Source organism: Xenococcus sp. PCC 7305 (assembly GCF_000332055.1).
Classification (GTDB): domain Bacteria; phylum Cyanobacteriota; class Cyanobacteriia; order Cyanobacteriales; family Xenococcaceae; genus Xenococcus.
The window spans coordinates 1-93818 of sequence record NZ_ALVZ01000225.1; the positions used below are offsets into that span (position 1 = coordinate 1).

109 protein-coding genes and 3 pseudogenes are annotated in these 93818 nt (G+C 43.3%); 60 read left to right on the forward strand and 52 right to left on the reverse strand.

What is annotated here, in order from left to right; genetic code table 11:
• Positions 1–199: 199 nt before the first annotated feature.
• Positions 200–1312, forward strand: a complete 1113-nt coding sequence (locus tag XEN7305_RS21730) for a hypothetical protein (RefSeq protein WP_006511677.1) — start codon at positions 200–202, stop codon at positions 1310–1312.
• 5 nt (positions 1313–1317) lie between these two features.
• On the opposite strand, the gene XEN7305_RS21735 is transcribed toward XEN7305_RS21730, so the two are convergent.
• The 3 genes from XEN7305_RS21735 to XEN7305_RS21745 form a co-directional block, all read right to left on the reverse strand.
• A complete protein-coding gene (locus XEN7305_RS21735) occupies positions 1318–1677 on the reverse strand; it encodes a hypothetical protein (protein WP_006511678.1) in 360 nt (119 codons plus the stop codon).
• A 4-nt stretch (positions 1678–1681) separates the two neighbouring features.
• Positions 1682–1951, reverse strand: coding sequence for a helix-turn-helix transcriptional regulator (locus XEN7305_RS21740; protein ID WP_006511679.1), 270 nt, complete (start codon positions 1949–1951; stop codon positions 1682–1684).
• An 87-nt stretch (positions 1952–2038) separates the two neighbouring features.
• A complete protein-coding gene (locus XEN7305_RS21745; protein WP_006511680.1) occupies positions 2039–7162 on the reverse strand; it encodes a hypothetical protein in 5124 nt (1707 codons plus the stop codon).
• Positions 7163–7875: 713 nt separating this feature from the next.
• Between XEN7305_RS21745 and XEN7305_RS21750 the strand changes: the two genes are divergently transcribed.
• The 5 genes from XEN7305_RS21750 to XEN7305_RS21765 are packed head-to-tail and all read left to right on the forward strand — an operon-like array spanning position 7876 to position 11656.
• On the forward strand, positions 7876–8658 hold the full coding sequence (locus XEN7305_RS21750) for a hypothetical protein (RefSeq protein ID WP_006511681.1): 783 nt from the start codon (positions 7876–7878) through the stop codon (positions 8656–8658).
• A 13-nt stretch (positions 8659–8671) separates the two neighbouring features.
• On the forward strand, positions 8672–10567 hold the full coding sequence (locus XEN7305_RS21755; RefSeq protein ID WP_006511682.1) for a hypothetical protein: 1896 nt from the start codon (positions 8672–8674) through the stop codon (positions 10565–10567).
• 1 nt (position 10568) lies between these two features.
• Positions 10569–10721 carry a hypothetical protein gene (locus XEN7305_RS29175; protein ID WP_006511683.1) on the forward strand — a complete coding sequence of 51 codons (153 nt, stop codon included), beginning with the start codon at positions 10569–10571 and terminating at the stop codon, positions 10719–10721.
• The gene (locus tag XEN7305_RS21760) at positions 10718–11002 is read left to right on the forward strand and encodes a hypothetical protein (protein WP_040899095.1); all 285 of its coding nucleotides are present in this window, start codon (positions 10718–10720) and stop codon (positions 11000–11002) included. The genes XEN7305_RS29175 and XEN7305_RS21760 overlap by 4 nt, the downstream gene beginning before the upstream one ends.
• 3 nt (positions 11003–11005) lie before the next feature.
• The gene (locus XEN7305_RS21765; protein WP_006511684.1) at positions 11006–11656 is read left to right on the forward strand and encodes a hypothetical protein; all 651 of its coding nucleotides are present in this window, start codon (positions 11006–11008) and stop codon (positions 11654–11656) included.
• Here the strand turns inward: XEN7305_RS21765 and XEN7305_RS21770 are convergent.
• Complete coding sequence (locus XEN7305_RS21770) at positions 11636–12031, reverse strand: hypothetical protein (protein WP_040899098.1); 396 nt, start codon at positions 12029–12031, stop codon at positions 11636–11638. The genes XEN7305_RS21765 and XEN7305_RS21770 overlap by 21 nt on opposite strands.
• On the opposite strand from XEN7305_RS21770, the gene XEN7305_RS21775 reads away from it, so the two are divergent.
• On the forward strand, positions 12030–12533 hold the full coding sequence (locus XEN7305_RS21775) for a hypothetical protein (protein ID WP_006511686.1): 504 nt from the start codon (positions 12030–12032) through the stop codon (positions 12531–12533). The two genes, XEN7305_RS21770 and XEN7305_RS21775, sit on opposite strands and share 2 nt — an antisense overlap.
• Here XEN7305_RS21775 and XEN7305_RS21780 read toward each other — a convergent pair.
• Positions 12525–14054, reverse strand: coding sequence for a DUF4055 domain-containing protein (locus tag XEN7305_RS21780; RefSeq protein WP_006511687.1), 1530 nt, complete (start codon positions 14052–14054; stop codon positions 12525–12527). The genes XEN7305_RS21775 and XEN7305_RS21780 overlap by 9 nt on opposite strands.
• Positions 14055–14149: 95 nt before the next feature.
• Between XEN7305_RS21780 and XEN7305_RS21785 the strand changes: the two genes are divergently transcribed.
• The 6 genes from XEN7305_RS21785 (at position 14150) to XEN7305_RS21810 (ending at position 20460) form a co-directional block, all read left to right on the forward strand.
• Positions 14150–14908 carry a hypothetical protein gene (locus XEN7305_RS21785; RefSeq protein WP_006511688.1) on the forward strand — a complete coding sequence of 253 codons (759 nt, stop codon included), beginning with the start codon at positions 14150–14152 and terminating at the stop codon, positions 14906–14908.
• Positions 14909–15023: 115 nt separating this feature from the next.
• Positions 15024–16001 carry a major capsid protein gene (locus XEN7305_RS21790; RefSeq protein WP_006511689.1) on the forward strand — a complete coding sequence of 326 codons (978 nt, stop codon included), beginning with the start codon at positions 15024–15026 and terminating at the stop codon, positions 15999–16001.
• 29 nt (positions 16002–16030) lie between these two features.
• Entirely contained in the window at positions 16031–16456 is a 426-nt protein-coding gene (locus XEN7305_RS21795; protein WP_006511690.1) for a hypothetical protein, read from the forward strand.
• A gap of 1 nt (position 16457) precedes the next feature.
• Complete coding sequence (locus XEN7305_RS21800; RefSeq protein ID WP_006511691.1) at positions 16458–16811, forward strand: helix-hairpin-helix domain-containing protein; 354 nt, start codon at positions 16458–16460, stop codon at positions 16809–16811.
• 242 nt (positions 16812–17053) lie between these two features.
• The gene (locus XEN7305_RS21805) at positions 17054–19717 is read left to right on the forward strand and encodes a hypothetical protein (protein ID WP_006511692.1); all 2664 of its coding nucleotides are present in this window, start codon (positions 17054–17056) and stop codon (positions 19715–19717) included.
• A 14-nt stretch (positions 19718–19731) separates the two neighbouring features.
• Complete coding sequence (locus tag XEN7305_RS21810; protein ID WP_006511693.1) at positions 19732–20460, forward strand: hypothetical protein; 729 nt, start codon at positions 19732–19734, stop codon at positions 20458–20460.
• A gap of 64 nt (positions 20461–20524) precedes the next feature.
• Here XEN7305_RS21810 and XEN7305_RS21815 read toward each other — a convergent pair whose 3' ends face one another.
• The 3 genes from XEN7305_RS21815 to XEN7305_RS21825 form a co-directional block, all read right to left on the reverse strand.
• Complete coding sequence (locus XEN7305_RS21815; protein ID WP_006511694.1) at positions 20525–20887, reverse strand: hypothetical protein; 363 nt, start codon at positions 20885–20887, stop codon at positions 20525–20527.
• Positions 20888–21670 (reverse strand): Rha family transcriptional regulator, encoded by a 783-nt coding sequence (locus XEN7305_RS27010; protein WP_006511695.1) that lies wholly within the window; start codon positions 21668–21670, stop codon positions 20888–20890.
• Between the two features lie 175 nt (positions 21671–21845).
• Entirely contained in the window at positions 21846–22088 is a 243-nt protein-coding gene (locus XEN7305_RS21825; RefSeq protein ID WP_006511696.1) for a helix-turn-helix transcriptional regulator, read from the reverse strand.
• A gap of 81 nt (positions 22089–22169) precedes the next feature.
• Between XEN7305_RS21825 and XEN7305_RS29865 the strand changes: the two genes are divergently transcribed.
• The 3 genes from XEN7305_RS29865 to XEN7305_RS29180 all read left to right on the forward strand — a co-directional run bounded on the left by XEN7305_RS29865 (position 22170) and on the right by XEN7305_RS29180 (position 22947).
• A complete protein-coding gene (locus tag XEN7305_RS29865; RefSeq protein WP_238569020.1) occupies positions 22170–22508 on the forward strand; it encodes a hypothetical protein in 339 nt (112 codons plus the stop codon).
• Positions 22495–22671 carry a hypothetical protein gene (locus tag XEN7305_RS29390; RefSeq protein WP_006511698.1) on the forward strand — a complete coding sequence of 59 codons (177 nt, stop codon included), beginning with the start codon at positions 22495–22497 and terminating at the stop codon, positions 22669–22671. Before XEN7305_RS29865 ends, XEN7305_RS29390 begins: the two co-directional genes overlap by 14 nt.
• Before the next feature lie 126 nt (positions 22672–22797).
• Positions 22798–22947 (forward strand): hypothetical protein, encoded by a 150-nt coding sequence (locus tag XEN7305_RS29180; protein WP_006511699.1) that lies wholly within the window; start codon positions 22798–22800, stop codon positions 22945–22947.
• A 374-nt stretch (positions 22948–23321) separates the two neighbouring features.
• On the opposite strand, the pseudogene XEN7305_RS27900 reads toward XEN7305_RS29180, so the two are convergent.
• Positions 23322–23507, reverse strand: a pseudogene (locus tag XEN7305_RS27900) (transposase); the annotation flags it as partial.
• A 26-nt stretch (positions 23508–23533) separates the two neighbouring features.
• Here XEN7305_RS27900 and XEN7305_RS21835 point away from each other — a divergent pair.
• Complete coding sequence (locus tag XEN7305_RS21835) at positions 23534–24820, forward strand: RNA-guided endonuclease TnpB family protein (protein WP_006511700.1); 1287 nt, start codon at positions 23534–23536, stop codon at positions 24818–24820.
• Positions 24821–24875: 55 nt separating this feature from the next.
• On the opposite strand, the pseudogene XEN7305_RS21840 reads toward XEN7305_RS21835, so the two are convergent.
• A pseudogene (locus XEN7305_RS21840) lies at positions 24876–25085 on the reverse strand (helix-turn-helix domain-containing protein); the annotation flags it as partial.
• A 57-nt stretch (positions 25086–25142) separates the two neighbouring features.
• On the opposite strand from XEN7305_RS21840, the gene XEN7305_RS21845 reads away from it, so the two are divergent.
• A complete protein-coding gene (locus XEN7305_RS21845; RefSeq protein ID WP_006511702.1) occupies positions 25143–25718 on the forward strand; it encodes a hypothetical protein in 576 nt (191 codons plus the stop codon).
• Positions 25719–25796: 78 nt separating this feature from the next.
• The gene (locus XEN7305_RS21850; RefSeq protein WP_006511703.1) at positions 25797–26033 is read left to right on the forward strand and encodes a hypothetical protein; all 237 of its coding nucleotides are present in this window, start codon (positions 25797–25799) and stop codon (positions 26031–26033) included.
• Between the two features lie 29 nt (positions 26034–26062).
• On the opposite strand, the gene XEN7305_RS21855 is transcribed toward XEN7305_RS21850, so the two are convergent.
• Positions 26063–26500, reverse strand: a complete 438-nt coding sequence (locus XEN7305_RS21855) for a hypothetical protein (protein ID WP_040899101.1) — start codon at positions 26498–26500, stop codon at positions 26063–26065.
• A 206-nt stretch (positions 26501–26706) separates the two neighbouring features.
• On the opposite strand from XEN7305_RS21855, the gene XEN7305_RS28410 reads away from it, so the two are divergent.
• From XEN7305_RS28410 to XEN7305_RS21910, 12 genes are all read left to right on the forward strand, one after another.
• Positions 26707–26874, forward strand: a complete 168-nt coding sequence (locus XEN7305_RS28410) for a hypothetical protein (RefSeq protein WP_238569022.1) — start codon at positions 26707–26709, stop codon at positions 26872–26874.
• On the forward strand, positions 26871–27218 hold the full coding sequence (locus XEN7305_RS21860; protein WP_006511706.1) for a hypothetical protein: 348 nt from the start codon (positions 26871–26873) through the stop codon (positions 27216–27218). Before XEN7305_RS28410 ends, XEN7305_RS21860 begins: the two co-directional genes overlap by 4 nt.
• 269 nt (positions 27219–27487) lie before the next feature.
• The gene (locus XEN7305_RS21865) at positions 27488–28693 is read left to right on the forward strand and encodes a hypothetical protein (RefSeq protein ID WP_040899122.1); all 1206 of its coding nucleotides are present in this window, start codon (positions 27488–27490) and stop codon (positions 28691–28693) included.
• The gene (locus tag XEN7305_RS21870; protein WP_006511708.1) at positions 28686–29180 is read left to right on the forward strand and encodes a hypothetical protein; all 495 of its coding nucleotides are present in this window, start codon (positions 28686–28688) and stop codon (positions 29178–29180) included. Before XEN7305_RS21865 ends, XEN7305_RS21870 begins: the two co-directional genes overlap by 8 nt.
• Before the next feature lie 128 nt (positions 29181–29308).
• Positions 29309–29590 carry a hypothetical protein gene (locus XEN7305_RS21875; RefSeq protein WP_006511709.1) on the forward strand — a complete coding sequence of 94 codons (282 nt, stop codon included), beginning with the start codon at positions 29309–29311 and terminating at the stop codon, positions 29588–29590.
• Positions 29591–30814, forward strand: coding sequence for a DUF6745 domain-containing protein (locus tag XEN7305_RS29395; protein WP_006511710.1), 1224 nt, complete (start codon positions 29591–29593; stop codon positions 30812–30814).
• Between the two features lies 1 nt (position 30815).
• Entirely contained in the window at positions 30816–31217 is a 402-nt protein-coding gene (locus tag XEN7305_RS21885; RefSeq protein ID WP_006511711.1) for a hypothetical protein, read from the forward strand.
• 268 nt (positions 31218–31485) lie between these two features.
• A complete protein-coding gene (locus XEN7305_RS28765; RefSeq protein ID WP_144053344.1) occupies positions 31486–31680 on the forward strand; it encodes a hypothetical protein in 195 nt (64 codons plus the stop codon).
• Positions 31677–32654 carry a DNA cytosine methyltransferase gene (locus tag XEN7305_RS21895; protein ID WP_006511713.1) on the forward strand — a complete coding sequence of 326 codons (978 nt, stop codon included), beginning with the start codon at positions 31677–31679 and terminating at the stop codon, positions 32652–32654. The genes XEN7305_RS28765 and XEN7305_RS21895 overlap by 4 nt, the downstream gene beginning before the upstream one ends.
• Positions 32651–34432, forward strand: a complete 1782-nt coding sequence (locus tag XEN7305_RS21900) for a hypothetical protein (RefSeq protein ID WP_006511714.1) — start codon at positions 32651–32653, stop codon at positions 34430–34432. The genes XEN7305_RS21895 and XEN7305_RS21900 overlap by 4 nt, the downstream gene beginning before the upstream one ends.
• On the forward strand, positions 34411–34752 hold the full coding sequence (locus tag XEN7305_RS21905; RefSeq protein ID WP_006511715.1) for a hypothetical protein: 342 nt from the start codon (positions 34411–34413) through the stop codon (positions 34750–34752). The genes XEN7305_RS21900 and XEN7305_RS21905 overlap by 22 nt, the downstream gene beginning before the upstream one ends.
• 111 nt (positions 34753–34863) lie before the next feature.
• Positions 34864–35427, forward strand: a complete 564-nt coding sequence (locus XEN7305_RS21910; RefSeq protein ID WP_006511716.1) for a hypothetical protein — start codon at positions 34864–34866, stop codon at positions 35425–35427.
• A gap of 36 nt (positions 35428–35463) precedes the next feature.
• Here XEN7305_RS21910 and XEN7305_RS21915 read toward each other — a convergent pair whose 3' ends face one another.
• Entirely contained in the window at positions 35464–36585 is a 1122-nt protein-coding gene (locus XEN7305_RS21915) for an RNA-guided endonuclease TnpB family protein (protein ID WP_006511717.1), read from the reverse strand.
• 42 nt (positions 36586–36627) lie between these two features.
• Between XEN7305_RS21915 and tnpA (XEN7305_RS21920) the strand changes: the two genes are divergently transcribed.
• Positions 36628–37026, forward strand: coding sequence for an IS200/IS605 family transposase (gene tnpA / locus XEN7305_RS21920; RefSeq protein WP_006511718.1), 399 nt, complete (start codon positions 36628–36630; stop codon positions 37024–37026).
• Positions 37027–37252: 226 nt separating this feature from the next.
• Here tnpA (XEN7305_RS21920) and XEN7305_RS21925 read toward each other — a convergent pair whose 3' ends face one another.
• Positions 37253–37459, reverse strand: a complete 207-nt coding sequence (locus XEN7305_RS21925) for a hypothetical protein (RefSeq protein WP_040899128.1) — start codon at positions 37457–37459, stop codon at positions 37253–37255.
• Positions 37460–37507: 48 nt separating this feature from the next.
• Positions 37508–37747 carry a helix-turn-helix transcriptional regulator gene (locus XEN7305_RS21930; protein ID WP_006511721.1) on the reverse strand — a complete coding sequence of 80 codons (240 nt, stop codon included), beginning with the start codon at positions 37745–37747 and terminating at the stop codon, positions 37508–37510.
• Between the two features lie 174 nt (positions 37748–37921).
• Between XEN7305_RS21930 and XEN7305_RS21935 the strand changes: the two genes are divergently transcribed.
• Entirely contained in the window at positions 37922–38137 is a 216-nt protein-coding gene (locus XEN7305_RS21935; RefSeq protein ID WP_144053345.1) for a hypothetical protein, read from the forward strand.
• 19 nt (positions 38138–38156) lie between these two features.
• On the opposite strand, the gene XEN7305_RS21940 is transcribed toward XEN7305_RS21935, so the two are convergent.
• Complete coding sequence (locus XEN7305_RS21940) at positions 38157–39278, reverse strand: RNA-guided endonuclease TnpB family protein (protein WP_040899130.1); 1122 nt, start codon at positions 39276–39278, stop codon at positions 38157–38159.
• A 344-nt stretch (positions 39279–39622) separates the two neighbouring features.
• Between XEN7305_RS21940 and XEN7305_RS27015 the strand changes: the two genes are divergently transcribed.
• On the forward strand, positions 39623–40315 hold the full coding sequence (locus XEN7305_RS27015; protein WP_006511724.1) for a BRO family protein: 693 nt from the start codon (positions 39623–39625) through the stop codon (positions 40313–40315).
• Positions 40316–40336: 21 nt separating this feature from the next.
• Here XEN7305_RS27015 and XEN7305_RS21950 read toward each other — a convergent pair whose 3' ends face one another.
• From XEN7305_RS21950 to XEN7305_RS21960, 3 genes are all read right to left on the reverse strand, one after another.
• Entirely contained in the window at positions 40337–41578 is a 1242-nt protein-coding gene (locus tag XEN7305_RS21950; protein WP_040899133.1) for an RNA-guided endonuclease TnpB family protein, read from the reverse strand.
• A gap of 172 nt (positions 41579–41750) precedes the next feature.
• The gene (gene dcd, locus XEN7305_RS21955) at positions 41751–42353 is read right to left on the reverse strand and encodes a dCTP deaminase (RefSeq protein WP_006511726.1); all 603 of its coding nucleotides are present in this window, start codon (positions 42351–42353) and stop codon (positions 41751–41753) included.
• An 86-nt stretch (positions 42354–42439) separates the two neighbouring features.
• The gene (locus XEN7305_RS21960; protein ID WP_006511727.1) at positions 42440–43345 is read right to left on the reverse strand and encodes a hypothetical protein; all 906 of its coding nucleotides are present in this window, start codon (positions 43343–43345) and stop codon (positions 42440–42442) included.
• A gap of 147 nt (positions 43346–43492) precedes the next feature.
• Here XEN7305_RS21960 and XEN7305_RS29185 point away from each other — a divergent pair, with 147 nt between their 5' ends.
• Positions 43493–43654 carry a hypothetical protein gene (locus tag XEN7305_RS29185; RefSeq protein WP_158500432.1) on the forward strand — a complete coding sequence of 54 codons (162 nt, stop codon included), beginning with the start codon at positions 43493–43495 and terminating at the stop codon, positions 43652–43654.
• Here XEN7305_RS29185 and XEN7305_RS21970 read toward each other — a convergent pair.
• From XEN7305_RS21970 to XEN7305_RS21990, 5 genes are all read right to left on the reverse strand, one after another.
• Positions 43651–44625 carry a hypothetical protein gene (locus tag XEN7305_RS21970; RefSeq protein WP_040899135.1) on the reverse strand — a complete coding sequence of 325 codons (975 nt, stop codon included), beginning with the start codon at positions 44623–44625 and terminating at the stop codon, positions 43651–43653. The genes XEN7305_RS29185 and XEN7305_RS21970 overlap by 4 nt on opposite strands.
• Before the next feature lie 92 nt (positions 44626–44717).
• Positions 44718–45992 carry an RNA-guided endonuclease IscB gene (iscB, locus tag XEN7305_RS21975; RefSeq protein ID WP_006511730.1) on the reverse strand — a complete coding sequence of 425 codons (1275 nt, stop codon included), beginning with the start codon at positions 45990–45992 and terminating at the stop codon, positions 44718–44720.
• A gap of 320 nt (positions 45993–46312) precedes the next feature.
• Positions 46313–46579, reverse strand: coding sequence for a hypothetical protein (locus tag XEN7305_RS21980; RefSeq protein WP_006511731.1), 267 nt, complete (start codon positions 46577–46579; stop codon positions 46313–46315).
• Positions 46580–46698: 119 nt separating this feature from the next.
• Entirely contained in the window at positions 46699–46893 is a 195-nt protein-coding gene (locus XEN7305_RS21985; RefSeq protein ID WP_006511732.1) for a hypothetical protein, read from the reverse strand.
• Positions 46894–46951: 58 nt separating this feature from the next.
• Positions 46952–47269, reverse strand: a complete 318-nt coding sequence (locus tag XEN7305_RS21990) for a hypothetical protein (RefSeq protein WP_006511733.1) — start codon at positions 47267–47269, stop codon at positions 46952–46954.
• Positions 47270–47449: 180 nt separating this feature from the next.
• On the opposite strand from XEN7305_RS21990, the gene XEN7305_RS21995 reads away from it, so the two are divergent.
• The 4 genes from XEN7305_RS21995 (at position 47450) to XEN7305_RS22010 (ending at position 49556) form a co-directional block, all read left to right on the forward strand.
• Positions 47450–47725, forward strand: a complete 276-nt coding sequence (locus tag XEN7305_RS21995; RefSeq protein ID WP_006511734.1) for a hypothetical protein — start codon at positions 47450–47452, stop codon at positions 47723–47725.
• A gap of 7 nt (positions 47726–47732) precedes the next feature.
• Entirely contained in the window at positions 47733–47969 is a 237-nt protein-coding gene (locus XEN7305_RS22000; RefSeq protein WP_006511735.1) for a hypothetical protein, read from the forward strand.
• A 159-nt stretch (positions 47970–48128) separates the two neighbouring features.
• Positions 48129–48896 (forward strand): KilA-N domain-containing protein, encoded by a 768-nt coding sequence (locus XEN7305_RS22005; RefSeq protein ID WP_006511736.1) that lies wholly within the window; start codon positions 48129–48131, stop codon positions 48894–48896.
• A 132-nt stretch (positions 48897–49028) separates the two neighbouring features.
• Positions 49029–49556 (forward strand): hypothetical protein, encoded by a 528-nt coding sequence (locus XEN7305_RS22010; RefSeq protein ID WP_006511737.1) that lies wholly within the window; start codon positions 49029–49031, stop codon positions 49554–49556.
• Here the strand turns inward: XEN7305_RS22010 and XEN7305_RS22015 are convergent.
• The 3 genes from XEN7305_RS22015 to XEN7305_RS22025 are packed head-to-tail and all read right to left on the reverse strand — an operon-like array spanning position 49553 to position 58772.
• Positions 49553–57757: a tape measure protein gene (locus XEN7305_RS22015; RefSeq protein ID WP_006511738.1), complete on the reverse strand. Its 8205-nt coding sequence runs from the start codon at positions 57755–57757 to the stop codon at positions 49553–49555. The genes XEN7305_RS22010 and XEN7305_RS22015 overlap by 4 nt on opposite strands.
• Positions 57758–57766: 9 nt before the next feature.
• On the reverse strand, positions 57767–58258 hold the full coding sequence (locus tag XEN7305_RS22020) for a hypothetical protein (protein ID WP_006511739.1): 492 nt from the start codon (positions 58256–58258) through the stop codon (positions 57767–57769).
• Positions 58242–58772 carry a hypothetical protein gene (locus XEN7305_RS22025; protein WP_006511740.1) on the reverse strand — a complete coding sequence of 177 codons (531 nt, stop codon included), beginning with the start codon at positions 58770–58772 and terminating at the stop codon, positions 58242–58244. Before XEN7305_RS22025 ends, XEN7305_RS22020 begins: the two co-directional genes overlap by 17 nt.
• 43 nt (positions 58773–58815) lie before the next feature.
• Here XEN7305_RS22025 and XEN7305_RS22030 point away from each other — a divergent pair, with 43 nt between their 5' ends.
• Positions 58816–59475, forward strand: a complete 660-nt coding sequence (locus XEN7305_RS22030; RefSeq protein ID WP_006511741.1) for a hypothetical protein — start codon at positions 58816–58818, stop codon at positions 59473–59475.
• Here the strand turns inward: XEN7305_RS22030 and XEN7305_RS22035 are convergent.
• Both XEN7305_RS22035 and XEN7305_RS22040 read right to left on the reverse strand, forming a co-directional pair.
• Entirely contained in the window at positions 59464–59742 is a 279-nt protein-coding gene (locus tag XEN7305_RS22035) for a hypothetical protein (RefSeq protein WP_006511742.1), read from the reverse strand. The two genes, XEN7305_RS22030 and XEN7305_RS22035, sit on opposite strands and share 12 nt — an antisense overlap.
• Before the next feature lie 36 nt (positions 59743–59778).
• Positions 59779–60531, reverse strand: a complete 753-nt coding sequence (locus XEN7305_RS22040; protein ID WP_006511743.1) for a hypothetical protein — start codon at positions 60529–60531, stop codon at positions 59779–59781.
• A 91-nt stretch (positions 60532–60622) separates the two neighbouring features.
• Between XEN7305_RS22040 and XEN7305_RS22045 the strand changes: the two genes are divergently transcribed.
• Entirely contained in the window at positions 60623–60898 is a 276-nt protein-coding gene (locus XEN7305_RS22045; RefSeq protein ID WP_040899138.1) for a helix-turn-helix domain-containing protein, read from the forward strand.
• Here XEN7305_RS22045 and XEN7305_RS30085 read toward each other — a convergent pair.
• Genes XEN7305_RS30085 through XEN7305_RS22065 form a run of 5 tightly spaced genes read right to left on the reverse strand, consistent with a single transcriptional unit; the run spans position 60888 to position 63000 of the window.
• The gene (locus tag XEN7305_RS30085) at positions 60888–61019 is read right to left on the reverse strand and encodes a hypothetical protein (protein WP_006511744.1); all 132 of its coding nucleotides are present in this window, start codon (positions 61017–61019) and stop codon (positions 60888–60890) included. The genes XEN7305_RS22045 and XEN7305_RS30085 overlap by 11 nt on opposite strands.
• A gap of 60 nt (positions 61020–61079) precedes the next feature.
• Positions 61080–61574, reverse strand: coding sequence for a hypothetical protein (locus tag XEN7305_RS22050; protein ID WP_006511745.1), 495 nt, complete (start codon positions 61572–61574; stop codon positions 61080–61082).
• Positions 61575–61611: 37 nt separating this feature from the next.
• Entirely contained in the window at positions 61612–62034 is a 423-nt protein-coding gene (locus tag XEN7305_RS22055; protein WP_006511746.1) for a hypothetical protein, read from the reverse strand.
• Between the two features lie 58 nt (positions 62035–62092).
• Complete coding sequence (locus XEN7305_RS22060) at positions 62093–62458, reverse strand: hypothetical protein (RefSeq protein ID WP_006511747.1); 366 nt, start codon at positions 62456–62458, stop codon at positions 62093–62095.
• Positions 62455–63000 carry a hypothetical protein gene (locus XEN7305_RS22065; RefSeq protein WP_006511748.1) on the reverse strand — a complete coding sequence of 182 codons (546 nt, stop codon included), beginning with the start codon at positions 62998–63000 and terminating at the stop codon, positions 62455–62457. The genes XEN7305_RS22060 and XEN7305_RS22065 overlap by 4 nt, the downstream gene beginning before the upstream one ends.
• Positions 63001–63077: 77 nt before the next feature.
• Between XEN7305_RS22065 and XEN7305_RS22070 the strand changes: the two genes are divergently transcribed.
• The 10 genes from XEN7305_RS22070 to XEN7305_RS22110 all read left to right on the forward strand — a co-directional run bounded on the left by XEN7305_RS22070 (position 63078) and on the right by XEN7305_RS22110 (position 70575).
• Positions 63078–63785 carry a calcium-binding protein gene (locus XEN7305_RS22070; RefSeq protein WP_006511749.1) on the forward strand — a complete coding sequence of 236 codons (708 nt, stop codon included), beginning with the start codon at positions 63078–63080 and terminating at the stop codon, positions 63783–63785.
• Positions 63786–64103, forward strand: coding sequence for a hypothetical protein (locus tag XEN7305_RS29190; RefSeq protein WP_158500434.1), 318 nt, complete (start codon positions 63786–63788; stop codon positions 64101–64103).
• On the forward strand, positions 64073–64597 hold the full coding sequence (locus XEN7305_RS27020) for a sigma-70 family RNA polymerase sigma factor (protein WP_158500436.1): 525 nt from the start codon (positions 64073–64075) through the stop codon (positions 64595–64597). Before XEN7305_RS29190 ends, XEN7305_RS27020 begins: the two co-directional genes overlap by 31 nt.
• 60 nt (positions 64598–64657) lie before the next feature.
• Entirely contained in the window at positions 64658–65566 is a 909-nt protein-coding gene (locus tag XEN7305_RS22080) for a hypothetical protein (RefSeq protein ID WP_006511751.1), read from the forward strand.
• A gap of 112 nt (positions 65567–65678) precedes the next feature.
• On the forward strand, positions 65679–66470 hold the full coding sequence (locus tag XEN7305_RS22085; protein ID WP_006511752.1) for a Rha family transcriptional regulator: 792 nt from the start codon (positions 65679–65681) through the stop codon (positions 66468–66470).
• Positions 66471–66482: 12 nt separating this feature from the next.
• On the forward strand, positions 66483–66881 hold the full coding sequence (locus XEN7305_RS22090; protein WP_006511753.1) for a DUF3307 domain-containing protein: 399 nt from the start codon (positions 66483–66485) through the stop codon (positions 66879–66881).
• A 20-nt stretch (positions 66882–66901) separates the two neighbouring features.
• On the forward strand, positions 66902–67600 hold the full coding sequence (locus XEN7305_RS22095) for a 3'-5' exoribonuclease domain-containing protein (protein WP_006511754.1): 699 nt from the start codon (positions 66902–66904) through the stop codon (positions 67598–67600).
• 36 nt (positions 67601–67636) lie between these two features.
• The gene (locus XEN7305_RS22100; protein ID WP_006511755.1) at positions 67637–68065 is read left to right on the forward strand and encodes a hypothetical protein; all 429 of its coding nucleotides are present in this window, start codon (positions 67637–67639) and stop codon (positions 68063–68065) included.
• Positions 68062–70191: a hypothetical protein gene (locus XEN7305_RS22105; RefSeq protein WP_006511756.1), complete on the forward strand. Its 2130-nt coding sequence runs from the start codon at positions 68062–68064 to the stop codon at positions 70189–70191. The genes XEN7305_RS22100 and XEN7305_RS22105 overlap by 4 nt, the downstream gene beginning before the upstream one ends.
• Positions 70192–70233: 42 nt before the next feature.
• A complete protein-coding gene (locus XEN7305_RS22110; RefSeq protein WP_006511757.1) occupies positions 70234–70575 on the forward strand; it encodes a hypothetical protein in 342 nt (113 codons plus the stop codon).
• A 50-nt stretch (positions 70576–70625) separates the two neighbouring features.
• Here XEN7305_RS22110 and XEN7305_RS22115 read toward each other — a convergent pair whose 3' ends face one another.
• The 6 genes from XEN7305_RS22115 to XEN7305_RS30410 all read right to left on the reverse strand — a co-directional run bounded on the left by XEN7305_RS22115 (position 70626) and on the right by XEN7305_RS30410 (position 73928).
• Positions 70626–71225 (reverse strand): hypothetical protein, encoded by a 600-nt coding sequence (locus tag XEN7305_RS22115; protein ID WP_006511758.1) that lies wholly within the window; start codon positions 71223–71225, stop codon positions 70626–70628.
• A 40-nt stretch (positions 71226–71265) separates the two neighbouring features.
• Entirely contained in the window at positions 71266–71505 is a 240-nt protein-coding gene (locus XEN7305_RS22120) for a hypothetical protein (RefSeq protein WP_144053346.1), read from the reverse strand.
• A 17-nt stretch (positions 71506–71522) separates the two neighbouring features.
• The gene (locus XEN7305_RS22125) at positions 71523–71744 is read right to left on the reverse strand and encodes a hypothetical protein (protein WP_006511760.1); all 222 of its coding nucleotides are present in this window, start codon (positions 71742–71744) and stop codon (positions 71523–71525) included.
• 43 nt (positions 71745–71787) lie between these two features.
• Positions 71788–72072 (reverse strand): hypothetical protein, encoded by a 285-nt coding sequence (locus XEN7305_RS22130; protein WP_006511761.1) that lies wholly within the window; start codon positions 72070–72072, stop codon positions 71788–71790.
• Positions 72073–72084: 12 nt separating this feature from the next.
• Positions 72085–73581: an RNA-guided endonuclease TnpB family protein gene (locus tag XEN7305_RS22135; protein WP_006511762.1), complete on the reverse strand. Its 1497-nt coding sequence runs from the start codon at positions 73579–73581 to the stop codon at positions 72085–72087.
• Between the two features lie 89 nt (positions 73582–73670).
• Positions 73671–73928, reverse strand: coding sequence for a helix-turn-helix transcriptional regulator (locus XEN7305_RS30410; protein WP_006511763.1), 258 nt, complete (start codon positions 73926–73928; stop codon positions 73671–73673).
• A gap of 232 nt (positions 73929–74160) precedes the next feature.
• Between XEN7305_RS30410 and XEN7305_RS22145 the strand changes: the two genes are divergently transcribed.
• The 9 genes and pseudogenes from XEN7305_RS22145 (at position 74161) to XEN7305_RS22190 (ending at position 79316) form a co-directional block, all read left to right on the forward strand.
• Entirely contained in the window at positions 74161–74478 is a 318-nt protein-coding gene (locus XEN7305_RS22145) for a hypothetical protein (protein WP_006511764.1), read from the forward strand.
• 118 nt (positions 74479–74596) lie between these two features.
• A complete protein-coding gene (locus XEN7305_RS22150; RefSeq protein ID WP_238569023.1) occupies positions 74597–74737 on the forward strand; it encodes a hypothetical protein in 141 nt (46 codons plus the stop codon).
• A 60-nt stretch (positions 74738–74797) separates the two neighbouring features.
• Positions 74798–75215: pseudogene (tnpA, locus tag XEN7305_RS22155) on the forward strand (IS200/IS605 family transposase).
• Positions 75216–75290: 75 nt separating this feature from the next.
• Entirely contained in the window at positions 75291–76226 is a 936-nt protein-coding gene (locus XEN7305_RS22160) for a hypothetical protein (protein WP_040899145.1), read from the forward strand.
• On the forward strand, positions 76223–76669 hold the full coding sequence (locus XEN7305_RS22165; RefSeq protein WP_006511768.1) for a hypothetical protein: 447 nt from the start codon (positions 76223–76225) through the stop codon (positions 76667–76669). The genes XEN7305_RS22160 and XEN7305_RS22165 overlap by 4 nt, the downstream gene beginning before the upstream one ends.
• Entirely contained in the window at positions 76656–77300 is a 645-nt protein-coding gene (locus tag XEN7305_RS22170; protein WP_006511769.1) for an esterase, read from the forward strand. Before XEN7305_RS22165 ends, XEN7305_RS22170 begins: the two co-directional genes overlap by 14 nt.
• Before the next feature lie 32 nt (positions 77301–77332).
• Positions 77333–77686 carry a hypothetical protein gene (locus XEN7305_RS22175; RefSeq protein WP_006511770.1) on the forward strand — a complete coding sequence of 118 codons (354 nt, stop codon included), beginning with the start codon at positions 77333–77335 and terminating at the stop codon, positions 77684–77686.
• Positions 77658–78968, forward strand: a complete 1311-nt coding sequence (locus tag XEN7305_RS27025) for a glycoside hydrolase family protein (RefSeq protein WP_006511771.1) — start codon at positions 77658–77660, stop codon at positions 78966–78968. Before XEN7305_RS22175 ends, XEN7305_RS27025 begins: the two co-directional genes overlap by 29 nt.
• Before the next feature lie 24 nt (positions 78969–78992).
• Entirely contained in the window at positions 78993–79316 is a 324-nt protein-coding gene (locus XEN7305_RS22190) for a hypothetical protein (protein ID WP_006511772.1), read from the forward strand.
• 126 nt (positions 79317–79442) lie between these two features.
• On the opposite strand, the gene XEN7305_RS22195 is transcribed toward XEN7305_RS22190, so the two are convergent.
• From XEN7305_RS22195 to XEN7305_RS22255, 13 genes are all read right to left on the reverse strand, one after another.
• Entirely contained in the window at positions 79443–79703 is a 261-nt protein-coding gene (locus XEN7305_RS22195) for a hypothetical protein (RefSeq protein ID WP_006511773.1), read from the reverse strand.
• 7 nt (positions 79704–79710) lie between these two features.
• Positions 79711–81489 (reverse strand): cellulase family glycosylhydrolase, encoded by a 1779-nt coding sequence (locus tag XEN7305_RS22200; RefSeq protein ID WP_006511774.1) that lies wholly within the window; start codon positions 81487–81489, stop codon positions 79711–79713.
• Positions 81486–81755 (reverse strand): hypothetical protein, encoded by a 270-nt coding sequence (locus XEN7305_RS22205; protein WP_006511775.1) that lies wholly within the window; start codon positions 81753–81755, stop codon positions 81486–81488. Before XEN7305_RS22205 ends, XEN7305_RS22200 begins: the two co-directional genes overlap by 4 nt.
• Entirely contained in the window at positions 81752–82132 is a 381-nt protein-coding gene (locus XEN7305_RS22210; RefSeq protein WP_006511776.1) for a hypothetical protein, read from the reverse strand. Before XEN7305_RS22210 ends, XEN7305_RS22205 begins: the two co-directional genes overlap by 4 nt.
• Positions 82133–82157: 25 nt before the next feature.
• Complete coding sequence (locus tag XEN7305_RS22215; RefSeq protein ID WP_006511777.1) at positions 82158–82586, reverse strand: hypothetical protein; 429 nt, start codon at positions 82584–82586, stop codon at positions 82158–82160.
• Entirely contained in the window at positions 82583–83023 is a 441-nt protein-coding gene (locus tag XEN7305_RS27030) for a hypothetical protein (RefSeq protein ID WP_006511778.1), read from the reverse strand. The genes XEN7305_RS22215 and XEN7305_RS27030 overlap by 4 nt, the downstream gene beginning before the upstream one ends.
• Before the next feature lie 196 nt (positions 83024–83219).
• Entirely contained in the window at positions 83220–84038 is an 819-nt protein-coding gene (locus XEN7305_RS27035) for a hypothetical protein (protein WP_006511779.1), read from the reverse strand.
• A gap of 262 nt (positions 84039–84300) precedes the next feature.
• Positions 84301–86565, reverse strand: coding sequence for a hypothetical protein (locus tag XEN7305_RS22225; protein WP_006511780.1), 2265 nt, complete (start codon positions 86563–86565; stop codon positions 84301–84303).
• A gap of 308 nt (positions 86566–86873) precedes the next feature.
• Entirely contained in the window at positions 86874–87239 is a 366-nt protein-coding gene (locus tag XEN7305_RS22235; protein ID WP_006511782.1) for a four helix bundle protein, read from the reverse strand.
• Between the two features lie 83 nt (positions 87240–87322).
• The gene (locus tag XEN7305_RS22240) at positions 87323–90358 is read right to left on the reverse strand and encodes a hypothetical protein (protein WP_006511783.1); all 3036 of its coding nucleotides are present in this window, start codon (positions 90356–90358) and stop codon (positions 87323–87325) included.
• Between the two features lie 102 nt (positions 90359–90460).
• Complete coding sequence (locus XEN7305_RS27040; RefSeq protein WP_006511784.1) at positions 90461–91141, reverse strand: hypothetical protein; 681 nt, start codon at positions 91139–91141, stop codon at positions 90461–90463.
• Between the two features lie 258 nt (positions 91142–91399).
• A complete protein-coding gene (locus XEN7305_RS22250; protein WP_006511785.1) occupies positions 91400–93160 on the reverse strand; it encodes a hypothetical protein in 1761 nt (586 codons plus the stop codon).
• 24 nt (positions 93161–93184) lie between these two features.
• A complete protein-coding gene (locus XEN7305_RS22255) occupies positions 93185–93625 on the reverse strand; it encodes a hypothetical protein (RefSeq protein ID WP_006511786.1) in 441 nt (146 codons plus the stop codon).
• Positions 93626–93818 lie beyond the last annotated feature (193 nt).

Sequence of the window (93818 nt, forward strand, 5' to 3'; positions counted from 1 at the left end):
GACTGTAAATCCGCTGGCTACGCCTACGTTGGTTCAAATCCAACTCGGCCCATATAATAAATAAAATCAAGTCTCTCTCTAGGTTACAAGCCCCGAGAGAGATTTTTGTTTTTGTTTATCTGGTAAAATCAAGTCGCAATATACTACCATTTCTGCTAATTAAGACAAAAAAATTTAGTCCAGCAGAAGTCCAAGCAAGATGAGCGCAAAAAAGAACGAGCAACTACTAAAGGCGGCCAACAATCGCTTAAAAAGCGGAAGCTGCGGCTTTAAGATTGAGCAGCGGGGACAAAAACTTACTCTTCGCGGCACCTTACCCCCAAGACCCGGTAGCGACAAAGAAGGCCCTTGCCAACAAAGGTTGTCTCTTGGGGTCTATGCCAATCCAGCAGGTATTAAAAGAGCCGAGAACGAAGCCAAAAGACTCAGTTCAGAAATTGCCTTAAATCAGTTTGATTGGAAAAACTGGCTAGAAACCAAAGAACCGCTGGGAACAACTGACTATTGGATTGCTCGCTACGAAGAAGATTATTTTCGCAAAAAAGCAGCGACCCCAGAAAGCCTTACTACATGGAAAACCGAATATTTAACAATGTTCAAGCGACTCCCCCAAGGAGTTGAGCTAAACAAGGAAGCACTAAGCAACCTAGTGTTTTCCACTGACGCTGATACCCGCACTCGCAGAAGAGCTGTAATGGTTGCTAATGCGATCGCAAAATTTGCTGGCCTAAATATTAATTTCAACGAGTACAAAGGCAACTACACCAATAAAAATAGTGAGCGAATTTTGCCAACAGATGAGGCGATCGCACAAATGTATCATTCAATTCCTAATCCAGCTTGGCAATATGTTTTTGGCCTAATGGCGGCCTACGGGCTGAGCAACCATGAAGTGTTTTTGGTTGATCTAGAAAGCTTACAGCGCGAACCTGGCCATCTAATTTCTACTTATCGCAAAGGCCATTATGGACTGAGGAGGATTTGGTGCTTGTATCCCGAATGGTGGCAAGAATGGGAGCTCAACAAGCCTCGCGAACTCCCAAAGGTTACTGGCAAAGATAATCGGGCATTAGGCCATCGAGTTACTAAATCTTTCAAAAGGTACGATCTGTGTAAGCCCTATGATTTGAGGCATTGTTGGGCAATTCGAGCAATGTCATTTATGCCCAACCCGATGGCCGCTCGCATGATGGCTCACACAGAATCAGAGCATAATAAGACCTATCAGCGCTGGATTAGCGAAGCTCAAGAGGATCAGTTTTACAAAATTCTTATGGAGCGGGGCGATCGGCCCCAACCGCCAAGAGTTTAGATTGGCTATATTGGGAGGGCATACTTAGCTCCATCCACTAAATAACAATTCGGCATTTTAGACGCCATTGTTTTTGCGTCTTGAACAAAGACTCCCCATTCCTCCTTTAAGATTGGGTATGGCTGATCCCTACGTCCTTTTTTCTTGGATTGCTCATTAAAACAAATATCTATTGCCAGCAATGGAAAGCCATGCGGCATAATATTTCTTGCTTTTTCTTCGCATTCTTCATAAGTAGTCTTTTCTATAGAGCCAAAATCCGCCAAAGCCAAAGAGTAAAGCTCTCTATTGGTCATCAAATATTGCCTGCCCATATTTTTTAATTTCCCATTGAAGTTTTTGTTTGTTTTGCGATCGCCTGCCATAGCACTAAGCCGCGATCGGCTCTTCGGTATTTTCCAACAAGGTATCGGGAAGATCGCTCAACTCAGCCCCTGTCACCTTGCAAAACCTTTTCATCTGAGCAACTGTCATTGTGGGCTCTGCTTGGGATTTTTCCCAACGGCGAATGGTTGAGACGGTAACCACTATCTCTTGAGCCATCTGCTCTTGAGTTAGTTCTGCCTGTAGCCTTAGTTTCTTGAAAGGAGATGTTGTTGATTGTACAACTCCTTTTTTAGGACGCCCAAACTTTCTCATAGTGTTCAATTGCGCTTACTTTTTACAAATACTATTATTGGGCATTTTGTTCCCTATGTCAAACAAGATGTTTTCAACTAGAAACGCTTAGGTTGTGTAGAAGGGACTAGGAGGGACAGGAGTCACTCCAACACGATCGCCATTGGTATAGAATTTTCCAACCACTAGAGAACTTTCTGCTTCTTCAGTCGAAACTTCAATGTAAAAAGGGCTAGGAGGAACAGGAGTCACTCCAACACGATCGCCATTGGTATAGAATTTTCCAACCGTTAAAGAGCTCTCCGCCTCTTCGCTCAAGATCCCAGTATAGAAAGGATCAGGTGGAACAGGAGTTACGCCAACACGATCGCCGTTAGTATAGAATTTTCCAACCGATAGGGTAGATAGACCAATAACAGGAGCTGTCTCCAGAACAAAGGGCTCACTGGGAATCCCTCCTAGTTGATTACCATAATCGCTTAAGATCCGATAGGTTGCCCCAAGCTCAAAATTACCTTGAGGTTCTGTTGTTGTGGCGATTACAGACCAAGAGAGATCGCTTTGCTGCTCTTCGATGACATAGTTTTTCACTGACGAGATCGCATCGAAAGCCGGAGGACTCCAAGAGAAAACAAAACTGCTATCCCCAGTCACGACAAATACAGGAGCAAGAGTGGTTGTATCGACCCTAGTATCATCAGATACAGTGGCCGAGCCATTGACATAGAATTTCCCAACAGAAAGAATCGAGACAGGAGAAACTAAAATATTGACAATTGCCGAAATACTTGGCGCTTTAAACAGGGAGACCCGCAGTGTTACAGGTGCGCCGTCAAAGTTATTGGCAAACTCAATCGTCGGCTCAAGGTCATAGGGCGTAAGAACATCGACTCCTACCGAATCACTAATGATTTCCCAGAAAACGATTTCAGAGGCAGTCGTCCCCTCGGCAATAAATAAAGAGCCCTGAGTTAGAGGATCATGGGAAAGAGTTTCTGGAGCAAGAATAAATTGCCCTGTTAGATCTTCTAGGATTTCGGTGACAGAAGTTGAGGGTAAAAGGAAACCAGAAGCTACGGGAATGACTGGTGCGATCGCAAAATTAGTATCAGGGAAAGGAGGTGCTGTGGGTAGATTAGCTGCGCTTGAGCCGTCACTATTAAACTCCCCAGTATTTCCTGATGTTTCACTAGTGGGGTTATTGCTTGTATTTCCAGAAAGCCCCGAGCTATCAGAGAGGGAGCCAGAGATCGCGGGAGGGGTTGGACTGGGTAGGCTATTGGTCAAGCCAGAACCTGGCTCGGCTCCACCAGTCAAGAGACCCCCATTACTAGGGATCACCGAGGTCTCCCAAAAATCGACCCCCAACGATTTATTCGGCAAAGGCTTAACTCCGCCTCCGATAACTCCCGATATATCCTTAACTTCAGCCAAAATAGTTTGCACCAAGTCATCACCAGGGAAAAAGGTGATACCCGACCCCAGATTGGGCGGAGCGTCAAAGTCAGTACCTCCAAAAGGAACGCTGCCGCCAGAAGCACTAGGCGGGGGCGCAATCCCCGCTTGAGGCTCAAGCAGACTTAGGTCTAGCTCAAAACCAAAATCCTCTTGAGCTAAAGCGGCTAACTCAGTTAGCATCAAATCAAGCTCAGCAAACAAACTTTCAAAATCAACACTATCCAAGTCCTCATCAGGAGCAACAATCGTTATAGTGGCAGGCTCTAGTCCTTCGGGAAAAATCAAGTTGATAGTTCTACTTCCACCACTCGATACAGCAGCAGCTCCATCGCCTCCAGTCCCTCCAGCCCCTCCAGAGCCCCCGCCTCCAGCAGCAGCAAGCTGGGCTTGTCGTTGCTGCAAGGCACCTAAAACGTTCTCTAATAACTCTTCTGGAGTAAGTTCAAAATTCTTAATTAATCGTCTTGCTTCGGCAATCATCTCAAGAATTAAGGCTAGCAAACCATTGATGTCCGTACTAGTAAGGAACACCAAAAGGTCACCGATCGGGAAAAATGGAAGTTGTCGTGCCCCTCCAGAGCCTCCACCTCCAGAGCCTCCGGCTCCAGTCCCTCCAGTCCCTCCAGCCCCTCCAGAGCCCCCGCCACTAGCGCCTGGTTTTTGCTTTTGTAGGGTCAAAAGCAACTTATCCAAAGCTCCGAATAGGGCGTTAAGCATCTTGCTCAACATCTCGTCTCCACCTTCAAGCACAATATTAGGAGACACCGATGGAAACTGAATATTAGACTCTAGAGGATTTCCGCCGCCCCCAGTTGAAGCCCCTTCTTGTTGAGCAGCAAGAGCCGGGCTCTCTGATTCTAAGAGCAGTTTTCCAAGGATCTCTTCTAGCTTGGAGTTGAATTTATCGATCAAAGAAATGCGATTGAGGAGATCTGCAAATTTCTCAATTGGCGTTTTGATCCTATTGTCGGTAAAGGTTCCGTCTTCTGGTAGGTTAGCAATTATTTTGGGCGAACCAGAGGAGTTGTCCAAGTTAGGAGCCCCGCCAAAGCCCCCTTGAAGAAAATTCTCTAGCGCGTCAACTTGGCTCATTTCTTCAGGGCTCAAGACAAGTAAGCCCGTCTCTTTAAGAAAGTCCTCTAACAATCCCAGTCGAATAGCATTAGCGATCGTTGGCTCAGCCAGGTAATTAAATACAGAGTTGAGGTATCCAACGTTGCCATCGATCGCCTGGAGGCCATTAATTGGGGAGTCTACTAGAGCCGAGTTGGGATTGGTCTTGATTTCAGTAACCTTGACACTGGGAGTGATCAAGCGCCCCAGGGTTAGGCGGTAATCATTGCACTTAAGGCGGTTCACCCCCTCGACTATGATTGTGTAATTAATTCCCAGGATTACATATTGATTGCCCTCAAAAACTACGCGATCGCCTTCCTCCCAATCTTGGTAAAGAGTCTCTAGGACAAGAACCTCTGAGGCTTTGGTGTTCTCAATTGATATCTTAGTTTCAGCAGCTTTAAGCCCTAGGCTTTTCTCGTAAACATCAGGAAAGCTGATCGAATCTTGAGAGAGCTTATCTATAGGGTCACTATTTGGAGTGTTAAGCAGGAATTTGGTTTCTTTATTCTCTTCGACATCAAGAGATTGAAGCAGAAAGCTGCTATTGCCACTGGTAAAGTTTTGGGGAGTGGGAGGCTCTTCAATTTCTTTGCGTTGATGAATCGAGGGACGCCCTATCTGTTCTCCACCATCAGCAACAGTGATCTTCTGCCTTAGTCCATTCCCCTCGGCGTTAGTTGTAAAATCGGTAACGACAAACTTTCCAGGATCTTTCTTGCTGGTAATCGTGACTCTCTGCTCTTGAGTTTCCTCTTTTCCTCTAATTATGGGCGGCAAGGGAATGTTTTCGGTTGAGCCTGGATTCTCCTCAATAATTCGCTTGAGCTCGGAAGAGATACTATGATGCATGAAACGAGGCTCGACATAATCCTCAGCCTCAGCAGTCGGGTTATTGATATCAGAAAAATATTTGCTATGGGGCTGAAGCTCATAGGAAACTGATTTTTTGACGGGTTCGGTCTTAAGGAAACGATAGGCATCCGCGATCGCAAAAAGAGCCGTGGCTTCTTCCAGTAGAGCGGCTGATTGCTCTGGGTCTTCTGTCTGTTCAGACTCAAATAACTTTTGAAACGCGCTTAGCTGAGTGCCGATCGCTTCTAGGCTGGAACTATCTTGCAGCGATCGCGCCAGCTCTTTCCCCTCAGTGGCCTCACTAACTAAATATCCTTTTTTGTCAAACTGGCGAACCGTCTTAGCGTAGCGAACTTGCTGCCAAGCGCTAGAGATAAAGCTGAATAATTTATAGGGAGTAAAGATAACCCGATAGTTCTCACTAACTGCTACTGAGCCGCCAAAATTTTGATCTCCTGAGATTTCAAAATTTTTAATAGGGACAACGCTATAGGTATCAAGACTTGAGAATACCCAGCCATAAACCCAGGTTTCTCGTGATATTTCGACACCCCCCTGCTCCCCAATATAATGGGCTTCCTTAGCGAAGTTTCCCACGTCAAAAGCTATCCCAGGATCTCGCAACAGCTCTGTCGTGGGGTTTTTGAGAATATAAATCTCGTCTCCGACCGAAAGAGGCTCAGCAGGAGTCTGGACATCAGTCAGTGACTTGGCTCGTTTAAACTCCCAGCGATAGGTAATTTTCTGGATGTCGTCGCCAACATCTTCGGGCTTTTGTAGTACCAGTTCAGTGTTGCGATATTCTTTAGCCAATTGCAACTTTCCCTGTACCGCTCCAGCCCCAGCAAAGGTATGAGAAATAATTTTGTGCCATTGCACATCAAAAAGATGTAGCTTGGTTTTGCCCCAGTCAAAAGCCTTAATGCGCCCAGGAGCCGAATAATACATAAATTGCTGATTGACGATCGCGCGATCTAGCAATTGCCGAACTGTAATCAGAGCCTCTTTACTGGTGGTTTTAGGCACATAAGTATAAATTTTGTCCCCTGTATATTGAACGCCATGTTCTTTCGCATAGTCACTTAAAGATTGCCAACCTGACTTGTCACCGTCTTTCCCTTTGAGCCTGATAGGGAGATCTAGGGGGTTGCGAGAAGGATTTGCGTAAGAGTCATGTTCGCCGACAAAACTAATTGATACTTTTACCTGATAAACTTCATCCTGAACAGGAGTGTAGCTATAGTTGGTAATGCGCAGCGGAATACCAAATAAATTGACCTTTTTGCCTCTTCTCAATTGCAAGCGAGCTGAGCATTCCTCTTTTCTCGTGAGCTGGAACAAGGCGTTTGCTGTAGGATGCCCTTCCAGCGATCGCGTAAAATTAATCGCCCCTAAGCAGTTCCAAGTTTCCATGAAACTAGGAATATCTAAATCAATCTCAGTTGTGGGAATTCTTGTGCTGGGAGTTGATTGGAGATGAACTTGATACCTAGGCTGCCTGGCGATCGGGTTGATCCTAATTTGATAATCATCAGCCGTTGAGGCTCGCTCTGCGATCGCATATTCGCCAGGATTCGGCTCTTCAAAAGTTAATTTGTAAGGAGTTCCATTGATTAAAATTCGCCTGGGAGTGATTGCAGCGGTAGTTGCAAGTATTCCGTCTACTGGCGTCAGGCTTTGCACCTCACTGGTTAACGAGGGAATCTCTTGGCTTTCGGCCAGGATGCTACTTTTATTAGGAATGGGAGCAGAATAGGCAAACAGAGAGGGACTGGATTTGGCTGAGCTAGTAAAAGTGAACATCCATTCAAAGTAGGAAGTAGGGGGTAGGAAGTAGAAAGTAGAAAGTAGAAAGTAAAAAGTAGAAAGTAGGAAGTTTTGGATTTTTCCGAAAACGAGAACCTTTGCCCAGTAAAGCTTTTGAAGCTAAAATTTTTGAAAACGAATTTTGTCTGCTTTTACTTCCTACTTCCTACCCCCTACTTCCTACTTTCCTTAAAGAGCTGTCCCTATTCTACTTCGGAGAGAGAAACAAGATTTTTAGATCTCTAAACAAAAAGGACGCACGGAATTATTAGGTAAGGCTTGTTGGTTCATTTGCGATCGCAAAGCGGATCACTCCCGCGATCGCACTCGACTCAATAGAGGTTAAAGTATTTGAGGATCATTACGGAGCGGAGATCGAAGAAGCCTTGGAGATCAATAGACAGATTTTCAATATTTATTTGAACGAAAAGGTTGGGCGTTAGCCAATCAATAGAATAACTACCTCTTTCCCAAAGGGACATTTTGTCCCTTTGGGCGGCACAGGCTCATCTTTGGTTTTCTGGCAGGAGACCCCAACTTGTCGGCGGTAGGATGTCAAAAGGTATTGGGTTGACTCCTTGAGCTCGATTGTTTTTAGAGATCTAAACTTTTTGTTTAGCGATCTGCACTAAAATAATTGGAAAGCGCAAAGCCTCGGTAGCAACGAGGCATATTAACAACGCAGTCCACATATTAGGAGTATGCAGACTATGGGTGATTTTAACATTCAAGAGCTAAACAATTCTAAAATCAGAAGAACGGAGTGCGGCAAAGTTTCTGCTCTAGACGTGATTCGTGTTTTGTCTGGGAGAAGGAATCCTGGCAGGACACTGAAAGACATTTGTAAGAAGTACTCTGATTTAAGTACAAAATTGTACTATTACAGTTTTAAGAAAAAAGGTGGAGGATTGAGCAAAAAAACACCTTGCTTAGACAGAAAAGGCTATTATTATTTATTATCATTATTGCCTGGAGCAGTAGGGGATGAATACAGAGGCAAGAGCGCTGACCTAGTTACCAGATACATTGACGGAGATTCAGACTTAGCCCTAGAGATTCTTTACAGAGACGGGGACAAGCAAAGAAGAGAAAGGGCGGAGAAAAGGCTTCAGGTCACAAAAACGAATAAAGAAGTAGCTGTTCTTGTTCAAGAGACTGGAGGAGTTAGCTATGCCGTTGTCCACAACGATCGGTATAAAGGTCTGTACAAAAAAAATACTGCCCAGTTAAGAGCAGACTGTGGAGCCAAAAAAAAAGAAACACCTCTTAACTACATGTCGGAAATCGACTTGACCATGAACTCCCTTGCTAACCAAATGGCCATAAAGAAAGGCGATCCAAATTCTGTTTTTTCGGCTGCAAACAATATCAGAAAAGCTTACAGGGAGGAAATGAACAAGGATCTTGTTCCTGATTGGGTCGAAACTTGTTTGCCACCAAAGAAAGCGCGAGAGCAATTAAATGGACAGCTAGAAATTCCTTTGTTTTCATAAAAGGAGTAAATAATTGCAAGCCCCAATCTACCCTAAGTATCGGAACAAGGTGGCGCGATCGCCAAAGAAGAAAAAAGAGGTCACCTCTCAAGTTTCGGATCTGGTTTCGGATCTAGACTTTGTGGGCATTCGAGAAGGCTTCTTGGATGCGATCGCAGAACTCGGAGCCAACGAAAGAGGAGACCCGATTAAGCTTTCTGGTTGGTACAAAGAAGTTCTTATTGCGATCGCAGATTTTAGGATCGCAATAACCTACTTATCTGGCTGCGCCCAGACAGGAAAAACTCTTTCACATACACTGTTATTATGCTACTGCATGGAAAAGCTGGGGCTCAACCCCTTATGGTCTTATGATTTACAAGCCTCGCTTAATATCCAAGTCCCCTCAAACTTTCGTCCTGTAGTCGATTCTTGGCTAGAAAATGCGGGAAAAGCTAAAAGCAGCGGAGCCAAGAATAACACTCTGTTTCAAGTAGGTAAGGCCACGACTCAGTTTACCTATGTTTCTACTTCCGATTCAGGGAAAAACAAAGGCGGCCGAGCGGCAGCCGGGGGAATTGCCGTTGGAGTATCGCGAGATATTTTATTCAAGGAAGAGCGATCGCAATACCCAATGGGAGCTGCTGACCCCCTAAGAAGAAGACTAGATGCTGGGCTTATTCCCACGAGACCAGAAAGGGAACTGGGAACCCCTGGGGGTGGCATGGGTATCGAAGCAGAGATAGAAGCAGCAGATCATCATTTTTTCCCTCATGCTGAATGTGGCAACTGCCATGAGACAGTAGCTCTTCATCCCAAAGGCGCATTGTTAAAGCCTTCTATCGTTGATCACCCAGTACTGGGAAAGACTCAAAAATATTTAAGTGAATCGGGCCGACCCGTTCAATGGTTCCACCATAATGAACAAAAGCCCGTGGAGACCGCTTACTTCGGGTGCCCTTTCTGTCAAGCAGAGCTAAGCAAAGAAGCGCGATCCAAGGCTTGGTACCAATGTTTAACGACAGGGATTGAGCTTGAAGATTATTTGAACAATCTCGAAGAAGGGCTACCTAGCCGTAGGCATAAAATAGGATTAACTATTTCTCCTTTACTGAGAATTGAAGCGATCAACACAGCGGCGGCCATTATCGAAGAGGGCTTGACAAGTCATAATACTGCCGATTGGCAACAGCAAAGGTTGGGGCTCCCTAGCGAAGCAGGAACTAATAATATTACCCTTGAGCTCCTTAGGCTTGCGATCGCAGCTCCGGTGCCCATTAACAGGCAACCGAATGTTTCTCTTGGAGGTATCGATTGCGGAAGAGGTGAGCATTGGTTAACAATGATGGACTTTTATTTGCCGCCAAACTATTTCAATCTCAAGCTACCAGAAGTGATTGAGAAGACAGTTCGTTTTGTGAGATACGCCTCTCCAGTTAGTAAGACGGGATTAATTGAGAAAGTTAAAGTAGTAAAAACGGGGATTGTTGACAACGAACCCGATCGCGATTGGGCGGCTGGGTTCTGCCAGGATACGGGCTGGAGTATGGCAGATCAAAAGTCGGGTCTTAAAGATGCTGTTCGCAAAGGAGTTGTGATTGATGGGGGCGTGCGTTACCCCTGCTACGATATTCGCAACGAAAAGTTTTTAAAAACAGTGCTCAACGGCTTTGTCCTGCAAGCTGATGATGGCTACCCTCTCTATCGATTTCCTGAAAACTTCTCTAAATACTTGGGGAATCTCAAGAGTGATCGCAACTTATTTAAGCATTTGATGGCAATGCAGTACGATGCTCAAATGGGGGCATGGAAGCGCCCCGCCGATCACGTTGACGATTTTTACATGGCTTTTGCTTTTTGCGAGGTAGCTTTCTATCTATGGCTACTGAGCGAAAAAGCTAAACTAAAAATAACGAGTTGGACTTTTTAATGTGCCGGGAAAAGAAACGTTTAAGCCAGAAGGAAATCCTTTGAGCGATCGCGATCGCCAGGAGCTAGATAAGATTAAAGCAAAGGATGTCAATAAAGCGGTACTGGAAGCCCACCCTGAAATGAAAAGTTTTTTAAACGCCGAGAAAAGATGAGTGACAAGCCTTGGTCTCATGGCAAAATGCCAGCTAGCGGAAACAAAAAATATCTTCCTTGGGATGCTCACGAAGCGCCAGGGTTTGGCCTCAAAAAATGCCCAAAGAACTATTGCTTCAAGTGCGAAAGAGAGATAGGAATAGATCAAAGGGGGAACTACAATCTGCTTTTCTGGAAGCCAAGAACTGGAAAGAAAGCTTTTGTCGGGTACTCTCACAATTTTGATTGCCTTGGAGAAGATATTCCGCCAGCAGATGAGAATACAGTCGTGAGAAGATAGGCGATGCCGGAATATTATTGGGATTCAAGAACAGGAAAATATCACGATCGCAAAACAAAGAGGTTTGTTAAAAAAGCAGATGTCCTAAACTTTTTAGATCGCGATATTAATAAAACCCAAGGTCGGATGGAAGATCTTGCGCGTCAGCTAACCAATGGGCGCATCTCCCTAGGTGTCTTTGAAAATGCCATGAGCGAAGAGATGAAGTCCTTGCATTTGAGGGCTGGCTTACTTGGCAGTGGCGGGAAAAATAATGTTAGCTCCAAAGCCTATGGTGCGATCGGCAATAGACTTAGAGAAGAATATGGATTCTTAAGGGAGTTTATTTCTGAGATAAAAGATGGTCAAATGACAAGCGATCGCATTGTATGGCGAACTGGACTTTATGCTAAAGCTGCGATCTCAACCAGATCAAGAGCTGAGCTTATCGATAGGCAAAACCAGGGGATTGTTTATGCCAAAAGATTCTTGGAGCCTGGGGCAAACCATTGTCCCAGCTGCCCAAACTATGAACGGAGGCAATGGACGCCTATCGAGGAAATCGTTCCCGTCGGCTACCTATGCGAGTGTCGCAGGAACTGTCGTTGTGATATCGAATATTTTCTGGGCAATGTATCGACTCTTGAGCGATCGCTAGGAGCGAACATAGCTTGATGTATAGGTTGGGCGTCGATACCCCAAGTCTCGATAAAGTTTGCCCATAAGGATATTGCGACGACGTCGTAAGTAGGCCGTGGCATCGGTTACTTGGGAGGCTTGGTACTGTACCGAATAGTCGTCTTTAATTTCGATTTCCTCGATCACACCCTTGGCCTGGCTTTGGCTATCTAGAGCTACGATCTTCCCGTCAATCTCGGCAATCTCACTAAGATAGCCCTGAATGTCTTCTACAATGGTTGTGGAGTAAAGGGTATCGTCGTTTTCAACCTCGCTCATCCTTACTCTGAGACAACTATTAGGGCGCAGCTCTTCCCTGGGTAAGTCCATCAAGTCTCTAATTTTTTTTACATCATCTTCGATAAATGGCATGGATTTAGTAACCTCTCTCAAACAGGCGATCGCTCTAAAGGAAAATATTATTGAAAAAAGGGAGTCATTAAAGCCTCCTGTTGCTCCATCTATTTTAACGGCTGGGACGACGAAGGAAGATCTTGATGAGTACAAAGCAAGGCTGGCGGAGTATCAAAAGCAAGATCTTGATGCGATTAGAGAGGAGATACACCAAAACTCACAGGAGCTAAAAGACCTGGAATCGAGGATAGCCAAACTTCATCAAGAACAAATACTTGCCGAGTTTCAAGAAGATCGCGATCGCGTAAATACCTTGCTGGAATTTGCCTGGGAAGAGCTGGACAAGGTTGCGAAGAAATATTCTACTCAAGAGGCGATCGCAGAATATCATCAGGGATTTAACTGCGGGAACCCTTTAAGAATGGATCTCGGGCTGACATCTCTTAGGAATAATTATCCTTGCCTGGAAATAGCGGGATACCGCTTAAATATAACGCCACGCAGCCGCAAATCAGCCTAAAACAGTTTCTTCGTCAACCTCGTCCAAGGGCGCGCCCCCAAGTCGACTTAGCTCTTTTTGAATTTCCTCTTCAGGAAGCTTATCGCCAAAAGCCTTGTTGTGATTAAGAACAGCTAACCCAAACTCACGACTAACTGTTCTTTGAGAGATAGCGTCTAATAGTTCGGCAGGGGAAAGTTTAGATAAGTTTGAGATAAGCTCGCGATCTAAGGTTATAATTTCGCTTTCGGACTCTCCCATAAAATCTGACCAGTGCCGAGCCATCTGTTCAAATGCCGATTCTTTTGCGATCGCAAGCATTTGTAATCGCGATTCGGTTTGGCTGGCATTAAATTCAACCTCGGTGGCAGTCTTGATAGCTTGAGAGCCAATGACAAATCCCAAGCCCTTTTCCTTCATTTGCTGCTCAACCTTTTCTAGGCGATCGGCCGTATGCTTAATTCCGTGACCTTGGGCTTCAACCCATTGACAATCGCGATCGCGTATCACGGCATAGGGGCCGACAACAATTGTCTCGTTTGTTCCATTGACTCCTTCAAAGGGGGCGTCGGGCAATTTATTGACTTGAAGCGGCGGACTATTGATTGTGTGAATGATTTCTCTAAGCTCTGAAGCTAATTGATAATGTTCAATGTTGAGCTCTCCATAATCAAGCAAGGGAATGTCAGCTTCAAAGGGATTTAAGCTGTTAAGAGAATAAAGGGTTAAGGGTATGTAGTCGAGGGCAAAGGTTCCTTGATCGACCTGGGTGTAGTTTTGCGTTCCTTCTACTTCTTCGATCTCGTATTCGACAAATTCTCCAATTGTGTAAACTCGATATCGCTCTACTGTTTTACTACCATATTCCCCTTCGGGCACTTGAGCGTAGCGACGAATAACCGCCATTGTAATGATTTTTTGGCCGCCTAACATTTGCGTTTCAAGGTTGATTAAATCTCGCCGCTCAATAATTGACCAGTAAGCACGAACACCAGAGGACATTGCCTCGGCATTACTTCTGGCAGCGGACTCACTCGGCGCATCGGTGAGGATGGCAACCATACCATCGCGAGCAGCTAAAGAATCGGCTTGAATCAAAAATAACTCTAAGCTATTGCCTTGCCCGTCAACGTTGTTACTTTGCTCTTCTAACGATGGGCTGGTTTGCGATCGCGAGAAGTTAGATAGTAGCCCTGCGAGATCTCCGGTGATAAAATCGCGAAATTTCCTTTCAAACCGCGATCGCTTTAGTCGATTGAGATAGTTGCCATCTTCCTCTGAGGTCTCCTTGGGTAAATATTCATTCGCCCGAATCCAGTCAATATTCTTAAGTAGCTCCGATTGAGACAAGCGCTTGCCTCCCGAAGAAGTTGCACTGTAGCGACTCGTTTTTGATTCTGATTGATAAAAAAATCGAGTTTTGTACCATGCAGTCTTTCCTTCCCAAATGTCGCGTAATTTTTCTAGCTCACCGTAAATATCTATCAAGCAAGGATGAATGTAAGCTGGGGAATTGGGGTCTCGATTGTAATTCTTGATCAATTTCTTTCGGGGAAAGCATTGCTCACATTGTATCGCGTGCTAAACATCTTGATTCCAAAGCAGTACAATAGTAAAGACGCTTTTTAAGAGTAAATATGACATTAGAAGAAGACGATAAAAAATTGACCCCTGAAGATTTAACTCAAGAGCCTGAGCTTGATTTGGAGCCTGATACGGAGGATGTTTTTGAAGAAGCCGATGATGAGCCCTTAGGTGCAGCAGGGAAAAAAGCCTTAATCGAAGAGAGAAACAAAGCTAAGCGCTTAGCAAAGCAGTTAGCCAAATACAAAAATATTGATCTTGATGAATATCAAAAAATCCAAGAGGAAAAACAAAAAACTGAAGAGCAGCGGCTTAAGGACCAGCAACAATGGGAGACTCTTTCTAAGCGACAAAATTTAAGTATCAAACAAAAAGACCAAGTAATTGACGAACTGCAAGCCAAAGTTCAAGAACTAACTAAGGCAACTGAGTTAAAAGACGTCTTCTATGCCCATGAAGGGTTAAGGGGGAAAAGCGGGATTACAGGTAAAACTTATTTTGATGAAGTAAAGCAAGCTATCAGTGCTCGCACCAGGAGAGAAAGGGACGGCAGTTATACAGTTTTGGATACAGACGGACTGGAGCAAAAAAATGATCGCGGAGAGCCCATGACTGTTGACGAGTTGATTGAGCAAATTAGAGAGGATCAGTTTTACGGCCATTATTTTAGCCCTAAAACAAAAAATGGCACAGGTTTTACTTCTACTAGGAGTGGCCTAGATCGCTCAGCTACCAACTCAGAAAGGTTTGAGGCTTTGAAGAAAAAAATGGGGTATCAGGGAAAAAACAAAGGAAAAACTATATTCAATTGAAAATATACTGCTACTATAAAGTTAGTCTTTTAAACGCGACGTGAAAGGACTGGTTGTCTGTTAGTGCGAGGCTAGGGCGATCGCTTAAATATCCAAGCTTTTACTAACAAGACCTATGCCTTTAAGCCTTATTGATGCGGCTGAATCTGCCGTTAACAGGGGGGAAGATCGCAAAGCTGAGATCATTATGCAGTTTGCAGAAGAATCAATGCTTTTGCAGAGCATGACCTTTGAAAAGATTAATGGTGGCAGCCTGACCGCTTCACGGGAAGAAAGATTACCTAATGTGGGTTTTCGTGGAATAAATGAAGGCTACCAAGAAGATGCGGGGGAGACTATTCCTTTTACCGAATCGACTAAGATTCTTGGTGGCGACCTTGATGTTGACGTCTCAATCGTTCGTCAACTAGGAGAAGGTGCCAGAAGTAGTCGCGAAAATATGAAGGTTCGAGCTCTTGCCCTTCAGTTTGACCGCACCTTTATCAAGGGAGATCCCACAACTAATCCTAAGGAATTTGCGGGACTGCAAGCAAGAATACCTTTGTCTCCTACTTCGACTCAGTTGGTTTTCCCCGCTGGGCCTGGAACTACTCCCTCAAGCAATGGCGATGCCCTAAGGCTTTTGTCTCTAGACTGGGCGAAAAAAAGAACTCGCCGCCCCACCCATTGGGTAATGAACCAGACTATGGCCTTGTTGCTCACTGAGGCAGCTCGAACCACTGGAGTTTCTGGGTTTATTCAGTATACGCAGGATGAATTTGGTCGGCCTGTCACTATGTATGCTGGTCTCCCTATTATTGAGATGGAAGAAGACAACCTAGCAAATGAGATTTTGCCTTTTGAAGAGGAATCCCCTGGAGGTGGAACTCCTACCTCGACATCTATCTATTGCGTGTCTCTGCGACAAGAAGGTTTGATGGGAATCCATAATATGCCTAGTGACGCCGAGATGTTTCAAATTCGAGATCTAGGCGAAGTGGACGATAAGCCCGTTTTGCGTACACGAGTAGAGACCGAGATGGGAATCGCCGTCATGGATGCTCGATCTGTAACTCGGATCGCTGGGATTACCAACGCGGCAGTTACCGCCTAATACCTGTTCAAGATACTTATTGAGATATTATGTCTAGTAGTTTTTCCACTATTCCTCTTACTCGCAAAAGCAATTATGATGCGGCAACAGTGTTGCGAGAAGTTAGCGAAGCGCCAATCTCTGCCGCTACCAATGGGACTCCCTTGGGCTTGCTGAGATGGCATCGCCACGGCGAATATAAATGCGTGATCAATAGTTATGCTTATAGTTCCTATGTAGCGGGCTCCGCTGAGTGGGTGATTTCCATCGAGGTCGCCAATGACACTGGCAGTACCTATGCCGAAATTGCTTCAACAGTGGTTCCTGGAGTCGCGACTACCAGCGAGATTCCTCTTTCTGGAGAGCTGGTCAACCAAGCTTTAGTAGATGAGGTTGATCCGGTGATTCGCGTCGTGGCAACCCCCACGGGTTCCCCTGGTGATTTAACTTATGGTGCTTTCTTAACTTGCGTTTAATATGAGTGTTGTTCTATATAAAGACGGCGATCGCAAAGATCTTCATGAGATTGATGTTCCGGCCTGGATGGCTGCTGGTTGGTCGCGATCGCCGTCCAGTATTCCTTCTGATCCAGAAGAGATCGAGGAGCCAAGCCAAGAGCCGGAAGAAAATGAAGAGCCTAGTAGCTCTGAAGGGAGTCTTCTGGTTAACCTCAACGAAGCCTCTCAAAAAGAAATTACCGCTCTGTCGAGAATCGGAAGGGTCGGAGCTAAAGCCATTATTGAGGCTCGCCCTATTGAGTCCTTTGATGAGCTGACAGAAGTCTTGCCTAATGTTGATTGGGAATCTTTGCGATCGCAGATTGAGGTTTAGCTAATGGGCGAGAAGCCCCACGTCCATAATCTTTGATTCAGTGTGCGGAGAATGTCACCCATGTCCGAACCAGGGAGAATCAAGAGATACTAATGCAGCCAAGATCCTTCTGCGATCGCGGCTGGGGATGGCAAGTTGGCTGTCGCTCAAAAAGGAAGTGTAGCTGCTTTTGCATCGGGCTCAACAGAAGGAGTAGCAAGCACAGCCGACGCTACACCCTCGGTAACAATAGGGAAATTTAAATGGCATCTTTGTGGCAACCAAACTCTAAAGTTTTAATTAGAAAGACAGGAGAAAGCGATCGCAAAGTTTTCCGCTCGGATCTTTCTGCCTGGGTTCAAGATGGCTGGAGCGAAGTTCAAAGCAACTTAAAAGGCAAAAAGGATGATGAATACTCAGGCTTTGGATCTCCTGTTGCTCCTCCTGAAAATGTTTATGCGATCGCAGAATATTTTGATTTTGAGGCAAATGTTCATTATTACTGGGAGCCTTCTTTTCAGGAATGGAGAGTAGTAGCTGGCGGCGATGAAGAGGCTATAGCAGCAAGCGGAGTAACTTTTGATAGCTCAGGTAGCGATCTAGACTCTGTTGAAGTGCAATCTGCGATCGTCGAAGTGTTTTCTTTCTCAAGAAGAAAATTATCTGCTGATGCTAATTTTTATGTCGATGTGACCGCGCCAGATGATACGGGCACTGGAGCCGTAGGCGATCCTTATAAAACGATCGCAAAAGCTTTTAAGGCGATTGAAGAGCTCGACCTTAACGGATTTAAGGCTACGTTAAATATTGCGGCGGGTGATTATACAGGTGAGGGGGTTTTGCATCTCCCCAATCTAACTGGGGCAAAATCGATTACTTGTATTCCAGCTTCTTTTGACATTAATTCCCAGCTTGATATAAGAGGAACTGACTTCCCAGTGGTTAGGGCTTTTGAGGCGGATCAACACGGCTATTACGCTTGCAAAGCTCTTAAGTTCCAGCATAATAACAACATTCAAGATGAGGGAAATTTTGTACGAGGGAACATTCAAGTTCTCAGGCAAGCCAATGTAATGCTCCTTGACTGCATATTTGAGGCGGATACGGCGAACTCCACAGCAATTCACTTGTTGGCTGAACAAGGGGGACAAATATTCGCTGAAAATACGATTACTTTTAATGAAACGGCGGGAACTTTATTCTCCGTAAGAAAAGGCGGGTCGATAACCTCGATTAGCGGCAATTGTGTCGTAACTTTTGTTCCTGAGTCAGTTTCTGGAGTTTGTACTTGCGATCGCGCTTTTTTGGCTAGTGATCCCAGTAGCTTGATTAAAATCCCTGGAGCAGTCAGCGGGAATAGAACTTTTCTAAGCAGTAGTGTCCTCCAGCTAGGGGCTTTTGTAAGCGTTAATTTCCCCGTTGTTTTGCAACAAAATAATCAAGCTGGGTTTTTTGGGAGTGCCAACGAGACTTATTTACGAATCCCTGGTAATTTTGCCGATGAAGCGGCGGCCACAGCAGGGGGGATAGGTTCAGGGCTTCTTTACTCAGACAGTGCGGGGAGGGTTAAAGTTCAAGGGTCTGGTTCTGGGGCTCCTCCATCTAATACTGTTTTATTAAATGGAAGTACTGGGCTAGATGGCAACGATGGCTTTAACGACCCCGTCAAGACCTTGGCACGCTTACAGCAAATTCTTGACATCTTTACCTGGGGCGATTCAACCATCACCGTAGCCATAACTGGATCATTGCCTGGGGGGACAATCAAAGGGGATGCTGTAGACGCTACCCGATTAATTCTTAGTGGGGGAGCGAGTTTAGCCGATACTAACTCGCCTTCCTTGACTGGGATTTTACGATTTCGTAGCTTTACTAATAACGAAGTTTTATTGAGAGGAGTCAAGATTAGCGGCGCTGCTAGGGTAATTGCTAATGATTGCCACAGAGTTCAATTGCAAAATTGTCTTTTTGTCTCGATGACGCGAACTAGTGAAGTTTTACAGTTTGATGACGGGAAAAAAGCCGAATTAGATAATTGCGTCATTGATGGAACGCCTGCTTTGCCAGAAACGGATAGCGTAGCGATCGGGACTTTTGCTACTTGGGACAATGTCACTATTGCCAATATAGATATTGAAGTCGTTTCTGCTTATACTTGTGGTTCTTTACTGAGGTTTGAGGGCGCTTGTTCTGAAGTTAATCTTAGTGGGAATTTGAACGGCAATATTTCAGGTAGAGCCATTACTCAAATAACCAAAGATATCATCGCTTACTCTGGTTTGTCCTCCTTGGTAGGAACCACAGCCAATACTATCCTTGATACTTCGATTCGGGACGGTTCTGACTTTGACAATACAGGAACCACTTTGTCAGCGCTTACCAAATCTAGCGCGATCGCAGAGAACAATGGCCTAATTGATGATATTTACACTGGCTCTGGCTCTATTGCTTTATCGACAGAAATCACTAAGATCTTAGGGTATAACAGCGCTGGGGACTTAGCAGAGGCGGATTTTGTTCTTCCCATTGACAGAAAAAGAACTCAGCAACCCGAAAGTAATCCCGATATTGATGTTTTAGCTGATGGTTCGACAACCCCTACGGCTTGGGAAGTCGTAGCGGATATGAGCTTGCCCACAGAAAATATTAATACAGCAAACTATGCGGTCTTTTACAGTTTTAACTCTCGTGTCTCTAACAATAGTAGAACTGTTGAATATGCAGTCTTTGTCAATGGGGTACAAGACGCTGAGTTTACCTTTTCAAAAAGATATGACCAAGGCAATGACGACACTAGTATAACGAAGGAGTATCAAGTCTCAGCCGTCCCTACCAGCTCAACAATTGATCTTAGGCGGCGCAACACGGGGACAGCCACAACTTTAACAGTAGGAATTCGATATTTTAAAGCCATTCAAACAGGATAAATTAAGGAGTAACTATGAAATTATATGGCGCGATCGCAGGAACAAAAATTTGTGGAGTGACTCAGATGAAGCTTACGGGGCTTCACGACCCAATTCTGGTAACCAATGATCCTCCGACTTTGGCCGACGGCTCTCAATGTTATGTGTCAATTGGCGATTATTCAATTCTGGGGTTAGTACCTGGGGCAACTCCTATGGCTAACTGGGTTGCTTTGCATGGCGTGTATTCTAAGGCAGACTTTCTGTATGTAAGCGATCGCGTCAAAGAGGTCTATGCTGAGTATGTGGCTGCGGGGATTGATATTTCTGAGCTTCCTGATGGGGAAAAATCAGCTTTACTAGAGTATCTTGCGGCAAATCCCAGCGATTTATTGAAAGTTTTTTCCCAAGAACAGCTTCAAGAAGCTACGGGGCAATATCTAAGTGAATCGAGCAAAGTTCGTTTCAAAAGGTATGAGGCAGTTAAAACAAGAATAGTTACTAACTTTGGCATTGATGGAGCTAAAAGCATCTCTAAAGATCTCAAGGCAAATAATGAAATTGAGCAATATCAAAATGAAGCTGATGATGGACTAATAGATTACCTTAACTCGGTGAATGATTACGATGGCGCTGGCTTCTTGGAAAATAGCGCAGTTGTGGCATCGGGAAGAGCAACTGAAGATTTAGAAGGGATTCGCGATGATGCGATCGCAATACTGATATTAGGGACAACAAGCGCTGATAAGTTTTACCTTGCATGAACAGGATTGGGCGATCGTATCCCTTAAAGGGACAAAATGTCCCTTTGGGAACTAAATATTTTTTTTAGATAGGGTAGAATCGATACTTGTTTTCGTTATCTAGCTTTGCTTTGTACTTGATTATTTGCTCTGGTTCCCCAGTTACGACAAATTCCCAATCTGGGTCCAGAAACAGATCTTTTTTTTCCTCTTCTGTTGCCATTCGACGATGCAGCACAGGAAAAACTTTTAAGTGCATATCTAAATTATCTTTTTGCTTGGTTTTTGTCGTCAATAAAGAAGCCTCAAAGTGGCCGTATCCAAACTCAAAATACATATCAATCGCTTGATCGACAGTCATCCCAATTGATTCGCCCTCGTGGTCGTCGCCCCCAGAAAGGCAAGTAACAAAATAGTTAACCTCTTCTAATGCATCAAACAAATCCATTTAAGACTCTCCTAGTAATATTTGGCGATTTTTTTGCAACTCTTTCAACAAAATTTGAATGGCTTTGTGTAAATCCTCTTCGGGAATATATTGGGCAGAAACAATTCGAGGCATGGTCTTAACGAGCTCTTTATGCCCAAGCTTTTCCAGGATTCTTGCTAGCTCTGACCCCGACTTAACCTTGATCCCATAGTTGGAGCATAGATAGTCTTTTATCTGTCTAAGACCTTGCCCTGCATAGCTCTTGCCTGTACGATTATCTATGGTTTGGATCGTTGGAACTTTAGTCTCGACAATTTGATCTGTTTTCCCCCGCAAGGCTAAAGTAACTTCTGCTCCATGCATAGTCACCATTGTATGGTCGAGCTCTTTCGACTCTTTTGTTGTTTTAGCGATCGCTAGCTGAAGCTCTAGTTCTCTTATGCGATCGCTTTGCTGGGGGATTACTTGCTTAATTACCTCCTTGGCTTTCGCAAAAGATTTTACCAGTTTTCTTTTGCAAACTCTTGCTTTAGGCGTGTTTTTTGAGTAAGTAGCAATTAAATTGCATTGTTCTTCGGTCAGTAGAGCGTAGCGCTCAGGACGCCCACCCCGACTACCTTTGGAGGGTTTTCTCTTTTTAAACTCGATTACTCCCCAATCATCTTCAATCTCTTGCTGGAACTGGATTACAACGTTTTGGAGCCAATTTGAATGCTTTACTCCCAGCTCTTCCGCAATTAAACGAGAATCAACAACTAAAGTTTGCTCTAATGTTTGTTCGATTTTGATAAGATCTTCCATAGTCTGCATACTTCTAATATGTGGACGCCGCCGAAAATACTTCCTGGGATACCGTAAATATCCTCGTCGAAGTGGCGGCTATTCCCCTTATTCTACCAGTACTCAAAACAAAGTTTTTAGACCTCTAAACAAAAAGAGCGCACGAAATTACTTCACAAAAGTACACAAAAATTCCTTACTTGTTTGTTGCCTCGACTTTCCAGAGCTCATCAAACGAGCAATTTAAAGCATTCATTAATTTTTCTGTGCTGCTTCTGTCTATCCTTTCCAACCCACCTTCTCTAGTTAGGCTGCGAATTGTGGTTCGAGAAACCCCAGACTTGTTATATAAATCGGTATAACTCCAACCTTTTGACGCAAGCAGTTCTTCCAAGCAAGAAATAAATCGCAACTTGACAGGCATATCCACCGCGTACATTTTTTTGTTTACCTCTCTATTGAATTACGTGTCTTCCTTAATGGCAAGCTTAACCTTTTTACTTTTAGATGTCAAAACATATTGACAGGTACATGTTCATGTGTAAATATAAAAGTAACAAACAAGAAAGCCGATCGCATCGGCTCAAGCCAATTACCGCCCAATAAAAAGCGATCGCACACTAAAGCGATCGCACTTCAGAACCTTGAAAACAAAATAGGAGATATGCCCACAGCAACTCAGATGCTCACAGCGATCGCAACTTTGCAATCTCTTTCTAATTTCTATCGACCAATTTTTTTGTTTCGGTATGATGAGAAAAGAAAGCATATTTTTATCATCGCTGGAGAGCAAGAAACCATTGAAATAACTATATTTGCCAACGGCAATAGGAGAATTATTATTAATGAAGACATTTAAAGAAATGAGCCTTAATGAATTAAGGTCTTATGTATTGAAAAATCGCAGTGATGCCGAAGCTTGGGAAGAATTTGCGTCACGACCAAGACCCAATGCCGTAACAATCCCTGCAAGCTTGCCCCAAGAAGAGCAAGATCGCATGTTAGAGGAATTGATCAGCTAATAAAAGTTTTTTCCTAGCAAAAAGCAAAATCTCCATCTTTTGATTAAGTTGGAGATTTTTTTATTCAATAAAAAGCGATCGCCTACTAGAGCGATCGCACATCCATCCTAGAATCCTTTAAATATCATGACACATCAAATCGAAACAATTACCAAAGACCAAGAGCTCATCCAATTTGCTCAAAAAGCCAAAAAACTTCAAGATAAAATTCAAAAAGTCATTGCCGAGCTAGACTCTGCAGCTATTTGTTTCTCCTTGGCAACTGAGGTGGCGTAATGGACAGCAAAGCAAAAGCCAGAACCAAAAAAAAGATCGATATGATCTCTGTCAAGCAACAGCTCCAAGAGGTTAGAAAAACCTTAGAAAAGAGCAACAAGCGCCTCAAGCGGGAATCTCAGTCAAGAATCAATCACTGCCCGTTTTAAAAACTTCCTACTTCCTACTTTCTACTTCCTACTCCCTACTTTCTACTTTAAAACCATGCCTATCAACGGATTGACAGATCGTGCAACGATCGCAAACAACATTATCGCGGGGGTCCCTACCCTCAACGCAGTAGGGTAAGGAACGGAGTGTTTAAGCGCCTGGCAAAGCACAGGCGGCAGCTCCTCGGGATAGCGCACTAATTCAAGGGCTCGATGCCCGCAGAATCAGTTACTAGGGCTATCTTGTGCCTCGATGTATTTTCTAATTCTTTCGATAGTTGCACCGCCACAGCTGGCAATGTAATATGAGCTTGACCAAAAGACTGGTTTAGAATAGACTTTTTCGACTTCAGGCTTGAACTCTTTCCTTATGATTCTGCTAGAAGCACTTTTGAGACTTGCTACTAATTGAGCAACATTATTGTCTGTAAAAAATTATGTTAACACGACGCATCACATTCAGGCTGTATCCTTCAAATTCTCAAGAACAGAAACTGTTCTGGGCAAGAAGAATGCACGCTTATTTGTACAATGCAGCTGTGTGCAACAGAAAAACTCAGTACCAAAGATTAGGCCATTCGGTTGATTATTTTGAACAGCAAGCTTCATTGCCAAAATTTAAAGAAGTTTGGACAGAGTATAAAGAGCTTAATGCAGGTTCACTGCAAGCTACTTTAAAGCGAGTAGATTTTGCTTTTGTTCGTTTCTTTCAAGGACTAGGTGGTTATCCAAAATATCGTTCAATTAGAAAGTATTCTGGCTGGACTTATCCTGACGGCAGACAAGGTTTCAAAGCTCATACTGAAGGTAAGAATGGTTATTTAGAGTTAAGAGACTTAGGGTTTAAAGTCCAAATGCGAGGTCAAGCTCGAACTTGGGGAAAGCCCACTACCTGCACTATCGTTTATCGTTCAGGTAAATGGTATGCCTCTATCACGGTCAGATGTTTTCCTACTAGAAAACTTGGGAAAGGAGCAATTGGGCTTGATTTTGGCTGCAAAACTGCTATAGCCGATAGCAATGGGAAGCAAGTTAAGCCTCCTAAGTTTCTAGCTAATGCTCAAAATGAAATCAATCAATTGTCAAAGCAGCTAAGGAGAAAGAGAAGGCCAGAGAAGAGAAAACATAAAGGGTCTCGCCGCTGGAAAAAAGTACAAAGCAAGATCTCCAAACTCAAGAAAAAGATTGCAAATCAGCGTCAAAATTGGGTTCATCATCAAGCAGTAGAGATAGTAAGCTGTAATAGCCTCATTGCCACAGAGAAGTTGAACATCAAAAACATGACGCGTAAAGCCAAAAAAGGCAGCAAAAGAAAGCGACAAAAAGCTGGGCTAAATCGTTCAATGCTGGATGTTGGGATAGGGATGCTTAAGAAAGCGATTGCCTATAAGGCCAAGGAAGCTGGAGCAATTTATCTAGAGGCTCCGACAAAAAGCTTAAAGCCAACTCAAAGATGTGCAATATGCTGGAAACTTACTAAAAAAGACTTGTCTGATAGGCTACATGTTTGTTCCAATAAAGATTGTAATCATACTGAAGATAGAGACGTTAATGCTGCTCAAGTTTGTCTCGCTTGGGCGCGTGGGCAGGAACTGTCCTCGTTGAAGACTGCTGATGAGTCTAGCTCTACTAGAAGCTCCAAAGTTAAAAGCTGCGGAGGCTTTCAGCAACTAGCTCAGGTGAAGCGTCAGAAACTCATGGCTCAACGAAGTAGCCATGAGTAGTTCATAGGGACCGAAAAAGAAGCTAGAGGAGATCGCCAAATATCTGGCAAAGACCGAGAAAGTTAAGTTCATCAAGCTTTTTCCACCCAGTCAAGAGAGAAGAGGTTTTGCTATAGCTGATTCTTTCTTGTCTTTCGTACCAAGCTTCGGTTCTAGCAGCCAAAGCTTTGTTATAGACCAAACGCACACATCCCATTGTTCGGCGCAAGAGATTTTCTTGTTCGAGCGTGGGGTAAAAACGAAATTTGTAGGCACGTTCAGTCATGCTCACATTATGCCAAATTAAATGTAAAGTCAGCCACTTAGGAATGCGCGAAGAAAGATGAATAAACCAATAACAAGACTTGCGGCTTCTTCACCCCAGGCAAACCAATTAACAAAGCACAATACAACTGAAGGCGCGATCGCGAAAGTAATCTTAAAAAAGGACTTAAGGGCTCTCACTGAGATCGAACGAGTTCAATACAATTTTGCTTTGTGCCGAACAATTGGACTAAACCCTTTGACGAATCCGATTGACTACCTTGACAGCAATGGGAAATTAGTTCCTTATGTCAACGCAACTGGCGTTGCTCAGCTCAGAGCGATCCATGGCATTAGTACTAAGATAACTAATCGGCTAACCGATAAAGAAAACTTCCATCACGTGACGGCTGTGGCGACTGATCCTCAAGGAAGAAGCGAAGAAAGCGTCGCTATCCTGGCTCTGGTCGATAAGTACGGAAAACCTTTGAAGGGGCAAAAGAAAGCGGATCAGATGATGAAATGCTGCACCAAGGCGAAAAGAAGAGCTACCTTGGCATTGATGGGTATTCCTTGGACTGATGGAGAAAGCATTAATAGATCTCGTAGCTTTGATCCTCCCAGTGATATTCTTCCCATTGAAGATGATTTTTAACCGTCTTGAGACAAAGTGACGAGGAGCAAGAAAGCAACTAGCCTAGGAAAGGTAAAAAGCCAAAAGCCATAAGACATAATGGATAGAGACAAAGCTATGAAAATTATTCGCTTAAGCGAAAACCTGCGACATAAACTTCTTTTGATCCAGCAAGCCCTTGCTTTTAAGGAGTTAGAAGACGCTAAATTTGAGAACGATTACGATCTTGTTTTGGAAGAAGCAATCAAGACCAACGAAGAAATTAAGGAAACTTTTCTTGCTTTAACTTCTCCTGTTAACAGAAAAGTTATCACAATCAAAAAGCGCAGAAACTAAACTAAAGCAAAAGCATCAATACCGCCATTTTAAGATTTTTTGCTACCAATTAATTCTCCAGAAGATTTAGACAATTTGTTTAATGCGATCGCCCCTAGCTTGGAAATTGAATCCGATGACAAATATTTATCAATTAAAATCCCTACCAAGTCCAAGAGCTCCGACTCGCTAAGGGAGTTCATTTCGCTGAGAATTGCTTCAATCGATTTAACGCTACTGCTTTTGGCTGGGGCTTCTTCTTCTCCCGTATTCAAATAATGTAATAAATTCTCTACAGATTGCCCCGAATAAAGAGCAATTACCTGCAAGTTTTGGGTCTGTGGGAAATTAACCATGTTAATCCAAGAATGAAGACTATTAAAGGAAACTCCAAGGTCTTGAGCAAAAGCTCTGTATGTTTTGTCCCCTTTGAGGCGCTCAAGAAAATTAGCAAGCCGCTTTCTTGCTTCTGGTGTATCAGTAAACATATTTTTTCTCGCTCTAAACATTAATCCACAAATAACATATTTTGTTTTGTCTTGTTCTGTGATACTTTGTTTATTAGACTAAACAAACAAAAACTTTATGCAAAACAACAAAGCCTTTATTAAGACTACATACATATTACATTCTACCTTGGAGTAATACTATGTCAAGCAGTAATCACTCAGTTCCTCGCCTTGTGCAGAAGTCAATGAGTAAGCTTTTACTTATTAGTAAGTCTCTGGAAAACGATTCTATGAATATCGAAGGATTTGAGGATCATTATGGCTTTGAGCTTCAAGAGATTATAGAGATTCAGCAGGCTATTCTTCGGACTCATCTAGACACAGTGGTTCCTGTTAAGGGAGGTTTAGATTGAACGAGGAAGTAATAACCGCGATCGCAAAGCAAGCTTTTTGGCAAATCTTAAATACGCCGGAGGGAGAAGCAAAACTGATTCGTGCGATCGTGAAATCTCTTGGGCTTGAAAAGAAAACGGAGCAAAAGACTGAATGGGTCGACAAGGATGAAGCGGCAAGATTGCTAGGGTTCAATTCCTATCGTAGGCTTAATTATTTAATAGAAAAAGGGGCGTTTACTCATGGCATCCATTATCGCGACGTTAGAGCCCCAGGAGCGGCTAAGGCTTACTATCAATATCATGTGGAAAATATCGAGAAACTGTTCAACAAGCCGCCAGAAAAACGAAAGCAAGCTCGTTAGGTGTTGCGATCGCCGAACAAATATTTTGACTTACAGAACAGAATCATTTAACTCCCTGAGCGGGAAGTCCCCCACTTAAGTAGCGGGAGGATGTCACAATCAAAAAGAGCTCGCAAACGACAACCTGCGAACCCTTTTCCTAACCAATAGCAATTTTAAACTTAGGGCTATTATAGCATATTTTACGATTAAATCGCTATCAAGGTTTTTCAAGGATAGGGGGAGAGAGCAACGTCTTTGCAAGCTGTACACCTTTACCTTAAAAAACAATGCAGAATTCTCAATTACGCGACGACTATATTTTTAAAAACGGCTGCGCGCCTTCTTTGCTGCCAAAGCAGCTTCCGCGACACCTTGACCTTAGCTTAGACAGCGTTTCGTCAACAGCTATGATGGCTTTTGGTAAAATTGTTTCAGGATCAAGCTTTCTTTGCTACCCTGCGATAAACCTCTTAAAAAGATTTCAGGGCTTGATCTACAAATCAGGCATGGGAATCAGGGCAAAGGGTCGCTGGTATGTTTTTGGCAGCTTTGAGTGGTTACAGCAAAACTTTTTTCCTCACCTAAAAAGAGGCACTTTCTTTAAACTCATAAAGATCCTCAAGAGACTTAATTTGCTTATTATAGAAAAGCTTCATCCAGACAAACGCGATCGCACAAATTACTACTCAATTAACTTGGAAGGGCTTGAGGAGTTTTTTAGTACAGTCGATTCTATCAAGCCTGATCCAGAGTTTGCTATAGAGACGATGGAAAATAAAAAAACGCATCACGTGCAAAGTTCATCAGGACGGACGATGTATAGGAACAATAATATGCATAACAATAATATACATCTCTCTAGATCTAGCGAAGAGGAAAACCAGGCAACAGAAGCTATCAAAGAAGAAGAGCAGAGAGATCGAGAAAATTTGGAAAAACAAGTAAAGCAAAAGCTAGACCAAGAGCAAGAGCCACCAAAAGAAGAGCAAGCGAAAGGTACTCTTCTTGGTTTAAAAGGCGTGATTAACAAGCTCACGAGGAACATAAAGGTAATCCCAGAGCAAGATTTTTCCGTGGCGGCGATCGCCGAACCAAAAAAAGTCGAAATCAAGACTACGCCAAAGCCGGTCAAGAAAGAGCAAATTATCCAGTCCGCAGGAGTTGACTCTCAAGTATCAACAAAGCTTGAGCAAATGGGGATTCCTTTAGACCAAAGACTTATTGAAGCTTTAAAGAAATATCATCTTTCTCAAGCTCTCTCAGCCCTGAACGAGATCGAGAAAAGGAGCTCTTCGGTAGGAGATAAAGCCGCTTACTTGATTAAGATTTTGCCTCTTCAGCCAGTGGAAAGACTGGGGATGATTTCTCCCGAGATTGGGCCCAAGATGCGTGAGGACTATGGCCGAATAGAAGAGGAAATGCGATCGCAAGAGTACAAGGCCGCTTGGGCTGCTCTTAAGGCTAAGTTACCTGGGAGGTTCAATCGTGGATAGACTTACGGGCAACCCCCATTGGAAAGATCAGCTATCTCGAATTGATTTGATTGGGGTTCGCGAATCTCAGGGTTTATTTAATATTATTAGGAATCACGAAGCGATTGATATAAGTTGCGCGATCGCATTTCTAGCAGCTCTTAAAAGGCATAAAAACATTGACAATCCTGAGCTTTATTTTCGCCATGTTTTGGCCGAGAGATTGGCTAGAGAAAATGCGATCGCGATCCTGAAAGACAGGACTCTTGTTGAAGAAAGAAAAGCTTTGTTTGATTTTTGGCTTAGCTGTACGACCAAGCTTGGCAACTGGAATTCCTATGTCGATATTGACGGATCTCGCTGGGTTGGCATTGACAATGGTAAGCCGACAGATAAGTTTTCTGATGCCTGGAATCGCGGTTGGACGATTGAATACATGGCAGACAAGATCCATCTTTTAGAGATTTTTAACTTGGAATTAACGGGCGATTTTACCAAGATAAATTAAAGCAAAAAATTAACATAAAATTTACTAAATTGTTGCAATTTTACTGGACTTATTCTTTTGTTTATGCTGTCTTTTATTGTTTTCCTATCCATGTTTTAATGTTTAGAAAGCTAAACAAATAGTATGTTATGAAAAACAAAAGAAATCAAAATCCTCACCTAGGGAGAAGCAAGGCAGCTATTGCTGCTGCCCCTAGAATTAGCTTGGCAAAAAAGCAAAGGATATACGATCGCAGTACAGGAATGGCCATTAAATTCTTGTCTGATACTCAAGGCATTCCCCGCGATCGCCTGTTTGGAAATGCTGAAATGAGGTTAGATTTTGTCTTGGTTTCTATCTGTGATCGCTTAACCAAGAAAAAATTTCGACTTGCGATCGACTTTGCGACTGAGACAGTAAAGGTGGTCTAGATGCCTAAAATTGAAAAGTTAACTAAAGAACAAGAAGCAAAGCTTCCTGAGTATCGAGATAAGTGGCTTGCGATCGGTCTGTCCACTAATCCAGGGGACGAGAAGATTGCAGAAGAGGCGATTAAAGAAAGCTATCGTCAAGTTAATTTGAACTTCCCCAAGAAGATTATTTGGTGCGATTCCCCTTTGAGTCTTGTTTTGGTTGACTCTATTTTCAAAAGGGATTCAGTCGGGGATTCAGTCGGGGATTCAGTCGGGGATTCAGTCGGGGATTCAGTCAGGGATTCAGTCAGGAATTCAGTCTGGGATTCAGTCGGGGATTCAGTCTGGGATTCAGTCTGGGATTCAGTCGGGGATTCAGTCTGGGATTTAGTCAGGGATTCAGTCAGGGATTCAGCCAGGGCTTCAGTCAGGGCTTCAGTCAGGGATTCAGTCTGGGCTTCAGTCGGGGCTTCAGTCTGGGCTTCAGTCGGGGATTCAGTCGGGGCTTCAGTCGGGGATTCAGTCTGGGATTCAGTCAGGGATTCAGTCAGGAATTCAGTCTGGGATTCAGTCTGGGATTCAGTCGGGGATTCTTGTTTTGGGTCGCATGATGCCCACTGGCTGGGATTTTATGATTTTTTTGCGACGGAGCTGCAAATTCAGGAAGCTCATCGCTTAGAGCCATTAAATCTAATTGCTCAGCATTGCGGTTGGTGGATTCCTAGGGAAAAAGTTTGCCTTGTTTCTAAAAAACCTATCATTTGCACTGTCAACGATCGGGGAGAGTTGCACAACGAAACAACAGCAGCTATTGCCTATAGAGACGGGTTTTCTGTTTATGCAATCAACGGAGTTGTGGTTCCTGAAAAAGTAGTAGTTGAGCCAAAAACGCAAACTATTCAAGAGATCCAAGAAGAATCTAATGTTGAGGTCAAGAGGATTAGGATCGAAAAGTATGGTCACGAAAAATATCTTTACGAGGCTAGGGCTCGACTTCTCGACAGCACTACGATCCGTCCTGAGCAGGGAACTCCTTGGATGGAAAGCTTGTATAAAATCGATGAGAGTCTTTCTGTGTTAGTAACCTGCGACCCTTCGACAGGAAGAGTTTATTTTTTGGATGTTCCCGCTAGCTGCCAATCTTGTCTTGAGGCTCAACACTATTTGCAGGCTCCCGAGTTGATTCTACAAGGAACGGGTTTTGATTTCCCTATTACCACTTATCCAAAACTGAGGACTTAAAATGAATACAACAATCAAAGAAGTAAAAGAATTTGGGATTATAAACGCTAATGATTCTTTGCAGGTGGTTCCTGAGCTTGTCTTGGGTGACTCAATCCCTCAAGGAGACCTCAATTTTACATTACTCCCTGGCGTCCCAACATGCGCGATCGCAGTTGAGAATCCCGAACTACAACTAGCCCCAGGGACAACCAAGGGTAGTCGCCATCGCTTAGATTCTCTTGAGAACGTAAATGTTTACAGGTTACCTAAGCCTAATCCATTGCAGGGAGTGATTTTAGAGTTTACAGGAGAAACAATTGTTACCCATCCTGAGCATGGCGATCAGCTATGGAGCAAAGGAGTTGTAATTGTCTCGTATCAGCGTCAATTAGCTGATGAGATAAGGGCGATCGCAGATTAAGTAAAAATTGCGGCATCACTTTAGCGGAGGGAATATGTGTTTTTGCGATAACATCCCAGACTACTACAAATCAACCAAAAGAAAAGCGAGGAAAACTCATGTTTGCGATGAGTGCAGTCAGCCAATAAAAAAGGGGACTCATTACTTTGTTGATCGCGGAGTAATAGATGGTGAATGGTACGGGAGTAAAAGGTGTCTTGAATGCGACGATCTTTACCATTTTTTGCTAGATAGGCTTGATTGTTTTTGCCCAAACCTTGGCGAGCTAATGGAAGAAATAAGGGACTCGGACATTCAAAACGAAGATTACTTAATTCCTCTATTTTTAAACGAGCAGGGAATTTTGCAGGAGATGGACACTTCGGTCGAGGAAAGCAGCAAAGAATATGATGAATATCGGCATGATGCTTTTTTCGCTAGTCATTTTCGCTTGAAGGAAGCTTTTGTGAAGGAGGCTGCGTGAAACTGACCATACCAAGTAAGGCTCCGATCGCAGTTGTAGGTTTTGCTGGAGGAGGCGGAGTGGAATGCGGGCTTCTAGCCGCAGGAATTCGTCCAGCTCTTTCTATCGAGTTCAACCCCCAAGATCCTAAGCTCTCAAGCGCGATCGCAGACTGTCATGAAGCCAATTTTAGTGAGTATGGCAAGCTCTTGAGAATGACCGTTGAGGATTGGACAAGCCAAGACTTTCCTGATTGCCCCGATCGCGTAGACGTAGCTCATTTTAGCCCCATGTGTTCTAATTTTTCTGTGGCTTCTCACGGGAAAGAAAGCGAAGAAGATATCGAAGCTGCTAAAGCGATCGCCGCTTTCATTGAAGCTAAGCAGCCTAGCTACTTCAGTTTAGAGAATGTCGTGGGCTACAAAAAATCTCAGTCCAGCTCTTATATTATTGCCAAGCTTGAAGCTTGTGGCTATTCCTTTGTCGAGACGGTTTTAGACTTTGCTGATTATGGAGTGTGCCAGTCGCGATCGCGCTATTTCATTATTGCTAGTAAACAATCTTTTGAATTTGACTTACCTAAGCAGCCGCGACAAGGGTGGCTAGAGGTTATCGGAGACTTGCTCGAAGGGCTGCCTCTTAACGAGCTAACCAAGAACCAACAAGCCGCGATCGCAAAATACCAAGGCGATTTACCTTGTTTGCTACCACGGGTCGGCTATAGCAAATTACCTCGAATAAGACCTCCAGATAGAGTTGCGCCGACTATCACTAAATCGCTTTTTGTTGACGACAAGGGCTGTAGCCGCAATAAAGTTTGGAATATTTGGGACGGCAATAAATTAAGTCAAGTAGACATTGAATGCTTTCGTCGCTTGGCGACCTTCCCCGACTGGTATCAGTTCCCAAAAAAAATGGCTGTAGCAGGTTCAATCCTTGGTTACGCAGTCCCCCCAACAATCATCGAGCAGATCTACAGGAGGATTATGTTTTGAAAATTTTAACCGAAAAAAAATTAGCCTATTTTGATTTGGCCGATATCTTTTTATATGCCACCGCAGAACTTCAGAGGATTTGTAATTGCTTGTTACCTAAAAACCCTAAACAGGCCAAAAAGGTTATCCAAGGAATTGCCGAGATTACCGATAGGCTTGAGTTTTGGACGTTTATCGATTCTCCTACTCTTTTAGGTAATTACTTAATTAGTAACCAAGGCAAATGCTATTTTTTAGACGAACAAAGACTTTTGTATCAATGGGCTAAGCCTGCCCCCGATCATTACGTTTTGCCCTGCGTAAACCCCAAAACAGAAGCTGTTGAACTTAAGGAGGTTCCCACTCAAAGGTTAATTTTTTTCCAGTTTGGGGAAGCCGTAACCGAGGCAGATAAAAAAAAGTTTTTTGATGTTCCTTTGTTGCTTAAACCAGGGGCAAAGAAAAACTCTTTTGTCTGTAGCGATTTGTACTTGCCAAAAAGAAAAAGAGGGAAGAAGAAGCAGCTACCTCCAATTAAACTTTCTAAGGGAATTAAGTTTGCCGATCCAAGCGATCGCGAATTTTTGTTAAACGGAATGCCCATTCGCAGTGACTTGAGGAAGATGATTTTTGGGATTTTAACCTCCAACCCAGAGGAAACTTGGACGAGGCTCAAATATCCTCAAACCTCTTGTCATCTTATTAGCGATCGCGGGAGCTGCTTGTCTTTAGCGACAGCCAAGCTAAAGATGCCTAGGGTCAACGCGAGAGGGCAGTTTCGCCTTACGTTTGCTTTACGCAATCCTAAGACCAAAAAGAAAACTAATCTAGGCGGTTCAGTTGCCAAACTTGTTTTTATTAGCTTTAACAAGATTCCTATTAGAGTTAGTGAGGTTTGCCAGAACTATAAGGTTTTGGCTATTGATGGAGCCAAGGATAATTTCAATCTTGAAGAGTTGGTCTTGGTTAAGTCTCCGTCTAAAGAGACTCAGATAAGCTTAAACCAAGTGCGTAAAATTCGAGCAAGTCTAGCTTCTTTTTCGGGAAAAGAGTTAACTGAAAAAGTTAAGGCGATCGCGCTTGAGTATGGTTTTGACTATCAAAAAATTCAAGACATTAACAAGCATCGCCTTTGGAAAGAGATTCCGTGTCAGAGATTAAATCCCTGTTTTAGCTTGTTGAATTCGGTTAAGTTTCTTTACCCAAGCGATCGCGAGTTCTTTTTAGAAAATATGCCCGACTCAGAAGAGAAAAGGCTTGAATTTGCCCAGCTTTTAAGTTCAATCCCTGGAGAGACTTGGACTAGAGTGAGGTTCCCTCAAGGCACCTCGCGGCATCTAGTTAGCGATCTTGGACGTTGCTTGTCGGTTATAACCCCAAGGTTTTTATCTTTTCGCTACTATTCGAGCACCTATAACTATGGTTTGACTTTTGTCGATCCTGAAACCAAGAAATGCTTTTCTCGCAGCTGCTCAGGGCAAAGGTTGGTCATGTTCAGCTTTAAAGACATTCCCCAGGAAATCATTTCTAATCCCGATCAATATCGAGTGGTTCCCAGGGATGGAGACAAGAAAAACTTCAAGCTAAAAGATTTAAGAATAGTTCAAGCTATTCCCCATAAAAGCCCCCTTAGCTTAGACATTGTCCGAGAAATCCGTTTTCAATTTGCTCAGTTGGCCGGCGCAAGTTCTGATGAAATCACAGCCAAGATCAAGGCTTTCTCTGAGCAGTACAGGGCTAAATATTCTGAAATTAGAGACATTAAGGAGGATGCGGCATGGATAGAGACCAATTACTAAAAGCCAAGAAAGGATTATCGGCCTTGCTTGATAGATGGGAAGTAGTTGACGACAAAAACGAGCAAATAAGAATCCAGAACAAATGGAATGAGCTTGTTATTGAAAGCTTTCCGTTGAACTCAGCTTTTTATCTGGGGAACCTCTCGGTTACGGTGCTTGGGATGATTAATACCAAGGCCTATGGAGGCCAGTTCTTACTCCCTTTCGTCTCGGCAAACGGGCGATCGCGCCTAGCTGATCCTTTTGCTTTGGATCTTCCTGTTACCGAGCAGCTTTCTTTAATCCCAGCCTACCTAAATAAGGAGCCTAAAGATGTCTAGTTATCAAGATCGACTCAAAAAGGCTGCCAAGATGCGATCGCAAGGACTAAAAATCGGCTTGTTTCAGAGAAAGGGCTTAAAGCGGCGGACAAAAAAGAGTTAGAGAAAAAGTTGAGCCTGCTCAAAAGAAAACTACCAGCACTAGAGTTTCTTGCGATCGCAAAAGTTGGAGATTTTGTTACTACTCCCAGTAGAGGAAAAATTGGCAAACTGATTCAGCTTGAAGACAAGCCCAATGGATCAACAGTTGCTCAAGTACTATGGGAAAATTCTTTTTCGACCGAAGCTTGCTGTCCTTCGGTCTTGCAGCGAATCGAGCCGGAGCTTTTAGATTGCCAATGGGTAGAAGGAAAAGGGTTTGTCCGTCCTTTTGATAAGAAAGCTTGCTACGACCTCAAGGAGTTGTGGGGTTTTACTAGAACCTTGTGGGAAGAGCCTCAAAAGAAATGGGCTTGCGATCGCTATAATGCGATCGCCTCTGTTTGGTTTCGAGAACAAAATTTAGTGGAAAAAGAAGATCGTCGATACGCGATCGCGAATATCTTTCGTGGTTCTGGTCTGACCACCTTGGCTTGCTATTTGGTTAAGGATAAAGCGGTGACTTCCTTTTTCTATCCTCACGAAGTTAAGCGAGTCAGCGTTGCCGAACAGATTAGATTTTTGACAAATTTTTGACCTACTCCCACGGCTGAAGCACGTGGGATTCGAGGCTCATGCAGAGATTGCAGCAGATAGCTGACTGACATCTCCTACCCTCAGAGTTGAAGCCCCAACTCTTAAAATGTTGACCGCTGCATTAGTATCACGCCCGTGCTTACAACTACATGATGGGCAAGCCCAATAACGTTCAGCTAAAGACAATTCATCCAAAACATAGTCACAGCTAGAGCAAGTTTTAGATGATGGATACCATCGATCAATATAACTAACAATCTTTCCTTTCTTTTGGGCAACAAACTCTAGTATTTTGAGAAACTCGCTAAAGGCCAAATCTCCTATCTTGCGCCCCCAGAGCCTTTGCATTCCTTTGAGGTTAAGAGTTTCAAAATAAAGATAATCATAGCCATCGGTTAACTGATGAGCTAATTTCCAGAACCAATCGCTTCGGCGGTTGGTTACCTTCTCATGAACTCTGACTAAATTTTTTCTAGCTTTTTCCCTTGAGTTTGAGCGTTTTTGCTTCCGAGAAAAATCACGGCTGGCTAACTTTAATCGCTTTAAAGACTGCTTAAGGAATAGAGGTGAATCAATGTCATTGCCATCAGAGCAAGTTAAAAATGTTTTTAACCCAAAATCAAAACCCGCGCTTTTACCCGTCATGGAAGTGATTTGATAATCAACATGATCTGTTACTACAAAGATGAACAACTCCCCTAGGGGATTTCTTTTAATAGTTACAGTTTTAACTTTCCCTTGGATTTCTCTACTTTTCCAATAGCGATAAATTTTGTTGCCAATTTTAAGTTGATTGTTATCTAGAAATTTATACCCTGCTTGTTTAAGAGTGAATGACTTATATTTAATCCTCTTCCTAAAATTAGGTGGCCTGACTCCTTTTTTATGATGCTTGAAAAATAACTGATAAGCTCTATCGATTCGCTGCGCAATATCTTGGACAGCTTGAGAACCTACTAATTGCCAGTACTCATTTTTTCTCCTGAGTTTAGCAATATGCTTCATTAACCTATTTTTGTTTAAGTGCTTACCAAACATAGAATAATAACGCTTATGCAAAGCTATGCAGTGGTTATAAATATTTCCTGCTGCATTAATTGAGCGATGCAAATGCTTATTTTTCTTATGCTGGTATAACTTAAATTTGTAGGTCTCCATGTGTCTATGATAGCATAATCATAAACACAAATCAAATTATAAATGGCGCAAAAATATCGACACAAAATTACTTCTGTGACTTTAATTAATTATCATTTTGTTTGGTGTCCAAGAAGACGAAAAAAAGTGTTAAAGGGGTTAGTTGCTGAACGACTGAAGCAATTAATAATTGAGGCTTGCCAAGAAATTGATGTGACAGTATTAGCAATGGAAGTTATGAGCGATCATGTTCATGCTTTCTTAAATTGCCCTCCAACCCTTGCACCTTACCAAGTCATGCATAAAGTTAAGGGTTACACTGCCAGATACTTAAGACGAGAATTCAAAGAGCTACTTAAGCTTCCTTCAATGTGGACTAGAAGTTATTTTTGCTCTACTGCTGGGAATGTTTCATCTAGTACTATTGAGAAATATATCGCTCAACAAAAAACCCGTGGCTAGAATATTTCATCCCACGGCTAAAGCACGTGGGCTTTCCTTTGCTGTAAACGGTAAGTGCGATCGCTCTAGGCAAGTGAATGCTCAATAACCAACCAAGTAGCTTGAGGATTAAATCCATTTCCTGCCAAGTCAGCAGCCTCAAACCCATGCTCAGTCATAGTTTAAGCTAATTTTTTTGAGCGAAAGTCAGCACCTTTTATAATTGATTTGACGCTCGGCATTGCAACTAGTTCAAATAGCCCAAAATAGGCTGGCTGAAAATATTAATCAAAACTCCGATCGCGATCGTGGCCAATAACCACTGTGCAGATTGTAATGTTTTATCAATACTGCTTATTTTTTGTTCGATTACGGCTAACCTTTCTGAGTTCTTGATTAGCTGCTGAAGCATAGCTCCTTCGTAATTTAGTTTTTGCTCTTGCTCTGTCATCATAAATCCTCTATTTTAAAAATTCTCTATAGGATTATTTTTTCGGTGGGGCTATTCGTCGCGATCTGGCACCAAGCTTTTCCCTAATGCTTTTTCCATTCCCCTTAATGTTTCAACTGGCAAGTCTCTCACTTTTTCATTTTCGATGCGATTCCAGTGACTGTAGCTAATACCTGCATTTGCAGCTAATTCAGTCATACTTTTCCCTGATTTCTTGCGAAACTCTCTAATCTTTTCTCCCAAACCAGGATAGTTTTTACTGAAGACGACTCTCATCAAAAGTGAATCCATAAGTGTTACTCCTTAAGTTTGTCTTATGTAGTTGCCTTTTATTATAGCTTCTTAAGCGTCGCTTGCAAAGTGTCTCTTGATAAGATACAATATTTTTATAACAAAAGCGACCTCATTTCTTTGGACGGAGCTGAGATCGCCTTTGCTGTAAACAAAATTATTGTTATACCCATCATGACACAGCAACTACTCGAAGCTCAAGTAGCTTCATCAGAATTTGACGAGCGACCCCGCGCCGCCGACAGGCGTTTATCCTCGAATGGGGACAAGGGAACCCCCATTCGAGGACAAGCGCGCGAGTTTGATGCACTAGCATTCGAAATCAAGCATTTTGAAGATTATCAAAGATTAAACACTCCCTACTACGAATTGACATACTCCCCGCCCTAAAGGTGCGGAGATTCTGGGATCAAGCAGCAATTGCGCCCAAAGAGCGTCTTACATCGCCTAGCCCAAGAGAAGATGCCCCTTCTCTTTTAATGTTCTTAGCTGCATTCAAATCTCGATCCAACTTGGAGCCACAACCAGGACAATCCCAAACCCTATCTTTGAGAGTTAATTCTTTATTGTGATATCCACAATCAAAACAAGTTTTGGAGCTGGGATAAAACCGATCAATAAAATGTATTGTCTTTCCTTTATTCCTAGCTACTGTTTCCAGGATTTCTAAAAAAGTTGAGAAAGATAAATCACTGACTTTTCTCCCCCACAACTTTTTCATTCCTCTAAGATTTAAATCTTCAAAAATTAGCACATCATAATCATTTGTCAATTTATGGGCTAACTTCCAAAACCAATCTCTACGTTTATTGGAAATTCGCTCAAATACTCGATTGAGATTGTCTTTGGCCTTGTACCAATTATTAGAACCTTTTTTCTTCTTAGAAAGATTTCTGCTAGCAGCTTTCAACAAATGTCTAAACTCATTAAAAAACAAAGGAGATTTGATAGTTGTTAAGTCACTTGCAGTTAAAAATGTTTTTAACCCAAAATCGAAGCCTGCAATTTTACCTGTCACGACTCCGAAAGATTCATCTTTATAGCCAGTTACCACTAAGATAAATAACTCACCAAGATGATTGCGCTTAACCGTCAGCGTTTTAATCTTTCCTTTTATTTCTCTACTTTTCGAAAATTTATAAATTTTATTCCCTATCCGAATTTTGTTGTCTTCTAAGAACCTGTATCCTGCTTGCTTTAGAGTGAATGATTTATATTTTCTGGTCTTTTTGAAGTTAGGGGGTCTTGTCCCTGACTTGCATTGCTTAAAAAATAATTTATAGGCTTTATCGATTCTTTGACAAATATCTTGTACTGCTTGGGAGCCAACTTGCTGCCAATATTTTATTCGTCTTCTAAGCTTAGCAATATGCTTCATGAGCCTGTACATGTTCAAGTGCTTACCAAAGATTTTGTAGTATCTTTTATGCAAGGCAATACAATGATTGTAGATACTTCCACTAGCATTGATTTGCCAATTCAGGTATCTATTCTTCTTTGACTTGTATAGCTTGAACTTGTACGTTTTCATGAGAATATTTTATCATGAATTACTTGATTAGTACTAAAGAATTACGCCCTGAAGGGCGGGGCTTTAAACCCATGATTTTAGGTAATCGCTAAGTTCGACTATAACGACGGAATCAACAAATTCACTCTTCTTGCCGATTGTTTCATCGCAGGACATTACTATCGCGACCCCTGGAGCTCCGATTGGATTGGCAAATCTTATTGCAATGGCAATAGCGAAGAAGTTCTTTTCTCCACTAGAGATTTAGCCGTGGCTTACCTTAAACGCCAATATCTCGCATCCTGTTAATTATTTAGCTCGCCATTTAATTGGCGGGCATTTTTATTATTTATTTGGAGGCAATCATGCCAAACATAGAAATTTTCAATTTTGAAGAGCAGCCAGTTCGTTTTGTTGGTACAGCAGAAAAGCCTTTGTGGGTAGGAAAAGATATTTGCGATATTTTGAGCCTTTCGAAGTATAGGGATGCCTTGGCAAGATTGGACTCAGATGAAAGGGAGCTGGTATTACTGGACACCCCTGGAGGTAAACAGTCAGTAACGTGCATTAACGAATCGGGAATGTATTCTCTGATCTTTGACTCGCGAAAACCCCAAGCAAAAAGATTAAAAAAATGGGTGACTTCTGAAGTCTTGCCTAGTATTCGCAAAACTGGGAGTTACGCGATCGCACAAAGCTCCGCTTCGCAGTCAGCAAAAAACGAATCCACTCTTTCAATTCAAGATCAAATCCTAATTGCTAATTTTGGAGCTGAATCAGCGATCAACGCAGGAGTCTCGAAGCCGATCGCAGAATCAATTAAGTTAGATTCACTAGGAAACGTTTTACCTGAAGCCAAGCCATTATTGCTTCCTCAAAAAAATGCGATCGCATCTGCTAATCCCATTGAAGAGCAGCCTGTCTCTCCGACAATTATTGGGCAAAGAGTTGCCGCCAAAATGGGGCTGGACAAGGTTTCTGCGATCGCGGTCAACAAAAAACTGCTATCTCTTGGCTATCAACTATCAGTCACTAGATTGACATGCTCTCCGACCTGAAGGTACGGAGATTCTAGCACCTCACGACGCTAGCTTTCTGCTTCGACCTGTGCCAACTAGAGCATCGTGACCGATACTCCCCGTCGCTTCCAGTCCACAGACATTTTCAACCACGCTATGCCCTAGCGCAGAGACTCCTCTATTTCTTATTTCTTGGCTAGCTGCTACGTCCCTTGTAGTTCTATATCCACACTCACCGCAATGATGAAAGCGAATATCTAAAGTTTTCTTGCCTGTATGTGCGCCACAGTTAGGGCAAGTTTGGCTTGTCCCATCTTTATTGACCACAGCAAAATACACATCACGACGGAAACATACCCACTCAAGAATACTTACAAACTGGCCAAATCCAGCATCGGCACTATGTTTTGAAAGCATTCCTCTTTGCCAAGAAACGAAATTGATGTCTTCTACGAATATCATTCCTGTTCCATCACAAAGATGATGAGCTAATTTAAAGTGCCAATCTTTTCTGGTGTCAGATATTCGTTGATGCAGTCTAGCTATTTTTTGATTAAGCTTGTGTCGATTATTTGAGCCCTTGTGCTTATTCTTTAACCTGCGTTGTAGCAATTTAAGCTTACGATGCATGAGCTTTAAGAATCGAGGTCGTTTAATTTCTTCTCCATCACTGGTGGCAACAAATTTGTCGTATCCTAAATCCAATCCCCTAGGATGACCATGCGGCAATGGATTTGGGGTATCGACCTTTAGCTGTAATGACAACATCACGAAATAACCAGACGCTTTTCTAACGACCCTTGCTTGCTTGACTTCAAAACCTTCAGGAATATCTCTTGATTTGCGCCATCTAATCCACCCAAATTTTGGCAGCTTAATAGCATCATCTTTGATTGGATTTTTCCCTAGTTGAGGAAAAACAAATGAGCGCATTCGATACCTATTTTTGAACCGAGGGAATCCAAACCCTCTAGATCTCATATCGTCCCAAGCTCTATCTAATATTCTTAAAGTTTGCTGTAACACTTGAGAATGAACAGAACTTAATGCAGGATAGAGCTTTTTTGCATCTGTTAGCTGTTTGGCTTGTTGGTGATAGCTAGGGAATGGTTCATCAACAGAGATTATATATTCTGAATTAATCGAGCAGGCATTTACAAGAGACTTACGAGAGTTACACCAGTCTTTGCGCTGTCTGAGCGCAAAATTCCAAACAGAACGACAAATATCGAGTGTTTTTTCGATGTCAGTAATTTGCTCTTTTGTTGGCTGTAGCTTGTATTCGTAAGTCATTGTTAGCATTTAGCTATTATAGCTTACATGGGGAGCGGCAGCATGTAAAGTTTTGAGCAAGTCAATATACAGGAAGGCTTACGCCCTAAAGGGCGAGGTTTTAGACCCATGATCCCAAGGATAAAATAACTACCTCTTTCCCAAAGGGACATTTTGTCCCTCTGGGAATTTGGCTTTTGCGCTAAACTCTGGGCAATGTTACTCCGTGACCTTGATTTTGGTATTTTCCACCGCGATCAGCATAGGTTGTTTCACAGGGTTCCCCTTCAAAAAACAATAATTGTACTACCCCTTCACTAGCATAAATTTTTACATCGGCACTAGAAGCATTAGAAAATTCAAGCGTAATACTTTGACTCTTCCAAGAAGCTTCTAACGGTGTAATATTAGCGATTACTCCAACACGCGCATAGGTTGACTTGCCAAGACAAACAGCAGTTACATTAGAAGGCATCTTGATGCTTTCGAGTGACGCGCCTAATCCATAACTATTGGCTGGAATTATGAAGTAAGAAGAACCATCTTTATTAGTGTGTAATTCAGCTTGTTCTAAGTTTCTAGGATTGAAATCTTTGGGATCTACTACCGTCCCAGGGATATGTCTAAAAATCCTGAAATCATGCGGAGATAAACGTATATCGTATCCGTATGAACTCAACCCCCAACTGATAGTTGGAACTTCTTTGTCTGTACCTAAAATTGCTTTTCTGATTGATTTTTTTTCAAAAGGAGAAATCATTCCTTTACTGGCCTGATCAATAATCCATTTATCGTTTTTTAGCATTAGTTGTCTTTCTTTGCTTGAGCTTTAACGTTCATTTGCGATCTCGCAGAGATCCGCTTCGCGGCCCGCAGATATTTTGTGCATATTTAGCTACCCCCTGAAGGCAAGATTTTTAACAAGTTTTTTGCCACCTTGTTAATCGTGATCGGGCTAGAATCTTCGCCAGACAAAATGTCTATGCCCATCTCAAAAACAGCCCCTTGTTCTTGGGGAATATTCAGTAAATTCGCTTTATAGGAAATTGCCAAAATCAAGCAGTAAAGGTTTTTTCGTAGGGGATCTATCTCTTCCCCTGATACTAGCCGCAGCAAAAAAGTCTTGATCAATTCGTTAGGATCGATTCCTAGCTGAGCTGCGATCGCAGCAACGGGAGCTAAACGATTTTTCTCATCAAAACTATGTTCGACACTTTTGAGTGATGCGATCGCAGTATCGATTACTGATTCAAAATCCCCCTGTTTAACACCTAAAACAGTGGCCAACTCTTGAATCTTTGCAGCTTTGGCAGCGGATAAATCTCCATCCCTAACATGTTTAATCACCCAATCAAGAACAACGGCGGGCTTAGCTTGATCGTCAAGTCCGACTAGTCGAGCTATCTGAGTTATCTGCTGATCTGCAACATCTTGAAGTTCATCTATTTGCGGTTTTTGTTTTAGTTGCGCGATCGCAGAAACGATAACATGTTCAGGATTGTGAAAAGAGACGCCGCCAGTTCCAATGCCTAAGGCTTCGGCCAATTTGTCAATTTGGGGCTGGAGTTTGTAATCAAGCCCTGTCCCTTGCTCTTCCAGCTTTGCGATCGCGCTATGAATCGCATGGGTCGAGCTAACCTCACCTTGCCCCAGCAATTTTTTTAGTTTGTTTATTTCAGCCTTTAGCTTGGGATATTCTTGGATAGCTTCAATATAAAGATCTGAACTACTGGTGGGCGGAGAATCTTGGGGGGCCCAAGCATCGGAATTATCAGGGAAAGTTACTTCAAATGTCATCGTTTTTGTCCTCTTTTTGTAAATAGCAAAATGCTTGTATAGGGAACCCGTTTCCTAAGTGGAAGCAAGAATAGATAGCCGTTAGTTCAATGGAGCGATCGTCAAAATATTGTCTTAAAAACTCTTGCGACCAAGCAGGGGATCCGTATGGGAATTTCTTCGAGGCTTTTGACCGAGCAAGTTTGTCTTTTTCGTAGTCCCACTGACTCAGGCGATCGCTATAAACTCCATGATCACCCTCTTTTCTTTGCCCCCAAATTAGTCTTTCTGTTGCAAATCGGCGATCGGTGCAATGCGGCGAGAAATTAGGGGTTTTTTGAGTTGACAATGTCTTCATTTTTCTTACTCCATTGTTTAATTAAATCTTCTACTCCATCAGAAAGACAGCTATATTTTGTCAAAAGCTCAGCGCAGAGAATAGGGTCTATTTTTAGGTAAACCTTATTTTCTACAGGCAACAAAAACTGATAACTGATGTCAGGGATTATTTGTTCGCCACGTTGTATAGTCGCTCCAAATTCTCCAGCTTCTGTGATGCGGACGTGAGAGCCTTTGTGTCCAACAAGCGCTGGATGCTCCGAATCTTTCTTGACCATCGCCAAGCTTCCGACGGCCGGATTTTTCCGCTTTTTGTCTCGTAGTTCAATCCTAGACGCTTTGGTTCGCGCCTCGTAGGGATGGAGATCTGGTAGCTGACTTTCAAGTTCTATTACCTCTTTTTTCGTTAAGTTTTTTGTAACCGCAGATGGTGCGATCCCTGCCTTATCCGCGATCGCATTTACGGATTCGGCGTATTTACCGTCACGCTTGATTGTTTTGGCACTTACCCCATGCTCAGCAGCTAGTTTTTCGGCTGTGTTAGTTTTAGCTCTTGTAGGTGTTAAGGGGACATTTTGTCCCTTTACCTGTTGATCGTCCCCGCCTTTTTGTTCGTTATAAATCAAGCCTCGAAAGTAAGAAACTAGATTTGGTGGCAAGTTGCGACGACCAAGCTGGTTTTTGATCATCCATTTTTTGACTGATGAGCGATCGCTAAACTTTAGCCGGAGAACATTAAATTCGATGTCTTCCTGTTGGCAAATTTCGTAGCGGTGATGACCATCAATAATAATGTCTTGATCTTTCCAGACAATTATTTCTGGAGTGATGTCACCTGTAAGAAGGTTTTCCTTGAGCTGCGATCGCGCTTCGGGGGTCAGAGGTGGCAGTAGTCGCTGAAACTCAGGATCGATCTTAAGTTTAGGCAAGGATGGCACGATTTTAAGTTGAGCTACCATCATCTAATCTCCAGGGGACTCCCGTTAAAGCCGACAGGCTTAGCGGGAGGGGAATGGAGGTCAACAAATAACCTGAGCGTAGCGAATCCCTTTTTTTAGTAAACATAATTGTATCCGTCGTTTTTATGGACATGAGTTAAGTATTTTGGATGAACATCAAACTTCTTATCAGGTAACTGAAGAACAAAACTAGGACGAAATCTAATAGCAATTCTGCCTAGATATTGACCTGTAAATTTACCTTTAAGGATAGATGCCGATACCAAATCTCCTGTTTGAAATCCTCGAAAGAATTTAGCTTTAGAAGCATGGCTTTTGGGGAATCCAAACTTGTTAGGACGGCATCGTTGCCTTGTTCCGTGACCTGTTGCCTTAATCAACAAGGGTTGATTAGTTTTAAAGATTAGATCCTTAGAAAGTTGACCTACACAAGCAGCATCTTGCCAATGAGTCTTGGGAACTTTTAATTGTTTGCGATTAAACTTAGTCAATCCTCCACTCCCTGTCTCTACTGGGAATCCAAATTCTTTGAGCGAATTAAATAATTTCCAACGGGTAGAATTAACAGCGGCAGCATCCTTTAAAGGAGTCTTTGCTTGCTTTAAAATACGGTTAATCAAGTCAGGCTTCTCTTTTAGAAAGTCCTTGATATCTTGGTTCCCCTTAGATTGATTACAGTCATGACAAGCTAAAGTTAAATTGGAGACTCGATCAGAGCCACCTTTTGAGCGGGCTTTGATATGGTCAACCTCAAAAGGAACATTTTGTGCCCCACAATATTGACAGGTACGATTAAACTTATTTAGCAGGTACTCTCGAACCTCCCAACCGTAAAGAGTTCCGTGTTGATACTCAACTCCACTAATCTCAGGGTTCTCCTGTTTTTGTAAGTCAAATTTAACCAACTCAACAGAAATTGAATCTACAGGGCAATATCTTATTAATCTTTTAACCCAAGTTAAAGTAGTATCTACTCGATGCTGGAGGCTTGGGGGGAGCCAACCTTTGGGGCGAGTTCTGTTAAGAAATCTTGGTTGACGATAACGGGTTTTACGTCCTCGCCTTCCTTTTCTTAATTGTCGCCTTGAGGTTAATTTATCCTTGATATGTTGTCCTCTATGCTGTAATTCCGCTCCCCAAATAACCCGATTGTTTTGCAACAACGCAATTCCAGTTTTTTGAGAACCTGGGTCAAGCTTTAATTTGACATTCTTCTGAGTTTCTTTTGCTTCCTCCTTGAGAATAATAGTGAAAGGATAACGCCGAAATACAGCAGCCTTCCCCTCTGTTAATAATCGTCTTGCCTGCCCAGGATGAACAGGGTTTAACGGGTTTTTAACTGTATCTAGAACAAAAACATAATTTTGCATTTTAAGTCTCCCGTTAGGGGTAATGTTTGCCTCGCTTGGTTATCTAACTTTGTTCGGTCTAATTCACTGGATTAACCCGTTTAGTCCTGTTTAAAATTAAACGACAGAGCTTAAAGCTGGCACGTACCTTAAGGTGTCATAAGTTAAATAACGTTTACTGAAGTTTTCAGTAAGCTGGTCACCTTGCGGACTTTTTCAAGCCCCCGTTAAATTGCGGAGCAATTAACGGTGGGTCGGTGACGGGTTTAAAGTAGTAAGTAGTAAGTAGGAAGTAGTAAGTAGGAAGTAGTAAGTAGGAAGTCGTTAAAACTTTCTACTTTCTACTCTCTACTTCCTACTTTCAAGATCTCCTCTATATGTTTAGCGTCGGCAACTACTTGTTTAAAGGCTTGTCTGCCTTGTGCGATCGCTTTTTCTTTGTCGGCCATTGATTCGCCGATTAAAGTTCGATTCTCTAAATAAGAGCGAACCCAATATTTGTAGCTGGGTGGGCGATCGGGCTCTGTGACCTCAACTAAGTTCAGGACGCAGCTTGCTTCTTTTGCGATCGTCTCTTCGACGTAGGTTTTTCCTGGGGCAATTGGCATGGCTTTAAAGTAGGGAGTAGGAAGTAGGGAGTAGGAAGTAGGGAGTAGGAAGTTATAAATATTTTACTGGCAAGCTGAACACAATGTTTCTTGCTTTATACAAAAAACATCTATGCTTCTTACTTGACTTTTTCTTCTAAATAAACATTGAATATCTGTCTATTAATATCTAGTACCTCTTGAATCTCAACCCCGTAATGGTCCTCGAATCCTTCAATCTCGAATTCATCAAGAGCAAGCGATTTTTGAATCATTTTAAGCTTTGATCTCAATCTGTAATTTAACGCCAATACATTTTCTTGCTGTGTTTTCATGGTCTTTTCTCCAAAAGATAAATAATAAAAATGCCCGCCACGATCGCGAGCTAAATAATTAACAAGATGCTGCGTACTGGCGTTTCAAATAAGCAACAGCTAAATCTCTAGTGGAGAAAAGAACCTCTTCGGTATTGCCGTTACAGAAAGATTTGCCAACCCAATCGGAGCCCCAGGGGTCGCGATAGTATTGCCCTGCAACGAAACAATCGGCGAGAAGGGTAAATTTGTTGATTCCGTCGTTATAGTCGTAATCGCTCAAGATTTCGTAGTAGGGAGTGTTTAGTCTTTGATAGTCTTCGTAATGCTTAATTTCAAATGCTAGAGCATCAAAGTTTAATGAAGGCGCTTGAGGTTCGAGTAGTTGTTGTGCCATGATATATTTAGATGAATTGATAGAGTGATCGCAATCTTTGGACGGAAGGCGATCGCTTTTGTTTTGTCTCTTTAGTCCAGTATGTCAGTCAGCTGTCATACTGTCAAGATGGCGTTTTAGCATTTTATCTGATAGGCTGGATGTAATGCCAGCAAAAGGTAAAGATAGAGAGGTAAAAATATGACAACAACATTGATGGCAAGGCAAACTTATTTAGATATTGCTAAATGGTGGCCAAAAGACGAGAGCGGGAAGGATCTTTCTGTGTATGCTGCCCACAAGCAAGTTGAGGAGATTGGAGAAAAACTACATAGATACACCCTTACGAGAGCCAAGGATGGTCGGCTTGAGAAGTGCGATCTTTCAAGCTTGAAAGTTTTAGCTCGTCTTTGCTCTAAATGGAGCGGTAGCCTCATAACTGTAGACGATTTAATTGTGGAAAGAGAAGAAGAGTAATACCAAGATGACTAACTCGACTGCACAGTGGGAGCAAGCGCTGCTCAATAAAGTCACCAGTAATGGGGAGAGAATTGCTGTTGTAGAAAATAGGCTAAACAAGATAGAAGAGGATCTGTCGGAAGTTAAGCAAACTACGAAAAAAATAGAATCGTTGCTTGGTGGGCTTAAATGGATCGGTGGAGGAGTGGTTGCGATCGCGCTTTCATTAATAGCAAATTTTGCATATTCCTTTTTGGGATAATGCTTAATCTGTTAATAACAGCTTGCAGGTTTTGTGCGCCCTTTTTGTTCAGAGATCTAAAAAATTTGTTTTGAGTACTGATAAAATAATTAAAAGCGCAAAGCCTCGCTAGGAACGAGGCGATATCAGCGCAGTCCACATATATGAGATGTAGACCATATGAATTTTATCAACTTTGATTATCAAGGCAAGTTAATTCAAAAACGTGAAGACAGCTATATTAACCTCACGCAGATGTGTGTTGCCAATAACAAAAAACTTAATGACTTTCTTCGCTTAAAGTCCACAAAAGCCTACCTAGATTCGCTTTCAGTAGCTACGGGAATTCCCGTAGCTCAGATAATAGAGGTTATTAATGGCGCTCAAACATGGGGTCACAAACTCATTAGCATTCGCTTGGCTCAATGGATATCTTCCGATTTTTCTGTTTGGTGCGATGCTCATATTTTCAATTTAATAGAGACTGGATCTACTTCAATAGACATAGATCCGATTGACAAGATGATTGAACTAGAAAAGCTTAAAAAGGAAACAGCTAAATACACAAAAGAGTCAAAAGAACTTGATCAGGCAATGTTAGTAATGCACGGCAAAGAAACTGTTTTGGCATTGAGAGGTTGTGTTGATCAAGTAGTGGAGGTTGAAAAGCCTACTATCGAAGTGATAGATGAACGCCACAACTTAAAATATGCAGGGCAAACTCTAAAGCAAATTGCCAGCTACCTCAACAAGACACGTGGCTATAGCCTCAAGAGTGGTGGGCATGTAGAGCGTATTTTAGAGGAGGCTGGAGAACAAGGATTAATTGGGACGATTCCTCGCACCGCTCCTGCAAAATATGTTCCAGAAGAAAATTTGCCCGAAGCGGTGAATGCAGTGATTGCGATCGTCGAATCGAAAAGGCAATTGCTACTGGGCGAATCGTGATGCTCCCAACGTCTTTGCGATCAAAGGGTCAAAATGACACTTTGATTTTCCAAGTGATCGAAATCACCGTCAATAAAAAGTACTTGCGCGAAGATCGGGGGATATAAGCTTTCGATTAAAGGAGCAACTTTAATGAACATAAGATTTTGCCCAAGCTGCGGAAAAAAGATAGCTCCTGCGGTTAACTCCACCCAGCGCCAAGCCTGTGCAAGCTGCGGATGGACTGGAGAAATTCTCTACGAAAAGGCAATCCCTGCTCAGCAAAAGCAGCTCAAACCCAGGATAACAGCACCGAAAAAGGAGCTAACTACTGGGAGTATCGAAGGGGCTATCCTTGGCCTTGTAATCTTGCCTGTCGCAGGAGTTATTCTTGGGTTGTTTATTTTAATTATTCCTATCATTGGCTGGATCTTGTCTCCATTGATATTGCTAGTTTCGGTTTTAGGGTTTCCAATGATGGGGTTGCGAGAACTCTCAATTGCCAGTGGAGTGAGTAAACCAGAGCCCAGCGACTATACATTGAAAGGGAAATGCCCCTATTGCGATCATGATCTTTCTGTTGGACTTGAGAAAAACAAAATCACCTGCGATTTTTGCAAAGAAACAGTATCAGTTAAAAATGAAAGGTTCTACACAATTGTTCGCAGGCATTATGCTTAAATCTCAACCCCTCTAACTACCTCTAGCATATCGCTCCGCACCTTCCGCAAGACCCGCTCATCATCAGGACTCTCAAACTTATTTACGAATTGATTATTGTTGGTTTGATTAACCACTGTTTTTGCTTTACCAATCTTGTTATTAATGTCCCTCAAGGCGCTCAATATCAAGTTACTTCCTTGAGATTTGACAGAGTCCAAACCTCTGGGAACAGTCCGAGTACTTGGGATAGTGGGAATTTTGATTTCTCCGCGAGGAGTAACAGTCTTGAATCTGCCAGTACCAGAAGAGCGAGAAAGCGATCTATTTCGCGTCCTTTCCTCTCTTCGATATCTATCTTCAAGCTCCCTGACCTCATCGTCTGTAAGCTCTTCATTCTCCGCCTTCTCCCTTTCAATTCGCCGATCCACTCGCTCTTGAATGGTCAAATCCCGATCGCCTACTCGACCTTCTCTTTTCCTTTGTTCGGCCCTAGTCCCTGTACGTCTTTGCTCACCTTGAGACTTTTCTTGATCCTGGGTGAAACCTTGTTCTTTTCTGGTCGTGTCTTGGCTTAACTTTAAATTATCTCGTTTTTTCTGGATGATTTCGTCCAGCTTGTCTAGCTGTTGATCCGCAAGATCGACTTCCTCTTTGGCTAGGTCTAAAGACTTATTAGCAAGCTTATTTAATTCTGTTGCTTGCCTCAGTTCATCATCGGTCTCAGCTTCCGCGATCGCAGTTTCTGTACTAGCAACTTCTTTTTCAGCTTCAATCAACCCTTTGTCGGCTTCTAGCTTGCCCCTTATTGCAGCTATTTCCAGCTTCCTTTCTTCAATTTCCAAGGACTCACGCTCTCTTGCTTGCTGCTTGTCGAGAGTTTCACGCTTAATCTTTGCAAGTTCCTGCTCGCGATCGCGGATCTTCTTCAGCAAGGACAACTCATCAGTCCGTCCTTTAATCCCCAACCTATTCAGTTCCCGCAGCAAATCTCGTCTTTGGTTAGGTGTGACATCATCGCTGCTCAACTGTTTCCTGATCTCAACAGCCCTATTTAAACCTTGAAGTTCAAGGTCAGCCTCTTGTTGAAGAATTGACGCGCGATCGCTTTCTAGCTGAGCTTCTTGTTGCCGTAACTGTTCAATCCGTCCAAGAGAGGCTTCTACCCCAGAGTAGTATTTGTTACGAGCGTTGGTCATCGCATTGATAGCCCGCTCTTCAGCTTGCTGTTCCTGTTGAAGATTTTGCAGAGTCAAGTCTAGAACCTTATTCCTCGCATCTTTTATGTCATCTACTTGCTCATCCCTTAATTCTTTTTCTTCTTCGAGAGTTGACTCAAGTTCTTCGAGTTTTTCTTTCTCGGCCTCCAGTTCCCCTTTTATGCGATCGCTGGTAGCCTTTCCTTTGAGATTTTCGGCTTGTTGGGTTGTGACCAGTCCATCGTTAACAAGCTTTTGGATTTCAAGTAGTCGCTCTTTTTCTCCTAGCGAGACAAGGCTAGTTGATTCTTCAACCTTCTCATTTAGTTTTTTGAGATAATCATCATAAATTGCTAATTTCTCTTCTTGTTCTTTTTGGGCGATCGCAACTGAATTTTCTACTGATTCTCTTTCTAGTTCTCGAAGGCGATCGCGCCGCTTGACATATTCTTTTCTTTGCTTATCATTCAACCCAAGAGGCAAGCCAGTCGCCTCATCTGTTCCTTTTTCTTTTTGCAAGGATAGCAAGTCTTTAAGAGCTTTTCTCTCGGCTTTTAATTCTTTATCAATACGGGTTTTAGCGATTTTTAGCTTTTCCGCTTCAGTCTTTTGTTTTAAGTCCCCCGAAGCCAGAATGCGCCGATCAATCTCGTTTAAAGCTTGTTTTTCTTCCTCCGAAGCGGCATCAACAATTTTCTTACGAGCTAGATCGATTTTGGTCAGAGTGAGAGTTCTATCTTTGCGAACACTTAATTCTCGGTTGTATTCTTCAAGTACTTCTTTTTGGTCGGACAAAACCCTTCTTTTGAGTTTTAAGTCTGCCACTTCGGTAACATCTATTTTTTCTAGTCCCGCGATCGCTAATTCTAGACCATCCCGACTTTTTTTAAGTTTGTCCGTCTCAATTTCGTCAAGCCCTACCTCTACTTGAAACTTCAAACGGGCAAACTCACCATCTTTAGCAAAAGAAACAGCTTCTAAAAACTTCGTTCTTTGATCCTCAATTGTTGCTTCATCGAAGGTGTTGAGCTCAAACCCAATGAGTTTTGTTATTGGAGCATTATTTGAAAAATTTATAAACCCATCAAGAACCTTTTGCGCCAAGCTAAGCTCACCTTTGATTTTTGCGACATTTTCTTTGACTATCTCGGCATCTAGCAATTGAGTTGGTTGACCTTGATCGGCAAGTTCCGCCGCTTGAAACTCTTTGAGATCTCGATAAGCTTCTTTTATTTGTTCGACTGAGTTTTTAGTGTCTATATTGGTATTTTTTAACTTAACCATCAATCCGATCAACTGAGAAATCCCTTCAAGAATAATCAGGGTCTTTAAAGCAGCCGCAGTTAGTCGGGCGGCTTTGCCCATAGCCGTCAACCCCGCCGTATTGGCAACGCTACTTTTAAGCAGAGCGTTAAAAGCTTTGACCACAAAACCCTTGATCAATTTCCCAAGAGACAAGAGACTAGGCAAAAACAGAGTAATGATAAAAGCAGTGAAAGCCTTAAACACGGGCCCGACGAGCCCCAAATTCTTCCGAACAAGAGCGATCGCATCTGCCAAGAAATTAAATCCAGCAACGGAAACCGGCTTAATCTCCTTGCCCACCGCAACTTGAAACTCCACCCATTGGGTTTGGAGCCCCTGTAGAGCCGCCCCCGCAGTTTGAGTCGCTGCGGCCACCCCACCACGAGTGACCCGATCCAATTGATCAATGATATCGGGTAGGACATCCTCAGTGAACACTTGGCCTGAGCTGACCAACTTCTTAAGCTCTTTTTGACTAACCCCGATCGCATCGGCAATAATCCGGAACACCCCAGGAATACCTCCCGACTCCCCAAGCTGTCGAATCTCTTCAAGTTGTAGAGTACCGCCAGAAATTGACTGCTGCAAAGCTCGATAAATCCCTTCAAGGTGCTGAGCTGACAAACCATAAACCCGAGCGACTTGATTGATCACTCGGAACATTTTTTGAGTGTCTTTTTCCAGGGGGGAATCTTTAGCCGCAGCCGATAGCAAACTAAATCCTCTTAAGGCAGTGTCAAGATTAACTCTTAATCGTTGGGCTTCTTTTCTGGCGAAATTAAGCGCTTTGGTCCCCTCAGCAGCGGAACCAGTAATAAAGTTAATCGAGGTCTCCAGTTGCTCAAAGCGAACTTGGGTACGCACCGCCTCACGAGCTATTCTTTGTAAGCCAAATCGCAAATTAGAGGAAAGGCTTAAGGTAGCGAAACCAACGATCGCCTTAAATGTCCTCCCTGCTATTCGACGAATCGACTCAAGCCTTCTTTCAATCCCCCCCAATCCTCGACTTAGGTTGTTTGATGGCCTAGCGTTCAAGCGATTCATCAAAACGTTAATAGATTGAGAAAGTTGCTGCACTTTCTGGGGATCTTGAGCCGCGATCGCCTGCTGGAGTCGTTGGTTAAGAACAATTAGAGAATGAAGCTCGCGAATTCGAGACTTGCCCCTCTTTTGCTCCTCTTTTAGTTCCTTAATACGTCCTTTAGCCGCCGCTTTCTGCTGCCTAATTCTTTCGGCCACAAGATTAATCCGCTCCCTTGAAGCTTCCGAAGCGCTGCGAGCCAAAAGTTTTAGCTCTTTTTCATAACGAATTAATAACTTAAGCTTTTTCTCATTCCCTGATATTCCAGCATCAACAACAGTCGCCCGATTTTTGACTTGCTTGCTATAAAGAAAAGCTTCCTGGGAGAGGCGACGAGCTTGCTCAAAACCCGTATCAGTGAAATTAACGTTGGACATCCCTTGACGGGCCCCTTGCGCGATCGCCTGCCCAATCCTTCGGCCTTGGTTTGCGACTCTGTTGAGTTCGCGGCTCACCCCCTGCTCAGTACCAGCTGCAACCTCGCTCATCTGATCCCTAAACTCACCAGAAGGCGACTTAATCTTTAATTCCTTTTTGAACCCAGCAAGCAAGTTTTTCCCCAGAACCTTACCTTGAGCAAAAACCTGAACTAGTTTCTGATTGCTTCCTTCGAGTATCCCATTGACCACTTCCTCCCCTACTGCAACCGACTCATTCCTCAGTCCTGCAACTTTTCGCCCCAGAGTTCCACTAGCTCCCGATAGCGATCGCGCCTCTTTGCCGAACCCTCTCTGCCCTTTTAGGGTAGTAGCTAAAGCCTGGCCTCGCTTCGCTAGCTCTTCCCCTGCCTTAAGCTCTTCAGGAGTCACCTTCCCTGAAAGAATTTTCTTCTCAATCTGCCGACGATAAGCAATAACTTTATTTTTGTATTCTGCGATCGCGGACTTGAGAGTTGCTTGACTAACATCCCCTTCAGCTAGAGGAGTAACCTTAACGCTAAAGATGCTATCAATGGCATTTGAAGCGATAACCTGTAACTTAGGCTGAGCCTTTTGGATTGATTTAGCGATCGCCTTTTGCACGCCTTTTAATTCTTTGACGCGATCGCGAGTACTCTTGAGGGCTAGAGCATCATTGGCCTTGGTCGCAGCTTCAAGCTCTTTGATTTCTGTGGTTAACTGTTGATACCCAGTTAACAACTTCTGAGCTGAACCTTCAGTGGAGCTGGCTTTTAAGGCTGCTATTTGCTTATTTAGCCCCGATGCTAAGCTTTTAATTTCCCCTTGGCGTTGCTTCACCAGACTGTCAAAAGCAACAATCGCCTCAGGAGACATCTGCTCCTGTAATCCTTGGGGAAGAGCTTGAAACGTTTTCTTAGCAGCAAGTTTTGTTCCGGTTCTCGCTAGAGCTCCAGCCCCGCCCCCCAGAGCCCCATAGGCTGTCAAGAACCCTGCCCCTTGAGCAATTTGGGGAGTCAAGACATTGTTATTAAGCAACATCTGAATAGCTGCTTTTGAAGCAAAGCCAACCCCTGGGATATTCCCCGCCAAATTCCCTAAAGCACCAGCGCTAGAGGCTCTCAATGCCGTAATTAAAGGCTCGATAACCACAGCAATTTCATGGGCGCTCATCTTGGCTAGGGCGGCAAGCTCTGGAACTTGAGATGCGATCGCGACCCCGCCAATAACGGGAGCAGCTGTTTGGACAGCACCTTTGCCAACTTTAAGTAAGGGGACTAATTCAAAAAGCCCTTTCTCAATGGTTTCTAATGCTTGATAGCTACCCTTTCCAGTTGCTACTATATCCGCGATCGCACGATAAAGAACGGCTTGACCAGCCCCTCCAACTTTTGTAATAGCCGAAGACGAAGGCTTTAGGGCTCCAGAACTAGTTCCTCCAGATATAGCCTTTCCTTCAATAATATTTAAAGCTTCAAAAATGCGATCGCGTACCGTCGCGATCGTGCCATCAATAGCCCCTTTTGCTTTTGCTTGAACCTGATTGGCAAATTTTAGGGAATTACTCTGAATAGACTCTTTGGTTTTTGCAATAGAAGCATCTTTAAGTAGGGCAATATATTTCTTGGGGTCAGCAACAAGCTCTTTGAAATCAAACTCAACCGAGAGTAAGGCTAACTTTCTTGCCGTCTTGATTGCCTTGAGCTGACTTTCAAGTCCTGCTTGAATGCGCTTTTTGTCAGCAGAATCATCTTTTAGTTCCCGAACCTGAGACAAATATTTTTTAATCTCAGGCTCAATAGCGGTGATCGTGTCAATCGCATCTTGAGGCTTAGCGTCGGCAAGGGTATTAAGGAGCGCATCAGTTTTCCTGCGAATGTATCCGGCCTTTAGTAGTTCTGGGGATTTTGTCTTAGGGAGTTGCGATTTTAGTTGGGCAAGATTTTTCTCAACCTCCTTGATCATCCCCTGAGTTACGTTTGAAGCGTTCAACCCCAGCTTCTTAAGAACTATCTTTACCTTCGGCAAATCTGATTCTAGTTTTTTGAAGAAAGCAGCATCCCCTTCAAATTCCGCCTCATCAACTCCTTTGCGAACATTATTGATTAGCTGCTGATATTGCCTAAGCTCACCTGGAATGCCCTGGTTTAATTCTCTCTCAAACTTCTCAATATCTTGTCGCAGTGCCACAAAGGATTCTGCCGCTTTCCCTGTGATGCGAGTTCTTTGTTCAAACTGCTTCAGCCCTTCGATTACCTGACGCGAAGCCCCTTCCATTGCCAGCTTAATAGAGTCATTGGCAATCTCTTTGATTTTTTTCTGAGTGACCCTAACCTGCTTCATCCCATCGCCTTCTCCTAGGGCAAAATCACGGAATTCAGCAGTCTTAAAATAATGGCCTAAATCATGACCCGTAAGCCCTTTCATGCTTTGGGAAACCTTGGGGTTCCTCCTCGTAGCCTCTGGAGCTACGAATCCTAGCTTAGAGTAGAGCTGAGCAACTTCACGACCCAATTTTTCAGCGTCATTAACTCCCAAAAAAGCTTCATAGTTTGACGATCGCGACGCTTTACCCTTGAAACTAGGAGTCCCAAAACCTGCTCCCTGAACGCGATCGCCATACCCTAGCTTGTTGAGAATTTGAACAGCTTCCTCAGCAGCAAAGCCCCCGCCAGATTCAGCAATAAGCTTGACTTTAATCGTAGGATTCTTTTCTAGAGCTGCGATCGCTTGAGCTGAAATTTCTTCGGCGTCACGGGAAAACCCTCGAACATTGGGGCGCAATATAGCCGCAGGTACAGCCAAGTTTTTAGGTAAACCTCCCTTGTAGATATCAGGATTTTGCAGCCCAACCGCTTTTCTCTTGCCAAACTTCCCAACTTGTTCAAGTTGCTTATTAATTTCGATTGCCCTTAAAACTCCAGAGTTGGCAGTATCAGCATAGCCGCCAACTACAATCAAAAGCTCTTCAAGAGAATCATCAACAGCCCCTAAAACATTTTTGTATTGAGATGCAATATTTTTAACTCTATTGGGCGCTTGCTTAGTTTTTTGAGCAGCCAATTCCTCGGCCCTAGTTAAAACTGCCCCCAGTCTTTCGTCTTGAATTCGGTCTTTTCTTTCCCCCAGTGGTTTATCTAAAGCTCTGCTCACCCCGCGAGCTGCTGAGCCAACAGTCTGGGTCTGCAAAAGGGTTGCTAGATACTGATCACCACTTAACCCCAAAACCTTGATAACGTCCTTAAGCGAAGACATCTTTTGAGCTGTCAGGGCAACTTCGTCGCGAAAAACTCCAAAGCTTTTGGTTGCCGACTCTTTAAAGCGAGTGCCAATTTGCTCAATGCTATCGGCACCGGCAGAAGCATCGGCAATCCCCACGAGTAAGCTATTCACCAACTTGGAAACCTTTTGCGTCCCGCCGCTAGCTTCATTTAGCTTCCCCGCAAAGCTTTTTAAGTCTGTAATGATCAAGTTTGTCGAGGGCAGGATAGATTTAAGAGTCCTCTCGATTATCTTGGGGTCGAACCCAAACTCTGTAACTGCAACATTTTTAGCCGCCCTCAACCCAGCATCGATAACCGCGCCCTTAATGGTGTTGCCAAGGCTAACCGGAGATTCTTGGCGAATTGTCTTTTGGGTCTGGCGCTGCCCCTTGACTACTTGCTTTAGGCTTGCGCTTTGTTTCCTAGCTTCTCGCACCAGGTCTTTCTTGACCGCATTGCCACCCCGCCCCGAATCAACATCCATCTGGTATTGAAACTTGCCAGACTTTAGTCGAGAAACGATGCTATCTAGCCTATTAATCCCGCCAAAAGTAACTTCAGGATCGATCCGAAACTGCGATCGCGCCCTAATCTCTTCAATTTGCCGCGAGAGCCTATCAACGTCAACAAAGCCAACATCAGGAACAACTTTAAACCTAGCCTTTTCTCGGATCTCATCAACTTGAGCCTCTAGTTGATTTGCTTCCTTAAAATCAACCTGGGGCAAAACAGCGAAGCGCGATCGCTCCATAATGCGCTCAAGCTGCAATTCAAGCTTGTCAACATATCTTGTCTCAACAACAGGCTTAACATTCCAGCCAAAGTTAACTTTCTTTAGTTGGGTAATTTTGGCGTCAATTTCTTTGGTCGAGAAACTAACAGGAACAGCAACAGGCTTGACTCCTGATGCGATCGCCTGTAACTGCTTTTCGGCTTTTTTAGTACTAAGCTTGAGGTCGGCAGATATATTAATCATCTTTTAGGGTTATTGGTTTTTAAGCTCGGCCAGTTCTTTTTTAAGAGCAGCAACTTCATCAAGGGGTACGGTTGGCTGGACTTGAGATTTTAGTTCTGCAATCTCTTTTTTTAGTTGCTCAAACTCGTCGTCCGTCATATCGTCATCCGCAAGATCCTTGAGCATTTTTTGGTACTTTGCGATCGCCTCACTATCTTCTCTTTCCTTAGCTTGAGATAACCTCATCTCGGCAAAATAACGGCTCAGCTCCGCCGTTATCTGACTCACCTCTTCCATGTCTAGAAGCAAGACATACTTCCCTTCTGCGATCTTCTTGATTAGGTTATCGGGCAAGCCTGGCAGGATGACTTCTTTAAGAACAAACCCAATATCATTTTGAGCTTGAATTCCAAAGTCAAGGCTCGCTGTGCTAATTAAAAATTGCTGGAGTACCCCAATATGAAGGTTGCTAAATTCTTGGATTTCGTAATCTTTGCCGCGAATATTAAGAGTTTTTTGCATCGAATTTTTTAGATAGGTTTTGAGTGATAGTTTTCTGAGCTTGCTCTATTCTTGCGCCTGGCTTGGGAGTACCATCAAGATTAAGATCTAAGAAGTTTTCTTGATTTTGATAGCGTCGAGTTCCTCTCTTGGCGATGGTCTTACTAATTGCGATCGCGACACCTAATGCCCGTTTCCCCGAAGCGATACCCTTGGCTTTGACCCAATCTTCCAATGGTGCGATCGGTGGAGTGGCTCCTGGACCCCTTCCTGCAACTCGGTTAATAGCGCGATCGCTTGTGTTAATAATGACTGCGTTAATCGCAAAAGTAGAAGACCCTCGACGAGGGGCAATTACATCCCAGCCTCCCTTAAGATCTTTCGTCGCCCCCACATAACTTTCTTGCTGCCACTCGTCAGCAACATCCAACAACTCATCAACATAGGCATCATAAAGCCCTTGCTTCATTGCCTGATCAGCTAAGTAGCCAGGGTTAACTGAGACTTTAATCTTGAGGTTTCCGCTAATTGCCATTATGCAAAAGATAGAATGATCTAAGTTTAGCTTAGCGATCAACTTGTTTCTTCATCTAAATTCTGCCAAAAAACATTACTTAATTGATTCGACCTATCATTCGAGATTTGCCAAGCTTCACCAATGGTGGGCCAAGTTACCAGAAATCATCGAAACTTTTGGCCCCGACTCTCTTGAGGCATCTTTCGCTCTAGATAACCTGGGGGAATTGGCAAACCTAGATTTTAAATTATCGGAATTGCCGCCAGAAGAGCTAAACGAAGCTCTAGAAAAGATTGCAAGCGCTAATTTTCAATTTAAAGAAGAAGAACCAGAGGGCGCACCCACAAAAAAACCCCAAGAACCCCTCTCGATAGAAGATTATCAATCCCAGTTAACAGTAGATCTAGTCAACTCTGGGCTATGCCCTGACCTAAGAGCTGCGATCGCGATTTCAGATATCACGCCCCATAAGCTTTTAGAGGGTTATATTAAGGCTCGCTTGAATTTCCTCAACCGCGACCAGATAAACAACGAAGAAGCTGCCGAGAGTCTCATGCAAGAGCTCAAAGATGGCAGCTTCTTTGGTAAGGCAGAAAAAGGGAAAGATCCCTTTAGGGACGGCGTACTTCAAGCGATGAATATCAGGCCCCCCAAGGCAGCTCAGGCTAAACCAAAGCTCGAAGGGATGCCAGACTCAGTCAAGAAGGCGCTAGGCCTTTAATATTTCGTGGTCGAGTCGAGATCTGCCGCTTTTAGTGTAAGCGATCAGATCTTTCCCTTTCTTGTCTGGGCGATCGCAAGTCACGACTTTTAATCCAGACTTAGCGTATCCAGTAAAGCGATCGCGAAGCTCTTCGGGCAGCTTTTGGCAATCTTCAGCGCTCATCACCTTGGGTTCTGACTTCGCTTCGGTTTTAGGCGTTTCAGCTTTAACCGCTTCGGTCTTAGTTGCCTTAGTTGCAACTTTAGATTCAATTGTTTCAGACATAACTTCCTACTTCCTACTTCCTACTTTTTACTTTAATTAAGCGGCATCAAAGAATACATAAGGCACGGAAAAGCCAGCGGGAAGCAAGCATCTAAACTCACGGGTAAATTCATCCGCGCCAGGGTCAAAGTTTACGCCGTTCAAAGAAGTTGCTCTGGGAATCCATAAACGCTTATCTGCAAAACGAGTCCCGCAAACTTTCATAAATAGTTCTACGTTGGCATAGGGGGTATAATTGGTATTTCCCCCAGTGATCTCAACTGTTGATTCAGTAGTTCGATAATAGACCACAGCCACTTTGCCGTTATAGCTGGCGTCAACCGTAATCGTGTCTGCTGTAACCTCAAAGTTTGTCGCGTCAATTGTACCGCCGCTAGCCTGGAAAGCCAGACTAATATTGCCTGGAGCCAAGGCATCAAGGATGACAACACTAACGTTTGCTTGATCAACAAGCAGCCCTGTGACGGTCAAAGCTCCTCCTGCTATTGTCCCGCTAACCAAAGTTGGCAATTCAATGCTGGCTGAAGTTTGCCGTCTGTTGTTGAAAAGAATCCAGTTAATTGCCTCTTCGTCAAGGATCTGAGTTCCCATATTGCAAGTGAATTCAGAGTCTTTATCGGCAACGTCAAGATCTCGCAATGGAGTACAATCGGTCTCCGAATGCCCCTTAGATACATCAACAGTTCTTTCCTCTGTCAGGGTACAAGTAAAAGCAGGCGACAGGTACATTGAGCCATCGACAGGATCTCTCGCGCCGATTACTCCAACGCCCGTAATATTATTTGGCATAGCTAGTCACTCACTATCAATTCGGTAGTGACTAGCAATCTAAAGGCGATCGCAGCTAGAATTTAAAAATCGTGACTAATGGTCAAATCCTTTGACAGCTAGGCAATTATCGACGCCAAATATCCATAAAATAATTGGAGCTAGAATTCGTTTGGCGAGGACATCAAAATTTTTATACCAAACAACGCTTGCTGAAGAAATCGGAGTATCGTCTTCTTATTTGAGCAAGATTGAGTCTGGCGATCGCGTGTTATCTGCGGCCTTGATGTGCAAAATTGCGATCGCCCTGGGAGTTAGCGAGGCAAGTTTAAATCCCTATCGCAGTATCGACAGTTGGGGAACGCCTCAACTTCCGATCAGAGATTAGCGATCGCCACCTCGTAGGCTTGTTGTTCCTCCTCTGTCCAGTCTTCGAATTCCTGAATGTCTTCAAGCAACGCTTCGTAGCGAAGAGCTTCTTTTTTCCAGTCAATATTCTGCTCTTCCATCAAAAAAACTCCCTAGCCTGTTTCCTGCGGCCCGCGAAGCGGATCTCTCCCGCGATTGCGTTAGAAAAAGCCCGCTCCTCCTCCCACTCCTGCGATCGCGCCTTGATCCTCCCAAAGTAAAAAGAAATGCACACATCCTGTTCCTCCAGTATCTTGGTTTTTGTTATATTCTTTGACGATAGACCGCTGAGGGTTCAAATGGATTCCCTTAAATAGTCCTTCGTAACCATCGCATTGCAATTTCTTGAGCGTTTCATTCTTGATCTGAGCCGCCCAATTATCGATCGCATCTAGTAATTCCAATAGAGTATCTTTGCTAATAGTCAATTTAATATGAATCTTGTAGCAAGTCTGATTGGTAGCCAGATTCATCGGATAATTGCGATCGCTTATCTCTTCATCAAGGAAGATAGCTCCACGAGGACTCATAGTTGAATCATGCTCAATTTGATAATAGAGCCAATCAATATCAGGGTAAAACTGGGTCGTCTCTTGAGTTAAATACTCGGCCAATTTCTGTCTTATTTCTGGAGCTTTAGTTATAGGATCTGGCATTTCTTAAAGTAGGAAGTAGGGAGTAGAAAGTAGGAAGTTAAATTTCGCCGATCGCTTTTAAGACTTCTTTTCGTCTGCGGTCGGCGTCGCAATATTCCCAGATTTGCTCCAAGGTCGTCTCGCGATCGCAAAAGATGAAACTTTGCTGACCTTCTTTTTTAATTGGTCTTAAAGAAAACACCACATGAGCAAAATCTGTCAAGTCAAGTCCTAGATCTGTGCAGTGCGGGAACACAACATATTTTTGTTGATCAAAGCAAACAAAAGAGAAGTCAGTATGTTGTCCTGCTAGCCGAATAAGTCGCTGAACGACTTCATCTTCGGGATGAAAATAGATATTTATAGTTTCTCTTTCTTTGATTTTGTCAAGCTTACAATAAGGAGCTTTTTCCCCTGTTTGTAAATCAACTATTACCCGTCCTATTTTAAGTGCGATCGCCTCAATACAGGCTAATGGCATGGTTTGATAACTCCCTATTTTAGTTACTTTCTACTTTCTACTTCCTACTTCCTACTTCCTACCCGCTCCTTTTGAAAAATATCCACCAATAAGATCGCTTGGCACGCGATCGCCTATAACTCCAGTTCAACCGCTCCTTTGTTACGCCTCCATCCGAGCTTAACCAATAGGCCGCATTAGCATTGGGCTCATCATTGCGAACTAGGGTTAATCGATAAACCTCGGTATCTAGCTTAAGACTTGTATCATAAGCAAGCATTTCATTGGTAACGCTTACCTGTCTCAAGTAAGGGTTGCTATCGTCTAAATTCAATAATTGGCTTGCCGTACCAGCATCTGCGCCAACCCAAATCGACCAGGGGTTATCCTCAGCCGCATCCCTATCTAAAAGTGTTTGTTGAATTTCTGTTACCGACAAGGTCACCGCGATCGCGCATCCACTAGGGAGCCTCCGACAATATTAAAAATATGAGTGAAGGCAACTCTTGTCCCTCCGTTGTAATTGGTCGTTCCATCGAAGCCGCGAAAGCTACCCTTAAGATCTTCGATCTCACTAAACACTCCCACTCGAATCGTATAACCTCTTGTGCGATCGCTAGGGCCGTCATAACGGTGATAATCATGCATAATAACCGGAGGCAAATCGAGAGATCCTTGATCGCTTAAGGTTATTCCTGCTGTATCTAGATTCCCCACAGCCTCCAGGGCTTCCAAGACATCCTTGATGATTGAGCGAGAGTCACGACTCGTAAATTCTGGCTTGTAATAATCGACCCTCAAATCCGCAACGGCACTGGTCACACCTTCTTTGATCTCTTTTGACTTGGGATTTGGCGCGTTGTAATCTTCGCGATTAACAGGTAGCACCAAGGTATCACCGTTAAAAAGCGCCCCATTTTCCAAGATATTAAAAGGAGCTTTAAGCCCTGTTGGCAAAGGGAAAACTATTTTATTGAGCTTGCCCATTGTTCAGAAAAAGAAACATTATGTTCGACATTAATAACTAAAATAATAATAGAACAGACTTACAACAAGAGGACAAGATGGCTCAGATATTTGGCACTGCGATCGCAGATTCACTCCCAGGAACATTAGAGGATGACATCATCATTGGTGACGGAGAAGGGGATTTTATCGGCGGGGATGAAGGTGATGACTTGATACTTGGTGGAGATGGTGAAGACGCCATTTACGGCAACCTAGGAGACGATATTCTTTTGGGAGGGTCTCACGCCGATCTTTTAGTAGGGAACGAAGGGGCTGACACCATTGATGGGGGCTCGGGAGCTGATCTTATTTTTGGCAATCAAGGATCTGATTTTCTTTCTGGCGGTGCGGACGCTGATGTGATCTCTGGTGGTGCAGGGGCCGACCTAATTCTAGGAGACGAAGGGGATGACATCCTTGCCGGGGATGGCGGTAATGATCATCTAATTGGAGGCGCGGATCATGACATGCTCTGGGGGGAAGGCGGCGACGACACCCTAAATGGAGGGGCGGGCTCAGATAATTTATTTGGTGGTGCAGGAGCCGATACTTTTGTCTTAGAAGCTGGTAACGGAGAAGATGCGATCGCTGGGTATTTTGACGGCACTGATATTTTCTCTCTAGGAGGGGGATTAACCTATGAAGAGCTCGCCATAGGAGGCGGCCCCGCAGCCGCAACTATTTCGGTCGCAGCGACGGGTGAGGTTTTGGTATCTGTCCTAGGCGTAGATTCAAGCTTTATCGGAGCTGAAGACTTCGCCTAAGTGCTATCGAAAAAAGATCGCATCTTGGGGAAAAGTCGGATTAGTTGTTTCTTCAGCAAAAGTTTCTGCAATTCTTTCTTTTTCGGTACGCGATCTCGAAGAGATCCGCTTCGCGGGCCGGGAATCTTGATCTCAGTCATAGCTCTGATTTTTGCTAGCATTGTTGCGGCGGCGACAGACCTACACTTTGTCCATTTACCAAACAAGGAGGCGGACTTCAGTGATTGTCTTACGGGCTATCGTCGCCCTCTCTACTTTAACAGTTTTTCCCAAACAGAACTCAAGTGTTGCCAGATGCAAGCTCCCAGGAAAAGCTAGTCTTAGAAAACCAAAATCTAGCCTACGCGATCGCCAATAAGCTCACCCAAAGTTCCCCCGCAGAGTTTGATGATTTGGCTCAAGTGGGGCTAATTGGATTGATCAAGGCCGCCAGAAATTTTGATGCTGAGAAGGGGCGCTTTAGAGCTTACGCTGGGGCAAAAATCAGAGGCGAAATATTGCATTATCTTCGGGACAAGCATTATATAGTTCGCTTTCCACGAAGGATTAAACCTGAACCTATCACCTCTCTAGATGTACCTGTCGGCGACGGAAATATTTTTTTGGTCGATACCTTACGCGATCGCCATGAAGACTCAAAATACTTAGACCTCTACCTTGCGATCGCAAAACTTGAACCCAGAGAAAGAGAAGTCATTGAGCTGCAATTTTTAAAGGGGATGGCTCTACCTGCGATCGCACGAGCCAAAGGATTCACTGCTTGGAGGAAAAGCAAATCTGGCTTACAGAACCTGAGACAATTCCTAAGCTAGAAACAATTTGTTTAGTTCAATAAACTAAAATAGTTGAGATCGCATTTTCTCTTTATCTCAATGAGCTTAAATACCTTAGCCGCCCTCCAAAAAATACCTAACCTAACTGTCCTACGCGCCCTTGGCGATGCAACTGCGCTAATCAATGCAGGAATTTCCAACCCTTCAGATGATCAAAAAGCTAGGATTGATGGCATGCGTCGCTTGGTAACTGCGATCGCAGAAAACGATATCACTCCCGTTCCCACTAATCACGAATTTGACCTAAGGAATATCGAGTATGTCTGGCGGCAAACTTCAACCTTAGCCGCTCTTGAGCCTGGGATTGTCGCTCCCCTTGATGACGTTGGTCGCTATTTCATGATCAACAATCCTGTTACCTATCAAGCAACGGCTCCCGCCGAAGCTCCCACAATTCCCAGTCTGCTCTACATTGCCGAGCTGACCTCTCCAACTCGCTTTGTTAAATGGCGATCGCCTGACAAATTACCTGATACTCCTGTTGTGGGAGACTGGATTCCTGACTATGATCCGATTGAGGTTGATATCGCAGATCCTGGGCTGCCTACTTTTAATGCTGATTTTGTCGGGCAAAAGGTAAAGAATATCAATGCCACCTCTCAAACTGGCGTTGTGTTCGAGGCGGTTGACACAACGGGAACTTGGAAAGCTTCTTTGGTTGATAACGGCGGCTTTGTTTTTGGAGCTAATATTACAGGGAATCTAACCATTGACGGGGCGATCGGAGGCAAACAGAGGAATTTAACAGCAAGCTCTGTTGTTACTCTTCCCGATGATTTACCTAATATAAGATTTCAACTTGCCGTGTTTGATGCGATCGCGGGAAGTGCCATTACTTTGGAATTAGCTGCTGCCACTACCATTAATGGCTCTGCTGGGTCAATTTCAGGGTTGGCGAACAATATTTACACGGTTTGGAATAATGGGAACGCTTGGTACGCAGATTGATCAAGATCAAAACAATTTGTTCAGAGATATGTACTAAAATATTGGAAGGCGCAAAGCCTCGGAGTTAGCGAGGCAATATCAGCGCAGTCCACATATTCAGAGTATGCAGACCATGAATGATCTTATCAAAATTGAAGAAAGAGCAGACGGGGTTTTAGTAGTAGACTCAAGGTTGATCGCTGAAGATCTTAATGTTCAGCACAAAAACTTACTTGCTACGATCAGGAAAAAGATTGATCGGCTAGAGTCCCATTCACCAGTCGCGTTTCAAACGCGCGTGGTCAAAAAACCGCAGGGAGGCACTTACCAAGAAATTTACTGTCTTCTTGACGAAAGACAATCTTTAAAGCTGATGACTTATTCGAGAAACACAGAACAAGTTTTAAACTGCAAAGATAAACTAGTCGATTCTTTTTTAGCGGCAAAAAAAGTAATAAAAGAAGTCATCCCTCAGCAAAGCGATCGCATCAAGCAATTAGAGCTTGAGCTAGAACTCAGGAAAGCTGAAGCCGAGGCGGCAAAAGCTCAGACAATCTTGATTGAGAAACGAGAAAACGTTGTTAATTTTTGTCCCGAACCTGTCCAACAGAAAATCTTGGGCTTTCAAGTGGTGGAGAAAGTTGAATATCGAGATCGAACCTTTGTCGAGGAAGACTTGATTAATGATGGCTCGACAGTAACTAAGGCTTTCTTGTGCGACAGATACGGGTTCAAGACCAGAAACGGAGCGCCCAGCTACTCAGCTTTAAACAAATTCTTGACCCAAATTGGAGCCGATAATCATGGGCATTTGTGGGACAGTACTATGACGGTGCGAACCAACAAGCAATTTAAGCGCGAGCATCTAGGGCTGTTGGACGATGCCTTTCAAAAATGTTCTAGACAGATGTTCCTTGGGGAGTAGCAGCAAAAAAAGATGATACAAATTATTTTTCATCTCGTAGGTGACTATGTTTTTCAGTCTGACTGGATGGCGCAAAATAAGACGAAAAGCTCTGCGATCGCGATGCTTCACGCGATCTCATATTCATTGTTATTTTGCTTTTTGGTTAACTGGATTGGCTTGCTACAGATAATATTTACCCACTACCTCATTGATAGATTTCGGCTGGCTCGCTATGTGGTTTTTACTAAAAACTTTTTAGCTCCGCGCTCCAAGTGGGTTAACTGGGATGAATCGAGCCAATACGGCTATAGCAAAAAAGTCCCTGATTACATTGCTTTTTGGTTATTGATAATTACTGATAATACTTTGCACTTAGCCTGTAATTACTTTGCGATTTATTATTTTGGCGGCAATTTAGCAGGGAACTGAAAAAATCACGAGATCGCATTATGAAATTTTTCTTAGATACAGAATTTATTGAAGACGGGAAAACCATTGATTTAGTATCAATAGGTCTCGTTTGCGAAGATGGGAGCAGCTACTATGCAATATCAACTGATTTTGATCCGTCCAAAGCTGATCCATGGGTGGTCGAAAATGTGCTTAAAAAACTGCCTCCTATCTATTGGGATGAGAGCGACAACCCAGAAAATCTGATAACCCAAAACTGGGAGCCCTATCGAGTAAACAAAGGAGATCCGAACCTTACTGAAGAAGAGAAGAAAGACATTTTAGCTTGGCGATCGCGGGAACAAATAGCATTTGAAGTGGTGGGAGGGATCAAAGGAAGATGCGTTAATAAATCTGGATGGAGCGTCGAGGAGACTGTGGATATCTTCCACGACAAAGATCGGCTCTGGAAGCTAGAGCTTGATAAAGAGCCCGAAATATGGGCTTACTATGCAGACTACGACTGGGTTGTTTTGTGCCAACTGTTTGGGACAATGATGGATTTGCCCAAAGGTTTCCCCATGTATTGTCGCGACATCAAACAGGAATGCGATCGCCTGGGCAATCCTGAATTACCAGCGCAAGGAGAAGATGAACATTCTGCGATCGCGGATGCCTTCTGGAATAAGAAAGCTTGGGAATTCTTAAGAGATTTCGAGGCAGCCCAAGGAATTCAAGAAAGCCTCAATTTAATTTAGTTTAGCGATCGCAAAAAAAATAATAACCTAAAATCAATGTCAATAGAAAAGTTTAAAGAGCTATGCAAAGCAATAAACATTAACTATAAAGCTAACTTGCTTGAGTCTCCCGATGACTGGGTAGGACAAGAAATAGAGGGAATTGCGATCGCGGACAAAGACAACGAGTTTCTTGTTGTTAAGTTCAAGAGTGGCAAATGGGGGTTTCTTGGCACAGAAAGTTCTGAGTCATCTGAAGATTCTTGGTTTATTGATGAATTTTTATGGTTTGCTGGCAAGATGAATTGGAGTGCTTCGGAAGAGTCTCTAGCAAGAGCGATCGCAAAACTTGAAAAGAACGATGAATTTTTTGAGCTTCAAAAACTTGCAAAGATTGAAATTGATAAAGCGAATGAAGACTTGGACAAAAAGATAAGGCGAGAAACCTACCTAGAACTCAAAAAAGAATTTGAACCCAAGGAATGATAGGTAAAGCTCTCTCCTATGGCAATAGAAGCGATCGCATAACCGTCCAACTAAGTGACGGAACAACTGTTAATGCGATCGCAGCCAACTGCGTCAACTCCTCTCAAGTAACTATTGTCAAAGAAGGGGAGCAATATTACGCTTGGGGTTCAACCCCGCCCGTTACAGTCCTCAGCAAAAGAGAAGCTTCCGTTAGAAGGCCAGAGGATGATATCGAACCAGAAGAAATTATCTTGCCCTTCCAGGTTTTATTTACCACTCCCGTTCAACTTGGAGGCGATCGCAATCAAATAACCCTAGCCAATTTTGATCCAGTTACCATTGGCGGGATAAACAACCTCGGAGAGCAGCAATATTTGGCCGTATGGCTACAGGAGCAGATTGTTCAGGACAATAATGGCTCTCAATCTTTTCTGGGCTTTCCTGGGGTTTTTAATGCGATCGCTCCGACCTGGATTGGCAATGGCATCTTAAGCGCGATCGCCTATCCTCAGTTTCCCGAAGAGAATTTAACAGAAGAGATTACGGATGACGAGTTACCCGAAGCTGTTCAGCCACCCCTCTACCCGAGCTTTGTTCCCTATCCCCTAGTAGAGGATATTGTGGGGACTACCACTTACACTCAATCTGATACAGGCTATAACTACAGCCAAGTTGAGACATATGACTTTAATTACGTAGTTTCAGGAGATGCGGGCTTGACACCAAACCCAGCTCAACCCCAAGCTTTTTGCACCCCCGGGAATAATGGCGCTGTCGATATTCTGTTTTTCTTTCGAGATACTCGGTTTAACTATCTGGCGACAACCACCGAAACCCTAACGGGAACAGTTGATGTTCATTTCAACAATCAAGTCTTCAGTGGCGATCGCACGGAAACTTATGAATCAACCTTTAGCTACATCCAAGTTGATGCTCAATTTAGAACGCGATCGCCCTTTATCTGTGCAGGGATTCTTTTCTCTTGGGTTCCTACGGCTAATCGGACTGGAACCTGGGAAGGGCAGACCGAAACAACCGAGTCTAGCTATACTCGCACCATTACCGAAGAGGAATGGAGTAAGCCCCTAAGTTTATCCTTCACTAGGCCGCAACGGCATTTAAGGACAGAGACAGGAACTCAAGATAGCGTTTACGATGTTCCCTCCAAAACTTGGGATGTCCCCGCAGGAACCTCGACCGAGCAATACGAGGCTGAGGGGACGGATACCGAAAATATCACTAGGATTATCAGCGAAGATAGGCTCACTCCAACAACTAAATTAATTTCTGGAGATGGTAACTTTGTACTGTTTACAGAGAAATCTATTAGCTTAGAATCTGACTTCACTAGCGATCGCATACGAAATATCTCTAAATTCCACGACCTTAACGTAACCGTTGAAAATAGTGTAACCAGCCATGTCGAAAGAACCATTGTCACTCAAGCAGCCAGCGACTCCTTTTACCTTGCTAGCGCAGATATCCTTAGTCCTATTTCTACTGGTACTAGCTGGCTATTTAGCATTGTTACCGATCAAGCTCTCGACGTTGGAACCTTTACCTTGCAGAACGATAACGGAGATCCTGTTTTAAAATCCAACTTAAACGCGATCGCGGAATATACCAAGGTTGAAGATAAAGTGGCCGAAGAAATCACCTATAGCGATGTGATCAACAGCCAAATTGCTTTTTGGAATACTATAGAGTCATCGTTGGTTTACCTTGTAGTTGATTCAGTGCGATATCGGGGCGTAATCCTTGGCCTAAACTTCTCTGATGATTTTGACCCCGACTTTACTATTCAAGTTATTCGCTCCATAAGTAGCGTAGCTATACAAATTCTCTCGGCAGAAACTTACCCCCAAGGATTAGCCGAGCCTGGAGAGATACTCATCTATCCCGTAGAGAATTGCTCCGTCTTGCTGCGCGATCGCATTCTATCTGAAACGAATAAAGTCCATGCCAATCTTGTCGGGAATTTACTTTATTTCTCTAAGTCGATCATTGAAGATTTAAGTTTATCTGAACAAGTAGCCGAGGTTTACGCGATCGGGGAAACGGTTACCCAAGAAGCTCCTGAAGCGGGAGCCTTTGTTCCAATCAGTGGCGGTAATGCGATCGCAACCAGCTATTATCCAGCATAATTTACTATTGACAAAGCATCTAAGAAACAGGGAGAAAAGAAGATGAAATCAAAGCTAGAAACTAGTATCGCAAGTAAATTTATCTCGACCAAAGTAAATTCGATTGCCATAGCGATCGCAAATCTATTACTAGAACTATCAATAAACGAAATTAGTACATTTAGTACTTCACAAGTTCTTGCTAACTGGGAAGTTAAAATTGTGAACAAACCACTTCAATTAGAAATATGGTTTCCAGTAATTGACTTGCTGATTGCCGTTACAGAAAGTGGCAAACTGCTTTTAAATTTAGCCGAAAATGATTTTACAGAAATCGATCTCGGTGTTTTAGTAAATGTGTATCGCAACAAGGTTAACCATTATTCGATCACCAAAAATTCTTGACTACATTTCAATATAAACATTTTGTTCGACAAGGCGATATACCCTGAGCACTAAGCCTCTCCCTCTACCGCTTCTTGTAGTTCTGCCAAATAATTTTTTTCAACAACAACATAATCAAGCTTTTCGACTTCCGCGATCGCGGCATTAGGATTAATGTGGAACGGCATCCCCAACAACCTTTCTTTCCCTTTAAGAGATCTATCTTGTACCTTGCTCCAGTAGTCTAGCGAGACAGAGCTAAATTTCTCAATTCTTGACTCGATCTCTTGTTTTTCCTCTTCATCAGAAGCCTCAAGCCTTTTGCTTTTTAGCTCTTTTAATTTATCAAGTTTATATTCTCCGTACTCTGTGGCTATTTCAGCGTAAACATTGTAGGCGTGAATATGAGTTTTTTGAGCTTCGACAATATCTTGAGCGAGCCTAGTACTTTTTTGTTCAATAACCTTTTCAGTGGTCTTTTGAACCATCCTTGTCCGATAGGCGTCTCTTTGGTCTTTCCATCGTCCGTTTGGATCTTTGCCGCTCCACTTCTTAAGTGTACTTGGGGCAAAGGATGTGGCCTCTGCTAATGTATCAAAAGTATAGTCTTCTTCGGACTCCACATAAAGCCTTCTGGCTTCTTCTGGTGTGCAAGTTCCTTTTTTATTCACATCCGCGATCGCGCTTCACAACAACTTCATATTAACTCAGCTAATCCAAGGCTCCATTTGCGATCGCACTTAAGCCTTGAGAATAGACACTTATTCTATCAATTACATATCTGCGATCGCAAATGGTCTTATCGTCAATTTCCGAGTTGACAAAGCAGTCTGTTAGCTTGTCTGGATCGCCTTCTGAGCCCAGGCAGGAAAAGCTTACTGGGGAGCCGTCTTCGTTCAAATCATCGGACACGATCGCGGCTAAGGGCTGGCAACAATCCAAGCCGCGCATACATTTTTCAGGGAGCCTCATGAGGATTCTTTTTCAAGTACAAGTTCGGTTAACTTTGAGTTGGCAGCAGCTAAAGTATCAAGTCTACCAGAAAGATAGGCGATTTTTTCGTCCTGTCTTTTGTCCACGGCTTGCTGAGCGTTTTCTAATTTTCTTACAATCCCAAAGACCTTAACGATAGTGGCAAAAAGAACTGATACAGCCCCCGCGATCGCAGCCCATTCTAAAATTGACGCCATAATAAACACCTAAAACTTTAAGACAATTGTAGCAACCAAGCCATCAGAGGTTATGCCCCCCCAGGTATTCATCTTGACCTCTAGGCAAAAAAGACCCCGTAGGTTTATCCATATTTTGCTCTGCCACCTTTTGGAGAGCCTTAGGAGCAAAGGCCCCGATCGCAAATAAGACCGCCATCTCCGTTCCAATATGACTATCCTTCATTACAGCAACCCCGCCAAAGGCGATCGCCGCAAACAGAGATAAAAGGCACATTAGCCTCATCTGACTATAATTTCCGTTGTCCTCTTGAAGGAACCCGACTTTTTTTGGTTTGGAGGCTGCCATTTTCTTCTTTAGCTAAACACTTTGTTCTGGTATCAAAACATTTTCTGCTACAGTTGTCTTCATAAAAAGAGATTTACAATTTTTTCTCCTCTTGCTTCGCCATGGTGATGCTCCCACACCGTAGCGATAGCTCGGTGTGGGCTTCCCGGTAGCCCATAATTGATGAGCTAAGAGAACTTCCTTCGAGGTACTGTCGGTAGCAGAATTGGTTACTACCGGATTCCCTCTACGGCGTTTTATAGTTGGGAACACATCCAGCCCAACTCTTTTGATATTTATCCCCGCATTGATATCGCGGTCTATCAAAAGCTTTAATTCTTCATCCCAATATTCTCGAATACTACAATCGGTGAAAATAAAATCATCACGATAACTTAGTAATTGAGAAGTATATGCGGGATTCACTTCTTTAACTATCGCACCAGCTTTTCCAGCTTTGTACTCTAGTATTTTGAAAAATTGACCAAATCCGGCATCAGCCCAGGACAGATTTAATCCAGACTTTGCCGATTGCCCATTGGGAATATATTTCCCGTTATCATCAGTTTTTGGTTTGTTCCTTCGGCTTAATCCTTTGAGGTTGAGCTTTTCGTGAAAGAAAACTTGTTTCCCTGTATCTAGTAGAGCTTGAGCGGTATTGTAAGCATGGTCTTTTCTGGAGCGAGCAATTCTTTGGTGTAATCTTGCTTCTTTTTTAGCAAGCTTTCGCCGAGATTTGCTACCTTTAGTTTTCTGTGATTTTCTTTGAGAAACTTTAGCAAGCCTGGTTTTGGCTTTGCGAAATGATTTTAAGCTGGGCAGCTTGGCCCCTTCAGAAGTAGCCAGATAATCACTTTCATGAAGCACCGCATCCATGCCCATTGAGTTTTCCCAAGTGGGAATAATATCAGCTTTAAAATCGGGAATGATATCATCTTGCAGCCTTAAGTTGATATACCAGCCATCAGTCTTCTTGATCACTTGAGCAGACTTTAGGGTTACTCCATCGGGCAATGGGCGATGATGACGAAGTTTAATAAGCCCCATCTTTGGTAGAGAGATATAGAGAAACTTCCCGCCCACAGAACAAGAATGTAGTTTAACTCCCTCAAATACCATTGAGCGAAAACGGGCTTGATTCTTGAACCTCGGTTTTCCACTGCGTTTCCCATTCTTGTCCCCAGCAATAAATCTCTTAAATGCTAGTTGAACTCGCTTACCGACTTCTTGTAATGTATTTGCTGGTACAGAAGAAAAATCCAGTAACTCCCCACTCCAGCCCACAGCAACCAAGTCTTGCTTAAGGATAGGAAGCTGTTTTTTCTGCCCATAAAATTCGGGCTTATCTTTGAGCTCTGGCAGATGGCAAACCAAGGGGCATCTATCTATATAGCTACGATTTCGCTCCCACCAATCAAACCTTTCTCCGAGTTGACGGTTATACCAATAGCGACAAACACGAAGCCAGTCATTGAAGATTAGCTTTTGCTCTGTGGTTGGGTTGAGTCGATATTGGTAGTTATAGATCATGGCTGGAGCGAAGATTAGTACTCTAAACAAATTTTTTAGAACTCCAAACAAAATAGGCAAACAAAACTATTAGGTAATACACAGAAAAATTACTTACTTGTGTCAGGGATGAATTCCATCAAATCACCAGGCTGACAATTTAGGGCCAAACAATACTTCATCAACGTCTCTGCGTCTAGCCGTGACGGGCGATTTAATGTGTTCAAGTGCTTAGAAATGGTTGCTCTGTGTAAGCCAGTTCTTTTAATAAGTTCGCTTACGCTTACCTCTCTTTCCGCCATAACGACTTTAAGTCGCCATTTTATCCTCATGAGAAGACGATCTAGATTATTTAGTTGCGCTTCCATCTTATTCTTTAATCTTTTCGGTGACAATATTGGCTTTATGCTTCAAATGTACACCAAAAAGAATATTTAGTCAATAAGTAGATTTACAAAAACGTAATGCATAATTAATTTGCTTTTATCTTGACTTTTGAAGTCGAATCGACGACAATAATAATAACAAGCAAAACAAAAGCGATCGCCTCTCCCGCAAAAGAAAAAACGATCGCCTTCATCAAAACTAATTAAATATATTATGTCACAACAACTACTCGAACCTCAAGCGCCTTCATCAGGATTTAATGCTCTAGCCTTCGAGCTTAAGCATTACGAAGACTATCAAAGGCTAAACACTCCCTATTACGAAGTTATTGGTCGTTTTGACCATAACGACGGAATTCATAAATTTCTCCTTTTGGCTGATTGTTTCCAGGCTGGCGAATATTACAAAGATCCCTGGGGCTCCGATTGGATTGGCAAGTCTTTCTGCAACGGCAATAGCAAAGAAGTTCTTTTCTCCACTAGAGATTTGGCTGTTGCTTATTTAAAACGCCAGTACGCAGCATCTTGTTAATTGTCCAGCTCGCCATTTAATTGGCGGGTATTTTTATTATTTATTTGGAGAAAAGACCATGAAAGTCCAACAGGGGAATGTATCGACATTGAACTATAGATTAATTTCAAAGCTTAAAATGATTCAAAAATCTCTTGCTCTTGATGAATTGGAAATTGAAGGGTTCGAGGATCACTATGGGGTTGAGATTCAAGAAGTATTGGATATTAATAGGCAAATATTTAACGCTCATTTAAAGGGGAAAGTCGGCCTCAAGTAGTTAACCACGCACCTGTCCCTAGGAGGGCTGGGGACAGGTGCAAGCTTCTTAGAGGTTACGATGGAAAATAATTTTGTTTCTCGTGGGCGTTCTATATCAGGCTTAAAAGCTCATCTGGTCTTAACCACCAAGTACAGGCGCAAAGTGCTTAATGCCTCAATGATCGACAGGCTCCACGAAATATTTAAAGCTTTGCTCGATAAATGGGATTGCAAAATAGTCGAATTTAATGGAGAAAGAGACCATATTCATCTATTGCTTCAATACCATCCAGAAATACATTTAAGCAAGGTTAATTAACAATCTTAAAAGCGTTTCTAGTCGCAGGTTAAGACAAGAATTTTTGCCAATGTTAAAGAAAACGTATTATCGCAAAAAAGTACTTTGGAATAGCAGCTATTTTCTTGCCTCATGTGGCGGAGTAACAATTTCAACTTTGCGGAAATACATTGAGAACCAAGGCAGACCAACCAATTAAAGACTGGCATTCATCCCACGTCTGTACCCGATAGGGGCAGCGTGGGATGAATGCCAGCAGAGCTAAATCTACAGCATGGTTTTTCCTCTTTCGATACAATGGGACAAAGATTGTATCGAAACTATGTTAGCTATCTTTCTTGCTTTCTGGGGGCTTACTGCCCTTGCTGACGTGGCCCTAGCCGATGGCCCAATAGTCCTCGAATGCAGCTCAGAGCTCTTGGAACCACAGTTTGATTTTATAGATGATTGCCCAGAAGCCGCGATCGCCAGGCAAATAAACTTAAAATCCCAGCCAGATATAGATCCGTGTAAAAGTTTACTTGGGGTAAGACAAATTTTCCCTGACTGCGATGTCCAAGAAAAAAAACTATTGGATATTCAATTTCAAGGAAAATATTTAGATGCTCTTAAGATTTTTTCTGACCGCGCCTTCTTACAGGAAATACTAGACCAGGCAGACCCTCCTGTAGCAGAACACACCATTGTAGCTATCACAACCCCTTATTCTTGTTCCGATATTTTTGTTTCAAGCGATCTTTCTCTGCAAGTCCCAGTGACTCCTACCTGCGGGATTACTAGGTCAGCCTATGTAAACACCTTTGAGATTACGCTAAAAAACCCTATCCATGAAAGCGCGATCGCTATCCAAAGGTACCTTGAGGGATTACCTATAGTTATCGAAAACGAACTTAAGGTTGACATACTTAACAGAAACAGCCTTTTCTTCTCTCTGACCAGGAATCGCGGAATAAAAGGAGGAATACTTAACGGGGCTTTTTGCGAGACTATTAGTATTTTTTTGAGCATAGACAATGATAGTCGGATTGCAGTATTCGTAGTTGAGGGCGATCATGCTCAACCCAACACGCCAAACCCTTTTACTGAAACATGCCCCAAAGACCCCGCTCGCTATAGCTCGACTAATGCCCGTAAACCAAACGAGGTTTCTGATTTTGCGAATCGACTCAGGAGGGAATTCAATACAGAAAGAGAAGAGGTACTGAATTGAATCCAGTTAGACTGCTTTTGGTTATATGCGTCATACTTTTTGGCAATTACCTTTTTGCTCTTGCCGCTTGCGGACTGGCTTTTGCCAGAGGCTACTACACAGGCGAAGAATTTCTTGATGTTTTTTTGGTGACCACTGCTTTTATTGGGATTATAAGCGGCAATGCCTATCGCTTTTTTTCCGAGAACAAAGAAAAAGATTTTAGCCGAATAACCAAAAGATTTAACTTTATTTTTGTATCTGTTGCTATTTTAATCTGCCTTTTTTCCTCTGCCTGGTTTGACCTAGGGATTTACTTTAGCCTTATCGGCGTCCTGTCAGAAACAGGAACCAAGCTTTATTTTGTTTTTTACGAGCTAATGGGAGGCGCTGCTTTAGGAACTTATTTACTGCCCGACATTTGGCTTTCTCTAAAAAAAATGAAGAAGGATGAGCTTATTTGAAATTGCCCAACAAATAACTGACAAGATGAGGCTTTTAAGAGCCAAGGCCCTTCCTCCTGCTGGATTAAGCCTGATCCGAACCCCCTTAGGTCTTGACGGATTGGCAGGGCATCATCAAGGATCGGCCTATCTTTGTTTTGAAGGCTCAAACGAAATTCTCGATTGGAAAGTCAACCTGGACTTTGAATGCGATCGCGAAGGATTTCACAAGGGATTCCGGCAGAGTTATAAAATAGCTCGCCGCGACATTTGGCTTAAACTCTTTGCCATTGATATCTGGGACGAATCTTTTGCAGCTAAGACCCTAACTCAAGCAAGGAAATATAAAGAGAAAAATAAATCTATTTATATTGGAGGCTACTCCAACGGAGGCGCGATCGCATTACTCGCAGCCTTAGACTTTTCCAAGCAAGGGTTTAAAGTCAATCTTGTAACCTGGGGACAACCTAAAATCATGAGTCGTCCCCCAGAGACTTCGATCCATAGATATATTAGAGTCGCTAATCCCTTTGACCCTGTTGTTCACTTGCCTTTCGGCCTTATTCATCAAGGGCAGTTGGTTCGCAAGTTTTGGTGGGGCTTTCCTCATCAGTTTCCAAAATATATTGGGCTTCCTGAACAAGTCGTCTAGAGTACAATACAAAAAACAAGCTGAGCGTTACTATGCCAAGCAGAAAGCAGATTGAGAATAGCCAAAAATACGGGTTGGTTACAGGGCAAAATCGGCTACCAAAAAGAAGTTTTGACCCTCAGACGATAACCATTGAAACTCCTAGGCAGCTAAAGCTTCAAGACTGCGAAGACTTTCCCTCCCGCGATCGCTATATTGCCTGGATCAAGTCCGATTCTCTCGTTGAGATTACACCAAACGACGAAGGTTACTGGGTAAAGGTTTACTGGAAAGGCGATCGCAACAAACCAGTCTATGAAGAGCTACTAGACAAGAATTACCAAGTACTAACCCAAGCGCACATCCCCCTTGCAGAAAATGTCAAATTTAGACCTCCAGGTAATTAAGAAATGGGAAGGCTGTAAACTCAGCGCCTACCAGGATAGTGTCGGAGTTTGGACCATCGGCTATGGTATGACCTTTTATCCTAATGGAGAAAGGGTGGCCAGAGGCGATCGCCTAAAGAATGAAGCAGAGGCAAGTCAATTGTTGCTGGAACTCGTTGACAACGATTTTCTGCCTATTGTTTCCCAAGTCCCTACCTGGAGCCAACTTAACCTAAGCCAACAATCTGCGATCCTTTCTTTTGCTTATAACCTAGGCGCTCGCTTTTTTCAGTCCCCTGGGTTTTCTTCTATTTCAAGCCTGTTACTTACCCCAGGTGATTGGGGTAACTCAACCGAAGTTCACCGAGTTTTTGGTCTATACGTCAAGGCTGGAGGAAAGACTTTGCAGGGATTGGTTAGTCGCAGAAGAGAAGAAGCTAATTTATTTTTAAAACCAATGAACCAAAGTAAATCCGTTGATACTTTTAATATTGTCGCGATCACAGATACTTGGCTCAAGAAAGATTATGCCTTGCAATCGTCTGAGCTAGACAGTACTCAAAAAGCTTTTTGCCCCGCAGGAAAAACCTATTCTTGCCAGGAAATACTAGATGATCCTTTTGAACCTGGCGTAAGCGCCTCTGGCCATTTAGATGTACAGCTTGGTTATGGCTGCGGTCGCTGGTACATCTACGGCAATCACTGGTCAAAATCGGGTGGGATGATGCACGCTGCCCCGAAATCAGCCGCAGTACAGCGACAAATTGGTAGGCTAGAAAAATACTGCCCTACTCCAAATATTCAAGGGACTAAGCCCAAATACTACAGCCAACGAGACAATTATCGCGATGCCCATAGAACTTGTAATAGCTCTAGTAATTGCGCCTATACCGATTGGCTACTTAGAATTTGCGGGAAACCTGGGATTGCCAATGATGATAGTTACATCAGAGAAGTTTTTAGGCGTGGAGATACCATCTATCACGGAGTCCAAACTAAAGTAATTAAAGAGGTTTACGGCTTTAATACTAAATGGATGGGCGATCGAGATATTGAGTTTGTTAACGATTTGCTGGCGGCTGGGTTTCCTGTTGTCTGTAATATTCTCCATCGTGGGCCATTAAATGCTCCCAGAGGCGGACATATTATCGTGCTTACAGACTACGAAAATCATATCTACACGGCTGACGACCCCTATGGAACTCTTGTTAGCGATTATCGCGACACAAACGGGGCTAACAGCAAAATTCCTGAAAAGGAGTTTATCGGTAGATGGCAAGGTGGTTATAGGATTCTAGCTTGAGTCGTTTAAAAAAAGAGGTCATAAATGTTAAAATCGAAAGAAATTGAGGAACTAGAACTATACAAGGAGGCGTTGTCGAATTACCCAGAAGCCCCAGAAAGGTTTTGCGCTGACCTATTGATGTCTGGGGAGATTGCAGAAGCTGAAACCCTTCAGCGATGTATCGACTCTTTAGTGATCGCAAAATTAACCGACGAGGATGTGGAGGAAGTTGAAGATCTAGTTGGCATGGGGTGCGGCGCTTGGGATACTGTAGATCCAAAAGAAATCATGTATCACGCCTATTCTTATTTGAAGAAAAAAGAGGCGATCGCAATCAAAGATAGATACGAGAGACGTATAGATTGAAAACTTATATAGAATAATTAAAGTATGCTTATTTTGTATTTTTTGGGGTTTGTGGCTTTTCTAGCTGGGCTAGCCGCATTAAAGAAATATCTTGCTTGACGCGGATTGTTTTCGCGATCGCAAGGGTCAAGGACTGTTAGATGTTTTAGTGATCCAGTCTACTAAATCCAGCCATTCCTGTTTGTCGCAATCGTCTCCAACCCAACCATCACGAGCTTTTGTTTTCTCTAGCTCTTTAAAAATCAATTCTCTTGCTTGAAAAGGAATATCCTCAAAATACTTTTTAAAGTAATCGCAAAATTCTCCCGTCGCGTAAGTCCGCCGACTCAGAGAATAGCGAAAACTTTCAACCCATAATTTCTTTTCTAGTCCAGGGTTATTAATCATAATTTTTTTAATCAAAAATTGTTGCCAATTCACTCGTCTCTTGGACTCCCCCAGGGCCAAATATTATATCCTTGCCAAACTGAGTTAACTCGTCAAAGCTATCAGCCTCCCAGCTATTCCCCAGCCGCCACTCAGTATCATCCCAAGCCCAAGGGTAGGTTCCAATACCATGCTCGGCAGCCTCAGCAATAATCACGTCTTCGCGAACGTCTCTACCCTGATGAGTTGGACCAAACTCTCCAATGACCAAGGGAAGCTCTTGTCCTGTGATGGCGTCTATAGCCGTGCGAATTTCTTCAGGGCTTTCTCCTGTCCCACCATAAAAGTGAAGGCTAAATACCACATTCTTTTGTGGATCGTGATTTAAGATTTCTTGGCCATATTCGACGATTTGAGTATAGTCTTTCCCCCAGTTGAAGGGGTCAATCACAATAGTATTGTTAATTCCCGCCTCACGAATGCGTGTGATCGCCTCTTTGTAGACAATGGGAAATTGCTCAGGATTGTCACGAGCATAAAACCAATCTCCAAACTCATTGGCAATATTGATCATCAAAGAGTCTTCGTATTTATTCCAGGTGGCAGCGCGATCCACCCACCAACCAACACCTTCATCAAGCAGTTCTTGATTGTCGTTGCGGCCAGTAAAGTCATGCAGCTCCACCATCGGCACCATCTTGTTCGCGATCGCAGTTTCAATAATCTCCGTCAGTAAATTATCGTCGGTCAACTGACCTCGTCCATCACCAATGATTCCATTTTCTAGGTCAACCTCCCAAACAATCCGCACCGAATTAAATCCAAAGCCTGCAATATTATCGAGGGAGTTTAACGCTGGGGTTTGACCATAACTATCAAACCACACATGGCGATTATTAACCCCACGAGCAATAAATTCATTGCCATTAGCATCATAAATTTTGCCATCTAAAGTAAAAAATCCTCTTGACTTGTTGTAATCGGGTCGAGCAACCTCTCCCGTTGTTGGGGGAACCCCTGGATTTGTAACAGGAGGTTCTATGATTGGAGGTTCAACTATTGGCTCATCTGGTTCTGGATCTGGCTCTATAACGGGGGGCTCAACAATAGGCTCATCAGGCTCAGGTTCTGCAATTGGAAGATCATCAGATTCCGGTACAAGAGCATAAGCTCTAACCATCTTAGGAGTGCGATCCTCTGTACTAAATCGCAGGGAATATCTTTTTTGACCTGTGTTTTCGGTCAGTTGCAAAACATATTCATAGCGATCGCCATTCTCATTAACTTCAAGGATATCTGCGTTGCGGATACTACTGGCCTGTAGCTCAAAATCCGTAACCAGCTTGACCTTGTCCTGCCCCTCTTCGAGGTTTCTCAAGGCAAGACGTATTGTTGCCCCACCGCTTTGCCAATGGCTAATTCCAGCATTAATTTTGAGAGGACTTTCCACTAAGGGGACAAGATGTCCCCTTAGTTCTGATTCCGTTCCAATCTCAAAAGGCTCTAGGCGATTTCCTTCTTGGTAATCCGCGTTAAAAACGAAAAAGACCGACTCTCCGGCCTCTAGGCTTTGATTGTAATTTTGCGGTTTAATCTCGTATAGATGTCGGCCATCACCATCAAGTCTATAGCTTTCAACCTGAGCCCCGATTAGTTCATAAGTCCCATTGCCCCTTTGCTTAATCGGGTAATCTAATGCGATCGCAAGACCCCAATCTTCAAGAGCATCTCCTGAGTTGGTAACCCTAATTTGCCCTGTTAACCCTGATTGCCAGGTAGTAGCATTGAATTCAGACGTTAAGGTCATGGTTTCTTTTGGCTGTTAGCTTTTTCTACTATTGCTTTTGCGATCGCTTCTCGATCTGCTCCGTAGGGGTTGTCTGGGGCGGCTATAACAGCGTCAACGGCTTCGTTGGCTAAATTCACCGCATTCTTTAAGGTTTGCTTCGCCTTCTCAATGTCTCCTAGGTGACCAAGTACTTCGGCTTGAGTCGTTCCAGGAGCAGGAACAAATAATTTAGTCGCCATTAAGGCTACAAGTTTTTTGAAGTAAGCACCTGCTTGAGCAGTCATCTTTGGTTTTCTTCCTGAAAATGGGTCTTGATCGCTTCTCTTCTAGTGTCCTTGTCTGCCGAGGCTAACTTCTTCAAAGCCTCCTCATCCCCGCTCCAAGCTTTTTCCATCTGCCTTACATGCCCGATGTCGGTTGAAAGCTTATGAATAGGGAGATCTTCAAGTGAATGCATATATACATGCCCAAAAAACAAGATTAGCAACCTTTGCCATAGGTTAAATTCCCAGCAAGTCACAAACTCTTTAGTCCCATTCTGGTAATATCCAGTCAATATCGAAATTTCTTCCAGAGAAACTTTTTCTGCTAGCTCTTTGGAGTAACCTTTCTTGGTTTGCCAAGGGTGTCTTTTTATGATTTTTGGTTTAGCAGTGGTCATGTTTAATTCTTACTAATAAATTGCATTATTTCTTTTCGGATTTTTGACTCTTTTTTGGCTTGTCAAGCAACCTGGCAAACTCTTCAGGACCTCTTATGAAGTCAACATAAAATGCCAAATCGGGATCAATCAAAGGATGGCTGGAAATCAACTTAGTGTTAGGCAAGGACCAGGCGTAGGCAAACTTAGAAGCTGTGGCAAAACCTGTGTAGCCATCCACCGAAGCGCAAACATAATAGAAGTCAGAATGAGCCAGGCATTTCAAAACAGCTCTATTCCCATCTAGATCGTCAGAGTAAGACTGAAAAATATCGCAAGTATGGTGAACCTCCAACCCCGCATCCTGAAAAAGCGCGATCGCACTTTGCTTGTATTTGTCATTGCCATTCTGGTTACTACCGCCGACGAGAATTGACCGCTGACAATCCCATTTTTTGTAAGTTGGGCTATTCACTTTCTACGCCTCCCAAAATGCAATCCCCAACTAGGGATCGCCCCTAGAGGAACATAGGCAAGCCCCCAAACCATACAAGTTAAAAGAATACGATCGCTAATATTTCTTTTGATCCAAAAAGTCAGCTTCAAGAAATCGGCTTGGAATCTTGCGATCGCATAAAAAACCACATCGGTACGAACAACCTTTGACTCAAAATGCGGTGAGCAATCGTCTATGACGATCAAAGGCCAAGGGACAAGGGGAACTTCTTTTCCCGTCAAGTACGCAAAAGAACTAGGATCTCCTACCCATCGATATTCACCTACAAACATAGGGCCAGATAGAGGATCTAAATCTAAAATCCTTAAAACTTCTGCGTGTCCTTCGCGAATTGCCCTTTCTTCTAATTTAGGCAATACATGTTCTAGCTCTTTTCGATCACAACAATAAGACATGCGTTCGCATTACTCCCCTAAATACATTTGTCTGTTGCCATTCTGGTTACTACCACCGACCAGAACTGATCGATGGTGATCCCATGCTTTATAAGTTGGTCTATCCACTTTTTTCTCCTTTTTCTGGGAATTGGAGGTTGTCACAAAGTGTGACAACCTCTGGATATCTTGCTGCTAAATCATCCATGCGATCGTATTACTCTCCTAGATACATTTGTCTGTTGCCATTCTGGAAATATTTGTCCAGCATTGGCAGATACTCTCTCTTGAATTCTTTATTGGTGCGAATCGCCATTGTCGAGTCCCAAAAGTCTTCTTTTTTGTCTGCTCCAACTTCAGCAAGGAATCTATTAAGAGCTCGATAGTCAGAATGCCCTTTACTGGTGTAGTAGCCATACCTTTTGCATAGCTCTGACTTGTTAACAGTGGAGCCATCGTTTACAAGCTCTTCCTCTACTACTATGCGATCGCGATACTCAATCTCTTTAACCTCGGTTACTCCCAATATGCGATCGCAAACTGGTTTGGGGAGGCTTGTGACAATATATTCTCGGTGAGCAGTAAGAGCCTTTAAGGATTCGTTCGCCTGAACCTGTAACCTTAAGTTTTCGTTGTGAAGCTCTAGTTCTCTTATGCGATCGCTTTGGTGAGGAATAATGTTCTCGGCTCTAACAGTTTGGCTCGCAAAATATCCTTGAGCAAGAGCAATTTCTGATTTTCTGACATCTCCATTCTGGGCAATTAGATAACAGGCTACGCGCGTTAATCTATAGTTTTCGCGCAAAGTCTTAACGCTTCCCTCCTCTGGGAAGTGTTCGAAATTAGAATCGACATCCAGGTCTTGAGCAGTCGCAGAGATAATCCCTTTCTTTATAACAGAAGAAAACCGCTCCCATTTTCTGTACCCTAGCAAAGGCATTAGATCTCGCCCATCCCAAAACTCGCTGCCGTATTGGTCGTATCTTTTGATGGAATCGAAAGGTGATTGCTCGGAGTTTTTGATAAGATCTTGCATGTCTGCATACCTGTAATATGTGGACTGCGCTGATATTGCCTCGCTTGCTTCGAGGCTTTGCGCCTTCCAATATTTTAGTACATATCTCTGAACATACTGTTTAGAGTAAGAAATAGAAAGTAGAAAGTAGGAAGTTTCGGAGTTTCCTAGAAACGAAAACCCTTGCCCAGTAAAGCTTTTGGAACTTTTGAAGCTAAAATTTCTGAAAACGAATTTTATCTTCTTTTACTTTCTACTTCCTACTCCCTACTTCCCACTTCCCCTAAGGCGCAGAAAGCAAGCTTCCACTAGGGCCCGTTAACAAGGACCCACTGGGGCCAACCAAATTAACACTGCCCACGATCGCGGGAACCACATCGGGATCTAGGGTTATTGCGATCGCAGATTCGAGAGTATTTTCTGTTGCCTGTAATCCTTCTCCAATGGTCAAAGTTGAATAACCAGGGAATAGGGATCCTGTGCGATCGCGTACCCGCAACAAAGTCCTCAAAGGACGCAGTCCACCCTGTCCTTCGCTAAAGCGTAAAATATCTCGGCCATTGTCAGCGCTAACAAGGGATAGGTCAACAATGAAAGGAGCATTACTAAGATCGCTAATTTGCCAGACACTGTTAGGAACGCGAGACTCAAAAGGCAACTCCCTTGCTTGAGCTCTGGTAATCACCTCATCACGCCATAGCTGACTAACACTCAAAATCTCTTCAAAGGTCGTATTGAGTCGCTTAACTGTTACTCCATCAATATCATGGCGCAATCGAGTAATTATATTGTTAGGAGCAGAATACTCATAGCGAATCGCTACTTGGTAGGTGTTCGCCGCGAGAGACCCTCCCACCGAAGCCACGGCACTAGGCTTACTGGGCTTGAACAAGCTGTAATCAACTCCGAACAAAAGCTCAGCATTCTGAGGTGGGGTATTGGTAACGTCAATAAAATCGGAAAGCTCGGTAATCGTAATATCTTGAGTCTCGGCTGAAGCGCTAATTTCTAAGGTTTGCTGCTCCCATAAAGTCGTTCCCTGCAAAAGGTAGATTCGAAAAGGAAGGTTTTGCCAGTCAGCAAAAATATTCCCTGCGATCGTCTTATCAGGATAATCTTCCCTGATAGTGGCCTCTAAACTAGAGTTGACCGGATGCTGGACGGTAACCGTGATACCTCCAGGGCTAGTGGTGGTTAAAACATCGCTAAATTCTCCAGGATTAGTAAAACCGTCTTGAGTCGAAAAAACAGCTAAGACCCGCTCATCGCTTGTGAGTTCCGCTGGAGCTTCAGAAGTGCGAATCGTGCCTCCGGTTGAGCCTTTGATGATCACAGATTGCCCCGAAGTATTAGCGGGGGCAGAATTAAATATTCCTGATAGTTCCGTGTTATTTAAGCACAAAAAGCCATCGATCAATGCCGTTCCCGTTAGCCATTTGTTCGGCAACACAATCATCTTTTCTTTGTCGCCAAACACGATATTTTTGCCCACCAAAGCTGACAAGGCTGGCTGGGGAATACCTACTTTTCCGAGATGGTCAAAATCAATACTCAGGACATCCCCAGCTTCATATCCCGCTTGAGCGAGCACTGATGTGTCGGCCTCTAGCCAAATATCGTAAACAGCGGCATAACCAGGAGATAATGGGTTAGGCAAGGTTAAAAAGTTTGAGCTAAAATTCCAAGCCTGGGTTACCCCAACCCCATCGAGCCCCGTATCAAGCCCCGCTGACAACAAGCGATAATACCCCACTAGCTCAAATTTAATTAAGCCAGAAAACACCGCACCCCAGAATCTCCCATCATCAGAAACCGTGGCACCATTAATTGAAATCTCAAGATTGATGTTGTCAGCAATATCAGGCCCTGCCCCCTCCGGGGCCTCATTCAACAGCCAATACCTAACGGGCGTTGTCGAGACCCGCACAACTTCGACATCAAACATTAAAGGAGGAATCAGCAGCTCATCCGATCGCAGAAACTGGTCACTGCCTCCTTCGTTTCGAGTATTTCCCAGCTCCGTAAAATAACTAGGGGGAGTATAGTCTTCCCAGCTATTCGCCGTTTCATTCCAAACATAAATTTTGCCGCTTTCATCCGTGACCTCCCGAACCATGCCCGCGATCGCATTTAGAGGCAAATCAGCAACGGTCGCGACAACTAAATTATCCGTTTCCAGATGAAAGTCTTCAGTAAGTTCTATAGTCGCAGGGAGAGCATTGATTGTAACTTGATCCGCTAGATCCTTAAGATCATAAGTTGCCAACTGTACCGCATCTGAGGAACTCCCCGTCTTCTCTCCTGAGATGATTACCTGCCAGCCATCCTCGCCAGGCTGAGCAACTGAAGTGGCAATCTCGACCGCTATCTTTTCCCCCGCAGCGTAAGCAACTGTTTTTGAAGGAGAAAGCAGGTTGCGGCCAACTCGATTTCTCAGTTGGATATAAAGATTGATCGAGCCAGCGCTTAGATTGCCGCCAGTCTCGGCAAGTGCTGACCAGTCAAGATTTGTGAGTTGAGCTTTAAAGGAGCCAAGTTGCGATCGCATTTTTTAAAGTAGGAAGTAGAAAGTAGGAAGTAGAAAGTAGGAAGCCCCAGAACGATCGCTAGAATGGCAAAAGAAAGGAAAATCGCTTTGATCAAAAAGACCTCCTAGAATTTGCCACATTGAAATCACGAAACGGCAAATTATTCATTTCCCCACGATGCTTGATCGTCACCCCAAAATACCCGTCACTAGTCTCTTTCTTAGAGATAACAGGTCGCGACGCTTCGATCTTCGCCTGGAGCTCTCTCTTGATTTCATCTAAAGTCGCCATAGGTAAAAGTAGAAAGTAGAAAGTAGAAAGTAGAAAGTTAATCATCTTTTAGTTTTTTGGTTGTGGCAATTAATATACCAAGAATTTCGTCCAATTCTTTTTCAAGCAAAGAGAACTTTCCAGGAGAAAAATCGCCAGCTTCTATTATCAATTTAATCCAAAATTTTGTTTCATTGGCCTCCTTAAGCGCGATTAAATATTTAGACAAAAAATCTTTTCTAGATTGAGCATACTTAGCCTCTGCACAGTTAGCGCCAACGCTTGTCCCACTTCGCAAAAATTGCTTGGCTAAAATAACAACAGCGTCATTAAAATTATTTTGCTTTTGGATTTCCGAGTAAGCTTTAACAACTCTAATTGCAAATTTTTCAGTTCTTTCTTGAATAGAAATATTGTCATTCATAAAACTTCCTACTTCCTACTTCCTACTTTCTACTTCCTACTTCCTACTTTCTACTTTCTACTTACTACTCCCTACTTCCTACTTTAAAGCACCTCTGTTGAATCTATTTTTTGCATATATAAAACTGTTCCTGTCACGGCCTTTGTCTCATCAGCGCTGTTAAATTCCAATATCCCAGCAACAGCGTCAGAAACCAAAACTTCGTTGGCCGCTGGGGAACCAGTAAAAATTATTGTGGCATTGTCACTGTATCCTGCGATCGCAATTTTAATATCTGAAGAATCAGCACCGTCTAGAGTCAACCACAGAGGATCGCTACTCGCAGGAGCTAAAGTTATCTGATAAGGCGCTCCAGGGATGGTTTCGGACAGAGAGTACAAAACTACTGGTCTTTGATAGTAATTCCATTTAACCGTTGCACTGGGGTAGGTGCCATCCGAGATAAAACCTTTTTCACAGCGAGTGAACTCATAATGCTGATCGATAATTAAATCGTTTGTCGAGCCTAGGTCTAGATCTTGCCAGCCAATTTCTAACCCTTGCGGCGCAGCTTCTGAGGCAGTATGCAAAGGCTTCCCGCCAAGAACTAGACTTTCTTCCCATTGACTAGAGCCCGAATTCCAGCCGTAGCGAGTTGACCAACCAGGATAGGTAAACATTCCGGTTTTGTCCGGAGCTCCCCAAGCTGCGATCGCGATCGGATGGAAATGGGTACTTACAAATTGATTTCCTCCCGCTAGCTCTCTTGTCCCACTACTGGCAGAAGAATCGTTAAAACAAAGAATCCCGCCTTTCTGCCCCTTGATTACGTTTCCGCCAAGAGCGTAATTAGCGCTTCCTTTTTGTTGCGCGCTAGAACTAAATATTGAACTTAAAGTATATTTGTTAATCGCTTCCCCCTTGTAAGCAGTATAGCCATTGATTGTCGGGGTTCCCGTGCTGACCGAAAAATCAAAGCACCCTCCCGCAAACCTTAAATGGCTACTCTCATTATAAGCAGCATTTTGAGAATAAACCCCGTGGTAGCCGCCAAGGCAAACGCTTAATGTCCCGCCACTAATGTCTCCATCTAAAATTGCGTAGGAAGGGAATCCTGCTTGATTAAAAGTAAAGTTTCCTGATGAGGTGTAAGTTGAAACCCGAATTTCTTGGTTGAACTGGGCAGCCCCAACAACTATCCTGGTAGGCAAGGCGACATTAGAGGTAAATACCAGCTCCCCATCTGCATCAACAACTTCTGTTCCCAAAGCCTCTAGCTGTCGAACCAATTCCCTGGGATATCCTCTAGTAGAACTAAGTTGGGTTAAATTTTGATTGGTTACATATTTTGGAAATACCCAAATTCCACTGTCTACGGTAAAGCTACTGTTAAAAGGAAACAGAGTAAATCTTGAAAAATACATTGAAGTTGAAACCCTAACTTCAAGATCTAAAGTTGACGCGAAATTACTGGCATTGTTCCACCAATGGATATAGGCAAAAGCCTCGTTGTTATGCCCTCCAAAATCCCCAGCCACCGAATCAGGAGCCACAAAGCCCAGTTCTAAAATTGCTAAATTGTAATCCGTCGAATCGCGATCGCATCTAATGAATAAAACATTTTCCGGAGTGATTGTCGCTCCTGTTAAATCATGAGCATCAGCCCAAGTCGCATTAAGCGAAGAGGCCAGGCGACCCACTCCTGTATTGATTAAATAAGCAAAAACCTCGCCGCCATTGCCTACATCGACTGCCATCGCGCGATCGCTGCTTAACTGGGTTATTGCCCCACCTACTACAATCTCAAATAACCCCTCTTCTGTGGCTACATAAATTTTGTCGTTACTTGGATCTGTGGCGATATCGTTAATCCGTGTTACCGAGTTAGAAGAGGCCAAATCATAGCTATTATCAATGACAAACTCTGGAAAGATCTGCCAAATTGCCACCACATTATCATTGCCAGAAACCCAAAACCTATCACTTGTCCAGCGATAAATCCATTTATTATGATAGGGGATATCGTTATCATCATCGACGAAATAAGGGTATTTTTGGGTCGCGACAATAAACTTAGGTTCTTGATTCCAGGTGATTGAATCATCCCCACCAAGGTAGGTCGTATGATAAATCGAATATGCGCCCGACCCCAAGCCTCCAGAGCTTTCAACTCGCAGGGAGTATAGCGAAGGGAGTATAGTGTCTTCGTTAGTAACATCCGTAATTACAGGTTGCCAATCACTATTGGCTTTGTTTCCTGGATCATCAAAAACGGCATCAGTAGTTTCGTTATGAGAAAAGACGCTCCCTATGGTTCCTGCTGTCGGGAAAATTTCGACAAAGCCACCAAGCCCCTTAAATTGATCTAAGTTGCTTCCTGTTCTTTCTAGTTGACCATGCAGTAAGCCATTAACATAGCTATCGGCAGGAAAAGTTACAGTAGCTTGATACTCAAGCTTTAAAATATCGGTTCTTATGTTTGAAGTCGCCAAAAACTCCGAGCCTTGAATCGCTCGCGATCGCAAGGCGTAATCTGGATTCGAGCCACTATAGACAACAGTAGAAAGCAAATTAGCATCATAATCAAGTGGAAGGAGTTCGTCCAACAAAAGATATTGCAGCGCATCCTGGAAGGTTGAAGGCAAGTTTACCGGAGCGCTATCCCAGTCAAGGAAAACCTTGTAAGTAACATCAATTTGCTCCACGCCTGACTGATCTACTGGCGTACCAAAACTTACGTAAGCCCAGGTATCAGCGGTAATACTAGCTGTATCGTTATTGGTTGTCCCCGTAACGATCGCGATCGTACTGAAACTTCGAGGGGAACTGGGAGGCAAGAATCTGTTTTGATAGGTGACATTCCTCGGGTCGACCCCAATTTCTTCTGTAAAAACTCGTCCCGATACATCGACAGTTGAGCCGATCACAATAATATTGTCAACGGAAATTCTTTCATAACTAGCAGATAGAACATCCGTACTAATAGCAATTCTTAAGTCATCAGTAAAAACCGCCAAGTTATCAAGAAAAAGCCTTTCAGCAGTCCGCTTAGTAATTTTATTCTCGACGGTAAAACTTTCTATTGTGCGATCGCGATCGCCTGGGACGTATTTCTCAACCTTGACAATACCTTTGAACATGAGAGCTATTTCTTAGAAGCATACTTTAGCTATTTTAGTACAGATAGCTGAACGAAATGTTTCTTGTGTTGGTTAAGGGGACAAAGTGTCCCCTTAATTGCTTCAGCGGAAAAGAGTTTGCTGGCCGTTGTGCGTCAAAAGCTCTTCGCCTTGGGGTAAGCTTAGTTGGCTTTTGGACTTTTTGCTTCCATCTTTTGAAATCACTACGTAGCCCAAGATTTTTTGCTGTGTTGCTTCTGAGAAGTTAGCAATGACTTTTTTTCGATGCTCTTCCAGTTGCAGTTGGGTCTTGTTCAACTCGATTTGCAACCTCAAGCCTTCGTTGACCAGTTCCAATTCCCGAAGTTTACTTTCGCCCGCTGGTTGATTCAGAACAGTGGGAACAGGGGCTTCGATCCTTGTCTTGTCTTGATTCTCTAATTGGACGGGGAATGATTTTTGCCCATCGGAAAAATAGGCGATCGCCTCCACTACACCTTCTTTGTCTTTATCTGCGCATTCAGCGATAAGACAACAAGCCAGCTTCGTAAGCTTGTAGTCGTCTCTCTCTCTTCTCCTATTTGCAGGATTCTCAAAAGGCATAAAATTACTGCCAATATCTATTTTTTTTGCTTTAGCTAAAGCCTTGGCTTTGTCCAAAGGATAAGAGAAATTTTGCCAAGACACATATCCTAGACCCACCCTTAATTCTCTAGCTGTCCAGATTTCTCTCCCTTCCTTATCGAAACGTTTTAAAGTTTCAAAAATTGACCGCTGATCATTTGCCATCTTTGTTAAACTCATAATCGTCTGCTTAATTGGTCTAAGTGGACTGCGCTGTTAATACGCCTCGTCAGTTCCGAGGCTTTGCGCCTTTTGATCATTTTAGTACAGATTGTTGAACAGATTGTTCAAAGTAGAAAGTAGGAAGTTTTGGATTTTCACAAAACGAAAACCTTTATAAGACAAGGCTTCTGAACTTTTTGAAGACAAAAAATCACAGAACGAAGTTTTCCTTGGTGCAACTTTCTACTTCCTACTCCCTACTTTCTACTTTCTACTTTAACCGCTTCGCATTAAATTCCAACCATTGCCGCCAACGCTCCGAAAAACCGCGCCCGTTTCCGTTGTTGCCGTTTCTCCAGCACCCAAGGAATTGCCGCCGTCAGCGACAAGATCAACTATTCCGTGGTAACTCAGCTTAGGGGCATTGCGATCGCCTTCGGCCAGGGTTCCATAGGCGACTTTGCTGGTCAGGCCCGACAGGATAGCAAAAAAGTCTAACTGAGCTTTGAGCGTCGCTCCATTGATTTGCCCGTTTTGGGCTTTATAAGCGCTATTAGTTGCTGTGGCGTTATCGTAAAAAAGCACGGGAGTGGCCGCAGTTGTCAGGCGATCGCTGTTGTGAACAGGATAAGAGTTAAGAGAGTTTGAGGCCACGGTAAAACTATCGGCAATTGAGACCCAAGCTCCATCCACAACGATATAGGTTTGCTGTACTCCATCTTTAATTAAGCCCAGCCCCCAAACGGGATCTTGATCTGCCCCCTGGCCATCTTGCAATAAAAATCCCAACCAAAGGCCGCCGTCATCATTAAAAGAGATAGCGGCGGCCTGGGCATTGGCGGACTCATGAAGTTGATTGGTTATCGAGTCAGAAATAGTAAATGCGATCGCAGGTGAAAGTTTAGTGTCATCTCCCAAGAGATCGCCCTGAATCGACAATTGCGTGGAACTCGTTTCTGTAAACTTAAAATAACATTTTTCGCTACTAGAATGAGTCGCGCTCATTAAAATATATTCAGTGGTTTCAACCTCAAGAGTCCAGCCTGCGTTTTCCAAAGTATTTCTAATCTCTGCGATCGCATTGGCCGTGACGGCAAAATTAATACTATCCCGAAAAATGGTTGGGACTTCTGCTGCAACACCAGGAGAGCCTTCTGCGACTTTAACCGCCCCCAAGCCATCTCCCCCGAAAACTAAATAGCGATCGCCCCTTGAATCTAGTTCGATTTTCCCCTGGGGAACTTTGGCAAAGCCTTTTCCTATATGCTTTAAATATCCTCGATTATAAAGAGGCTGCGGATTATTTCCACTGCTTAAATACCCTGTAACTGAGCCGCGCCCTTCGAGGTAAAACATTCTGGTGATGACTGGGCGATCATTTCTTTTATTAACCTGTCCCAAATGAGCAGAATACCCCGCGTTCCTGCGATCGCTACTGAGAAAGCTTGAATAGGGATTTGCGACTGTTGCTAAATCAAAAACTCCCTGATACCCGCCGTTAAGGGTGGGGCTGGCAAAATTATCAGCGTTAAGAAAATCATCCCCAATTCGCTTAAAAATAGTGCCATCATGTTTGGCGCGAGCGACAATGGCTTTTTTAATTTCATTTCCCGCGATCGCAATTAGCCAGGCATCAGCATCGCTAGTATCGAAGCGATCTAGAAATCCACAGTAAAAAGCGCCCTTGTAAATAAATTTACTGCGGATAGGGATAACTACCGAATCATTGTCAAAGGTAAGCCAGAGCTTGTTATTTTCCCCAGGATTAAAGCTTATTTGCAAAGGGTCAGACAGAACCGAATCATCTCCATAGTAATCGCCCCGCACCTCGAGAAAAGAGCCGTTGACAGAGAATTTAACATGCGCTCTGTGGTCGTTGTCCGTTGCCCCGCGCATTAACAAGCTTTCCGTCGTAGAGACATTATCGGCAACGACAACCCAATCGGTTAAATTGTCACGAATTAAGACAAGAGCTTCTGCTCCAGTTGTGAAAACTGAACCGTCAAAAAAAGGGGTTTCCGAATTAAGATAAGGCATGATCAAGACAAAAACTGAAAGTAGTTAAATTATAGTCTCTTTGAGTTTTTTCTTGGCGGACGCTTTTCTTAACTCTTCAAGATAGATATGGTAATTATTTCTTGTGTATGGCGTAAAATACCTGTTAGATTCGTCTACATGAGCAAGCTCATCTTGTAGATCGGCAATCTTGACCGCGATCGCATCCTGATTGCCTTCTCGGCAAATTGCCAGAACATTTTCTTTCAAATTAGAGTGATTCAACCTTGAAACCACAAGCAACGAATCAGCGATCGCTAAAGGAAAAGTATCCGCGACATAGGAATAGGTTCGGTACTCCTTTTCGAGTAAATGATGGAGAATGGCAATGATTTTTTGCTCTGTCGACTCAACTTGCTCCATCACACGAGAACAATGCTCAAATTCCCCCTCTCCTTTATAATCTCTCCTTGCGATCGCGATCGCCTGTTCTAAAATCTTTTCCACTGAAACATAAAAATCATATTTAGTCCAATTCTAGGCCAGAAATATATTCAAAAGCTAGGCTCTTTGTCTAGATGGACTTTGAGGTCATGAATCTCAGACTGTAAATCCGCTGGCTACGCCTACGTTGGTTCAAATCCAACTCGGCCCATATAATAAATAAAATCAAGTCTCTCTCTAGGTTACAAGCCCCGAG

Coding starts and splice junctions, on each gene's coding strand:
- XEN7305_RS21925 (WP_040899128.1), bottom strand. CDS start 37,459: ATGATGACAGAGCAAGAGCAAAAACTAAATTACGAAGGAGCTATGCTT.
- XEN7305_RS21810 (WP_006511693.1), top strand. CDS start 19,732: ATGAAATTATATGGCGCGATCGCAGGAACAAAAATTTGTGGAGTGACT.
- XEN7305_RS22170 (WP_006511769.1), top strand. CDS start 76,656: ATGAGCTTATTTGAAATTGCCCAACAAATAACTGACAAGATGAGGCTT.
- XEN7305_RS21805 (WP_006511692.1), top strand. CDS start 17,054: ATGGCATCTTTGTGGCAACCAAACTCTAAAGTTTTAATTAGAAAGACA.
- XEN7305_RS29180 (WP_006511699.1), top strand. CDS start 22,798: ATGACACATCAAATCGAAACAATTACCAAAGACCAAGAGCTCATCCAA.
- XEN7305_RS21985 (WP_006511732.1), bottom strand. CDS start 46,893: ATGAAAACACAGCAAGAAAATGTATTGGCGTTAAATTACAGATTGAGA.
- XEN7305_RS22005 (WP_006511736.1), top strand. CDS start 48,129: ATGAATTTTATCAACTTTGATTATCAAGGCAAGTTAATTCAAAAACGT.
- XEN7305_RS22200 (WP_006511774.1), bottom strand. CDS start 81,489: ATGACCTTAACGTCTGAATTCAATGCTACTACCTGGCAATCAGGGTTA.
- XEN7305_RS28410 (WP_238569022.1), top strand. CDS start 26,707: ATGAGTAAGCTTTTACTTATTAGTAAGTCTCTGGAAAACGATTCTATG.
- XEN7305_RS22225 (WP_006511780.1), bottom strand. CDS start 86,565: ATGCGATCGCAACTTGGCTCCTTTAAAGCTCAACTCACAAATCTTGAC.
- XEN7305_RS30085 (WP_006511744.1), bottom strand. CDS start 61,019: ATGGAAGAGCAGAATATTGACTGGAAAAAAGAAGCTCTTCGCTACGAA.
- XEN7305_RS27030 (WP_006511778.1), bottom strand. CDS start 83,023: ATGTCTTATTGTTGTGATCGAAAAGAGCTAGAACATGTATTGCCTAAA.
- XEN7305_RS22000 (WP_006511735.1), top strand. CDS start 47,733: ATGACTAACTCGACTGCACAGTGGGAGCAAGCGCTGCTCAATAAAGTC.
- XEN7305_RS22050 (WP_006511745.1), bottom strand. CDS start 61,574: ATGCCAGATCCTATAACTAAAGCTCCAGAAATAAGACAGAAATTGGCC.
- XEN7305_RS22240 (WP_006511783.1), bottom strand. CDS start 90,358: ATGTTCAAAGGTATTGTCAAGGTTGAGAAATACGTCCCAGGCGATCGC.
- XEN7305_RS21760 (WP_040899095.1), top strand. CDS start 10,718: ATGAGTGACAAGCCTTGGTCTCATGGCAAAATGCCAGCTAGCGGAAAC.
- iscB (WP_006511730.1), bottom strand. CDS start 45,992: ATGCAAAATTATGTTTTTGTTCTAGATACAGTTAAAAACCCGTTAAAC.
- XEN7305_RS29185 (WP_158500432.1), top strand. CDS start 43,493: ATGGGAATTTCTTCGAGGCTTTTGACCGAGCAAGTTTGTCTTTTTCGT.
- XEN7305_RS21995 (WP_006511734.1), top strand. CDS start 47,450: ATGACAACAACATTGATGGCAAGGCAAACTTATTTAGATATTGCTAAA.
- XEN7305_RS21935 (WP_144053345.1), top strand. CDS start 37,922: ATGACACAGCAACTACTCGAAGCTCAAGTAGCTTCATCAGAATTTGAC.
- XEN7305_RS21745 (WP_006511680.1), bottom strand. CDS start 7,162: ATGTTCACTTTTACTAGCTCAGCCAAATCCAGTCCCTCTCTGTTTGCC.
- XEN7305_RS21980 (WP_006511731.1), bottom strand. CDS start 46,579: ATGCCAATTGCCCCAGGAAAAACCTACGTCGAAGAGACGATCGCAAAA.
- XEN7305_RS22190 (WP_006511772.1), top strand. CDS start 78,993: ATGTTAAAATCGAAAGAAATTGAGGAACTAGAACTATACAAGGAGGCG.
- XEN7305_RS22020 (WP_006511739.1), bottom strand. CDS start 58,258: ATGCAAAAAACTCTTAATATTCGCGGCAAAGATTACGAAATCCAAGAA.
- XEN7305_RS22145 (WP_006511764.1), top strand. CDS start 74,161: ATGTCACAACAACTACTCGAACCTCAAGCGCCTTCATCAGGATTTAAT.
- XEN7305_RS21790 (WP_006511689.1), top strand. CDS start 15,024: ATGCCTTTAAGCCTTATTGATGCGGCTGAATCTGCCGTTAACAGGGGG.
- XEN7305_RS22120 (WP_144053346.1), bottom strand. CDS start 71,505: ATGCGCGGCTTGGATTGTTGCCAGCCCTTAGCCGCGATCGTGTCCGAT.
- dcd (WP_006511726.1), bottom strand. CDS start 42,353: ATGCTAAAAAACGATAAATGGATTATTGATCAGGCCAGTAAAGGAATG.
- XEN7305_RS21735 (WP_006511678.1), bottom strand. CDS start 1,677: ATGGCAGGCGATCGCAAAACAAACAAAAACTTCAATGGGAAATTAAAA.
- XEN7305_RS21770 (WP_040899098.1), bottom strand. CDS start 12,031: ATGCCATTTATCGAAGATGATGTAAAAAAAATTAGAGACTTGATGGAC.
- XEN7305_RS22070 (WP_006511749.1), top strand. CDS start 63,078: ATGGCTCAGATATTTGGCACTGCGATCGCAGATTCACTCCCAGGAACA.
- XEN7305_RS22195 (WP_006511773.1), bottom strand. CDS start 79,703: ATGATTAATAACCCTGGACTAGAAAAGAAATTATGGGTTGAAAGTTTT.
- XEN7305_RS21855 (WP_040899101.1), bottom strand. CDS start 26,500: ATGTTTACTGATACACCAGAAGCAAGAAAGCGGCTTGCTAATTTTCTT.
- XEN7305_RS22235 (WP_006511782.1), bottom strand. CDS start 87,239: ATGAATGACAATATTTCTATTCAAGAAAGAACTGAAAAATTTGCAATT.
- XEN7305_RS22100 (WP_006511755.1), top strand. CDS start 67,637: ATGTCAATAGAAAAGTTTAAAGAGCTATGCAAAGCAATAAACATTAAC.
- XEN7305_RS22125 (WP_006511760.1), bottom strand. CDS start 71,744: ATGGCGTCAATTTTAGAATGGGCTGCGATCGCGGGGGCTGTATCAGTT.
- XEN7305_RS22175 (WP_006511770.1), top strand. CDS start 77,333: ATGCCAAGCAGAAAGCAGATTGAGAATAGCCAAAAATACGGGTTGGTT.
- XEN7305_RS21970 (WP_040899135.1), bottom strand. CDS start 44,625: ATGATGGTAGCTCAACTTAAAATCGTGCCATCCTTGCCTAAACTTAAG.
- XEN7305_RS22010 (WP_006511737.1), top strand. CDS start 49,029: ATGAACATAAGATTTTGCCCAAGCTGCGGAAAAAAGATAGCTCCTGCG.
- XEN7305_RS27025 (WP_006511771.1), top strand. CDS start 77,658: ATGTCAAATTTAGACCTCCAGGTAATTAAGAAATGGGAAGGCTGTAAA.
- XEN7305_RS28765 (WP_144053344.1), top strand. CDS start 31,486: ATGGAAGAAATAAGGGACTCGGACATTCAAAACGAAGATTACTTAATT.
- XEN7305_RS29395 (WP_006511710.1), top strand. CDS start 29,591: ATGCCTAAAATTGAAAAGTTAACTAAAGAACAAGAAGCAAAGCTTCCT.
- XEN7305_RS21815 (WP_006511694.1), bottom strand. CDS start 20,887: ATGGATTTGTTTGATGCATTAGAAGAGGTTAACTATTTTGTTACTTGC.
- XEN7305_RS21825 (WP_006511696.1), bottom strand. CDS start 22,088: ATGTACGCGGTGGATATGCCTGTCAAGTTGCGATTTATTTCTTGCTTG.
- XEN7305_RS22205 (WP_006511775.1), bottom strand. CDS start 81,755: ATGACTGCTCAAGCAGGTGCTTACTTCAAAAAACTTGTAGCCTTAATG.
- XEN7305_RS21740 (WP_006511679.1), bottom strand. CDS start 1,951: ATGAGAAAGTTTGGGCGTCCTAAAAAAGGAGTTGTACAATCAACAACA.
- XEN7305_RS21950 (WP_040899133.1), bottom strand. CDS start 41,578: ATGCTAACAATGACTTACGAATACAAGCTACAGCCAACAAAAGAGCAA.
- XEN7305_RS21940 (WP_040899130.1), bottom strand. CDS start 39,278: ATGAAAACGTACAAGTTCAAGCTATACAAGTCAAAGAAGAATAGATAC.
- XEN7305_RS22015 (WP_006511738.1), bottom strand. CDS start 57,757: ATGATTAATATATCTGCCGACCTCAAGCTTAGTACTAAAAAAGCCGAA.
- XEN7305_RS27035 (WP_006511779.1), bottom strand. CDS start 84,038: ATGCAAGATCTTATCAAAAACTCCGAGCAATCACCTTTCGATTCCATC.
- XEN7305_RS21865 (WP_040899122.1), top strand. CDS start 27,488: ATGCAGAATTCTCAATTACGCGACGACTATATTTTTAAAAACGGCTGC.
- XEN7305_RS22130 (WP_006511761.1), bottom strand. CDS start 72,072: ATGGCAGCCTCCAAACCAAAAAAAGTCGGGTTCCTTCAAGAGGACAAC.
- XEN7305_RS21775 (WP_006511686.1), top strand. CDS start 12,030: ATGGATTTAGTAACCTCTCTCAAACAGGCGATCGCTCTAAAGGAAAAT.
- XEN7305_RS21800 (WP_006511691.1), top strand. CDS start 16,458: ATGAGTGTTGTTCTATATAAAGACGGCGATCGCAAAGATCTTCATGAG.
- XEN7305_RS21730 (WP_006511677.1), top strand. CDS start 200: ATGAGCGCAAAAAAGAACGAGCAACTACTAAAGGCGGCCAACAATCGC.
- XEN7305_RS21795 (WP_006511690.1), top strand. CDS start 16,031: ATGTCTAGTAGTTTTTCCACTATTCCTCTTACTCGCAAAAGCAATTAT.
- XEN7305_RS22110 (WP_006511757.1), top strand. CDS start 70,234: ATGAAATCAAAGCTAGAAACTAGTATCGCAAGTAAATTTATCTCGACC.
- XEN7305_RS21930 (WP_006511721.1), bottom strand. CDS start 37,747: ATGGATTCACTTTTGATGAGAGTCGTCTTCAGTAAAAACTATCCTGGT.
- XEN7305_RS21960 (WP_006511727.1), bottom strand. CDS start 43,345: ATGACATTTGAAGTAACTTTCCCTGATAATTCCGATGCTTGGGCCCCC.
- XEN7305_RS21835 (WP_006511700.1), top strand. CDS start 23,534: ATGTTAACACGACGCATCACATTCAGGCTGTATCCTTCAAATTCTCAA.
- XEN7305_RS21785 (WP_006511688.1), top strand. CDS start 14,150: ATGACATTAGAAGAAGACGATAAAAAATTGACCCCTGAAGATTTAACT.
- XEN7305_RS21845 (WP_006511702.1), top strand. CDS start 25,143: ATGAATAAACCAATAACAAGACTTGCGGCTTCTTCACCCCAGGCAAAC.
- XEN7305_RS22055 (WP_006511746.1), bottom strand. CDS start 62,034: ATGCCATTAGCCTGTATTGAGGCGATCGCACTTAAAATAGGACGGGTA.
- XEN7305_RS22250 (WP_006511785.1), bottom strand. CDS start 93,160: ATGCCTTATCTTAATTCGGAAACCCCTTTTTTTGACGGTTCAGTTTTC.
- XEN7305_RS22080 (WP_006511751.1), top strand. CDS start 64,658: ATGAGCTTAAATACCTTAGCCGCCCTCCAAAAAATACCTAACCTAACT.
- tnpA (WP_006511718.1), top strand. CDS start 36,628: ATGGCGCAAAAATATCGACACAAAATTACTTCTGTGACTTTAATTAAT.
- XEN7305_RS27040 (WP_006511784.1), bottom strand. CDS start 91,141: ATGAGTTTAACAAAGATGGCAAATGATCAGCGGTCAATTTTTGAAACT.
- XEN7305_RS30410 (WP_006511763.1), bottom strand. CDS start 73,928: ATGGAAGCGCAACTAAATAATCTAGATCGTCTTCTCATGAGGATAAAA.
- XEN7305_RS21990 (WP_006511733.1), bottom strand. CDS start 47,269: ATGGCACAACAACTACTCGAACCTCAAGCGCCTTCATTAAACTTTGAT.
- XEN7305_RS29390 (WP_006511698.1), top strand. CDS start 22,495: ATGAAGACATTTAAAGAAATGAGCCTTAATGAATTAAGGTCTTATGTA.
- XEN7305_RS21850 (WP_006511703.1), top strand. CDS start 25,797: ATGGATAGAGACAAAGCTATGAAAATTATTCGCTTAAGCGAAAACCTG.
- XEN7305_RS21905 (WP_006511715.1), top strand. CDS start 34,411: ATGGATAGAGACCAATTACTAAAAGCCAAGAAAGGATTATCGGCCTTG.
- XEN7305_RS21915 (WP_006511717.1), bottom strand. CDS start 36,585: ATGGAGACCTACAAATTTAAGTTATACCAGCATAAGAAAAATAAGCAT.
- XEN7305_RS21885 (WP_006511711.1), top strand. CDS start 30,816: ATGAATACAACAATCAAAGAAGTAAAAGAATTTGGGATTATAAACGCT.
- XEN7305_RS27015 (WP_006511724.1), top strand. CDS start 39,623: ATGCCAAACATAGAAATTTTCAATTTTGAAGAGCAGCCAGTTCGTTTT.
- XEN7305_RS22040 (WP_006511743.1), bottom strand. CDS start 60,531: ATGCCAAATAATATTACGGGCGTTGGAGTAATCGGCGCGAGAGATCCT.
- XEN7305_RS22095 (WP_006511754.1), top strand. CDS start 66,902: ATGAAATTTTTCTTAGATACAGAATTTATTGAAGACGGGAAAACCATT.
- XEN7305_RS22025 (WP_006511740.1), bottom strand. CDS start 58,772: ATGGCAATTAGCGGAAACCTCAAGATTAAAGTCTCAGTTAACCCTGGC.
- XEN7305_RS22035 (WP_006511742.1), bottom strand. CDS start 59,742: ATGTCTGAAACAATTGAATCTAAAGTTGCAACTAAGGCAACTAAGACC.
- XEN7305_RS21875 (WP_006511709.1), top strand. CDS start 29,309: ATGAAAAACAAAAGAAATCAAAATCCTCACCTAGGGAGAAGCAAGGCA.
- XEN7305_RS21765 (WP_006511684.1), top strand. CDS start 11,006: ATGCCGGAATATTATTGGGATTCAAGAACAGGAAAATATCACGATCGC.
- XEN7305_RS22210 (WP_006511776.1), bottom strand. CDS start 82,132: ATGACCACTGCTAAACCAAAAATCATAAAAAGACACCCTTGGCAAACC.
- XEN7305_RS22065 (WP_006511748.1), bottom strand. CDS start 63,000: ATGGGCAAGCTCAATAAAATAGTTTTCCCTTTGCCAACAGGGCTTAAA.
- XEN7305_RS22085 (WP_006511752.1), top strand. CDS start 65,679: ATGAATGATCTTATCAAAATTGAAGAAAGAGCAGACGGGGTTTTAGTA.
- XEN7305_RS22160 (WP_040899145.1), top strand. CDS start 75,291: ATGGTTTTTCCTCTTTCGATACAATGGGACAAAGATTGTATCGAAACT.
- XEN7305_RS22150 (WP_238569023.1), top strand. CDS start 74,597: ATGATTCAAAAATCTCTTGCTCTTGATGAATTGGAAATTGAAGGGTTC.
- XEN7305_RS22090 (WP_006511753.1), top strand. CDS start 66,483: ATGATACAAATTATTTTTCATCTCGTAGGTGACTATGTTTTTCAGTCT.
- XEN7305_RS27010 (WP_006511695.1), bottom strand. CDS start 21,670: ATGGAAGATCTTATCAAAATCGAACAAACATTAGAGCAAACTTTAGTT.
- XEN7305_RS21750 (WP_006511681.1), top strand. CDS start 7,876: ATGGGTGATTTTAACATTCAAGAGCTAAACAATTCTAAAATCAGAAGA.
- XEN7305_RS22135 (WP_006511762.1), bottom strand. CDS start 73,581: ATGATCTATAACTACCAATATCGACTCAACCCAACCACAGAGCAAAAG.
- XEN7305_RS22105 (WP_006511756.1), top strand. CDS start 68,062: ATGATAGGTAAAGCTCTCTCCTATGGCAATAGAAGCGATCGCATAACC.